General features: G+C 50.0%; 98 protein-coding genes, 1 tRNA gene, 1 other RNA gene and 3 pseudogenes (1 of these 103 running past the window's edge). 60 read left to right on the forward strand and 43 right to left on the reverse strand.

Annotated features, from left to right (window positions below; all coding sequences use genetic code 11):
* Positions 1-290: pseudogene (locus P304_RS13915) on the forward strand (dehypoxanthine futalosine cyclase); the annotation flags it as partial.
* On the forward strand, positions 291-863 hold the full coding sequence (thiE, locus tag P304_RS13920) for a thiamine phosphate synthase (RefSeq protein ID WP_051321388.1): 573 nt from the start codon (positions 291-293) through the stop codon (positions 861-863).
* 34 nt (positions 864-897) lie between these two features.
* Here the strand turns inward: thiE and P304_RS0103990 are convergent, their stop codons facing one another.
* The gene (locus P304_RS0103990) at positions 898-1,404 is read right to left on the reverse strand and encodes a ferritin (RefSeq protein WP_027389488.1); all 507 of its coding nucleotides are present in this window, start codon (positions 1,402-1,404) and stop codon (positions 898-900) included.
* A 171-nt stretch (positions 1,405-1,575) separates the two neighbouring features.
* Here P304_RS0103990 and P304_RS0103995 point away from each other — a divergent pair, with 171 nt between their 5' ends.
* Positions 1,576-2,124 (forward strand): hypothetical protein, encoded by a 549-nt coding sequence (locus tag P304_RS0103995; protein WP_027389489.1) that lies wholly within the window; start codon positions 1,576-1,578, stop codon positions 2,122-2,124.
* 73 nt (positions 2,125-2,197) lie between these two features.
* Complete coding sequence (locus tag P304_RS13925) at positions 2,198-2,968, forward strand: tetratricopeptide repeat protein (protein ID WP_051321389.1); 771 nt, start codon at positions 2,198-2,200, stop codon at positions 2,966-2,968.
* 92 nt (positions 2,969-3,060) lie between these two features.
* On the opposite strand, the gene ldhH is transcribed toward P304_RS13925, so the two are convergent.
* From ldhH to P304_RS0104025, 5 genes are all read right to left on the reverse strand, one after another.
* On the reverse strand, positions 3,061-5,208 hold the full coding sequence (ldhH, locus tag P304_RS0104005; protein ID WP_027389490.1) for an L-lactate dehydrogenase (quinone) large subunit LdhH: 2,148 nt from the start codon (positions 5,206-5,208) through the stop codon (positions 3,061-3,063).
* Between the two features lie 2 nt (positions 5,209-5,210).
* Complete coding sequence (locus P304_RS15975) at positions 5,211-5,696, reverse strand: LUD domain-containing protein (protein WP_051321390.1); 486 nt, start codon at positions 5,694-5,696, stop codon at positions 5,211-5,213.
* 219 nt (positions 5,697-5,915) lie between these two features.
* Complete coding sequence (locus P304_RS0104015; protein WP_027389491.1) at positions 5,916-7,127, reverse strand: FprA family A-type flavoprotein; 1,212 nt, start codon at positions 7,125-7,127, stop codon at positions 5,916-5,918.
* Between the two features lie 48 nt (positions 7,128-7,175).
* Entirely contained in the window at positions 7,176-8,747 is a 1,572-nt protein-coding gene (locus P304_RS0104020; RefSeq protein ID WP_084417523.1) for an ABC1 kinase family protein, read from the reverse strand.
* Positions 8,744-9,046 carry a phasin family protein gene (locus P304_RS0104025; protein ID WP_027389493.1) on the reverse strand — a complete coding sequence of 101 codons (303 nt, stop codon included), beginning with the start codon at positions 9,044-9,046 and terminating at the stop codon, positions 8,744-8,746. The genes P304_RS0104020 and P304_RS0104025 overlap by 4 nt, the downstream gene beginning before the upstream one ends.
* Here P304_RS0104025 and P304_RS17450 point away from each other — a divergent pair.
* The 3 genes and pseudogenes from P304_RS17450 (at position 9,045) to P304_RS0104035 (ending at position 11,977) form a co-directional block, all read left to right on the forward strand.
* Positions 9,045-9,167, forward strand: a complete 123-nt coding sequence (locus P304_RS17450; RefSeq protein WP_269077600.1) for a hypothetical protein — start codon at positions 9,045-9,047, stop codon at positions 9,165-9,167. The genes P304_RS0104025 and P304_RS17450 overlap by 2 nt on opposite strands.
* A 129-nt stretch (positions 9,168-9,296) precedes the next feature.
* Positions 9,297-10,798: pseudogene (locus P304_RS13935) on the forward strand (MBOAT family O-acyltransferase).
* A gap of 9 nt (positions 10,799-10,807) precedes the next feature.
* The gene (locus tag P304_RS0104035; protein WP_027389494.1) at positions 10,808-11,977 is read left to right on the forward strand and encodes a hypothetical protein; all 1,170 of its coding nucleotides are present in this window, start codon (positions 10,808-10,810) and stop codon (positions 11,975-11,977) included.
* Positions 11,978-12,060: 83 nt separating this feature from the next.
* Here the strand turns inward: P304_RS0104035 and P304_RS13940 are convergent, their stop codons facing one another.
* Positions 12,061-12,399: a hypothetical protein gene (locus P304_RS13940; RefSeq protein WP_051321391.1), complete on the reverse strand. Its 339-nt coding sequence runs from the start codon at positions 12,397-12,399 to the stop codon at positions 12,061-12,063.
* A gap of 172 nt (positions 12,400-12,571) precedes the next feature.
* Between P304_RS13940 and argH the strand changes: the two genes are divergently transcribed.
* The 6 genes from argH to P304_RS15980 are packed head-to-tail and all read left to right on the forward strand — an operon-like array spanning position 12,572 to position 19,630.
* Positions 12,572-13,963: an argininosuccinate lyase gene (gene argH / locus P304_RS0104045; RefSeq protein ID WP_034764122.1), complete on the forward strand. Its 1,392-nt coding sequence runs from the start codon at positions 12,572-12,574 to the stop codon at positions 13,961-13,963.
* Positions 13,947-14,588, forward strand: a complete 642-nt coding sequence (locus P304_RS0104050; protein ID WP_027389496.1) for a hypothetical protein — start codon at positions 13,947-13,949, stop codon at positions 14,586-14,588. The genes argH and P304_RS0104050 overlap by 17 nt, the downstream gene beginning before the upstream one ends.
* 5 nt (positions 14,589-14,593) lie before the next feature.
* Complete coding sequence (locus P304_RS0104055) at positions 14,594-15,019, forward strand: PaaI family thioesterase (RefSeq protein WP_027389497.1); 426 nt, start codon at positions 14,594-14,596, stop codon at positions 15,017-15,019.
* Positions 15,020-15,047: 28 nt separating this feature from the next.
* Positions 15,048-16,490, forward strand: a complete 1,443-nt coding sequence (locus P304_RS0104060) for a hypothetical protein (RefSeq protein WP_027389498.1) — start codon at positions 15,048-15,050, stop codon at positions 16,488-16,490.
* A 34-nt stretch (positions 16,491-16,524) separates the two neighbouring features.
* On the forward strand, positions 16,525-18,915 hold the full coding sequence (locus P304_RS0104065) for an endonuclease MutS2 (protein ID WP_027389499.1): 2,391 nt from the start codon (positions 16,525-16,527) through the stop codon (positions 18,913-18,915).
* Positions 18,916-18,940: 25 nt separating this feature from the next.
* Positions 18,941-19,630 carry a Crp/Fnr family transcriptional regulator gene (locus P304_RS15980; protein ID WP_051321392.1) on the forward strand — a complete coding sequence of 230 codons (690 nt, stop codon included), beginning with the start codon at positions 18,941-18,943 and terminating at the stop codon, positions 19,628-19,630.
* Positions 19,631-19,777: 147 nt separating this feature from the next.
* Here the strand turns inward: P304_RS15980 and P304_RS0104075 are convergent, their stop codons facing one another.
* The 5 genes from P304_RS0104075 to cysK form a co-directional block, all read right to left on the reverse strand.
* Entirely contained in the window at positions 19,778-20,404 is a 627-nt protein-coding gene (locus tag P304_RS0104075; protein WP_034764125.1) for a class I SAM-dependent methyltransferase, read from the reverse strand.
* A gap of 235 nt (positions 20,405-20,639) precedes the next feature.
* A complete protein-coding gene (locus tag P304_RS0104080) occupies positions 20,640-21,263 on the reverse strand; it encodes a hypothetical protein (protein ID WP_152514487.1) in 624 nt (207 codons plus the stop codon).
* A 303-nt stretch (positions 21,264-21,566) separates the two neighbouring features.
* A complete protein-coding gene (locus tag P304_RS0104085; protein ID WP_027389502.1) occupies positions 21,567-22,730 on the reverse strand; it encodes a sensor histidine kinase in 1,164 nt (387 codons plus the stop codon).
* Positions 22,731-22,853: 123 nt separating this feature from the next.
* Positions 22,854-23,315 carry an RrF2 family transcriptional regulator gene (locus tag P304_RS0104090; protein WP_027389503.1) on the reverse strand — a complete coding sequence of 154 codons (462 nt, stop codon included), beginning with the start codon at positions 23,313-23,315 and terminating at the stop codon, positions 22,854-22,856.
* Positions 23,316-23,373: 58 nt separating this feature from the next.
* On the reverse strand, positions 23,374-24,324 hold the full coding sequence (gene cysK / locus P304_RS0104095) for a cysteine synthase A (protein ID WP_027389504.1): 951 nt from the start codon (positions 24,322-24,324) through the stop codon (positions 23,374-23,376).
* Between the two features lie 465 nt (positions 24,325-24,789).
* Between cysK and P304_RS0104100 the strand changes: the two genes are divergently transcribed.
* The 11 genes from P304_RS0104100 (at position 24,790) to P304_RS17500 (ending at position 38,528) form a co-directional block, all read left to right on the forward strand.
* Positions 24,790-25,770 (forward strand): sulfate ABC transporter substrate-binding protein, encoded by a 981-nt coding sequence (locus tag P304_RS0104100; protein WP_051321444.1) that lies wholly within the window; start codon positions 24,790-24,792, stop codon positions 25,768-25,770.
* A 276-nt stretch (positions 25,771-26,046) separates the two neighbouring features.
* Positions 26,047-26,868 (forward strand): sulfate ABC transporter permease subunit CysT, encoded by an 822-nt coding sequence (cysT, locus tag P304_RS0104105; RefSeq protein WP_027389506.1) that lies wholly within the window; start codon positions 26,047-26,049, stop codon positions 26,866-26,868.
* 2 nt (positions 26,869-26,870) lie between these two features.
* Entirely contained in the window at positions 26,871-27,719 is an 849-nt protein-coding gene (gene cysW, locus P304_RS0104110) for a sulfate ABC transporter permease subunit CysW (protein ID WP_051321393.1), read from the forward strand.
* A gap of 45 nt (positions 27,720-27,764) precedes the next feature.
* Positions 27,765-28,847 (forward strand): sulfate/molybdate ABC transporter ATP-binding protein, encoded by a 1,083-nt coding sequence (locus P304_RS0104115; protein WP_027389508.1) that lies wholly within the window; start codon positions 27,765-27,767, stop codon positions 28,845-28,847.
* Complete coding sequence (locus P304_RS0104120) at positions 28,844-29,551, forward strand: phosphoadenylyl-sulfate reductase (RefSeq protein ID WP_027389509.1); 708 nt, start codon at positions 28,844-28,846, stop codon at positions 29,549-29,551. Before P304_RS0104115 ends, P304_RS0104120 begins: the two co-directional genes overlap by 4 nt.
* A 157-nt stretch (positions 29,552-29,708) precedes the next feature.
* Positions 29,709-30,617 carry a sulfate adenylyltransferase subunit CysD gene (gene cysD / locus P304_RS0104125; RefSeq protein WP_027389510.1) on the forward strand — a complete coding sequence of 303 codons (909 nt, stop codon included), beginning with the start codon at positions 29,709-29,711 and terminating at the stop codon, positions 30,615-30,617.
* Positions 30,614-32,035, forward strand: coding sequence for a sulfate adenylyltransferase subunit CysN (cysN, locus tag P304_RS0104130; RefSeq protein ID WP_027389511.1), 1,422 nt, complete (start codon positions 30,614-30,616; stop codon positions 32,033-32,035). Before cysD ends, cysN begins: the two co-directional genes overlap by 4 nt.
* 57 nt (positions 32,036-32,092) lie before the next feature.
* On the forward strand, positions 32,093-33,640 hold the full coding sequence (locus tag P304_RS0104135; RefSeq protein WP_027389512.1) for a nitrite/sulfite reductase: 1,548 nt from the start codon (positions 32,093-32,095) through the stop codon (positions 33,638-33,640).
* A 158-nt stretch (positions 33,641-33,798) separates the two neighbouring features.
* The gene (locus tag P304_RS0104145) at positions 33,799-34,347 is read left to right on the forward strand and encodes an NADH peroxidase (protein WP_027389513.1); all 549 of its coding nucleotides are present in this window, start codon (positions 33,799-33,801) and stop codon (positions 34,345-34,347) included.
* 80 nt (positions 34,348-34,427) lie between these two features.
* Positions 34,428-35,585 carry an ATP-grasp domain-containing protein gene (locus P304_RS0104150; RefSeq protein WP_034764132.1) on the forward strand — a complete coding sequence of 386 codons (1,158 nt, stop codon included), beginning with the start codon at positions 34,428-34,430 and terminating at the stop codon, positions 35,583-35,585.
* A gap of 267 nt (positions 35,586-35,852) precedes the next feature.
* Positions 35,853-38,528 carry a flagellin N-terminal helical domain-containing protein gene (locus P304_RS17500; protein ID WP_027389515.1) on the forward strand — a complete coding sequence of 892 codons (2,676 nt, stop codon included), beginning with the start codon at positions 35,853-35,855 and terminating at the stop codon, positions 38,526-38,528.
* Between the two features lie 161 nt (positions 38,529-38,689).
* Here the strand turns inward: P304_RS17500 and ispG are convergent, their stop codons facing one another.
* Entirely contained in the window at positions 38,690-39,757 is a 1,068-nt protein-coding gene (gene ispG / locus P304_RS0104160) for a flavodoxin-dependent (E)-4-hydroxy-3-methylbut-2-enyl-diphosphate synthase (RefSeq protein ID WP_027389516.1), read from the reverse strand.
* Positions 39,758-39,765: 8 nt separating this feature from the next.
* Positions 39,766-41,319: a bifunctional phosphoribosylaminoimidazolecarboxamide formyltransferase/IMP cyclohydrolase gene (gene purH / locus P304_RS0104165; protein ID WP_027389517.1), complete on the reverse strand. Its 1,554-nt coding sequence runs from the start codon at positions 41,317-41,319 to the stop codon at positions 39,766-39,768.
* 88 nt (positions 41,320-41,407) lie between these two features.
* Between purH and ffs the strand changes: the two genes are divergently transcribed.
* Positions 41,408-41,504, forward strand: an RNA gene (gene ffs / locus P304_RS16565) — signal recognition particle sRNA small type.
* Positions 41,505-41,508: 4 nt separating this feature from the next.
* Here the strand turns inward: ffs and P304_RS0104170 are convergent.
* From P304_RS0104170 to P304_RS0104255, 18 genes are all read right to left on the reverse strand, one after another.
* Positions 41,509-41,841 (reverse strand): hypothetical protein, encoded by a 333-nt coding sequence (locus P304_RS0104170; protein ID WP_027389518.1) that lies wholly within the window; start codon positions 41,839-41,841, stop codon positions 41,509-41,511.
* 4 nt (positions 41,842-41,845) lie between these two features.
* On the reverse strand, positions 41,846-42,817 hold the full coding sequence (locus P304_RS0104175) for a restriction endonuclease (RefSeq protein ID WP_027389519.1): 972 nt from the start codon (positions 42,815-42,817) through the stop codon (positions 41,846-41,848).
* 43 nt (positions 42,818-42,860) lie between these two features.
* Positions 42,861-43,202, reverse strand: a complete 342-nt coding sequence (locus P304_RS0104180; protein WP_152514488.1) for a hypothetical protein — start codon at positions 43,200-43,202, stop codon at positions 42,861-42,863.
* Between the two features lie 38 nt (positions 43,203-43,240).
* Positions 43,241-44,986, reverse strand: a complete 1,746-nt coding sequence (locus tag P304_RS0104185; protein ID WP_027389521.1) for a chemotaxis protein CheA — start codon at positions 44,984-44,986, stop codon at positions 43,241-43,243.
* 20 nt (positions 44,987-45,006) lie between these two features.
* Positions 45,007-45,615, reverse strand: coding sequence for a hypothetical protein (locus P304_RS0104190; RefSeq protein ID WP_027389522.1), 609 nt, complete (start codon positions 45,613-45,615; stop codon positions 45,007-45,009).
* A 17-nt stretch (positions 45,616-45,632) separates the two neighbouring features.
* Positions 45,633-46,019, reverse strand: a complete 387-nt coding sequence (locus tag P304_RS0104195) for a chemotaxis response regulator CheY (protein ID WP_034764135.1) — start codon at positions 46,017-46,019, stop codon at positions 45,633-45,635.
* 97 nt (positions 46,020-46,116) lie between these two features.
* Positions 46,117-47,604: a molecular chaperone DnaK gene (gene dnaK / locus P304_RS13955; protein ID WP_051321394.1), complete on the reverse strand. Its 1,488-nt coding sequence runs from the start codon at positions 47,602-47,604 to the stop codon at positions 46,117-46,119.
* Between the two features lie 6 nt (positions 47,605-47,610).
* The gene (gene fliN / locus P304_RS0104205; protein ID WP_027389524.1) at positions 47,611-48,654 is read right to left on the reverse strand and encodes a flagellar motor switch protein FliN; all 1,044 of its coding nucleotides are present in this window, start codon (positions 48,652-48,654) and stop codon (positions 47,611-47,613) included.
* Positions 48,651-49,643, reverse strand: coding sequence for a flagellar motor switch protein FliM (gene fliM, locus P304_RS13960; protein ID WP_034764137.1), 993 nt, complete (start codon positions 49,641-49,643; stop codon positions 48,651-48,653). Before fliM ends, fliN begins: the two co-directional genes overlap by 4 nt.
* Before the next feature lie 14 nt (positions 49,644-49,657).
* Entirely contained in the window at positions 49,658-50,779 is a 1,122-nt protein-coding gene (locus tag P304_RS0104215) for a protein-glutamate methylesterase/protein-glutamine glutaminase (RefSeq protein ID WP_027389525.1), read from the reverse strand.
* Positions 50,780-50,831: 52 nt separating this feature from the next.
* Positions 50,832-51,587, reverse strand: a complete 756-nt coding sequence (locus P304_RS0104220; RefSeq protein WP_027389526.1) for a FliA/WhiG family RNA polymerase sigma factor — start codon at positions 51,585-51,587, stop codon at positions 50,832-50,834.
* 116 nt (positions 51,588-51,703) lie between these two features.
* The gene (locus P304_RS0104225) at positions 51,704-52,063 is read right to left on the reverse strand and encodes a hypothetical protein (RefSeq protein WP_027389527.1); all 360 of its coding nucleotides are present in this window, start codon (positions 52,061-52,063) and stop codon (positions 51,704-51,706) included.
* On the reverse strand, positions 52,060-52,941 hold the full coding sequence (locus P304_RS0104230) for a MinD/ParA family protein (RefSeq protein WP_027389528.1): 882 nt from the start codon (positions 52,939-52,941) through the stop codon (positions 52,060-52,062). Before P304_RS0104230 ends, P304_RS0104225 begins: the two co-directional genes overlap by 4 nt.
* Positions 52,938-54,332, reverse strand: coding sequence for a flagellar biosynthesis GTPase FlhF (gene flhF, locus P304_RS0104235; protein WP_027389529.1), 1,395 nt, complete (start codon positions 54,330-54,332; stop codon positions 52,938-52,940). The genes P304_RS0104230 and flhF overlap by 4 nt, the downstream gene beginning before the upstream one ends.
* Before the next feature lie 3 nt (positions 54,333-54,335).
* Positions 54,336-56,453 carry a flagellar biosynthesis protein FlhA gene (gene flhA / locus P304_RS0104240; protein WP_034764139.1) on the reverse strand — a complete coding sequence of 706 codons (2,118 nt, stop codon included), beginning with the start codon at positions 56,451-56,453 and terminating at the stop codon, positions 54,336-54,338.
* An 84-nt stretch (positions 56,454-56,537) separates the two neighbouring features.
* Positions 56,538-57,602 carry a flagellar biosynthesis protein FlhB gene (gene flhB / locus P304_RS0104245; RefSeq protein WP_027389531.1) on the reverse strand — a complete coding sequence of 355 codons (1,065 nt, stop codon included), beginning with the start codon at positions 57,600-57,602 and terminating at the stop codon, positions 56,538-56,540.
* Between the two features lie 26 nt (positions 57,603-57,628).
* Positions 57,629-58,042 (reverse strand): hypothetical protein, encoded by a 414-nt coding sequence (locus P304_RS0104250; protein ID WP_027389532.1) that lies wholly within the window; start codon positions 58,040-58,042, stop codon positions 57,629-57,631.
* Positions 58,043-58,235: 193 nt separating this feature from the next.
* Positions 58,236-59,651, reverse strand: coding sequence for a tetrathionate reductase family octaheme c-type cytochrome (locus P304_RS0104255; protein WP_051321395.1), 1,416 nt, complete (start codon positions 59,649-59,651; stop codon positions 58,236-58,238).
* Positions 59,652-60,101: 450 nt separating this feature from the next.
* Here P304_RS0104255 and P304_RS0104260 point away from each other — a divergent pair, with 450 nt between their 5' ends.
* On the forward strand, positions 60,102-60,434 hold the full coding sequence (locus P304_RS0104260; protein ID WP_027389534.1) for a hypothetical protein: 333 nt from the start codon (positions 60,102-60,104) through the stop codon (positions 60,432-60,434).
* Positions 60,435-60,485: 51 nt separating this feature from the next.
* On the forward strand, positions 60,486-61,676 hold the full coding sequence (locus tag P304_RS0104265) for a rhodanese-like domain-containing protein (RefSeq protein ID WP_027389535.1): 1,191 nt from the start codon (positions 60,486-60,488) through the stop codon (positions 61,674-61,676).
* 67 nt (positions 61,677-61,743) lie between these two features.
* On the opposite strand, the gene P304_RS0104270 is transcribed toward P304_RS0104265, so the two are convergent.
* Entirely contained in the window at positions 61,744-62,625 is an 882-nt protein-coding gene (locus P304_RS0104270) for an ATP-binding protein (RefSeq protein WP_027389536.1), read from the reverse strand.
* A 312-nt stretch (positions 62,626-62,937) separates the two neighbouring features.
* Here P304_RS0104270 and P304_RS0104275 point away from each other — a divergent pair, with 312 nt between their 5' ends.
* From P304_RS0104275 to P304_RS0104355, 17 genes and pseudogenes are all read left to right on the forward strand, one after another.
* Positions 62,938-63,297 (forward strand): NADH-quinone oxidoreductase subunit A, encoded by a 360-nt coding sequence (locus tag P304_RS0104275; RefSeq protein WP_027389537.1) that lies wholly within the window; start codon positions 62,938-62,940, stop codon positions 63,295-63,297.
* Positions 63,288-63,830, forward strand: coding sequence for an NADH-quinone oxidoreductase subunit NuoB (locus tag P304_RS0104280; RefSeq protein WP_034764142.1), 543 nt, complete (start codon positions 63,288-63,290; stop codon positions 63,828-63,830). The genes P304_RS0104275 and P304_RS0104280 overlap by 10 nt, the downstream gene beginning before the upstream one ends.
* Before the next feature lie 11 nt (positions 63,831-63,841).
* Positions 63,842-65,586: pseudogene (gene nuoD / locus P304_RS13970) on the forward strand (NADH dehydrogenase (quinone) subunit D).
* Positions 65,583-66,089 (forward strand): NADH-quinone oxidoreductase subunit NuoE, encoded by a 507-nt coding sequence (nuoE, locus tag P304_RS0104290; protein WP_027389539.1) that lies wholly within the window; start codon positions 65,583-65,585, stop codon positions 66,087-66,089. Before nuoD ends, nuoE begins: the two are co-directional and overlap by 4 nt.
* A 12-nt stretch (positions 66,090-66,101) precedes the next feature.
* A complete protein-coding gene (gene nuoF, locus P304_RS0104295; protein ID WP_027389540.1) occupies positions 66,102-67,379 on the forward strand; it encodes an NADH-quinone oxidoreductase subunit NuoF in 1,278 nt (425 codons plus the stop codon).
* An 11-nt stretch (positions 67,380-67,390) separates the two neighbouring features.
* The gene (locus tag P304_RS13975) at positions 67,391-68,947 is read left to right on the forward strand and encodes an NADH-quinone oxidoreductase subunit G (protein WP_084417526.1); all 1,557 of its coding nucleotides are present in this window, start codon (positions 67,391-67,393) and stop codon (positions 68,945-68,947) included.
* Positions 68,944-70,221, forward strand: a complete 1,278-nt coding sequence (locus P304_RS0104305; protein WP_027389541.1) for a complex I subunit 1/NuoH family protein — start codon at positions 68,944-68,946, stop codon at positions 70,219-70,221. The genes P304_RS13975 and P304_RS0104305 overlap by 4 nt, the downstream gene beginning before the upstream one ends.
* Positions 70,222-70,247: 26 nt before the next feature.
* Positions 70,248-70,754, forward strand: a complete 507-nt coding sequence (locus P304_RS0104310) for a NuoI/complex I 23 kDa subunit family protein (RefSeq protein WP_027389542.1) — start codon at positions 70,248-70,250, stop codon at positions 70,752-70,754.
* Complete coding sequence (locus P304_RS0104315) at positions 70,754-71,263, forward strand: NADH-quinone oxidoreductase subunit J family protein (RefSeq protein WP_034764145.1); 510 nt, start codon at positions 70,754-70,756, stop codon at positions 71,261-71,263. Before P304_RS0104310 ends, P304_RS0104315 begins: the two co-directional genes overlap by 1 nt.
* Positions 71,264-71,265: 2 nt before the next feature.
* Positions 71,266-71,568, forward strand: a complete 303-nt coding sequence (nuoK, locus tag P304_RS0104320; RefSeq protein WP_051321397.1) for an NADH-quinone oxidoreductase subunit NuoK — start codon at positions 71,266-71,268, stop codon at positions 71,566-71,568.
* A 27-nt stretch (positions 71,569-71,595) separates the two neighbouring features.
* Positions 71,596-73,512: an NADH-quinone oxidoreductase subunit L gene (gene nuoL, locus P304_RS0104325; RefSeq protein ID WP_027389545.1), complete on the forward strand. Its 1,917-nt coding sequence runs from the start codon at positions 71,596-71,598 to the stop codon at positions 73,510-73,512.
* Positions 73,513-73,521: 9 nt separating this feature from the next.
* Positions 73,522-75,036, forward strand: coding sequence for a complex I subunit 4 family protein (locus P304_RS13980; protein WP_034764148.1), 1,515 nt, complete (start codon positions 73,522-73,524; stop codon positions 75,034-75,036).
* Complete coding sequence (locus P304_RS13985) at positions 75,036-76,526, forward strand: NADH-quinone oxidoreductase subunit N (protein WP_034764151.1); 1,491 nt, start codon at positions 75,036-75,038, stop codon at positions 76,524-76,526. The genes P304_RS13980 and P304_RS13985 overlap by 1 nt, the downstream gene beginning before the upstream one ends.
* A gap of 208 nt (positions 76,527-76,734) precedes the next feature.
* Positions 76,735-80,151: a response regulator gene (locus tag P304_RS13990; protein ID WP_160165009.1), complete on the forward strand. Its 3,417-nt coding sequence runs from the start codon at positions 76,735-76,737 to the stop codon at positions 80,149-80,151.
* 14 nt (positions 80,152-80,165) lie between these two features.
* Complete coding sequence (locus tag P304_RS15990) at positions 80,166-84,386, forward strand: PAS domain-containing protein (RefSeq protein ID WP_051321399.1); 4,221 nt, start codon at positions 80,166-80,168, stop codon at positions 84,384-84,386.
* Positions 84,383-86,980: an ATP-binding protein gene (locus P304_RS15995; RefSeq protein ID WP_051321400.1), complete on the forward strand. Its 2,598-nt coding sequence runs from the start codon at positions 84,383-84,385 to the stop codon at positions 86,978-86,980. Before P304_RS15990 ends, P304_RS15995 begins: the two co-directional genes overlap by 4 nt.
* Positions 86,973-88,073 (forward strand): response regulator, encoded by a 1,101-nt coding sequence (locus P304_RS0104355; protein WP_034764154.1) that lies wholly within the window; start codon positions 86,973-86,975, stop codon positions 88,071-88,073. The genes P304_RS15995 and P304_RS0104355 overlap by 8 nt, the downstream gene beginning before the upstream one ends.
* Before the next feature lie 2 nt (positions 88,074-88,075).
* Here P304_RS0104355 and P304_RS0104360 read toward each other — a convergent pair whose 3' ends face one another.
* Both P304_RS0104360 and P304_RS0104365 read right to left on the reverse strand, forming a co-directional pair.
* Positions 88,076-89,476: a flagellar assembly protein A gene (locus P304_RS0104360; RefSeq protein WP_027389547.1), complete on the reverse strand. Its 1,401-nt coding sequence runs from the start codon at positions 89,474-89,476 to the stop codon at positions 88,076-88,078.
* The gene (locus P304_RS0104365; RefSeq protein WP_027389548.1) at positions 89,473-90,336 is read right to left on the reverse strand and encodes a FapA family protein; all 864 of its coding nucleotides are present in this window, start codon (positions 90,334-90,336) and stop codon (positions 89,473-89,475) included. Before P304_RS0104365 ends, P304_RS0104360 begins: the two co-directional genes overlap by 4 nt.
* 466 nt (positions 90,337-90,802) lie before the next feature.
* Here P304_RS0104365 and scpC point away from each other — a divergent pair, with 466 nt between their 5' ends.
* The 7 genes from scpC to P304_RS0104400 all read left to right on the forward strand — a co-directional run bounded on the left by scpC (position 90,803) and on the right by P304_RS0104400 (position 98,831).
* Positions 90,803-92,359: a succinyl-CoA:acetate CoA-transferase ScpC gene (gene scpC, locus P304_RS0104370; protein ID WP_027389549.1), complete on the forward strand. Its 1,557-nt coding sequence runs from the start codon at positions 90,803-90,805 to the stop codon at positions 92,357-92,359.
* Between the two features lie 75 nt (positions 92,360-92,434).
* Positions 92,435-93,286 carry a hypothetical protein gene (locus P304_RS0104375; RefSeq protein WP_027389550.1) on the forward strand — a complete coding sequence of 284 codons (852 nt, stop codon included), beginning with the start codon at positions 92,435-92,437 and terminating at the stop codon, positions 93,284-93,286.
* Positions 93,283-93,909 (forward strand): thiamine phosphate synthase, encoded by a 627-nt coding sequence (locus P304_RS14005; protein ID WP_034764157.1) that lies wholly within the window; start codon positions 93,283-93,285, stop codon positions 93,907-93,909. Before P304_RS0104375 ends, P304_RS14005 begins: the two co-directional genes overlap by 4 nt.
* 76 nt (positions 93,910-93,985) lie before the next feature.
* Complete coding sequence (gene pgsA, locus P304_RS0104385) at positions 93,986-94,543, forward strand: CDP-diacylglycerol--glycerol-3-phosphate 3-phosphatidyltransferase (RefSeq protein ID WP_027389551.1); 558 nt, start codon at positions 93,986-93,988, stop codon at positions 94,541-94,543.
* Positions 94,540-96,417, forward strand: coding sequence for a YcaO-like family protein (locus P304_RS14010; protein WP_051321401.1), 1,878 nt, complete (start codon positions 94,540-94,542; stop codon positions 96,415-96,417). The genes pgsA and P304_RS14010 overlap by 4 nt, the downstream gene beginning before the upstream one ends.
* Positions 96,418-96,489: 72 nt before the next feature.
* Positions 96,490-97,521 carry a branched-chain amino acid aminotransferase gene (locus P304_RS0104395; RefSeq protein WP_236613302.1) on the forward strand — a complete coding sequence of 344 codons (1,032 nt, stop codon included), beginning with the start codon at positions 96,490-96,492 and terminating at the stop codon, positions 97,519-97,521.
* 32 nt (positions 97,522-97,553) lie between these two features.
* Positions 97,554-98,831 carry a GGDEF domain-containing response regulator gene (locus P304_RS0104400; RefSeq protein ID WP_160165010.1) on the forward strand — a complete coding sequence of 426 codons (1,278 nt, stop codon included), beginning with the start codon at positions 97,554-97,556 and terminating at the stop codon, positions 98,829-98,831.
* Between the two features lie 37 nt (positions 98,832-98,868).
* Here P304_RS0104400 and P304_RS0104405 read toward each other — a convergent pair whose 3' ends face one another.
* From P304_RS0104405 to P304_RS0104430, 6 genes are read right to left on the reverse strand one after another with little or no spacing between them, the layout of a single operon-like run.
* The gene (locus P304_RS0104405) at positions 98,869-99,708 is read right to left on the reverse strand and encodes a mechanosensitive ion channel family protein (protein ID WP_051321403.1); all 840 of its coding nucleotides are present in this window, start codon (positions 99,706-99,708) and stop codon (positions 98,869-98,871) included.
* 6 nt (positions 99,709-99,714) lie between these two features.
* On the reverse strand, positions 99,715-100,986 hold the full coding sequence (locus P304_RS0104410) for an RsmB/NOP family class I SAM-dependent RNA methyltransferase (protein WP_027389555.1): 1,272 nt from the start codon (positions 100,984-100,986) through the stop codon (positions 99,715-99,717).
* A gap of 55 nt (positions 100,987-101,041) precedes the next feature.
* Entirely contained in the window at positions 101,042-101,809 is a 768-nt protein-coding gene (locus tag P304_RS0104415) for a hypothetical protein (RefSeq protein WP_027389556.1), read from the reverse strand.
* Between the two features lies 1 nt (position 101,810).
* Complete coding sequence (locus tag P304_RS0104420; RefSeq protein ID WP_027389557.1) at positions 101,811-102,209, reverse strand: ExbD/TolR family protein; 399 nt, start codon at positions 102,207-102,209, stop codon at positions 101,811-101,813.
* Positions 102,206-102,805 carry a MotA/TolQ/ExbB proton channel family protein gene (locus P304_RS14015; RefSeq protein WP_034764263.1) on the reverse strand — a complete coding sequence of 200 codons (600 nt, stop codon included), beginning with the start codon at positions 102,803-102,805 and terminating at the stop codon, positions 102,206-102,208. Before P304_RS14015 ends, P304_RS0104420 begins: the two co-directional genes overlap by 4 nt.
* The gene (locus tag P304_RS0104430) at positions 102,802-105,546 is read right to left on the reverse strand and encodes a tetratricopeptide repeat protein (RefSeq protein WP_027389558.1); all 2,745 of its coding nucleotides are present in this window, start codon (positions 105,544-105,546) and stop codon (positions 102,802-102,804) included. Before P304_RS0104430 ends, P304_RS14015 begins: the two co-directional genes overlap by 4 nt.
* Positions 105,547-105,652: 106 nt before the next feature.
* Between P304_RS0104430 and map the strand changes: the two genes are divergently transcribed.
* Positions 105,653-106,435 (forward strand): type I methionyl aminopeptidase, encoded by a 783-nt coding sequence (map, locus tag P304_RS0104435; protein WP_027389559.1) that lies wholly within the window; start codon positions 105,653-105,655, stop codon positions 106,433-106,435.
* A 12-nt stretch (positions 106,436-106,447) separates the two neighbouring features.
* On the opposite strand, the gene P304_RS0104440 is transcribed toward map, so the two are convergent.
* Positions 106,448-106,708, reverse strand: a complete 261-nt coding sequence (locus P304_RS0104440) for a hypothetical protein (RefSeq protein WP_027389560.1) — start codon at positions 106,706-106,708, stop codon at positions 106,448-106,450.
* A 163-nt stretch (positions 106,709-106,871) separates the two neighbouring features.
* Between P304_RS0104440 and P304_RS14020 the strand changes: the two genes are divergently transcribed.
* The 8 genes from P304_RS14020 to P304_RS14030 all read left to right on the forward strand — a co-directional run bounded on the left by P304_RS14020 (position 106,872) and on the right by P304_RS14030 (position 114,467).
* A complete protein-coding gene (locus P304_RS14020) occupies positions 106,872-108,578 on the forward strand; it encodes a cation:proton antiporter domain-containing protein (protein WP_051321404.1) in 1,707 nt (568 codons plus the stop codon).
* A gap of 74 nt (positions 108,579-108,652) precedes the next feature.
* A tRNA-Gln gene (locus tag P304_RS0104450) sits at positions 108,653-108,727 on the forward strand.
* Positions 108,728-108,799: 72 nt separating this feature from the next.
* Positions 108,800-109,936, forward strand: coding sequence for a glutamate 5-kinase (gene proB / locus P304_RS0104455; protein ID WP_034764270.1), 1,137 nt, complete (start codon positions 108,800-108,802; stop codon positions 109,934-109,936).
* Positions 109,937-110,030: 94 nt separating this feature from the next.
* Positions 110,031-110,339, forward strand: coding sequence for a transposase (locus P304_RS0104460; RefSeq protein ID WP_027389562.1), 309 nt, complete (start codon positions 110,031-110,033; stop codon positions 110,337-110,339).
* A complete protein-coding gene (locus tag P304_RS0104465; protein ID WP_027389563.1) occupies positions 110,336-110,749 on the forward strand; it encodes an HIT domain-containing protein in 414 nt (137 codons plus the stop codon). The genes P304_RS0104460 and P304_RS0104465 overlap by 4 nt, the downstream gene beginning before the upstream one ends.
* Before the next feature lie 257 nt (positions 110,750-111,006).
* A complete protein-coding gene (locus P304_RS0104470; RefSeq protein WP_027389564.1) occupies positions 111,007-113,775 on the forward strand; it encodes a class I SAM-dependent DNA methyltransferase in 2,769 nt (922 codons plus the stop codon).
* Between the two features lie 6 nt (positions 113,776-113,781).
* On the forward strand, positions 113,782-114,162 hold the full coding sequence (locus tag P304_RS16000; protein ID WP_027389565.1) for a HEPN domain-containing protein: 381 nt from the start codon (positions 113,782-113,784) through the stop codon (positions 114,160-114,162).
* Positions 114,141-114,467, forward strand: coding sequence for a nucleotidyltransferase domain-containing protein (locus P304_RS14030; RefSeq protein ID WP_051321406.1), 327 nt, complete (start codon positions 114,141-114,143; stop codon positions 114,465-114,467). The genes P304_RS16000 and P304_RS14030 overlap by 22 nt, the downstream gene beginning before the upstream one ends.
* A gap of 71 nt (positions 114,468-114,538) precedes the next feature.
* Here P304_RS14030 and zupT read toward each other — a convergent pair whose 3' ends face one another.
* Positions 114,539-115,343, reverse strand: the 3' portion of a protein-coding gene (zupT, locus tag P304_RS0104485) for a zinc transporter ZupT (RefSeq protein WP_027389566.1). Its footprint extends 29 nt past the window's final position; only the last 805 of its 834 coding nucleotides appear in the window; its start codon lies off the right edge, out of view; its stop codon occupies positions 114,539-114,541.

Here is a 115,343-nt window from a genome sequence, read left to right on the forward strand (position 1 = left end):
AAAAAACCTCACACGAATATTTGCGCCTTTTAGCCGTCAGCCGTATCTATCTCGACAACTTCAAAAACATTCAGGCCAGTTGGGTCACGCAAGGGGCAAAAATCGCCCAGATTGCACTCCACTTCGGTGCGAACGATTTTGGCAGCCTAATGCTCGAAGAGAACGTCGTCAAAAGTGCGGGAGTCAGCTTCCGCATTACACTTGACGAAATGCAACGCGCCATTACGCAAGCGGGATTTATCCCGATGCAACGCGATGTGTATTATCGCCCGGTCGGGCAGGAGGTTTAGATGAAACCAGTTGATATTTGCGTCATCACATCGTGCGACGCCTTTGGTGACCACGTGACGACAGCAAGCGAAGCACTGGCGGGCGGCGCAACGCTGATTCAGCTCCGCGACAAAAAACTCGATACGGACGGCGTACTTGACGTCGCGCGCAAAATCATGGAGCTGAAAAACAAATTTCACTTTACTTTTATCGTCAACGACTCGGTAGAAGTGGCGCTGAAAAGCGATGCCGACGGGGTGCACCTTGGCCAAGAAGACGATCAAATATCCTTTGCCCGCGAAGTGCTGGGCGAAGGGAAGTTGATTGGCATCTCGACGCATTCACTGGAAGAAGCACGTAAAGCCGTAGCCGCAGGTGCCGACTACATTGGATTTGGTCCCATGTTCGAAACGATGTCGAAAGACAGCACCTATACGCCGCGCAACCGCGACGAATTTCGCCGCATCGTGCAAGAAATAACCGTGCCGATTTTTGTGATTGGCGGGGTAACGCGGGAGCGCTTCCGCGAGTTATTGATTGCGCCCCACGTTGGAGCCGCCGTCATTGGCGCCGTACNTCGAAGGGTTACTTGAAGAATGTCAGGCGTTGCGCGCGACGACGTAACGACTACGCCGTGGGCGCAACAAACGTCCGCGTGGCAAATTCGTTGTCCAGCATGAAGAGGCCACTTTTCTCTTTGCCGACCATTTTCAGGCGGTCGATCGCTTCGTTGACATTGGCTTCCTCTTCAATCTGTTCGGTCACAAACCACTGCAAGAAAATACGCGAGGCGTGATCTTTCTCTACGAAAGAAAGGTCACTTAACTCATTAAAGCGACGGGTCACTTCTTGTTCATGCTCAAGTGTTTTGGTGAACATTTCCAGTGGGCTGGCAAACGACTGCTCTGGCTCATTGATCGCTTGCAGATGTACCACGCCACCACGGTCAATAATGAATTGGTAAATCTTCATGGCGTGGAAAGTCTCTTCCTGATACTGCACCATGAACCAGTTTGAAAACCCTTTGAGGCCGATAGACGCACAGTGAGCCGACATCGAAAGGTAAAAATACGCCGAATACAGCTCAAAATTCACCTGGTCGTTTAAGGCTTTTTCCATCTTTTTGCTGATCATATATTCCTCCAGTGGGCATTGATGGCAGTGCCGATGCTCCTGCCGACAGCGAAGAATGTAACGGTCGCAGAAAGGGAAAGTCAAGGTGTTAAGGTATCGAGAATACCTTGAGTTTTTTGCTCGTCTATGGCATGTTGACTCGCTATACAAATCCTTATATGGAGGACAATAATGTCATTGAAAAAGTGGTTTTTTCTCTCAGTGGCGTGCATCAGCACAACGCTGATCATGAGTGGCTGTAGTAGTTCGCTCTTTTCTAATAGTGCAACAACTGAAGGCACCCCTGTTGGTGAAACTGGCATTCCAGCACCACAACAACTGACAACACAAGATGGTTATCTGCGCGATATCCCTGTGCCACGCGACTACAAAGGGGTTGACGCAGAAACGTTTCTGTTTGAAACCAAAAATGGAATGGTACTCGCGCGTCGCCTTTTTAAAGGCAATATTGCCGCAGAATCGGTTTCGCAAATCTACCGTCGCGAAATGCCACGTCATGGCTGGGTGATCGACTCGGTATCGATTACCGGCAATAAAGTTACGCATTTGTACAGCAAACCAAATTCCATGGCGCTGATCACTATTCAGGGAAATGCTTTTGGATCCGAAGTCAATATTCAGTATTCGGCCTATAAGCCGACTGGCGCATCGAGCGCGGCACCAGCCGCTCGCCCAGTAGCTGGATCCGGCTATGTTGACGATACCCTATTTCCGCGTTAAGCGGGACAGCCTTACGGTTTAGTGTTGTTGCAGGTTTCATTTATTTTTTCGAGAAAGCGGGAAAACTTACTGTATGTACACCATTCTTATTATGCTTACCTTGTGGATGGCCTTTGGAGCCGGTCTCTCATTTTTTATGCCGATCTGGGCATCAACCATTGTCGGAGTGCTTTTAACTGCTGCCATCATGTATTTTGCTGGAAAAAAACTTTTTGGTGTCATTTCCCGCTCGTTTCAGGAGTCGCAAAAAGCGCTGCAAAAAGGGAACTTCGCCCGCTCTATCCGCATTTTGGACGATGCCAGGCGCTATAAGCCATGGCAATTTCAATTAGAAAAGCAAATTGATAGTCAAATTGGTACGATCTATTACCTGCAAAAAGAATACGCGAAAGCGAAGGAATACCTTGCACGCGGTATGGACAAGCACTGGGTCGGCATTACCATGCTGGGTGTCATCTACTATCGTGATAAAGAATTTGGCGCCATGGAACACGTGATGGATCGCGCGGTGAAGAAAAACGCCAAGCAGCCCGTTGTCTGGGGCTTGTACGCATGGCTGATGGAACAAACGGGCAATCGCGATAAGGCGCTTCAACTTTTGCAGCAGGGATATAAGAAAAACCCTACGGCGGATGCGCTCGAGCAAAACATTGTCGCGATGCAGAATGGCAAAAAAATCAAAATGCGCCTCTTTGGCGAACAATGGTATCAGTACATGCTGGAAATGCCCGCAACGCAGTCGATGAGCCGCTTCCAGAAAGGTTTCCACGGCAGACCATCCGCCGCGCAAGTGCGAGCTGCCCAGCGGATGCAAGCGAAGAAAACAGAAAAGAAGTCAGAATAGCTCTCAGGAATATTCGTCTGCAAAGTCCACAACAAAAACCCCCTGTTCCTTACAAAGAACAGGGGGTTTTGCATAACGAAAGTCAGTAAAATTTATTGAACCGCGGTAACATACTCGTCAAGCAACTCACTCAAATGCATAACCTTACCATTCCATCCCTGACGGCGAAGGCCACCGTCAATCTGCATGACGCAGCCCGGACAGTCGGTAACGACAATGTCAGCTTTGCTGTCGGCAATATATTCGGTCTTTTTGCGCAAAATGCCTGCTGAAATTTCCGCCTGATCGATAGAATACGATCCACCAAAGCCACAACACACGTCGCTATCGGTAAGCGGAATAAAACTGTCACCCAAAAGCGCCTGCAAATAAGGCGCTGCCGATTGCTTCATACCGCGTCCCTGATGGCAAGGCGTGTGGTACGTCACTTTCAGATTCCCTTTCACGGTAAACTTGATACCCCGCGACTCCAGAAAACTTCCCAGCGTAATCACCCGTTGGCCGATAATGCTCGCTTTTTGAAAATGGTCGAGATTCGTTTCCGTGTAGTGGGGGAAATCTTCGCGCATAGCCATGCCGCAACTGGGGCACAGCACAAGGCAAGCACTGTAGTCGGCGGGGTTTTTCATGTGGCTCAAGTGCGTCGCAATAGTCATGCTCGCGCTGGCGCGGTCGCCACTGGCGATAGCGGGCAAACCGCAACAGGCCGAGGTATCGGGAACGTCAACCTCAATACCAACCTTGCGCAAAAGGCGTACCAGTGCCGTACCCATCTGTGGGTAGAAATACTCCACGGCGCAGCCGGGATAAAAGAATACCTTCTCCTTCGCAACGGTGGCGATCGGCTTCAGAGAACGATAGGCATCCAAGAAGGTTTTACTCGCCACCGAAGGGAGAGCGCGGAAATCCTTTTCCTTCGGCAAAAACGGAATGCCGCGTAAATGGTGACCATCTTTTGCCAACAGCGGTTTTTGTAAAATAGCGCCAACTTTCATGGCCGTACGCATCACTGCTGGCTTACCGACAACCTGCGAAAAAGCAATTTTCTTGACCGCAGGAACACCGTATTTGTCGCCAAGGTATCCCTTGAGATCGAAAATGATTTCCTGAAGATCGATTCCGGCCGGACATGCCGTGGTGCAGGCTTTACACCCAACGCACAGCCCGATAATCTCGCGCGCTTTGGCATCACCGTGAAATAAAGCGGTTTTGATGAGCCCAATCGCCCCGATGTAGATATGGCCAAAGACGTGTCCGCCGACCATTTCGTACGCCGGACAGACGTTAGCGCACGAGCCGCAGCGGATACATTTGAGCGCTTCGCCGAGTCGCGGATGCTCATGGAACGCAAGGCGCCCGTTATCGAGGAACACATAATGGACATCTTTCTTGCCCGTCGCGTTGGCCGAAGCAGGGTTACACCCTTTCATCCACGTCACATAGGTGGAAATATTTTGCCCCGTGGCACACTTGGGGAGCAAGTCGATGACTTGCATCGCTTCGCTAAAACTTGGCACGAGTTTTTCGTACCCAAGCAAGACAACATGCGCTGCAGGAACCGTCGCGCACAGGCGGGCGTTCCCTTCGTTGGTGACGGTGGCAATCGTCCCAGTGCTGGCAACGGCAACATTGGCTCCGGTAAAGCCAACACTGGCCTTAAAATACTCGCCGCGCAATGCTTTCCGCGCCACTTTGACCATTTTTTCGATGTCGTTATCATCAAGCGGCTCACCCGCCACTTTTTCCAGCAGGCGGGCGCATTGCACACGGGTTTTATGAATGGCAGGAAGCACCATATGCGACGGGTGCTCTGACGCGAGTTGCAATAACCATTCACCAAGATCACTTTCGACTGGCTCTATGCCATGCTTTACAAGAAAATCGTTGATTTTGATCTCTTCCGAAGTCATGGACTTCGCCTTGATCATCGATTTGGCATTATGCTTTTCGCAGACCTGACGAATGTACTCACAAGCGTCTTGGGCATCGCGTGCTTGATACACCGTAGCACCAGCGGCTTCGGCATTGCCGCGAAATTGCTCGAACAGTTCCATTAACTCGGCAGTCGTTCTTGTTTTGGCCGCGCTTAGTTGGTTGCGACGCTTTTCAAAATCCATCCCTTCAAGGGCATTGCGGCGCGAAACCTTATACGACGTGCCAAAGGTGCGCAGCGTTTTTGCGAGCGTCGCATCGGCGAGTTTTTCGCGGACTCTTTCGTTCAGTGGGCGTTCTTGTTGCATACTTACTCCTTTACCAGCAATACAGTCATGGCACCCGGCCCATGGACACCAATCGTTAACACGCGCTCGATATCTGCCGTACGGCTTGGGCCAGAGATAAAGGCAACAAACGCATTTGGATTCGCCGTGATGGCTTCCATGTAGTCGGCAAGATCATAGAGTGTTGCGACAAGCGCGGTGATAGGCAAAACGACAATCAATTCTTCGGCCAGGCAACTCGCTCGGCGCAACGGTTCCTCTTGGCTTTCAACTACCACCGTACCAGTCGCGCTAATGCCATGCCGCGCTTCTATGAGAGCGCTGGAAATGCCACTTTGAGGAATGGGAACATCGGTAGCGAATTTGCCAAAAGTTGGGAGATAAACGAAACTGTCGTTTGTGGTATGACCAGCGCAGTAGGCTTGACATTCGTCGGGAGTTACAACTAACGTCGTGTTTCCAACGGCATTCGAACGAACAATAAACGGATCAAGAAGCGGGTAATTCATGTGCGACCCCCCGTGCATCAATGGTATTACCAATTATAATAGGTGGGTGCGCCCGCAAAGTCAAGCCGATGAATCGCTTGAGCACCCCTCTGCCGGTCAGTTTGGTGCACAATAAAATTCCGTCGCACCGCTTCTACGCAAGCACGACGGAACACAATACAATATTTCATTTTTCGCTGACTGGGAAATGCGTTCAATCGTCTTTAGCGGTTCAGCGATCTATTCAATCACTTTCAGCCCGAATTGATATCCCCACTGGCGACCCTCATCAAGTTGCGCCGCCGATGGCGTCATTTGCACTTTGAAGGCCTCTTGCACCACCTTCATGTGCATGACATCGCAAATCCCTTCGGTCATCGTAATCCCTTCGCCGCTCCAGCCGTACGAGCCAAACACAGCGGCTTTGCGTCCAACGACGTTCAGCACAACCAGGTTGGCAATAACGGACAAAATAGGCTCAGGCGCTTTGGAGTTGATCGTCGAGGTGCCAAAAATAACCCCTGCCGAAAGCTCAATCGAGTCAATCATTGCCTCCATCGGCGCGGTCGCCGCATCATACGCCACCAACTCGACACCGGCATCTTCGAGCCCCGCGCATACCGCTTCCATCATTTTCACCGTATTGCCGTAGGAGGAAGCGTAAATGATTGTCACTTTCTGGCTGCTAATCCGCTTGAGGTAATTTGTCGCTTGGAGGGCGTACCAGTCATAGTAATACGAAGGATCGCGGTCAAGAATTGGGCCGTGCGACGTCGCAATAACTTTCTTCTGAAGTGGGTCGAGTAGCTTAAACGCTTTAATAATATGTTCTTTGTACGGGCGCATAATCATTGAATAGTAATACTTGAACGACGCCACCGATGAACCGAAATCTTCTGGATCAAGCTCCGAGTTAAAAATGGCGTCATTGGAACGGCTCGTAAAATGCGACCCCATAATATCGCACGAAAAGAGCACTTGATCTTCAACCAGATAGCTCACCATTGTGTCCGGCCAGTGCAGAAACGGGGTGACGTAGAAGCGCAGTGTTTTGCCGCCCAGATCTATTTCGTCGCCATTGTTGATGGGTTTCGAGTTGAACGGGCAATTCACGAGATTTTCAATGAATTTTGTGCACGGCTTGGAGTGGATTACCGTGATGTTCGGATGGCGGCGAATGAGCTCCAGCAGACAACCCGCATGGTCAGGCTCCGTGTGTTGCACCACAACGTAGTCAATTTTGTCGAGTGGCGTAAGCGTTTCCACATTGGCAAAATACTCTGCCGAAAAGTTGAGCTTCGAGGTGTCAATGAGTGCCGTAGCTTTTTCTCCCTGAATCAAATAACTGTTGTAGGTCGTGCCAAATTCCGTTGGAACGACAATATCGAAAATTTCTAGCTCTGGATCTTTCACGCCAACCCAAGTAACACCGGGGCAAATGGTAGTGCGCATACGTGTTCCTCCTTTGCATACATTCTCTATTGGTAAGGCAATCCGCCGTTAACCCAAAAAAAACATGGTGCCAATGAGCGCCCCAACAAGTAAAAGTAGTGACCAGATGCCACCAAATGGGAAGGTTCCCGCCGCCACCATCACCGCGCCACCAAGCAGAATGACCAAAAACAGCATCCGGCGTAAGTAGAGCTTGATTTCGCTCAGGAGCTGTTGTTTGTCTTCACGGCTCAGGCGGACGGTAAATTCGCCATCGTGCATATCATCAATGATCTGGCGCGCCTTGACCAGCGTAAACGGTATCTGTTTTATCTCCCGACCCAGCACAGGCAGGACACCCGCCTCTTCGCCCAACGCACGCGCAAGGTTTTGCTGGAGTACGGGAAGGATATCCTTGATTCCATTGAAATTTTCTTTGTAGGTCGTCCCCAGGCCTTCGATTATCGTACTGACGCGCATAATGTAGATTGTTTCCTGGGGAACTTTAAACGGCATGTGCTTCATTGATTGCAGCAGATCAAAACCGAGTTGCTGCATGCTTGAAGCGCTGAGCGATTCGTTATCGAAAATATCAAAAATCTGTTCGCTCAATTCTTCCAATTCAACCTGTGGCGCGTTGTCGGTCACAATTCCCAGTTTTTTGGCCGCCGCCACCAGCGTGGCATAGTTTCTTTCATACGCCGCCTTCACCAGCGCAATCGTCGCAATACGCGTTCCTGAGGGAATGCGCGTAACCATACCAAAATCAAGCAGCACCAATTCGCCCTCTTCGGTAATCAGAAGATTTCCCGGATGGGGGTCGGCATGAAAGTACCCTTTGACCAGAATTTGCTCCGTATAGAATAGGACGAGTTTTTCCATCAACGCGGCAAACGGCACGGCAAGTTGTGCGAGCGCCGCTTTATCGTCAAAGCGAACCCCCTCTTCAAACGTCATCACCAGCGCATCGCGTGAGCAAAGGGTGGCAAATGGCCGTGGAAAACGGATGCCGGCATCGGGATATGTGCGGATGAATTTTTCCAGATTATTCAACTCAATAAGCATATCCACTTCGCGCACAATCATGCGTGAAAAAGCAATCAGTACCGACTCCAGTGAGTTTTTGGTGTATTGCGAAAACAACGGACGAAAGAGAAACTGAAACGTTGTGAGAATACGGATATCTTCGCGCACAATTCGCTCAATTCCCTTGCGACGGATTTTTACCGCCACCTTTTCGTGTGTCCCCTGCAGATGGGCGACGTGCACTTGACCAATGGAAGCACTGGCAAAAGGGGTCTCTTGGAAATCCTCAAAAGGATTGCGTTCGCCAAAAGCGCGCTGAAATACTTCGCGAAAATCGGCAGGGGGCATTGGGTCAATATTATCGTGCAACTGACGTAAGCGCTCAAGATATGGCGCCTCAAAAAAGTCAGCGCGCGTCGCCAATACCTGTGCCAGCTTGATGAAGCTTGGCCCGAGCTTGGTAATCGCGCGCAACAACATCTCTGGTGAATAGGGGCGGATGCCAAGAAACTGCGTCCGCCGCTTGATCAGTAAAAAGATGGTAAGCAAGAAACGAAACACCCAGTAGATGCGCGCTGGGTGATAGGTGCGCAGATAGAAAAGGAGCAGCTTCACTCCTGCTTCGACCCCTCAGACGACCGACTTTTCAGCTCGTCACGCAGACGCTCCAGATCTTCTTTAGTGGCAATGCCCAGCTCGTCAATAGCGGATCGAACGGCATCGCGTACCACCGCATGCAGCGCGCTTTTTTCCGCCTTGCCGCGTTCGATAACCGTTTCGATCATCTTTTCGGCTTCTTCACGGTTGAATGCTTGACTGTTTGTCGCTTCACGCACGGCAGTTTCGATTTTTTCTTTCGTCAATAACGCGGCACCGAGGCCGAATAAAAAGAGATCCTCGAGTTTCTTTTCCATGGCATTGCTCCTCAACATTCAGACTACAAGGGGCAACAATAGCGAAAAATTCCTATTTGGCAAGCGGCAAAATCTCCTCAACATTTTCTACTATGGCACGTGCTATCCCGAAGCAGATTAACATCCATCTATTTTCCTGCGTGTGCAGAGTTAACAAAAAGAGAATGAAAAATAGAGCCTTGCGTCACATTCCAGTTACTGATATTGAATGGCAAAAGACATCAGCCACAAAAGACTTGGGGAGGGAATCTTGCTCTTTAACTCGTATGAATTCATTTTGGCTTTTTTACCTATCATGTTTTTCGGGTACTTCTTTTTCACACAAAAGCGCCTGATAACCGCCGCGCGCATGTGGCTAGTTAGCGGAAGCCTCTTTTTCTACGCATGGTGGGAACCGCTTTATCTTCCAATTATCCTTGCATCGATGTTTATCAATTTTGCAATTGGGTCAAGCCTCGCAGAAAAACCAGAGAGAGAGAGAGAGAGAGAGAGAGAGAGAGACGGAAGCGCCTCTCTCGTCGACTTATTCTTTCGGTTGGTATAGTTTTTAACCTATCTTTGCTTGGATATTTTAAATACACCGATTTCTTGCTCGAAAATTTTAACGGTATCTTCGATGCTGACATCCCCTTGCCTCACATCGTGTTGCCACTGGCAATTTCCTTTTTCACCTTTCAGCAAATTGCCTACCTTGTTGATAGCTATCAGGGGCAAACGAAAGAATACAATCTGCTTACCTATATGCTCTTCGTTACCTTCTTCCCGCAACTCATCGCTGGGCCAATTGTCCACCATAAAGAAATGATGCCACAGTTTGCCAGCCGCTGGAATCTGGTGAAAAATTACCGCAATATTGCCCTTGGCCTTTTCGTCTTTAGTATGGGGCTTTTTAAAAAAGTGGTGATTGCTGACACTTTCGCAGTATGGGCAACGGCGGGTTTTGACACCGCAACAACACTCAATTTTTTCAGTGCCTGGGCGACAAGCCTGTCGTACACGTTTCAGCTCTATTTTGACTTTTCCGGCTATACCGACATGGCTATTGGTGCCGCCTTGCTGTTCAACATTAAACTGCCGATGAATTTTAATTCGCCATATAAAGCGTGCGATATTCAAGACTTCTGGCGCCGTTGGCACATGACATTGTCCCGCTTTCTGCGCGACTACCTTTACATTCCACTCGGCGGCAATCGTGTTGGCAAATACCGCAACTACCTCAACCTTTTCGCTGTCTTTTTACTCGGCGGCATTTGGCATGGCGCCGGATGGACATTTGTGGCGTGGGGAGCATTGCACGGCATCGCCTTGATCATTCACCGCATTTGGCAAGAGGCCGGACTGCGCATGAACCAATACCTAGCTTGGTTTATCACGTTTAACTTCGTCAACATTGCGTGGGTGTTTTTCCGCGCGCGCGAATGGGAAGACGCCTTTAAGGTTCTACGTGGGATGGTAGGGCTGGATGGGGTGATGTTACCTGTAATGTTCCAGTTTAAATTTCAATTTTTAACACCATATGGCGTTACATTTGGAAAATGGCTTGGCGCGATAAATGGCGACACATTACTGACTCCTCTTCTCATACTCATAATGGTAATTGCAACGTTGGGATTGAAAAACTCAAATCAATATTTGCTCCAGGGCGCTAAGCTTCGTACATATTTTTTTGGAATAGCAGGCACTATGGCAATGTTGGCACTGTGGGTCATGAGTCAAGCAGGAAAGTCTGAATTTTTATATTTTAACTTTTAAGGATTTATCGTGAGTCTGAAAACATCTCAAAAAAAATTAGCTCTATTCTTTTTCCTGCCAGTTATTGTGTCCTCATTAATTGCTGGTATGGCTTACATTCTAGACCCTTTTTCCATTATTCACACAAATGGGGTTAAGTTAGGCATCTTAACCGATATGCGCAAACAAGCGAGTGGTGCTATTCGCTCTCAGCAGTTTAGCGGTTATATTTTAGGAACAAGTATGCTTGAAAACACTTCAGCTAGACATGCTGAAACTTTACTAGGTGGGACTTGGGCAAATATCTCTATGTCTGGCAGTTCGTTATTTGAACGCGAATTTGCGTTGGCGTACTTACTTCAAAGCGATCTCACACGCTCCGTTATTTACTCCATTGATGACAGCTATTTAAACAATAGAAAGGGACGGGATGACTACCCTGTCGATCAGTTTGCTTATCTCTATGATGATAATATTTGGAATGACTTAAGGATTTATGCGGATAAAATTGTTCTAGCATGTATTTTCAAGTCTCTATTAGGCGGAGAATGCATATCGCAGGATATGCGTTTTGACCGGCCAAGCGCTTGGCTCAATCATCCTTCTCATGCAGAGCGCTTTGGCGGCCTTATGAACTGGCTTGCTGCCAAAAATAATGAGCAAATTATTGCAGCATTTAAAACAATAGTTGCGTCAGGAAAGCTGACTAGTAATAGCAATCAAGAGATAGAATTAGCAGAAACAGAGATATTCATCAATGTCTCGCTTAAGTATGTCGATGATCATCTTTTATCATATGCGCTATTATACCCCTCTGTTGATTTCCATTTAATTTTCCCCCCTTATTCGCGCATTCGCTATGCGCTATGGCACCAAACTGAGCCAAAGAATAAAGCAATACATGAAGCTGTTGTAAGGCACGTTGTAAGCACTGCCGAAAAAATGCCGAATGTTTTCATATATGGTTATGAGGATCAAGATTTTCCGGATGACATAGCATTATATAAAGATCCGGGGCATTATCATCACAGCATTAATGAGAGAATGCTCGTTGATATTCAACAAGCAGGCTATAGGCTGACGCTTGAAAATATTGACAGGTATTTAGATAACGCTCGCAGAAAATCAGAATCGTTTGATTTGAAAGGCTTAGCCCTGCAGATAGAAAATTATTTAGCTCAATCGAAAGCCGATTATTGATAGGGGAAAGTGGGCCGCAACCCAAAAAATACCTGAAAAAATCCACTGAAGGCAAAGAGATCGCTGTCCCGCCCGTCACCCTTCTAATGGCAATCTTCAATAAAGAGCTTCCGCTTCACGGCGGGATTGGTCATGTTTTCGCCGCGCAACATCAGCTGGCGCATGGTTTCATACTCAACTCGCCCTTCGCCAGCTTCGCGGTACCCGCCAAAACCATATTCCATGGGGGTAACTTCGTTGCGGGCAAACCACGCGGTGCGGGCGTCAATCCACGTCCCCTCGGAATAGGTCCAAATACGGGCCGTATCGCGAAAGGGTTTATCTTCCAGCCACAGCGGTACGCCGCCAACATCGTGGAAAAACCACGTTCTGCCGTCTGGGGCAATCACCTGTGCTGTATACGGGAGGTCGGTGATGGTCATGCCGCAGTGGACATCTTTCGTGGCGTTTAAAGCGATTTCAAGGGGAAAGTGTTGGTTACCGCATTATTCTGACTTGTATTTCCATCTTCGCCCCTTCTTATCCCGTGAAATCGCTTTCAATTTATAGTACATTCCCCGCACCAGTTTTTTGATTCTTCAAGGAGTTATTGACATGCAAGCAAATGATAAGCTGTGGGGAGGGCGTTTTACCCTGCCAATGGATAAGTTTACCGAAGAGTTTACCGCCAGTATTGCTTTTGATCAGAAGCTCTACCGGTATGATATCGAAGGCTCCATCGCCCACTGTAAGATGCTTGCCAAGCAGGGGATTATTGCGGAAAGTGAGCGCGATACGATTCTCGCGGGCTTACAGGCAATCCTCGCAGATATTGAAGCTGGAAACTTCACCTTCAGCGTTGATTTAGAAGATGTTCACATGAATATTGAAAAACGGTTGATTGAGCGCGTCGGCGCGGTCGGCGGCAAGCTGCACACCGCGCGCAGCCGCAACGATCAGGTGGCACTCGATATCCGCCTCTATACGCGCGATGCGATTGCGCAGATTGTGGAGCTGATTCGTGATCTGCAACGGGCGCTTTTGGAACAGGCTGAAGCCCATCAGACAGCAATTATGCCTGGTTACACCCATTTGCAAACGGCGCAACCGGTACTGCTGGCACATCATCTGCTGGCCTATTTTGAAATGTTTGACCGCGACGCCGCACGGTTCAGCGAAACCGCAACGCGGGTGAATGTGCTGCCACTGGGCGTTGGTGCTCTGGCCGGAACGACGTTCCCGATAGACCGCGAATTCGTTGCGCAGGAACTCGGTTTTGCGGGTGTCAGTAAAAACTCACTCGATACGGTCAGCGACCGCGATGCTCTGCTGGAAGTGTGCGCCCACGCTTCTATCTTGATGATGCACCTTTCGCGTCTCTCAGAAGAATTTATCCTCTGGAGCACCTCGGAGTATCGGTTTATCCGTATTTCCGATGCGTACTGCACCGGGTCAAGCATTATGCCGCAGAAGCGCAATCCTGATGTTTCGGAGTTAGTACGGGGCAAAACTGGCCGTGTCTACGGCAACCTGATGTCGCTCTTGACCGTCATGAAAGGGCTGCCGCTCGCGTATAATAAAGATATGCAAGAAGATAAAGAGCCCCTGTTTGACACCGTGGAAACCGTCAAAGGGTCGCTCAAAATTTATGCCGACATGCTGCGCACCGCAACGTTTAACACACAGAGAATGCGCGCCGTAGCGGGTGACGGCTTTTCCACCGCGACGGACATTGCTGATTATCTGGTGCGCAAAAACCTGCCGTTCCGCGATGCACATGAGGTCGTCGGAAAGATCGTAGCGTTAGCCGAAGCAGAAAATAAAGCGCTTGATGAGCTGACATTAGGACAAATGCAAGCACTTTCTACACTGATCGAATCGGATATTTTCAACTGCATCACCGTTGAAAAAAGCGTTGCCAGCCGCAAAGCATTCGGTGGCACTTCCGGCGAAGCCGTCGCAGCGCAACTTGCGACCATTCGGAGCCGTCATGAATTTGCGCAGTAACCTTGCGGGTGCCATCACATTGCTGGCCTTCATCGCACTGGTAGGCTGTGGCAAAAAACTTGATCCGGTCGCCGCTCCAGCGGACGAAGGTTCTTTGTTGCGTGTAGCCGTCACCGAAGCGGGTGTGCTGGTATCGTGTAAAACTCCCATTTTTTACTCCGGCAAAGGGGGCATCCTGCGTGCCGAAGCCACCAATAGCGAATTTGGCACCAACAAACTTCTGCATGAGTTTACAACACCACAGGCCAGCTTCCTTGACGAACACGCCGTAGTAGGCACAACGTACCGCTACACCTGCATTACCATTGGCCGATTCAGTTCGAAATCCGGCGATCCGATAGAAGTTACCTTCCGTGCCCTTCCAGAAGCACCCATTTTCCAAGTAACACCTGAAGGGAGTGGCGCTTTACTGACGTGGCAAACGAAGGAAACAGGAAGCGTGGAAATTCTCCGTTCGACCGATGGCCGACAATATGCACCAGTTGCGACGGTGGAGGGCGACCGCTGGTGGGATCAAAGCGTAAACACAGGTCGGCGCTATTGGTACCGCGTTGCACTGCGTACCGATCAACATACCGTTTCGGCTCCTTCCGAAGCACTTTCCATCACACTTTCGGCAAGGTGATTGCGATGTACCAAACATATCTTGACGCACTCCGCAACGGACGCTACGACGTAAATCCTTTGCTCGCCCATTTGGGAATTGAGCCTATCGTACTAGAAATTGACCGCGTAGTCCTGCGACTCAAAACCTATGAAGCACTCCGTCAAGGCGGCGGCCTCGTAGCGGGCGGAGTGCTAGCTACATTAGCCGATGAAGCGATGGCACACTTATGCTTAACCGGATTAGCCCCTCAGGCGACAACCGTGACAGTGGAAATGCAGATTCGCTATTTCCTTCCGGTGCAGGTAGGAGACATCATCGAAGCAAGAGCCCATGTAGTACGCCGCGGACGCTCGCTCGTCAGCCTAGAGGCAGACCTTATTCGAGTCGGCAACGAACCGGAAAGCGTCGTAGCAAAAAGTGCTGCAACCTTTATGGTTCGTAACCGTTAGACGAAGATAAATTTCGGAGAAAAATCGCATGGCTACGCCCGATGCAACTGCCACTGCTTCTGAAAAAAAAATCGACACCAGCGTTCGCGTCGAAGAGCTGAACCTTTTTAATCTCTACCTTTCCGATCCCAACAACCGCCGCGAGCTCCGGTACTATCTTGTGCTGTGCTCATTTGTGGCATCGGTTGGTGCGATTATGACCTTGGCATTTGGCTATTCGCAAAAAATCACTCTCATTGTGAGTCGCCCGATTATTATGACAGTCGTTTTCATTGTGGCGTATTTTGCGCTGGCTTTCTTGTTTGCGGCCTTGGAAATGCGAAAGTCATTTGCCGAAAACTGGCTGAAAGAAGCCACACGCCATTTTTTTAAAATGGATTCGCTCAACCGTTGGGATCGCAAAAGTGCATTGATGGCAAGAATTGATGACACCTACACCAACGCAGTTGCCACTATTCGTTATATTTGCGCTCACGCTTGGGGAAAACCCTCGCAATATTCCGACAAGTTAGTGCTCATAATTGAAATCGACTTTTCTGGCGACCCCTTGCATGTGAGCGGACCTGCACCGCTGGCAATTTTCAATAATCACCCCAACGATGACCATCAACGGATCGTGGAAATTACCGACCTGACACACAGCAGTGGCGAACAAACCGTACTATTTGGCATTCGCCCTCAACATCCCGGCGGCGCTGAAATAGGCAATGCTATTGACCTCAAACTCTTGCTGCAAGAACTTCCGTCTACTATAGCCGGCTACGAAGAAGCCCTTTTCGGGCGCTACCAAAGCTCATCAATTGTCGCTCTACCGCCCGAAATATGGCCACACATTCCCAATAGCTACCACCCGTTTTTTAAACGGCTGAACCTTCGCGAAGCCTATCGCACCTATGTAGCGTTCAGCGAATTCATGCGCCATTACATGCAAGCAAAACTGCCCCTTGAAGCAGACGATAAACGGATGACAGCCACACTTGTCGCTTTTCTTGCCGATCACCCCGCCTGTATGCACTCCGAACACGCGATGGGGGTGATAGACACCACGCTGGACGCCTTTCCCGGAGATGAGTTACGCAAATGGCTGGAACGCTACGGATGGCGCGAAAAGCGCGACGTGCGCGACCGTTTTGTCCGCGAACTCGGCTCGCTCTACCATCTCTTCACCATGATGGATGAAAGCTTTGAGGGGAGCTGTCAAGTGGGTGATCGCCTGCCAATTGCCCTGCTACGTAATGTGTTGCAAGAAACCCCCGCGACGGTACATTTTCTTGACGTACACTCACCCAAGCTGATTGCCGACAACATTGCTCGCCTGCAAGTCGATCCGCGTCAAAAGAACTTTTACGTGGTACACGTTCCCGCGATTGGTCGCGGTACAAAAAGCGGCAGCACCTATGATACCGTTATGAATGCTTTCACAGAAATGGGCGTCGAAGCGCAAGATATTTGCCTCCTCACCGGGCGTTAGTTTTTTAGACATTGCACAAAAGGACCTTCCCCATATGGATGACCACTCATTACTCACCCTTGAGTACCAGAAAATAAAAAACCTTATTCAATCGTACGCGGCTTCGGATTTAGGGCGCGATCAGCTGGAAGCACTCCGCCCAGCCAGCACCCTTTTGGACATGAAAGGTCGCGTCAATCTTGGGCGCGAATTTTTCGCTCTGGCGCTGCAATACGGCAATTTTCCGATTGGCGATCTCTTCGATCCCATACCGCTTTTGGAATCAACCACGCAAAGCGGCCAGCTCCTGGAACCCATGGAACTACGCCAAATTGCGCGCTTTTTGCAAGTAGCACAAAAGGTAAAGGATTTCATGGCGCAAGTTGAAGGTGGCATCGCCCCGCGCGTGCAAGAGTTGTGCGCCGACTTGTTTCCCTGTGCCGACTTGCGCAGTCGTATTGAACTCTGTATCGACGACAACGGACATATTACCGACGACGCCTCACATCACCTGCGGAAAATTCGGCGTGAAGTGAAAATCGCCCGCACTCGCGTAAAAAAACATCTCGACCACTACCTCAACTCAGCGGAATATAAAGATGTGGTGTTAGAAAACATCATTACGTTGCGGCAAGATCGCTATGTCATTCCACTGCGCTCCAATTTTCGTGGCAAAATTAACGGTGTAGTGCAAGGGCATTCTGCCAGCGGTTCGACATTCTATGTTGAGCCAGCAGAAACAGTAGAATTTAACAACAAAGTTGCCACCATGCTGGGGCAAGAGCGCGAAGAGGAATACCGTATTATTGCGGAAATCAACGAGTTGCTCCGCTCGCGGATGCGAGCCTTGCGCGAAAACGTCACGGGACTCGCACGCATTGACCTCTATTCAGCGTGCGTGCGCTACGCCATTGCCCGTGGTGGCACATGGCTGCCAGTTACAGAACAGCGCGCCGCGGTGTGCCATGCTTTGCGCCACCCACTGCTGGGCGACCACGCCGTGCCGGTTGATATTCAAATCGGGCACGACTTTCACACCCTGTTGATTACCGGCCCCAACACAGGCGGGAAAACACTGGGGCTAAAAGCACTTGGCGTTGCCGTCCTCTGCCATAACTCCGGCCTACCCGTGCTTTGCTCGGAACAAAGCTCCATCGGCTATTTTGATAGCGTGTATGCTGACATTGGCGATGAACAGTCGATTGAACAAAACCTTTCGACCTTCAGTTCGCACATCGTAAACATAGCCCGTATGGCATCTGTGGCCGGCGAACGCTCGCTGATTCTGCTCGACGAACTTGGCAGCGGCACCGATCCCGAAGAAGGTGGCGCTTTAGCCGTTGGCGTCTTACGCTATTTTATTGAACGCAAAGCCCTAGTTGTCGCCACCACGCACCACAATGCCGTCAAACGCTTTGCCTATAACACGCCTGGAGTAGAAAACGCCTGCATGGAATTTGACTTTGCCACGCTTCAGCCGACCTATCGGATACTGTTTGGACAGCAAGGCGAATCGAGCGCACTGGCAATTGCTGAAAAATATGGATTACCGCGTACAATCGTGAATTACTCGCGCGAATTTCTGAACGGCGAAATGACCGAAGGGATTAAAACCATCCAAGCGCTGGAGCGCAAGCTAGAGCGACACGTCAAGAAAGATCAGGAGTTCCGCCTCAAACGCGAACAGCTTGAAGCGCGCTTGGCAACACTTGAAGAACGCGAACAACAGACAAAACGGCGCAGCGAGGCAATTCTGGAACAGGCGACCATGCAGGCCGAATCGCTGTTAAAAGAGGCGCGGCGCGAAGCAGAGGCCTACGTCCGTTCCATGAAACAGAGCGCCCAGCACAGCACTTCCCAGAGTGCAACACTTCCCAGCGACGTACGACAAAGCCGACAGAATTTTAAGACCGTCAGCGATAAAGTCAGTGCTGATGCCATGAAACTCCAGCTTGGGCGCTTGCAGAAACTCGAAAAATTGACCGTTGGTGCCGCCGTATATGTACAAAAACTTGACCGCGACGGAGTCATTTTAGCTATTGATGGCAAAATGGTGGAAGTCAATGTCGATGGAATGCGCATAAAAACGACACCAGAGGCACTCTACGCTCCGCAAACACCGCCAGCGCCAAAACAGAAAATAGCCAAGAAAAAGAGTGCCGAAGAAATTACCGCCAGCTACGGCGTAACGATTACTGGCCTGAAACAAGAATTGATGCTCGTCGGCGAACGCGTTGAAGAGGGGCTGGAAATGCTGGAAAAATATCTGGCACAAGCCATAATGACCGATTGGGAATATGTTCGTATTGTGCATGGGCTTGGTTCTGGCAAGTTGAAACGAGCCGTGCGCGAATACCTTACCCAATCACCATCAGTCAAAGAATGGCGCGACGGCGAAGCGTTTGAAGGGGGAATCGGCGCAACCGTCGTGACACTGAAGGGATAAAACCTCGAACCGTATGGAGTAAGCTATGATTCGTGAAATTCGCACCACCATTAACGACGAAACCAAACGAGCGCTGCTGAGCGGCGGCAGTAAAGTCCATACGTTTGCCGCCGCCGAAGAAGTCTTTCATGAAGGCGATATTGCTGACTGCGTGTATATTTTGATTGAAGGTGAAATGGAAGTCACCCATCGCGATGAAAACGGAGCGACACATCTGTTAAACGTGCTCACTCCGGGAACCATCTTTGGTGAAATGAGCGTATTTCTGAATTCCCATCGCACAGCTACTATCATTGCCCGCACGCGCTGCCGCGCCCTAGCGCTCGATCAAGAAAAACTGATTAACTCCGTTTCGACTATTCCGAGCCTCAGCCATAGCTTTTTGCGCGTACTGGCCAGCCGCATTCGCGATATCAACGAAAAGTATTGCGATGCGATTACCCGCACCTATCAACTGGCATTGGGATGCGCCTTGCTGGCAGCGGAACAAGAAGAGAGCGGCGAATATCAGCTTGATTTAGCCGCACTGGCAAAACAATGCGGCGGCGAAGTGAGCGTACTTTTGGAAGTGCTGCGCCAAATGCAAAAAGAAGGTATTGTCAGTCAATTACAGCACAACTTTCGCATGGTCAAACTACGCTACAATAAGCCGAAACTGTTAGAATTTATGGGGCGTACCGCCGTGATTCCGCCGACGATCAAGCCGCACGCGTAAAAGTGCAGAGATTTAGTGAGAGATCTCGATTTCCCCTCGCGGTGCTTGCCAAAAGTTCTACTCGCTTAACGCCCCATTGCTCCTGCGACAACTGCTTATTGGTAATAAAGTGGGTATCCTGTGGGAAGCTGCTGCCGGGCGACTGATTTACGGGAGAGCCTGTTTTATTGCTGCAAACAGGAAGAGGGGATAGGCGCGCTTTTCTCCGTTTGCACTCTTTTTGACTATTTCGTGATAGTGCTCAACGCTGTGAACACGAAAGCCGCTTTCAGCGGCAATCCCGGACAGCACTTCGGTATCAAATCCATTGTGACCGCTGAATGATGACATGTGTTTGTGGAATGAACCATCTTCCTTGACCAGATCGGCAATGATCAGGAAACCTTCCGGTTCGAGGGTCTGGTAGGCTTCAGCAAAGAATGCTTTCACATCGGCCATATGATGCAGAGCCATCAGCGTGGCGATCGCAGAATGTCGCGAAGCCACATCGGTCAGACTGTCCCCGTGGCAAGTTTCGACATTGGTTATGCCATGTTCGGTGATCTTCTCGCGAGCCACCCGCAGCATTTCCGGCGAGGAATCGACCAAGAGAACTCTGGTGAAGGTATCCTTCAGCTGCAGGCCGAGCAGACCAGTGCCACTGCCAAAATCCACCAAGCTGTTGCGACTGCCGAAGGGGAGTCCCCGGATTCTTTCCGCTGTTATCTTTGCCCGCTCAATTTTTGCGGGATCATGATCCCATTTGCTGGCGGCAGCGTCAAAGTGACTGCTCATAATACCCTCCCTGCAACGCCACTGGCGCATTGTGATGATGAGGCAGGGTAAGGTATCTGGCGACAAATGACCAGTTCAGTTTTCTGCGGCTCGTACCCAAACAGAAGGACGAGGTGGACTCCAAGGAACATTGACCGCGAATGAACAGATATAGACGAGAAGGGGGAAAGTTAGTCATTTCTTAAAGTGGGTGTCCTATTAGGTTTCCTGGCTCAGCCTCCGGTGGAATGATGGGTTATGCGTCTCGGACAATTGAGCAGTCCTTGATAAGAGGTGACAACGAAAATGAGTCAAGCACTCCCGATACGGTAACGACCTCACCTTTGTTGACAATCAGCAGCGCTTCCTTGAATTTATGATCGAAGACTGCGATGACATGCACGCTGTAATCGCGCTCCTTTTCCGACACAAGGCTGACCCATAGCAATCCATTCTTCTCTTCGCTCACACTTTGAAGGCGAGCGCGCCATACGACCTTCTGCCCGAGATAATTCCTTTCGAATTGATCTCGCTGTAGGTCGGTGAGAGCCTTATCTTTCCATGATTCGAAAAACGCATTCATATTGTTCAGGAGCGTTGTCCTTTCCAGCAAACGTGAGGCCGGGGCAATCTTCGGGGCCTCCTCGGCAGTAGCAGAGACCGCAGCAGTCGGAACGGTGTTTGGCAGTGAAGCCGCTTCGCTTTGGGGTGTGCGCTGCAATTCTTTTCGAATCTCTTCAACGTTCTTCTCTAGGACGGCAATCCGAAAGTCGCGAGGCTTAACGAAAAGGACATCGAAAACCTTCCACGTTACCCCGATGATTGGGACAAGAAGCAGAAAGAAGCTAACCAGCTGGTTTTGTAGGATCAAGTCAGCCATAGTGGAATCAAAGACGCATAACATTGTAATAAATAGAATTTTTTCCGCATATTACACTCCTGCACATGGAAAATTTTCCATGTTTTGTGACTTTAAGGCCACAAACACGGAAAATTGTATCCCGCATTCTTTCGTGTTGCAATGAGAAATATAAAAATAGTTTCATTTCCTATCTATTGCGATATTAGAGGTGAAACATGGAAAAAAGTCACGAATTCCGCCCCGATCCAAGCGTACAATTCATGGATCAGGTTCGTGCGGTGTTGCGCTATCATTATTGGATTTTGCGTCATAATCACTATTCTAGGGGGCAAACGCGTCCCAGAGATCTTGCGGCAAACGTGGAATGCGGACGGTGAACGTCGTGCCTTGCTGCGCTGTCGAGGCGACCGCGATAGTTCCCCCTTGGGCATTAACGATCTCGCGCACGATGTATAAACCCAGCCCGATGCTACCCGCGACCCGCCGCAATGCCGATTCGGTCGTGACATGGCGCACCAGCGGATCAAAGAGCGTTGGCAGTGCTTCCGGCGGGATCGGCGCGCCTTCATTATGGATGCTCAACACCACGGTTTCTCCTTCCGAAAAGGCCGACAGTTCGACCGGTGCCTCTGGCGACCCGTGCTGAAGCGCGTTGCCCAACAGGTTGGAAACGACCTGTTGGAGTCGAGCGGTATCCCAATTTCCGGTAAGGTCACCGCGCGAGTGAAAGTGCACGGTGCGCTGGGGGTGCGTCACACGGAATCCGTCAACTATTTCACGACAGAGCATTTGCAGATCAACCGGCTCGCAATTCAGCCGCATGGTGTTGCCCAGCCACGTCGATGTGAAGTCGATCATATCTGTGACTAACTTTGCCATCACTGTAGATTGCCTGCTGATTATCGCGAGCGCCTCGCTCGGCTTCAGGTGTTTATTCTCCTGCGAAACAAGCTCTGCGGCCATGTGGATGCAATGCAGCGGATTGCGCAGATCGTGACTGAGGATCGCTAGGAACATTTGGCGGGACTGATTGACGCGCTCGGTGTAACTACCAACGGCCTTGGCGAGCGATTGATCGATCGCCTCGTTAAAGCGGGTAATTTCGTCCATGTCGTCGAGGTCGAACTGCGAAACGCTCTTGCGCCAGAGGCGCAGGACACTGGCACGCAGGGCGCGGTATTCGGAGACAACCTCAATGATGTTGAATCCCGAGCCGACACGCTCTTCGGCGTGCCGTGCGGAGGCAATGTCGAGCTGGTCACTCGCCGCGCTGTCCGCGCCGCCGTCACCTTTGGACTTGTCCACCTGCTGGGCGAGGCTCTGATCGACTTGCATGTCCCGCGCGGTTGCCTGCAGGATCGATCCCGCATCGTCACGCAGGGCGAGCTTTGTCATCGTCGCTCCCGGCGCGAGGGTGCCCGCAAACGCTTCCCATTCCGCGATGATGGGTTCGACGTTCGCGAGAATAAATTTTGCTAGTCGCATTGATTGCCCCTTTGAGTTGTATCAGCTTCCGGTGGTATAATAGCGCAATAAACAGAATTTTTTCCGTATAGGGCCGTACGGAACACCCACTGTAAGAAGTGGCCTAACTCTTCCTTTTCATAGCTAAATATCAAAATCGAGCACTTGGTTCTTTTCCCGCACTACAGCATTCGAGCGATCAATTACCTCGCGCAACGTGGTGCTATCAAGAATATCGGCCATGGCGTCGCGCACATCTTTCATGACCAGTCGAATCCCGCATGAACCTTCATCGCCACATTCCGGACATTTTTCGTAGGCCGTCACGCTAACGCACGGCATCGGCGCGAGTGGCCCTTCCAGAATAGTGATGATGTCGCCAACGGTAATCTCTTCCGGCGTTTTTGCCAGATAATACCCGCCACCTTTTCCTTTACGACTGGCCAGAACGCTGGCGTTTTTGAGTGACAACAGAATCAGTTCCAAGAATTTCTTGGGGATATTTTCTTCTTCGGCCAGCTCAGAAATCAGCACCGGGCCGCTGCCGTAGCGGCGGCTCAGTGCAATCATAGCGAGCAAACCATATTTGGTTTTTTTGGAAAACATAGTTCAACCTATTCATTGTTATTGTTACATGGCGATAATTTCGCTCATAACCCGAATATTAAACGATTCCTTCGTAGAGCGCACTGGTTAAGTAGCGTTCACCAGAATCTGGCAAAATTACTACGATTGTTTTCCCCTGATATTCCGGGCGCTCAGCCAAACGAATCGCCACGGCGACAGCCGCACCGCAGGAAATCCCTGAAAGAATCCCCTCTTCTTTCGCCAGACGGCGGGCGGTTTCCAGCGCTTCGTCGTTCGTTACTTGCTCGACGAGGTCAACCACGGAAAGATCAAGCGTGTCGGGGATGAATCCCGCGCCAATGCCCTGAATTTTATGCGGCCCTGGGCGCAAATCTTGCCCGGCAAGTTTTTGCGAAATAACGGGACTGTCGGCAGGTTCAACCGCAACCGAGGTGATTTTTTTCCCTTTGGTATTCTTGATATAGCGCGAAATGCCGGTGATAGTGCCGCCGGTGCCGACGCCAGAAACGAGCACATCGATTTCGCCATTTGTCCCTTCCCAGATTTCTGGGCCGGTGGTTTTTTCGTGAATCGCGGGGTTAGCGGGGTTTTTGAACTGGTGCATCAGCACGTATTTTGGGTCAGAAGCGGCCATCTCTTCCGCTGCGGCAATCGCACCACCCATTCCCTTGGCGCCAGGGGTGAGAACAAGGTTCGCGCCGAATGCTTTCAGCACTTTACGCCGTTCAAGGCTCATGGTTTCCGGCATGGTCAGCGTAATGGGGATGCCACGAGCTGCCGCAACAAAGGCAAGGGCAATCCCGGTATTGCCGCTGGTAGGCTCGACAATTTCTTTGCCCGGCGTAAGGAGCCCTTTTTGCTCGGCATCCCAAATCATGGCAGCGCCGATGCGGCATTTAACCGAGTAGGCCGGATTGCGCCCTTCTATTTTGGCAAGAATCGTAACTCCGGCGGGAGCAAGGCGGTTGAGGCGGACGAGGGGGGTGTTGCCGATTGAAAGTGAATTGTCATCGTAGCGTTGGCTCATGAGTGCTCTCCTTATGTGAAAGTTAGTAAAACGCGAACTCCATTAAATCAATCAAAACTATCGAACTGGTAGCTTAATATCCCCATTCGGCTTGGCTGTCAACAAGAATTTATCATAACGCCTACCGCTCACTTCAAAGTTGCCATAAGACATTGCTGACCTCACCCGTCATCTCGAACGGAGTGAGAGATCTNGTGAGAGATCTCGCCTTTGAGATTTCTCGCTTCGCTCGAAACGACAAGAATTTATGGCCATTTTACAGCCGAAAGTGGCTTAGCACTCTCTCATCCGATTCCCCCTTCAATAGTAGGCGAAAAGCATACTTTCGCTGCCCAATAAAAAATAACACTACAAACACGATAATTTTAATTGACTAAATAGAGAATGTCGTCTAATGTCCGCGCCACATGAATCTACAAGGAGCGCAGCATGCACACGGTCTTCAGAAATGGGTTACTGATTTTTATGTTGACGTTCGTATTTCAGGCAATGCCGGGGTTTTCAAAAGGTATCACGCTCCTGAATAGCTCTTACGATCCGACGCGCGAGTTTTACCGCGAATACAATGCGGCGTTCGCAACATATTGGCAGGAAAAAGGCGGACAGAAGGTGACGGTGCGCCAGTCGCACGGTGGTTCCGGCTCGCAAGCGCGCGCGGTAATAGATGGCCTGGAAGCGGATGTTGTTACTTTGGCGCTGGCATACGATATTGATGCCATTCACGAACGGGCGGGGCTTATCCCGCAGAACTGGCAGGAGCGTTTGCCACTCAATAGTTCGCCATATACTTCCACCATCGTTTTGCTGGTGCGTAAAGGAAATCCCAAAAACATCAAGGATTGGGACGATTTGATCCGCCCTGACGTGCAGGTGATTACGCCAAATCCGAAAACTTCTGGCGGAGCGCGCTGGAATTATCTGGCAGCGTGGGGGTTTGAAAAGCAAAGAACCGGCAGCGACGATGCCGCGCGTGAATTTGTCAGCAAGATTTTCGCCAATGTTCCCGTGCTTGATTCGGCGGCACGCGGCGCCACCAACACGTTTGTGCAACGTCGTATCGGCGATGCGTTTATTGCTTGGGAAAATGAAGCTATTCTGGCGATTGAGCAGCTTGGCAAAGGTGAATATGAAATTGTTGTCCCATCAATCAGCATTCTGGCAGAGCCTCCCGTTACGCTTGTTGACAAAGTAGTCGACAAGCGCGGCACCCGCGAAGTGGCACAAGCGTATCTGGAATATCTTTATAGCGATGAAGCGCAAACGATTGCGGCAAAGCATTACTATCGTCCAACTAATCCGGCGATAGCCGCACAGTTCGCGGCGCAATTCCCCACCGTAAAATTCTTCACGATTGATGAAGTGTTTGGCGGTTGGCAAAACGCACAAAAAACGCATTTCGCCGATGGCGGCGAGTTTGATCGGATATTTGGTGGCATCAAACGGTAGTTGTTCACTTCGTTCGAGATGACAGGCGATAGCGCAGCTTTGTTTTCCCTCGGTAAGCTTTTGCCCCTTTGACGCGAAGACTGCTCGGCTAGACCCCGCAAGGGGCAGCCACAGGAAGTGGCCAAGTCCGGCAGTATGTACATGGATGGGCATTCTGCCGGATCTCCGAGGCAGGCGAGCAAGTCAAAGGGAAAGCAAAAGCGCGAGGGCACTTTTCTTTGGTTCTTTCTTTTGGTGCCAAAAGAAAGAACTACAACAACGTTAAATGGAGGTTTCATGCAACTCAGGCAACACAGCGTCCTGCCAGGATTTTCGCTGACTTTAGGCGTCACGCTGGTTTATCTCACGGCGCTGGTATTGGTGCCGCTTGGCGGGCTGATCCTCTTTACCACGCAATTGTCGTGGGGCGAATTTTGGTCAACTATCAGCGATCCCCGCGTCGTCGCGTCCTACCGCGTCACCTTTTCCACCAGTCTGGCCGCAGCGCTGATCAACGTGGTCTTTGGACTGCTCGTGGCGTGGGTGCTGGTACGGTATGATTTTTTTGGGAAAAAGATTATCGATGCGCTGGTCGATCTTCCTTTTGCCCTGCCAACAGCGGTGGCGGGGATTTCGCTGGCGGCGCTTTATTCACACAATGGCTGGCTGGGGCAATTCTTGGAGCCAATGGGTATTCAAGTCGCCTATACGCCACTTGGCATTGCGGTAGCGCTCACGTTTATCGGCCTGCCGTTTGTTGTCCGCACGGTGCAGCCGGTGCTGGAAGAGCAGTCACGCGAGCTGGAAGAGGCGGCGGCAAGCCTTGGCGCAACACGCTTGCAGATTTTCACGCGGGTGCTCTTTCCCGCTATTTTTCCGGCACTCCTCACTGGCTTTGCGCTGGCTTTTGCCCGTGCTTTAGGCGAGTACGGATCGGTTATCTTTATCGCGGGCAACATGCCATTTGTCAGCGAGATCACGCCGCTCATGATTATCACCAAACTCGAACAGTACGATTATGCCGGTGCTACGGCCATTGGATCGGTGATGCTGCTGGCGGCGTTTGCACTGCTGCTGGGGATTAACCTCTTGCAATATTGGGCAAGAAGGAGGGGGTAACCATGAGTCGACCATCAATAAACGCCGCCATTACGGAACCACTTTGGGTAAAAACACTTTTGATCACCTTGGCGTTGGGATTTATTGCGCTGTTTTTGCTGATGCCGCTGGCCGCAGTGTTTACGCAGGCCTTCGAAATGGGTTTATCGGTATATCTGGCGGCGATTACCGAGCCAGATGCTTTAGAAGCTATCAAGCTGACACTTCTGGTTGTGGTTATTGCGGTTCCGATCAACACCGTGTTCGGCGTAGCGGCGGCGTGGTGTATTGCCAAGTTTGAGTTTCGCGGCAAAAATCTACTTACAACCCTGATCGACCTACCGTTTGCCGTTTCGCCCGTGATCGCGGGGTTGATTTTCATCCTGCTTTTCGGCACGCAAGGGTGGTTTGGGCCTTTCCTACAGGAACACGATATCCGAATTGTCTTTGCGGTTCCGGGAATTGTACTGGCGACGATGTTTGTCACCTTTCCTTTTGTGGCACGGGAGTTGATCCCGCTGATGCAGGAACAGGGAAAAGATGAAGAGGAATCGGCGCTGACGCTGGGGGCAAATGGATGGCAAATGTTCTGGCGGGTCACACTGCCGAATATCAAATGGGGGCTGCTCTACGGCGTGATTTTGTGTAATGCACGGGCGATGGGGGAATTTGGAGCCGTAGCCGTCGTTTCGGGGCATATTCGCGGACTGACGACCACAATGCCGCTGCATATCGAAATCCTGTATGGCGAATACCTCTTTTCGGCGGCCTTTGCCGTAGCATCACTGCTGGCATTTCTGGCGCTGATTACGCTGGTACTGAAGAGTTTTATTGAGTGGCGCAGCGGGAAACGGCATGCAGCAAAACACTAACCGTTTGCTGAACAACTACACACTATCAATCAATGAGGATATCCGATGAGCATTTCCATTAACGCTATCAGTCGTAATTTTGGCACCTTTAAGGCGCTTGACAATATCAATCTCGAAATTCCCGGTGGTGAGCTAGTGGCGCTGCTGGGGCCATCCGGTTCAGGAAAAACGACACTGCTGCGGATTATCGCCGGACTGGAGCAAGCCGATACGGGTTCGATCAGTTTTCATGGCGAAGATACGACCGACGTGCATGTGCGCCATCGTGGTGTCGGGTTCGTGTTTCAACATTACGCCCTTTTTAAACACATGAGCGTGTTTGAAAACGTGGCTTTTGGCTTGCGCGTTCGTCCCAAACATTTACGCCCATCAGATGCCGAAATCAGCCGCCGCGTGCACGAACTGCTGGAGCTGGTGCAACTCGACTGGGTGCACGACCGCTATCCATCGCAGCTTTCCGGTGGGCAGCGGCAGCGGATTGCCCTGGCGCGGGCACTGGCGGTAGAGCCCAAAGTGCTGCTGCTTGATGAACCGTTTGGTGCGCTTGACGCCAAAGTACGGGCTGAGCTGCGCCGCTGGCTGCGCCGCTTGCATGACGAAATTCACGTGACCAGCGTGTTTGTAACGCACGATCAGGAAGAGGCGCTGGAAGTTGCCGATAAAATCGTCGTCATGCATAACGGCAAAATCGAACAGATAGGGTCGCCGCAGGACGTGTGGGATAAACCCGCAACGCCGTTTGTGTATAACTTTCTTGGCAACGTCAATCTGTTCCGTGGGCGCCTTGATGAAGGAAAAAACTTTGTCGATCACGCGACTCCGGTTGCCACGGACGATGTTGCACCGCTTCCACAGGATGATTCTGCTCCGGCGATTGCCTTTGTTCGTCCATACGATTTGGAAATCCATCGTACGCTACAAAGTGAAAACGACATTCCAGCACGCGTGCGCTTTATCCACAGTGCCGGGATTTTTGTCCGGGTAGATATGGAGCGGCGCGACGGCGATGAACCGCTGGAAGCACAGATTTCGCGTGAGACATGGCAGAAGCTTCAGCTGGTGCCCGGCGATGAGGTGTATGTGACACGCAAAAATATCCATTTCTTTGTGGGAGACTATCAGATATGAGGCTGACTCCAGCACTTGCCAACGACCTAAGCCAAGCGATTGCCGGTTTGGAAATACGCGATGCTATCCCCTTACTGGCAAAACGCTTTCATGGCGCAATAACGTTTGCCACCAGCCTTGGCGCCGAAGATCAGGTACTTACCCATATTGTGAGTACACTTTCGCAACCAATCGAAATATTCACGCTCGATACCGGACGGCTCCACCCCGAAACCTACACACTACTGGATCGCACGGTGCAGAAATACGGTGTGCCGATCACCGTCTACTTTCCCGATTACCGCGAGCTCGAAACCTGGATTACTACGCATGGCATCAATGGGTTTTACGACTCCATTGAAAATCGCAAAGCGTGCTGCCGCCTGCGCAAACTCGAACCACTCAACCGGGCATTGGCGGGGAAATCACTCTGGATCACCGGCCTACGCGCCGCGCAATCCGTCACGCGGCAGAGCATGGAACTGATCGAGTGGGACGAAGCGCACCAGATATTGAAATACAACCCGCTACTCCACTGGAGCGAGGAAGAAATATGGCACTATGCGAAACAGCACAACGTGCCGGTCAATCCCCTGCATACCCAAGGCTTTGCCAGTATCGGCTGTGCGCCGTGTACTCGCGCCGTGAAAAACGGCGAAAACATTCGCGCCGGACGCTGGTGGTGGGAAAGCCCAGAGCATAAAGAGTGCGGGTTGCATAAATAATGATCTACCGATTGTTCCGATTCCCGACAACGGGCGATCACACAGGATCGCCCCTACAAAAAACCTTACGGCATAAGTGCATTCGATAAACGCATTTTGTAGGGGCAGACCTATGTGTCTGCCCTCTTGGCTGGCCATCAAAAGAAAGGATACCTATATGACCCAAACCCGTCTCACTCACTTAAAAGCACTGGAAGCGGAATCGATCCACATCATGCGCGAAGTGGTTGCGGAGTTCGATAATCCCGCCATGCTTTATTCCATCGGCAAAGATTCGTCCGTCATGCTCCATCTGGCACTGAAGGCCTTTCATCCCGCCAAGCTCCCGTTTCCCCTGGTGCATGTTGATACCACGTGGAAGTTCCGCGAGATGATTGAGTTTCGTGACCAGCGAGTGAAGGAGCTTGGGCTTGATTTACTTGTACATATCAACCAAGAAGGGGTTCAAGCTGGTATTGGCCCGTTTACGCATGGCTCGCAAGTACACACCGACATCATGAAAACCGAAGGGCTGAAGCAGGCGCTGAATCACTATAAATTTGACGCCGTGTTCGGCGGTGCACGGCGCGACGAAGAAAAGTCGCGCGCGAAGGAACGAATTTATTCGTTCCGCGACCGTCATCACCGCTGGGATCCTAAAAACCAGCGTCCTGAACTGTGGAATATTTATAACGGTCGTGTCCATAAAGGGGAAAGCATCCGCGTGTTTCCGCTGTCAAATTGGACAGAACTGGATGTCTGGCAGTATATCTGGCTGGAAAATATCCCGATTGTTGATTTGTACTATGCCAAAGAACGCCCCGTGGTGGTGCGCGACGGGGTCAAAATTCTGGTCGACGATGACCGCTTGCCACTCCTTCCCGGCGAAGAGCCGCACCTCGAAAAAGTCCGCTTCCGCACCTTGGGTTGCTACCCGCTGACGGGAGCGGTGAATTCAGAAGCGACGACGCTGCCTCAGATTATTCAGGAGATGCTATTGTGCCGCACCAGCGAGCGTCAGGGGCGATTGATCGACAGTGACCAAAGTGGTTCGATGGAGAAAAAGAAGATTGAGGGGTATTTCTGATGAGCCAAACATCACTACTCGAACGCGATATCGAAGCCTATCTCAAAGAGCATGAAAATAAAGAGTTGCTCCGCTTTATCACCTGCGGCAGCGTGGACGATGGCAAAAGCACGCTGATTGGGCGTTTATTGCACGATACCAAAGCGATTTACGAAGATCAGTTGGCCACGCTGGCCAAAGATTCGCAAAAATCTGGCACAACGGGTGCTGCGCCGGATTTGGCACTCTTGGTCGATGGCTTACAAAGCGAGCGCGAGCAGGGGATCACGATTGATGTGGCCTATCGCTATTTTTCCACCGATGTGCGCAAGTTTATTATTGCCGATACTCCGGGGCATGAGCAGTACACTCGCAATATGGCAACCGGCGCTTCGACGGCTGATCTGGCGATTATTCTGATCGACGCGCGCCATGGCGTACAGGTGCAAACGCGTCGCCACAGCTTTATCGTAGGATTGCTGGGGATTCGGCATATTGTCGTGGCAATTAACAAAATCGATCTCGTGGCGTATTCCGAAGAGCGCTTTGTGCAGATCGAACAGGAGTATCGCGCTTTTGCGCGGCAGATCGGCTTAGGTGATGTCCACTGCATCCCCGTTTCGGCACTGAATGGCGATAATATTGTAACACCGAGCGAGCACACTCCGTGGTATTCCGGCGCGACTGTGTTGCAAACGCTGGAAAAAGTGGATATTGCCAGTGACCGCAATTTGGCTGATTTCCGCTTTCCGGTGCAGTACGTCAACCGCCCCAACCTTAATTTTCGCGGATTTGCCGGGACGATCGCTTCTGGCCGCATTCAAGTTGGCGACGCCGTAACGGTATTGCCATCGCGTAAAACCAGCCGAGTACAGTCGATTGTCACCTATGATGGCGAGCTAAGCGAAGCGACGGCGCAGATGGCGGTGACGTTGACGCTGGAAGATGAAATCGATATTTCGCGCGGCAATATGATTGTCCGCAGCGATACCATTCCCGAAACGACCGATCATCTGGAAGTCGATCTGGTGTGGATGCACGATGCCGTCATGGAGCCAGGAAAAAGCTATATCATCAAGCGGGCAACAACGGTAACAACAGGGATGTTCAGCCAACTGGCGTATCGTCAGGATGTGAATACGCTGGAAAAAGTTCCGGCACAGCGCCTCGCACTCAATGAAATTGGTCGCGCGGGATTGATTCTGACCCAGCCGATTGCCTGTGATCCGTATAGCCGTAACCGCCTGACGGGGAGCTTTATCGTGATCGACCGCCTGACGAATAATACCGTTGGTGCAGGGATGATTGTCGGAAAGCTGGCGGAACATGCGAAGCCGCAGTTCAGTCCGTTTGAAATTGAACTTAACGCGCTGATCAGAAGACACTTTCCGCATTGGCAGGCGCGCGATATACTGATGGGCGGGGATTATTCGATTTAAGTTTGTTCTTCTTTCTTTTGGCACCAAAAGAAAGAATACAAAACATGGAGTAAAGCAATGGAAAAAGAGACGAAAGCACAGCGAGTGGAGCGGCTAAAAAAAGAAAAAGACGGCCTGGATATTCTGGATGATCTGCTGGCTCTGAGCGATGCCGGCGGCGTTGCTGACGCCGATATGGTGGATCGTCTGAAATGGTACGGGTTTTACACGCATAATCAACACGCTTCGCCTGCAGGGAAGCAGTATTTCATGGTACGAGTGAAGATTCCCGGTGGTCGCTTGACTCTGCCGCAGATGGAAACACTGGCAGGGATTTCACGCGATTTCGCCCGTAACACCGCTGATATCACGGTGCGCCAAGCGATTCAATTCCACTGGATTGCTATGGAAAATGTGCGCGAAATCTTTGCCCGTCTTGCTGCAGTCGGGATGACAACGCAAAATGCGTCCGGCGATTGCCCGCGCAGTATTGTCGGCTGTCCGGTAGCGGGGGAAACACATGATGAGCTGACGGATGTCAGTGATATCAGATGTCAGGTCGATCAATTCTTTCAGGGCAACCATGATTTCAGCAATTTGCCACGCAAGTTCAAAATTGGCATCAGCGCCTGTGCGAAGCATTGCATGGGACATGAAATCCAGGATATGGCGTTCACTGGATTCCGTGCGGGTGATGGCTCTGTCCGTTTTGATGTTACCGTTGGTGGCGGCCTGGGAAGTAACTTGCGCATTGGCAGCCGCTTGGGGACGATCACAAAAGAGCAAATTTTTGCCGTCTGCGTCGCGTGTGCCGAGATTTTCCGCGATTATGGTAAGCGGGAAAACCGTGCCAGAGCGCGGGTTGGTCACCTGCTTGACGATCTTGGACTTACCGAATTTCGCCGTATGGTTGAGGAAAAAGTCGGCTTTGCACTGCAGCAGGATGATGAGCCAGAAATTACGCCATACGAGAAGCGATGCCACTTCGGCGTTGAGCCATCGCGGGTGGCAGGGAAAGCGCATGTTGGGTTTGCCATCCTGAGTGGACGACTCATGGGCGAACGGCTCTGGCACCTTGCAACGCTTGTACGGCAACACAGTGCAGATGGTATTGCGCTAACGACATCGCAGAACGGGATTGTCCTGAACGTACCTCAGGCAAACGTTGACGCGGTTGTCGCTGCGCTCGCTCAGGCGGATTTACCGACCAATCCATCACCGTTTCGTGCTCGTGCCCTCGCGTGTACGGGGCTTGAGTTCTGCAAATTTGCCATCAGCGAAACGAAAAGCCGTCTCGATGATGTGGTGCGAGCCTTGGAAACACGCTTCCCCGACTTTCGCGAACCAATCACGCTGTGTTTAAGTGGGTGCCCGCATTCCTGTTCCCACCCGCATGTGGCCGATATTGGCTGTATTGGCTGGAAGGTTAAGGAAGACGACACGCTTAAAGAAGGGTTCACACTCGCGCTCGGAGGACACTTACAAGGCGAAGAAAAAAGCGTGTTTGCCCGCAAATCGGAAAGCAAAACGACGTCAGAAAACCTTGCAGAAACGGTAGCCGCCTTGCTTGATGAGTACGCACAATCAGGGAAGAAGTCACTGCATCACTTTCTTGCTCTCCGATAGGAAGCCATAAAAGACAGCATGCTTTTTGATAACTTTTCCTACTTGACAGAATTGAAACCGTTTTGTATTATTGCCAACATCCAATGTGAAAAACAGAACACATGGAAAGCTGTGAAGCAATGCTTCCAGCAAGACACTATAATCAAAGGACATAAAGCATGAAAAAATTCATTTGTACAATTTGCGGTTACGTGCATCAGGGCGACAGCGCTCCAGACTTTTGCCCAACGTGTAAGGCGCCTGCCAGCAAGTTTCAAGAACAAGTAGCTGGCGAAATGAACTGGGCAGATGAGCACAGAATTGGCGTTGCGAAAGGTGTTGATCCGAAAATCATCGAAGACCTGCGCATGAACTTTACCGGCGAGTGCACGGAAGTTGGCATGTACCTTGCCATGAGTCGTCAGGCTGACCGCGAAGGGTATCCTGAAATCGCAGAAGCCTACAAGCGTATTGCTTGGGAAGAGGCAGAACACGCTGCGAAGTTCGCAGAGCTTCTTGGCGAGTGCGTTGTGGCTGACACCAAGACCAACCTGAAAATGCGCGTTGAAGCAGAATTCGGCGCTTGCAGCGGGAAAAAAGATCTGGCAACTCGCGCCAAGCAGCAAAACCTTGATGCTATCCACGATACAGTACACGAAATGTGTAAAGACGAAGCGCGCCACGGTTCAGCGTTTGCTGGCCTCTTAAAGCGTCACTTCGGCGAATAATTCATTTTCGTATTTCCCTGAAAGACCCTCGGTGTATACTGAGGGTCTTTTTTTATGGACACATTTTTTTGGAGGGTTCTGTGAATATTGTTTTGCTCTCACCCCACTTTCCACCGAATTTTCGCCATTTTTCCACGCGACTGCGCGAACAAGGGGTCAATGTACTTGGTATTGCCGATGCTCCTTGGGAAGAGCTGGCGCCCGAATTACAAACCGCGCTGACAGAGTACTATCGCACCGATATGTCGTCATACGAAAACATCCTGCGTGCGTGCGGCCACTTTACCCATCGCTACGGGAAAATAGACCGCGTGGAATCGCATAATGAGTATTGGTTGGAAACCGAGGCGCAACTGCGGCAGGACTTCAATATCGTCGGGATGAAACCAGATGAAATTGCCAATGTAACCCTTAAATCAAAGATGAAGGATGGATTCCGCACGGCTGGCGTTGCAACGGCACGCGGAACGGTGGTGAAAACTCTTGATGATGCACTTACGCTGGCAGGGGAGATTGGGTATCCCGCCATCCTGAAACCAGATCGCGGCGTAGGCGCGGCCAGCACGTATCGCGTTGATACTGATGAAGACCTGCGTCGCGTATTTCAGCAGAAACTCCCAACTGACTATTTCATGGAAGAGTTTATTCGCGGGGAAATCCATACCTATGATGGACTGTGCGATAGCGAAGGAAACGTTATCTTTGCCGCATCACACGTTTTCCATCAGGGTATCATGGAAACCGTCAACGAAAACCGTGACCTGTTTTACTATTCGCAACGGGAGATTCCTGCCGATCTTGAAATGGCGGGACGCAATGCGGTGCAGGCATTTAATATTCGCGAAAAGTTTTTTCATATTGAATTTTTCCGCACGTTTGATGAACAAAAACTGATGGGAATTGAAGTCAACATGCGTCCGCCAGGTGGACTCACGATGGACATGTTCAACTATGCTAATAATGCCGACCTGTTTGGCGAATGGGCGAATATTGTGGCCGGAAAATACTTTGGTGCCCACTGCACTCGCCCCTACTTCTGCGCGTACATTGGCCGGAAAGAAGGAAAACAGTATCGCCATTCGCACGAAGAAATCATGCAGCACTACGCTCCGCTGATTGTTCATGCCGAAACGATCAGTTCTGTTTTCAGTGCCGCTATTGGCAACTTCGGCTACATCGCTCGCGCGCAGGATTTAGAGGAATTGGAAAACCTAGCACACTATATTCATGAGCAGTAAATACTCTCGGGTGCGCAGTGGGAGCTGCTGCAGATAATCCTGAAGCATTGGCCACCGCGCATCCGCAAGTTCACTAACCATTTGCCATTTGTGACATAAAGCTGACAACAGCAATAGTTAAAGAAAAAATTCAAGTGAAGAAACGATTCACCCGATAAGAAAAACACGTTGACAGATCGCTTGCGAGCGGTTAAATATCCAACAATAATACCCCGCTGAATGGATTCGGCGGTAGTCGTGAGACGGCAAGCCAAGGAAGGTGATGTCATGATTATCTATCACAATCTCCCCGCCATGAACACCATGAACTCCCTCGCCAAGACGAATGGGTCGATGCAGAATACCATTCAAAGCTTGAGCAGTGGCTTGCGTATCAATAAAGCTTCTGACGATGCCGCTGGGCTGGCCATATCGGAGAAAATGCGTGGCCAAATTCGTGGACTCGATCGCGCCGTTAGCAACGCGCAAGACGGCATTTCCCTGATTCAAACTGCCGAAGGGGCGCTCAACGAAACCACCTCCATCCTGCAACGGATGCGCGAACTGTCGGTACAAGCTTCCAACGGAACCCTCACCTCCAACGACCGATCTGAAATCCAAAAAGAGGTCGTGCAACTGCGCGACGAAATCAACCGCATTGCTACCTCTACCCATTTCAACCAAAAACAACTCCTTGACGGCAGTGCTACTGGCCGCTGGTCGTCTGATGCCAAAGACCTGAATGTGCTCTTGCGTGGATCGCTGGCCGGCATCAATGCTCAAGGAGAACTGACTTCAGCCGAAGGGAACTACGTCGTTGACATCGAAACCCGTGCTGGCAAGGGGCAAATCCTGAAAACCAACATCTTCACCAAAGTATCGGATGAAGATTTGAAAGATTTGGGGATAGTGAGTAATGCCCTCACTATGCAAAATCCAGACTCAACGGCGAATGCTTTTGCTATCAACGGCCCTGAGTTGGCGCGGTCTTCTGATACGCTGGATAAAGTAGCGAATTTTTATGACGCCAACGGTCGCTTTCTCCTTGACACCACGCAGCAGATCACGATTACGCAGGGAGATGGTAAGACAGCGGTTTTTACCATCGAAAAAACCGATACGCTCGACTCGCTTTCCACAAAAATCAGCGACGCCATCACCGATGACCTTGGGCAAGGGGAATTGGTCTATGGTGACGTTCCCGGAGCACGCTTTCTTGGTGGGCACCCTGGGATCACGGGAGATGCCATTACCGACATTGTAAACGGCTTAAAATATGGTTGGCTCGAAGGATCGATGGCGCGCATTAAAGAGTTTTACGGCCTAGAAGGGCAAGGGCATGATCTAGAAATCCACGTCTACAATAAAGCACAATTCGGCACGATAGCGCTGATTGCCGCTAGCGGAAGCGGGGTAGCTCCTTTCCCAGCTGATACCTTTAAATTCTACATTGATGCCGCGGATTACCACCCACACACATGGCCAGATGGCAGTGTTGACCATTTAACGGCTGGACTTGGCGAAGGTATTGCGGCGCGCGTAACTGCGCACGAAATGGTACACGCCACTATGGGGGCACAAATGGACTGGCTTGGTGCCGGCTCATTGCCGACATGGTTCCGCGAAGCGACGGCTGAACTTATCCATGGTCGGGCTGAAGGCGTTGTATCTGCTATGGAAGCGGGAGCTCGGACTGGAACCCTCGCTGATGCTCAGGCAATTCTTGCCAGTGATTGGAAGAACTGGGCAGGTGCTGCTGTTAACGATGAGTACACCTCCGCCTATTTTACTGGCGTCATGCTGCATGAGGCAGCGATGGCGCAAGATCCCACTGGTGGCGGGATGAAAGCCATACTTAATGACTTGAAAAACGGCTCGACGCTTGATGCGGCTATCGCGAATAATACTGCTCATGCAAATACCGCTGCTTTCCTTACCGATGTTGACACTAATGGTGCCGCGAAACTGAAGGCTCTCTATGATAACATTAAAGCTGACACAACTGGTGATACTGCGGCAATAGGTGGTTTCTTACTTGATGGTGGGACAGTGTACACCGCGACGAATGTCATTGATGTCAGTGCCGCTACCGACTTCGACGGTCAACCGATTGACACCTATGGCTGGAATATTATCTGGCCCGCGAACATGTCTAGCTTTGCCGAAAATCCAAGCTTCGATCCATTTACCGTTAGTGACTCTTACACCACAGGAACAACTAAAGCCACTGCGCACTCTGTACTTGGCACGATGGTTGTTCATTCGGCGATTGCCGGAAAAAATGGTGAGTTGAGTTTCTCCGGTGACGAAGAAGTCCTGCGCGCCCTCGGGCTTTCAGAAGTACAGGCTGCCATCGACAATACCTATACCGTTTCAGTAAAAGATGCCCACACAGGGAATGCCGTCGTAGGACGCACAGCCTATAGCGGCGAAGAACTTAACGGCATCATCCATTCAAATCTTGATTTACGGCTCGGCCTGAATACCGCTACAAGTGTTGCATGGAATGCTACTGAGGCCAAATATACGTTCACTGGCGAAGAGACTTCTTTTAAAATTCACCTCGTCGACCGCGCGCTTGATTTACAAATCGGTGCCAATGATGGCCAAAAGATGAACGTCAGTATTGGTAACCTCTCCGCCAAAGCACTTGGAGTGGATAACATTCTGGTTTCTAATCAGAAAGCTGCCATGGGGACGATTACCAAAGTAGATAAAGCGCTTGCGTATGTCTCTTCGCAACGGGCAGCGCTTGGTTCGCTGCAGAATCGCCTTGACCACACGATCAACAGCTTGAGTGTCGCCAACGAAAACCTGACCGCTTCAGAAAGTCGCATTCGCGATACTGATGTAGCAAAAACGATGACCAAGCTCGTCCGCGATCAGCTGCTATCGCAAGCAGGAACCTCAATGCTGACGCAGGCGAATCAGTTGCCGCAAGGGGTAATGCAGTTGTTACGGTAAAGGATGAAAGGGCGATCACACAGGATCGCCCCTACACGGAACAGCAAAACCATAACATGTAGGGGCAGACCTGCGTGTCTGCCCTCTTCGCGTTTCGCCCCCGCACGGAAATGTAGGGGCAGACCTGTGTGTCTGCCCTCTTTGCGTTTCGCCTGTTTGCCTTACTCGTGTCCGTCGCGCTCGATCACCTCCAATAGGCGATCAAGCAACTCACTTTCAGGATATCTTCCAATCACTTCACCATGCCGCATCACGATTCCCACGCCGTTGCCGCCGGCAATGCCATAGTCGGCTTCGCGCGCTTCACCCGGCCCATTCACAACACAGCCCATCACGGCTACATTCAGCGGGGTTTTCAGGTGTGCCAGTCGCGCTTCGGCGGCGTGTGCCAGCCCAATCAGGTCGACTTGCGTCCGTCCGCAGGTGGGACACGAAATTAAATTCACGCCGACACGGCGTAGTCCAAGTGATTTCAGAATTTCTTTGGCAACGCGGATTTCATTGACCGGATCACTGGTGAGCGACACGCGAAAGGTATCGCCAATCCCTTCTGACAACAATCCACCAATCCCAATGGCGCTTTTAATGCCGCCGCCGAAATCTGTTCCTGCTTCGGTCACGCCAAGGTGGAGTGGATAGGGGATTTTAGTAGACATCAGGCGATAGGCCTGCATGGTGGTGACCACGTCGCTTGCTTTTAAAGAGATTTTAATTTCCGTGTAGCCAAGCTTTTCCAGCAATGCGATATGCCGCAGCCCACTTTCCACCATAGCTTCAGCAGAAGGATGGCCGTGTTTGGCCAGAATGTCTTTTTCCAGACTGCCGCCGTTGACGCCAATACGGATAGGCGTGTTGCGTTGCTTCGCTTCGGCCACCACGGCAGCAATTCGCTCTTCATGTCCGATATTGCCAGGGTTGATGCGCAACCCGTGGATACCAGCCCGAAGCGCTTTAATCGCAAAGGTATGATTAAAGTGGATGTCGGCAACGACGGGAAGCGGCGATGCACTGACAATGAGACCAAGGGCATCGGCGGCGGCCTCGTCTGGGACGGCGACGCGGACAATTTCACATCCGGCTTGCGCCAGCGCATGGATTTGAGCCAGCGTGGCAACGGTGTCGGCCGTGTTGGTATTCGTCATGCTCTGAATGGAAACAGGAGCATCGCCACCAATGGCGACGCTCCCGAGCTTGATCTGTTGTGAAGGGCGGCGTGTGATAGTGGACACGGGTTGGCTTAGTGGCGGAAGTGACGCATGCCGGTGAAGACCATGGCGATGCCGTGTTCGTTGCAGGCGTCGATCACTTCTTGGTCGCGCATGGAGCCGCCGGGTTGAATGATAGCTTTTACGCCTGCCGCCGCGGCAGCATCGATACCGTCACGGAACGGGAAGAAGGCGTCAGAAGCAAGCACCGTTCCGGCTAACGGCATTTGTGCTTTATCGACGGCAATACGTGACGAATCGACACGGCTCATCTGTCCAGCGCCGACGGCGCAGAGTTGCCCTTCGTTGGCAAAGACGATGGCGTTCGACTTCACGTGCTTACACACTTTCCACGCAAATTCGAGTGCCCGCAACTGTTCGTCGGTTGGGGCAATATTTGTCACGATCTTGCATTCGGCAATAGATGAAATCATGCCAAGGTCACGATCCTGCACGAGAAAACCGCCGGTGACTTTGCGGACGAATTTTGCTTTGTCAATCGAGGTATGGAGTGCACCGGTGCGCAACAGGCGGATATTCTTTTTCTGTGTCAGAATTTCCAGCGCGCAGTTGGTGAATTCAGGGGCAATGATAATTTCGACAAAGAGTTTGGCCATTTCGGCAGCGGCTTCCTTATCCACTTTGCTGTTCGTGGCAATAACGCCGCCAAAAGCACTCACAGGATCGGTGGTCAATGCTTTTTGATAAGCTTCGCATACAGTGCTGCCAGTTGCGGCTCCGCAAGGGTTCGTATGCTTAATGATAGCAACAGCGATTTCGCTTTTGAACTCTTTTACCAGTTCCAGCGCGGCATCGGCATCGATGATATTGTTGTAGCTCAGCTCTTTGCCGTGCAACTGTTCGGCATTGCCGATGCCGGCTTCGGCGGTGAAGTTATCGCGATAGAAAGCGGCATTTTGATGTGGGTTCTCCCCATAACGCAAATCCTGTAACTTCAGACCGGACAGGGCGTACGACTCAGGGAATTCCACCCCTTGCTGCCCATTGAGGTATTCGCTGATCATGGCATCGTAGCGGGCGGTATGCAGGAACACCTTGCGCGCGAGTTTCTGGCGGGTTTGCAGGGTCACGCCGCCGTTTTGCATTTCATCCATCACCACCTGATAATCGGCAGGATCGACGATAACGATGACGTCGTGGTGATTTTTCGCCGCGCTGCGCAGCATGGTCGGGCCACCAATATCGATGTTTTCAATGGCATCTTCGTAGGAGCATCCTTTTTTGACGGTTTGCTCAAACGGGTAAAGATTTACAACAACAAGGTCAATTGGTGGAATATTGTTGGCGGCCATCTGCTGCTGATGCTCGGGATTGTGGCGCATACCGAGGATACCACCGTGCACTTTAGGATGGAGGGTTTTGACGCGGCCATCAAGCATTTCGTGCGTACCGGTGTAGGCACCAACTTCCACAACGGGAACGTTTTCGGTCAGGAGCAGTTTAGCGGTGCCGCCGGTGGAAAGGATTTCAACGCCTTGCGTGGCGAGAAATTGCATAAAAGGGACAATGCCATTTTTGTCGGATACGCTCACAAGGGCGCGGACGGGGGAAACGGTGTGAGACATGGTGCTTGGACTCCTGTTCTGTAATGAGCGGTGCGGCTAAATTGCTTGCACTGCGGGAATGGTTATGTTAGAAACGCGGTCGACTTGTGGAAAGATCCGCTGCGGCGTAGATCTCCGAACCTCGTCAGGTCTGGAAAGAAGCAGCGATAAGGGGACCCCTGCGGGTGCCAGCGGGCCATCTTTCCCAAGTCACTTTTCGTTGCTATGCTTTTCGTCGACGTATTCCTGTAGCACTTTATCGATTAAATCGTAATCTTCCGTGAATTCATATCGGTTTGAATCATTGCTATTTTCCTTTTTCATGCAGTGCTGGACGGCTTCGATGGCTTGGTGCAGTTCGTTGCCAAGTTCATCGCACAAACGATTCGTGAGTGTCAGATAGTCCACTATCATACCAAGCTTCTGCGAAGGTTTCAGCTCTGGCGAGTGAATGGCACAGCCAAGATTAATCGCCTCCTCCTGAAGAAAACTTACCCCTTTAGCAAGCGACATCAGCTGACGGACGGTTTTATTCTGTGGCATCGCGCTAGGCTCGCATCACGAGAATTGACATAAGGAGAAGGATGCCGGAAACGTAAAACAAAAGGATCATATTGCGAAAGCGTTCCCGTTTTTTTGCTTCGACTTCCCGAGCATCAAGATGCTCGATCAATTCGCGGTTGATCGCTGCTATTTCCCCATCGAGTTTCGCGATATTTTCGCGGTACATCGCAAGGTCTTCCAGCGGTTCTTCATAGAGAATGCCAGAAACAAGCATCATGACATTTTCCAAGAAACGGTCAGCATTGTCTTTCGAGTTGGTGGTTATTTCATCCACTTTGCATTTCATTAAATCGAAGTAGAGCACTTCTAGCTTATTTACCAGCCCTTTTAAGCGCTCAACGTCGCTTTTTGAAAGGTCATCAGGGTCGAGTTTCACTACCGACGCCAAGGTAACTTCAAGCTCCGACTTCGTCCGTTGCCAGATATTGAGCCACTCTTTGACGCTGACAGGTACAAGGTCAATGGAGTACTCTGATTCTATTTTGAGAACGAGCGCCTTACCATACGGAATCTTTGGCCGCTTACGCCGTTTTTTATTCATTTCTTGATCGCGCGAAGTTTCTTCGTCATACATCTGGTTAACCAGTGCAACCAGCTCTTCGCAACCGATGAGAGATACTTCTGATTCCGCTACATAATTTTTAAGTTCATCACTGTAGGTGGCGTTGGTAATAAAAAGGACGCGCCCAGTTCCTTCCTTCGTCATCCAATGGCTGGTGCTTTTCAGGAAGTCGATGTCAATGATATCGTCAATACTCCCTTTTTTATGGCGGACAATATACTTGCCCAGATAGGGAGCTTTTTTACCAAGACCGGTATAGATCTTTTCGTCGGAGCCAAAGTCGATAGTATCGCTAATGGAAAAACCAAGGTAGCGAATAAGCCGACTGATAAGGTATTCAAACTCCTTATCAGTCATCATAATAAATGAATCAAAATCGACTTTTTTTGCCATATTTCCTATTTCCGGTTAAAAGTGGGTAAAAAACAGTGATTGATTAACGGTACCAAAGCCCTTTATCCGACCGAACCCCTTTGTCCTCGTTCGTCGCTTGCGCAGGACGAAGTTCGCGGTAGTTTCCTGGCCAAAGGCGATATTCTTTAAGAACTTCCTGAAATACGGCAAGCGAGTTGTTGTCCGCACGAATAGTTTCGACCCGATAAACGCTCGCAAGCGCCCCCTTACCGCCATAATAATGGTAATAATCTTTCGGCGGAAGATGGGAAATAGTATGAAACGGCAGTGCATTTATTGGATACACTTCAAGGAGAAAATACTTGACCTGACGATACGCATGCGCGTCACGCGGAGCGGCGAGCACTCCCGCAAGTAGTGTCATAAAAAGCATACTGCACAGTAGCTTCCTCGACCAGCGTGTCATAACCCGCTTTCGGTAGCCATTTCAAGTAATGACGTCACATCAACTATCAGGTTCACGCGCCCGTCACCCATAATGGTTGCGCCGGTTATTCCTGGCGTCCCCTTTAAGAAGTCTCCAAGCGACTTAATAACGATCTCCTCTTGCCCAAGCAGCTTGTCGACAATCAGGCCGATCCGCTTTTCGGCAAGCCCGAGGATAACGATATAGAAGTAGTCCTTCTCTTCACACGTAATGTCGAATATTTTACTTAATTCAAGTAAAGGAAGCACTTGGTCGCGCAAACGGAGCACGCGTTTCTGCTCAATTGTTTTTATTTCTGTACGTGGAACCTTTACGGTTTCGATTACCGAAACGAGCGGAATGGCATAACTTTCGTCCGCTACTCCAACGAGGAGCACTTGAATAATAGCGAGTGTCAGGGGAATTTTAATGGTAATGGTCGAGCCCGAACCAATTTCAGTATCAATAGAGATAAGCCCATTGAGTTTTTCAATGTTGGTACGGACAACATCCATACCAACGCCACGCCCACTGACATCTGTTACTTTGGCCGCCGTTGAGAATCCGGCAGCAAATATCAGGTTGAGCGCTTCGGTGCGGCTCATTTTTGCCGCGTCAGCTTCGGTGATCAGCTCTTTCTCCACCGCTTTTTCTTTCAGCATTTCAGCATCAATACCTTTACCATCATCTTTAATTTCGATGACGATATGGTTTCCTTCATGGAATGCTGCAAGATGAACGGTTCCCAGTGCCGGTTTGCCACTAGCCTTACGCACTTCCGGGATTTCAATGCCGTGATCGCACGAATTACGAATCAAGTGAACGAGGGGGTCGCCGATTTCTTCAATGACGGATTTATCGAGTTCTGTATCCTGACCAGTGATAACCAGTTCAATTTCTTTTTTCAGTTCGCGCGAAAGATCACGCACCATGCGGGGAAAGCGGTTGAATACTTTACCAACAGGGAGCATGCGCGTCTTCATAACCGCCATTTGCAGTTCAGTCGTAATCAAACTCAGTTGCGCGCTGGTTTCGCTCAGAGCTTCAATATGCTCGCCGCCAATGGTGGTTTCCATCTGCTGCGTTAACTGCGCGATGCGGTTCCGACCGAGCACTAATTCCCCAACAAGGTTCATCAGCGAATCAAGTCGCTCAACGTCAACGCGGATAGTTTGATCGCCGCCACCTTTTTTCTTATCGTCGTTATCATTCGCTGCTGGTGCTTTTGCGGCAGGAGCGGGTTTTGCGGCAACTTTTTTCGGTTCCTTGGCTGCGGCAGGCGTGTCAGTTTTGACGCTCGCGGTTGGTGTGTGGTGAGCTGCAGGTGCCGCGCTCTCCCCGTCGCCATCTACATTCCCTGCAATAATAGAGCTTAGGCGGCCAACAACACCAGATATGTCGCGTTGCGAATCGCCTTTGCCATCGCGGATATCTTCGGTAATAACCTTGATCAAATCAAAGGCCTGCAAAAGAATATCCATAATATGGGCAGTCATTTGCAGATCGCCTTTGCGCAATTTATTGAGAACATCCTCAGCATGGTGGGTCAGTTCAGTCATGGTGGTAAAGCCAAGGAAGCCACTGGTTCCCTTCACGGTATGAGCGCAGCGGAAAATGGAGTTGAGCAGATCAAGATCGCCAGGCGAGTTTTCCAATTCGACTAAATCGATATCAAGCTTTTCAAGAAGCTCGTCAGTTTCGACTAAAAAGTCATCAAGAATTTCAACTTCTTCCTGGCTCATATCCCCTCCACCATAATCATTTAGAGTCCGAATTCGGCCAGCAACTTGTCAACCAGCCCCTGATCCGGATCGATAATTTTACTATCACTCTCATCGTCATCAAAACCAAAAGGATCGGCGGGAGTATCCAGCGCGAGCGCGTCAATCAGCTGTTGCACCTGCTGTTGCATATCGCGAACCATCTTGTTTAACTTGTCTACAATCTGGTGCGTGATATCCTGAAACTCCAGCGAACCCATCATGTCAAAAATCTCATTTTGGTTCGAGCTGTTCAGCTCTTCAATTTTTCGAAATGAGATGACATAGTCACTGTTCTGACTGGCAATCCGCTCAAGAAGCTCACGAATGCTGTTCAGTCGATCAAGGAGTTGTTCACTTGAACCCATTAAACGGCCAACAGACTCTTCTGTGGTCGTCATGATGGTGTGTAGAGACTCTTCTATTTTCGGTATCGTTTCAAGACACGTAACAATCACGGGAGAGAGTACCTGGAAATTCGCCTGCAACTTTGCAAGACGCACGGCAACGACTTCCGGTATGTGTTCATCTTCCGCACCACCGTCGGCATAGTCCCCGTCAAGGATGGCGCGCAAACGTCTGACAATAGATTGCTTAACACTTGTCTCCATGCTCTCCCTGACTTTGCTTAAATCTCAATACCGATAACTTTTCCCAGCTTCTCTTTGAGCGTCTCCGGCGTAAAAGGTTTGACGATATAATTATTTACACCAGAACGGAGTGCTTCGAGGATGTCCTCTTTGGCCGCTTCTGTTGTGATCATCAAAATAGGTAAATGTTTGTACTCTTCACTGGCACGGATCGCCTTGACAAACTGGAGCCCATCCATCTCAGGCATGTTCCAGTCGGTGATCACCAGGTCGACCTTATTTTCTCCGAGTGCCGCTAACCCACTGACACCATTGTCTGCTTCAATGACGTTTTTGAAGCCAAGCCGAAGCAGTGTGTTCTTAATAATGCGGCGCATCGTCGATGAGTCATCGACCGTTATGATGCGCATATCTTTTTTATCCATTTTGACTCCTCCCACAAGCAGGGTATATCAAAAAATCTTTACAACAATGTGACGAAGCATAATGAAAAAACCGATAGAATGCAATCAATCAAGCGTATCAGCCGAGTTTGCGTTCAATAAAAAGCCCTTGTGTTTCGAGCTGAGAATCGGTTGGGCGATTCATCTCTTTAATTGTGATCGCTTGTGAATGATTTGTGTCCAGGTCCACTGCGGCGACCGAGACAATGCCATTCGCATCAATACTAAAAGTCACTTCAATGCGTGGTTCGCCTCTGGGCGCTTGCCGCACACCAGAAAGCTGAAACTTCCCGAGCGAAATATTGGCTGATGCGCGATCGCTTTCCCCTTGCAGAATATGCACCTCTACAACACGCTGGTTATCTGAAATGGTGGTAAATGTTTTAAAGTCGGAACAAGGGATAGAGGTGTTTCTCTTTATAATCGGGATAAACCGATTTCCTTCCGTCTCAATACCGAGCGTCATCGGCGTAATGTCCACGAGGATGAGATCTTTGATCTCTCCCGCTAAAATCCCCGCTTGGATAGCTGCGCCAGTGGCAACACACTCCACGGGATTGACACTTTTTGAAACGGGTTTCCCCATAAATTGCTCTATCGCCTGCTGCACAGCAGGGATTCTCGTCGAGCCACCCACAAGAAGTACGCGATCAATCTGCTCTGGCATAAGCCCTGCATCCTCTAACGCCTGCTTGGCCGGAGCAATCAGTTTCTCGAGCAGAGGAGCCACAAGCTTCTCAAAAACCTCTCGATTGATGGTAATATCAAGGTGCTTTGGCCCGGTATTATCTGCTGTAATAAAGGGAATACTAATGCTGATTTCCGATGCCTCGGAAAGCATGATCTTGGCTTTTTCCGCATCTTCGCGAAGTTTTTGTAACGCCATCCGGTCTTTTGTCAGGTCGATGTTATTTTTGCGCTGAAAATCTTTGGCAATATATTCGATCAACACCGAATCAAAGTCATCGCCACCCAAGTGATTATTCCCAGATGTTGCTTTCACTTCAACCACGCCATCGCACACTTCTAAGATCGAAATATCGTACGTGCCGCCACCCAAATCAAAGACAGCAATAAGTTCGCTCCCTTCCGAGCGAATGCCATACGACAATGCTGCCGCCGTTGGCTCATTGATAATGCGCAACACATTGAGCCCCGACAGCTTTCCCGCATCCTTGACCGCTTGACGCTGCGCGTCGCTGAAATAGGCGGGTACGGTAATCACGGCATGCTCTACTGTTTCACCAAGATACTTTTCCGCGTCTTGTTTCAAACGGCGCATAATCATGGCGGCTATCATCTGTGAAGAGTACGAAACACCGTCCAGTCGAGCACGAAAATCGGCGCCCATATGGCGTTTAATAGAAAGAAAGGTCCGTTCACTATTAATGACCGCTTGGTTCTTTGCCGTGCGACCAATCAGCACATCTCCATTTTTCTGGAATGCCACGGCGCTGGGAGTCAAAGTATCCCCAGAGCTGTTTGGTATCACAACGGGTTTCCCATTATCTATCGTCGAAATAACCGAATTGGTTGTTCCAAAGTCTATGCCGATGATTCGAGCCATAGTTTATCAGCCTCGCAACGTGTTCAGTCGCTCTTTTTTACTTAATATCTCATTGATCCGCAACCCGAAGTTCGCATCAATAACCACCACCTCGCCACGAGCAATGACTTTATTATTGACAACAAGCTCCACCGGATCGCTGGCCTTTTTATCCAGCTCGACGATTGACCCAGAGCCGAGCTTCAAAAGATCCTTCATGTAAATTTGCGTAGAACCAATGCGGATGATAACCGAAAGGTCAACATCCAAAAGCATTTCGATATTCCGAAGCTGATCTTTATCCAAATGGGTAGTCGCAGCATGTCCGCCATCTCCACCACTCGCCGCTGGAGACACGGAATCGCCACCGCCAGTCAGCGAAGAAAAGTCGTCGCCACCAAAATCGAACATATCATCCGTCATACCAAAATCATCACCACCATTCCCCACTCCTCGACCAAAAAGCGACTCGAAGCTCGCCGCTACCGTTGCGGGAATGAAAATCCAGAAATTGGAATCAACTTTATCAGGTATCGTGGCACTAAATTGCAGGCAGGCAAACGTGTCATCGCCTAAGGCTGACTGTAAGCCGCTCACATCCATTGGCGAAGCCGTGGTCGCACCAAAGCGAATTTTTTTCCCACTCAGCTTGCTGCTGAGCGGAACAGAACAACTGGCAATAGAGTTATTGACCAGATCATTAAAAGCATCGACATCTTCTGGTTCGAGCGTCTCTTTCGATTCGCCCGCACCCATCATCATCATGTCGACAAGTACCGAAGCGGACGAGACCGGTGCCGCAAAAAAGATAACACCATCTATCCCCTCATCAAGCGGGATAGTCACAAGGACTACTGCTTCGCCAGTATCGATACTATCGCCCGGCTTGGTTGTGTTATCAACAAGGTCGCAGCTAAAACTATCGTTGACGCTTGTTCCCACTGAAGCGCTAAAGTTATCACGGATAACTCCTACAAGCTCATCGAGCGGATAGTTTGTATCGCTATCGCTATCTCCAACCATATTCAGCATAGCGTTGATTTCTTCTTGGCTTAATCCTTCTGGTGTCATGGGATATCTTCTTTCATCACCTTACGTTTAATACGGAAGGCCTTATTGTTATCGATAATACCGATTTCGCCGTAGAATTTATTCGAATCGCCAACCTTAAAGAGCATCAGGTCGCGTACCTTTGTCGGGAGCATGATAACATCGCCAGGCTCAACCGAAAGGACATCGCGCAGACTCATGCGGGTTTCGCCAATATCAGCATGCACGGTCAGGCGAGTTTTGGAAACAATGTCCTTAATCTGCGATTCATTCCCCGTCGACGCCATCTTTTTCGCGCCGATCAGCCAATCTTGCGAATCGATTTTTGGCATAATCGGCTCCAGCACAATAGCTGGAATACAAATATTCATCATCCCGCTGACTTCGCCAACTTTGATTTCAAAAACAAGCAGGATAACGACTTCGTTTTGGCTGACAATCTGGATAACGTGCGGGCTCGTTTCGCGCAACTCAATTTTGAGACGGAGGTTAATGATCGGCGACCATACCTCTTCAAGCTCTCGGAGTGCGATGGACAAAACACCATCAATAACATTCTGCTCAATATCGGTGATTTCGCGAACTTCTTCGATTGGCTCGCCTTGTCCGCCTAAGAGCTTGTCAATGATTGGAAAAACTAATGATGGGTTCACTTCGAGTACCGAGTTTCCATCAAGCGGAAGCATGCTGACAATGTTAAAACTCGTTGGATTGGGCAAGCTCATTAAGAATTCGCCATACGTCATCTGGTCGACGCTAATCAGGTTGATATCGGTAATTGAACGGAGGTATCCGGAAAGACTGGAAGAAAAATTCCGCGCAAATTTATCGTGCAAGTTTTTAATTGACCGCATCTGATCTTTGCTGACGCGGTCAGGACGCTTAAAGTCATACAGGCTGATTTTTTTTCTGGTGTTGCCAATACTCTCTACCGCCGCCTCGGGTTCTTCCTCGTCGGTAACGGATGAAAGCAGAGCATCGATTTCTTCTTGCGAAAGAATATCAGCCATGACCTAAACCTCTTTTATACGTATGCCATCACCCGATCAGCCAACTGACCGAGTTCCGCCACTTCGCTGGCGGCGTTCGCTTCCACTACTGCACGTGGCATGCCATAGACGACACAACTCTCGGCACTTTGCGCCAACACCGTGCCCCCCTGATCGTGAAGCACCTTCATCGCCTTTGCGCCATCGCTTCCCATGCCCGTCATAATGACACCAAGCACCGATTTGCCGTATTCGCGAATCGCACTTGCCACCATAACATCAACGCTGGGGCGATGGAGTGAGTCAACAGGCTCGTCAGAAAGGACAATCCCTCCATTGCGCACCGTCATATGCTTGCCGCCTGGAGCCAAGAAGGCAACCCCTGGGGCAAGGCGTTCACCATGAATAGCTTCGCGAACTTCAATCTGACACAGCGAGTTGAGTCGCTTGGCCAGTGGCCCAGTGAATGCTGGCGGCATGTGCTGCACAATTAACATTGGCACCGATAGTGACGCAGGAATTTTTGTAAGCAGTGCCTGTAGCGCTGGTGGACCACCCGTTGACGTACCAACTGCGATCACGCGCACCGCCGCAGCACCACGCGCTGCAGGCGCTACTGGAGCGTATTGACGAACCGGCTGCGGCTCAGGCACGGCGTCGTGTCCAGCCACACCGGAACGTCCGCGCTGCATCATTTCTCGTTTTTTGGCAATCTGTGAGCTTTGCAGTGCAGGGCGATAATTGGCAACAAAGCTTTTTCGCCCAGATACCGCCTTAATTTTACGGATCAATTCCTGCTCAATTTTGACAATGTCGGTATTCACGAAACTGGTTTGTTTGGCAATAAAATCCACCGCTCCAAGATCCAGCGCCCTGAGGGTCATTTCTGCCCCTTCAGTCGTGTGCGAACTGACCATAATGACCGGAAGCGGGTATTGCTCCATGATAATTTCGAGCGCACTCAACCCATCCATGGCGGGCATTTCGATGTCAAGCGTCATGACATCGGGTTGAAGCTCTTTTACTTTTTCAATCGCATCGCGCCCATCGCGTGCTGTCCCGACAACCTTCAGGTTTGGGTCGCGCTCTATCATGCTCGATATCATCTTGCGCATGAAAGCCGAATCATCGACTACGAGTATTCGTACCTGTTCCAATGGCGCTCCTTTATTCTGCTTGCAGGGTTCGTTGGTCGATAACGTGTCAAATTTATACCAGTTGTTCCAGTGATTTTTTCAGGCGAAACAACGCTTTTGAGTGGATTTGCGAGACTCGCGATTCAGTAATATCCAGCACAAGGCCGATTTCCTTCATCGTAAGATCTTCATAGTAATAGAGCGCAATAACCTGCTGCTCTTTTTCTGACAAGCTACCGATCCGTTTTTGGATAAAATCACGGATTTGCTTATCTTCAACCTGAGTCGCGGGGGATTCATGTTCATCATCAGCCAGCATATCACCAAAGGTACCCGACTCAGTGCCGTCCTTATCGTAGACATCCTCGTCAAGACTCAGCATCGTGTACCCCGATGCCTGCGCAATAAAGAGCGGCAGCTCTTCTTCAGTAATACCTAGCTCGCTAGCAAGCTTGCTATCTTCGATGTCGCGTCCCTCAACAGTACCCAGTTTGGCATAAGCACGCTCAAGCGCTTTATTTTTCTGGCGCAAACCGCGCGGTAGCCAGTCAAGCTTACGAAGTTCATCAAGAATTTTCCCGCGAATACGCGATTCAGCGTACGTTTTAAACATGACTCCTCGTGTCGTGTCGTATTTGTCTATGGCGTCGATAAGGCCAAGCGCACCAATACTGATCAGGTCGTCAAGTTCGATTGATGGCGGCAAACCCAAATGAATTTTCGTTGCAATATAACGAATCAGCGGGGCATATTCGGTTATGATCGAGTTCCGCACCTTCGGATCTTTTTTTAGATTTTCACTCGGGCAAAGTTCTTCGAAACTTCTCATGCAATCCCCCGTTGATGCAAAGTGTTCCTGATTTATTGTACAGCGAAACCGTCATTAAGAGCGAACCGTGCGAGCCGATAGCTACTATATACCTGCACTTGCCAGGTTCAAGCAACCTATCCCTCTTTTATTTCTTTTTCTTTTTCAGATTCGTAATCTATATCAAGCGCCTCTTCTTCCAAAACTTGATCTTCAGTTTGCGGAGGGCGAAAGTCAACCCGTGCGGCAATCGGCGTCTTGAGTGCTTCTTTTTTATATATTGACCCCTGAAGGGTGCGATAGTCCAGGTAAAGTTCACGGTAGATAAAGCCAATTAAATAGCCAAGTGCAAGGAGAATGCCGAATGACACGCCAGCTACTTGGAGATAGAATAACGGACTTTCCGAAAACATCATACTGATGCCAGCAATCAGAAAAGATCCTATCATAGCCAGAGCGATGGCAATACGCCACGGGTCGATATTTTTCCGATTCATCGGCGTCCGCCGATAAGCTTTTTCATGAAAGAAGAAAAGTTTGAGGGTGATGTTTCGATGACATCGGACGATGCTTCTCCCAACAGCGACTTGACAACCTGGGCATAGCACTTACTCGCTGGCGAAGCCGGAAACGCCTCTGAGACAAGTTTTTGCTTTCGCACGCATTTGAGGAGCGTTTCATCCTGAATGATATATCCCAAGAAAGGGACTTCACATTTTAAAAACCGTTTCAGCATCATAGACATCTTCATGTGAACCTGCTGCGCATCAGCAGGATTTTGCGCCATGTTCACCAATAACTTTAAGTGAGTTTTTTCATATTTGACCATCATCAGCTTGAGCATGGCGTAGGCATCGGTAAAAGCCGTAGGTTCGGGCGTCGTGATAACCAGAATTTCGTCAGCAGCAACCAGAAAATTCGTCACAACGCCAGATATTCCCGCCCCCGTGTCGATCAACATGATATCAAAATCCTCCAACTCTTCCGCTTGTTGCAAAAGAGAGGTGAATTGCGATTCTTCTAAGCGGGTAAGTTCTTCAAGACCACTGCCAGCCGGAATAATCTGCATGCCGCCTGGGCCAGCGACTAACGTATCGCGCAATTGGCATCGCCCCGCCAACACATCCCCGATGTTATATGAAGGGGTAATACCAAGCAATATATCCATGTTGGCCAGCCCTAAATCGGCATCAAATACCAGCACTTTTTGACCAGCCTTGCAAAGCCACCACGCAAGATTGGCAACCGTATTCGTTTTCCCCACGCCACCCTTGCCGCTGGTAACCGCAATCACTCGCCCACGGCGAAGTGATTCTTTTTTGCGTGCCTGTGCCATACGCCGCAATGAAGCCGCTTGATCGGTAGGTTGACTCATGACTCACCTCCGGCACCAAATAAAATATCGTAGAACGTTGTCGCCTCTGCCGGCATGAGGTCATTGGGAACATCCTGCCCATTCGTGAAATATGAGACGGGGAGCCCTTTTTTCGCCAATGCGCTGAATATCGAACCGCACGAAGCGGTTTCGTCCAGCTTCGTCACAATCACGCGGTTAATTTCAATCGCCTGAAAACGGTCGATGATATCGGTCAGGTTCGCCAAGTTGGTCGTGGCACTCAATACCAGATGCACCTCAACCTTGACGCGATCTTCGCGCAGAAACCGAACTAAATCCTCTATCTGCCGCGTATCATTATGCGAACGGCCTGCCGTATCGACCAGCACAAGATCGCGATCGAAATTTTTCCGCAACGCCAGCATCAAAGAGTCGTTTTGATTGACAACTTCCACGGGGGCATTAATGATATTTGCATAGGTTTTTAGCTGCTCTATGGCCGCAATACGGTAGGTATCAAGCGTAACTAATCCTACCGTAACCCCTTTGTTAAGAAGGTAGTCGGCGGCCAGTTTGGCGATGGTCGTTGTTTTGCCCACGCCAGTTGGCCCCACCAGCGCAACTACTTTTTGATTGACGCCATCGACCTCTATCGGCCCTGCCATAGGCACCAGTTTTTTGACTAACTGCCGCACATGTCGCCAGACCGTCTCTTGATCGCTATTGGCACCGAGTTTAGCCCGCAATGCGTCGACCATTTTGCGCGAAATATAGCGATCAAGTCCAATCGCAGTGAATTTATCGTAAAGTTCGGCGTACAACTGTTCCGAATACGACGGAGAAACTGAATATTTTTCCGATGCAATCTGCCGCAAAGTTTTCCGAAGCTGAGTGATCTGCTCCTGCTGTTGGCGCAATTCGCGTGACGCAAGGCTTTCGTCGCGCAAAAGCTCTTTGATTTCCTTGATCTCCTGCATCATGCGGCTTAGTTCGCCTGCCGATGCCTCCTGGGCAGTCGTAATCGCCGATGGTCGCGAAGATACAGCAGCACCCCTTGCAGAAGCACCCGCGGTGGGCGTTGTGTTTTGAGCCGCTTCCTTAAAGGCGTCTAGCAAACGCTGCACATCAAGGTCTTCGTGACCTTCGGTGGAAGAGGCTACCATTTTCCCTTTGGGAGAATACGTGGACGGCGGCGCAGACGCCGCGCTGGAAGATTTTTTTTCCCGACTCGTAAAAGGTTCAGGCTTGTTGGTCGCCGTGCTGGCATCGATGGCCGCCGTAACCTCTATGAGTGGGCGCGAAAAAATCCCGAAACTCCCTGGCTTGGTAATTTTTTTCGTCGAAAGAATCACCGCATCAGGACCAAGATCTTTTTTGATCCGTTCCATGGCTTCTTGCATATCAAAAACTTCATAGCGTTTTACTTGCATCTATCACCCTTTCCGATCTTCCAGACCAATAGTCCCCAGCGATTCGATATTGACGTTTTCCGCTATTTCGCTGTGAGCGATAACGGAAACCTTGGGCGCATAGCGCACAATCAGCCGTCGCAACGCGGAACGAACTGCCGGCGAAACCATCAGCACAGGCGGAACCTGCTGCTCGATAAGCTTATCTGCCGTTTGGATCAGGTTGACGAGGAACATTTGCGCTTTATGAGGGTCTATTACAATAACACGACCCTGCTCACTTTTCTGTATTGCCTCAGCCATCATCTGTTCCAGACGAGGGTCGATCGTCAAGACGCGCATGACATTATTTTCATCGGTATAGAGCTTAGATACCTGACGCGACAACCGACCGCGAACATAGTCGGTCAAGATATCAGGATCCTTCGTGGCCGTCGCATAATCGCCAAGCGCTTCAAGAATAGTAAGCAGGTTCCGTATAGAGATCCGTTCGTCTAAAAGATTTTGTAAAACCCGTTGTACTACACCCAAAGGGAGGAGTCCCGGAACGAGATCAGTCACCACGCTGGGATGCGTCTTCTTGATGTTATCTAACAGGTGTTGCGTTTCCTGTTTCCCCAGTATTTCGCTGGCGTGTTGCTTAATGATCTCCCCGATGTGAGTAGCAATCACCGTTCCAGCATCGACCACCGTATAGCCAAACATCTGCGCTTCATCATAATGCTCAGCATCGACCCACACTGCTGGAAGGCCGAACGCCGGTTCAATAGTAGGAGTCCCTGGAATCGTAATTTCGCCACCACCAGGATTCATGGCTAAGGATTGGCCTGGATAGACATCCCCTTGGCCTATTTCAATGCCGTCAAGCTTAAAAACATAATCATTTGGCCGTAGCTGAAGATTGTCGCGAATACGGATTGGTGGAACGATAAACCCAAGGTCGATGGCCGTTTGCTTGCGCAGTGATTTGATCCGATCAAGCAAGTCACCACCTTGTGCGGAATCGATGAGCGGAATAACGCCATAACCGACTTCGAGCTCTAGTGCATCCATTTGCAGCAGCTCTTCGACCTCTTCTTCGGCAGTTTTCTTCGCTTCTTCTTCCGCTACAGGAGCATCTTTTTGTTTTTGCGACTTCCCGACGGCACTCAGGTTACCATCTTCATCTCGGGCACCAACTTTCCCGATACTGACCATATACGCCAGAAAGCCAATCAGTGCGGCCAGAATCAAGAAAGGCAATGTCGGCATCCCCGGCACAACCCCGAATAAGAAAATAATAACTGCCGCAACCCACAGTGCTTTGGGGTTGATAACGATCTGCTGCACAATATCTTCGCCAAGGTTCGACTCACTCGCGGCGCGCGTCACCACCATACCGACGGCGGTGGAGACAATCAGTGCCGGAATCTGTCCGACCAGTCCATCGCCAACCGTAAGGATTGTGTAGACCTCAGCCGCGTCGCTAAAGGACATACCGCCTTGCGCCATACCGATAATCAAACCACCCACAATATTGACGACAGTAATAATAATCCCTGCCACGGCGTCGCCCTTGACAAACTTTGACGCACCGTCCATAGCTCCATAAAAATCAGCTTCACGGCGTATCCGATCGCGGCGGGATTTTGCTTCCATTTCGTCGATCATTCCAGCATTCAGATCCGCGTCGATTGCCATCTGTTTTCCCGGCATCGCATCCAAGGTGAAACGAGCAGCGACTTCCGCCACGCGCCCCGAACCGTTTGTGATAACCTTAAAGTTAATAATAACGAGAATAAGAAAGACAATAATACCAACAACGTAATTCCCGCCTACGACAAATTCGCCAAAAGCCTGAATAACCTCACCCGCCGCCCCTTCGCCATTGGCACCATTCAGCAGAATTGTTCGCGTGGTTGCAACGTTCAAGGCGAGTCGAAAGAGAGTGATGATCAACAGCACTGACGGGAAGATTGAAAACTCTAAAGGCTCAGTGATATAAAGAGATATAAGAATAATTAGCACGGAAGCAGCGATACTGACTGTCAGCAGGATATCAAGCAAAAATGTGGGTACAGGCAACACCATGATGGCAATAATCGACATAATCCCGAACGCGGCAAAAACATCAGGGCTTGCCGTGAATTTAAGCAGTTTCATCGCGCTCGTGCGTGGGGATCCAGTTGCCAAAACTCACCATCCAGAGTAAGGAATTATCTCTTCTTAGCAACGGATAACTATACGTTACATCTTCCCTTTTTGTCTATAAATCTCGCCGAGTATTTCCGCAACCGCCTGATAGAGTTCGTGCGAAATCTCATCACCCACCTCAAGTGAGTCGTAAAGCTGGCGAGCCAACATCGGATCCTGAAAGATGGGAACGTTATTTTCGATCGCAATATCACGGATTCTTTTGGCAATCAACTCCTGCCCTTTAGCGACAATATACGGCGCGCTCTTTTCCGTGGTATCGTATTTGAGCGCGATAGCCAGAAAAATCGGGTTAGTAATAACGACGTCGGATTTCGGCACATCCTGCATCATCCGCTTCATCACCATTTCACGCTGCATGGCACGAATCTTCTGTTTTACCTCAGGATTCCCCTCTTGCTGCTTATGCTCTTCTTTTACCTCCTGCTTCGTCATCTTTAACTGCTCGTTATGTTGATATTTTTGATATACAAAATCGATCATACTCACAATGAACATGATAATAATAATGATGATCCATACTTTAAAGACAATCCACGCCATAACTTCCAGTGTTTGCATAGGAGTAGCGTTCAATAAGCCGGGAATAACATCAATTTCGGCTTTGGCCACGTAATACGCAACAGGCCCAAGAACGAACACCTTCAGGAGTGTTTTGATCAACTCCACAAGATTTTTCATGGAGAATTTCTGCATGATCCCTTTGATGGGATTGAGCTTATCAAATTTTGGAGCAAAGGCCTTCGAACTCCATAAAAGCCCTATTTGCGCCAAGTTGACTCCAAGCGCGACAAGAGTGATCACTAAAAACAACGGCCATAAAATACGCGCCATCTCTTTGAGTGCTTGCACAAGGAAAGGGACAATCTCATTGATCGTTGGAAAGGGAGTTTCAGAAAAGTTCAAACGAGCGGTCATCATATCGGTAAAGCCCGCCAGCATGTAACCACCAAACATATAGAGCGCAACGATCCCCGCCAGCAATACCGCCGTATCACTCAGATCCTTGCTTTTGGCAACATTCCCCTCTTCGCGAGCTTTCTGCAGCTTTTTCGGGGTAGGCTCTTCGGTTTTTTCTCCATCCGACTCTGGCGGCATATTGCACCCTTCTCAATTAGCGGCACTTACCTGATATCACGCATCTCATCAATACGCTTGCGGTGCCATGGCGAATAATAACGCACATCCCCCGGAGCGTGGGCAATAAATGAGGAGACCATGAGTAAACCCGCAAGGAACCAGAACGGTGTAGGATACCACGGGTGCCAAGCGAGAAGCAGCAGAACTTTGAAGAATATAATGTGACAGCGGAGTTGTAAAAAATAAATACCATGCGTCCACCCGTCAAGGACAACTAGGGCAAAACCACTAAAAATCAAGAGATGATGCAGCCACAGCCACATATCGTGCGGGATTCCATAAATATATGCCCCAACCACCACAGCAACCGACCAGATATGCAGTGTGCGCAAGGATATCTTCACCCAACGCTTGCCGTTGAAGAAGCGATTTCGTGCAGGAAAAAGCCATGATGTCATAAAAAACCTTTCGCAACGAGCTAAAATAGTGCCGACGCAGGGATTCTACATCAAACAATTCTACTGCGAAAGCTCAGCGTGCACTGGCCGGATTCAAGCGCAGAATCTGGCAGGCAAGCTATAAGCTCATAGCAAAAGCGGCCGGAGCATTTCGCTCCGGCCGCTTCACAACGCATTCCACAAGAAACAGAGATTACTTATTGCGTGCTGTTCCACCGGTCATCGGATCGGCAGCATAGCCAAGCGCTTTCCAGTCGAGTCTCCCTTGCGGGCTATGGCAGTCAGCACATTGCAGTGCTTTCTCTTTTGGTGCCACCATATGGTTAACGCCAACATACTCTACAGTCGAGGCAAAGTCGTACTTACCGCTGTACTCCATGCCAGCCCCTTTTGCGCCTTCAATCAGAGCTTTCTGCCAGTCAAGGTGCGACCAGTAGCCTTGGAAGGTGTGCGGAGTGAGCAAGTAGTTATATTTTGTATCATATGGCTGCTTACCAACATGAGCCTTGAATGGGTAGATTTTGGCTTTTTTGTCAGCGATGCTGCCATCGGGAGCGTTCATTTCAAGCGTCTTTGTCGGATCGAATGTGTCGCCCTTCATGTAGCGCTTTGTTTTTCCGCTGTACCACATGTAGGTAGGGACAACATCCTTCTCCCATTTCATGGTTCCCTTTGTCGGATAATAGGTTTCACGGTCAAATTCCCAGTCTGGGTCTTTCGTCTTGTCACCCGCCGTCGACCAGTCCCACATGGTTTTCGTCGCCTGACCACGTGAATGCGTTGGGATATGGCACGCTTGACATGACACCGCGTCGAGATGCTTGGCCATGATTGGATTATTCTGATGCGCCTCTTTGTGACAATCAGTGCAGCCAACCCGTCCATCGTACGTTGCCATCATCGTAGAAGCACCCTTGATTTTGTGGTTCTTCTCAGAAGTGTGGCAGGTAATACAAGTAGTCCCTTTTTCACCACCAAGGTGAACATCAAGGTTACGATCGGCTTTGAAAAGCGATGAATCAAGATCGCCGTGTTTTACGGCATCACCACCGCCACCATAGAAGTGACAGGTGCCGCAGTTTACCATTGAAGGCTTCCCGATGCTGGTTGCAGATTTAACCAGGTCAAGGCGTCCGCTCTCAATAGCTGCCGGATCAGGAACTCCCGCACCACCACGTTTTTTGGCGGCAAAGTAGTTAGCGTCTGTGGTATGGCAAACGAGACAGTCAATGTTAGCAGGGTTTTTATGATCAAAAGAGTTATCTTTCCACCCGTAGCCTGCATGGCAGCCAGCACAGCTCGCTTGATTTTGCGGATTAGTGCCACCTTCAACCGAGATACAGAAGTTGTTGATCATGTTCTTCTTACCGTACTCTTTGGTGGAGTTTTCCATCCCTTTTACGAGATTCGGCTTTCCTGACCATTTCCAGTGTGCCGTTTCCATAAAATCTTTCCCTTGCTTCTGATGGCACTCTAAGCATTTCTGGGTAACTTCAGGACCGCTTTTAAATGGTCCCTTAATAAACATAGCGTGATCCACACTAGCGAAAGCGCCAAGTGAGACCAGCATCGTGAAAATACCTGCCAGCAACAACCGTGTAAGTGTCATGGCATCCTCCTTGTTAGACTTCGCCCACGTAACTGTGGGCGGCGAATGGCGAATGTAATTTTTTTCGCATTCAGAACAATGGGATTATAACCATTTAGGAAGACATGTCAACACTATTTGAAATAGGCTATTTCCCACTCAGCCACGGCAATAGCAATTGCCTTTGTTATTACAAAATTGAGACTTACAGGCCATCACAAGCAAGAAATCGGCTTAAGCTAACTTTTTTCGCACAAAGCAATACGGGGATTATTATGAAATTTTATCCTATATATATCTGCTAGCTGAAGACCCCTTGCCAGAAAAATATCTTGATCTTTCTCGCACAAGGCCGTATCTATTGTGGGGTCTATTTACCAGATTGTTAAATGGCGGAATTTGCAGGTAGCAATAAAATCGGCCTACGGAAAACATACTGTAGGCCGGAAAAGTATACAAAAGGAGTGTGTCATGAAGAGATTTTTAGGAATTACCGTTATTGCGCTAACGTCCGCGACAGCAGCGTGGTCATTTGACATCAGCGAGTACGAAACGGGCAATGCTGCTCGTGGGCAGTGGGCATGGTTCACCGGTCAAAGCCGCGATTGTGCTGACCCAATCCCAGTTCCTGGAAAATTTTCCAGAGCGGAGTGGAAAGAGATGTTCACAACGGCCAAAGATAAGCTTCCATGTGGCGGAGCAGGGCTGAAAGAGAACACCATCAAGCACGTATTTAAGTTCCTCTACGAGCATGCCTCTGACTCAGAGACACCAATGAAGGAAAAGCCCGCTTCTTGCGGCTAAGCAGCAATAGAATTTCGTGCAACTTCATATTTTTTTAAGGAGTGGTGACTTATGTCTTTTTCAAAATGGTCTTTAACGCTTCTGGTTTCAGTCTTTGCTTCGTTTCTGCTGATTCTTTCCGGTTGCAGTGGGGCAACCGTTGCAACGACAGCACCGGCTGCGTCTGCAGCAGGTCACACGACTCCAGTTCCACAGGATCCGGCACTGCGCATTACCACAGAAGAAGTAATGAAGCTGTTCGCGATGGAATATGGCGACGCCCCGTTAATTGAAGAAACACTGAAGAAAAACAAAAGCTTTGTCATGGTGGACGCTCGCCCACTTCCACGTTTCCAAGAAGGGACAATCCCTGGCTCTATCCACATGCCTCCCGCCGCAGTGGCAGCTAACTTGGACAAATTACCAAAGGACAAGTTGATTATTTTCTGGTGTGGTGGGCTTGCCTGTCCACTTAGCCCGGAAGCAGCTGAAATCGCAAAGAAAAATGGCGTTACAAACATCAAGGTTTACTACGAAGGTGATCAGGGCTGGAAAGCTGCTGGTAATTACATGATTTCCGACACCCCTTATGTAAAACGTATGGTTGATGCTCGCGATAAGGAAAATGTTCTCGTCGTGGACTCGCGCCCAGCACTTGTCTACAATAAAGAGTTCATCCCTGGCTCAGTTTCAATCCCATGGGCGCAGTTTGAACAGAAAAAGGGCCTACTACCGAACGATAAGAACACGAACCTTATCTTCCTGTGCGGCGGCCATCATTGCGATTTAAGCCATTTTTCCGCCTCTGCCGCGCTTAAAATGGGCTATAAAAATGTAAAAGTATATTCAGCAGGATTCCCCGATTGGAAAAAATCAAAATTCCCAACATGGGGGAATGAGTCGAGTGGCATTGTTGCCGCACCAACCAGCGGCCCAAGTGCGGTTATCTCCCCAGAAGACTTCACCAAAGCAGTTGCCTCTGGAAAATATACCGTTATTGATGTTCGCGGCGCCAGAGAGATTGCCAATGGTATGATTCCAGGCGCGATCAATATTCCAGATGGCGACTTCATGGGCGACTTCCAAAGCGCCATCAAGAAGATCCCAGCCGACAAGCCTGTGCTTATCCATTGCGCAACGGGCGCACGCGCTGCAGGAGTGTTCTTTGTTATGGAAGATGAAAAGTACAAGCATCCAAAAGGCGTTCAGTACCTTGATAAGAATATTGCCATCGCTAAAGACGGTTCATTCACGATTAAATAACGCGCAGAAGCCCCCCTCTGCCTACAAAAAAAGCCCGCGCGAGCGGGCTTTTTTATTGCATTGCAGGTTATTTCAGCAGATATTTCCCAACCCAGTTTTTCGAAAACTGGAAGGCCGTGCGGCCACACCGTTTCGTTTTCTCGTGACTCCAGCCAATAGCGGCTGACTCGACCTCTTTCGACCACGGGATAGTCGTGTTCAAACGTTTGCCCCACTGCTCAAAGCACAGTTGAACTGCCTCAAGATAGCGATCTTGCGAAAATACGTGAAATGGCACCCACAAACCGAAGCGATCAGAGAGTGAGCTTTTCTCTTCCATAATTTCACTCTGCTGCAACTCGCCTCTCACATATTTCCCCCCAAGATGATCGCCATCGTATTCGGGAAGCAAATAACGACGGTTAGACGTGACGTAAATCAACACGTTTTCTGGCGCAGAGTACACCGAACCATCAAGAGCGCTTTTCAGCATCTTGTACGAAAGCTCACCCACCTCGAACGAGAGATCATCACATAACATAATAAAGCGGTATGGCTGACCTTCAACGGCGGCAAAAATTTCAGCAATATAAATGAGGTCTTCTTTTTCCACCTGAATAACGCGCAACCCTTCAGCGGCATATTCGTTGAGCAGCGCTTTTACGATTGATGATTTGCCGGTACCACGTGAACCCCACAGCAGGGCATTATTCGCCGGCAACCCTTGCAAAAATTGCCGGGTATTATTCACCATAATGGCTTTTTGCTCTTCAACGCCCAACAATTGGTCAAGGCGAGTCGTGTCGGTCACTCTCACTGGCTCAAGATAGCCGGAAAATGAGTGACGACGCCAATTCGCCGCATAACAAGTTTTCCATTCAATAGGCTTAATTGCCTTAGGGAGCAACATTTCGACAGAGCTTAATACTCGCTCTAATTGAGCAACAACTTCTGGTTTTAGGTTTAACATACCACTCTCTTTGATTCGTTTTTATGATGCGTAGCGGGCAATTCTATAAGGCAGATTTACCCTGACTGTCAAACGCTAACGGGTAAATAAACCGGCAAAACAACATTATGGCAATTTCTCTCTACTTAACTGAGGTTACTTCATGGCTGCTATGTGACTCAGTGCAAATTTTGCACTGCTCCATTGTTAAACAAAGAACATGACTCTTTTCTTTGCCCAAAAAATCTGATACTCTGTTCTACTGGATTGTATACCGTATACTTTGCTTTTTTCCGGCATGAAAATGCCGAACATTTATTTGAGGGAAGGCCTATGTCTGCAGAACTTGTGATGGCTTCCGTGTTGTTTATCGGTATTGCGCTCATTCTTCCGGCAGTGTTTATCCTGATGAAATTCATCGGGCCGCACTCCGACGGCGCAATCAAGAATGACATCTACGAAAGCGGTATCTCGACGATGGTGGGAACTTCGACACAGCGTTTTAGCGTAAAGTATTACCTGGTCGCCATTCTCTTCATCATCTTCGACATCGAAGCGATCTTCATGTTCCCCTGGGCGGTGAATGTGCAGGAGTTGGGGATGCATGGCTTTGTTGCCATGATGATCTTCATTGTCTCGCTGCTCGGTGGTCTGATCTACGTCATTCAGAAAGGAGCGCTGAAGTGGGAGTAGGGCAAGTAGGGCTGGAAGCCTCGTTTGGCAACAGCATCATCACGACACGTATGGATGCCGTCGTTAACTGGGCAAGAACGTATTCGTTGTGGCCAATGATTTACGGAACCGCGTGTTGCGCAATTGAGTTTATGAGTGCTGCGGCATCGCAACACGACATTTCCCGTTTTGGAGCAGAAGTTGTGCGCTTCTCGCCTCGTCAGGCCGATCTTTTACTGGTTGCTGGCACCATCACGATGAAACAGGCTCCGATCCTGAAGCGAATCTACGAGCAAATGCCCGACCCCAAATGGTGTGTCAGCATTGGTGCTTGTGCGTGTTCGGGCGGATTTTACGACAATTACTGCACCTTACAGGGAATCGACCAAGTCGTCCCAGTTGATGCGTACATTTCAGGATGTCCACCGCGTCCGGAAGCTATCCTTGACGCGCTGATTCTTATTCAGAAAAAACTTGCTGGCGAAACCGTACTTGTCAACCGCAAGCCTGACTTTAAGGGCTTGTATGACGATGTATTGTCAGTGAAGGCATAGGGGGAATTTTCATGAGTCAATCTCTCTCAAGTGCCGTTCAAGCGAAATGTCCCGGAATCATCAAAGAGGTTATCCAATTTCGCGGCCAAGAAACGTTTGTGGTAGAAGCGGCACACGTGGCAACGCTGATCGGCAAACTGCGTGATGAATTCGGATTTGCCATGTTGCTCGACATTGCTGGTATCGATTATTTGACCTACCCCAAGCCGCAGCCCACCCGTTTTGCGTTAGCCTATGTACTGCGCAATTGGGACACCAATACGGTCGTGTGCGTGAAGGTATACGTGAACGACCCACAAGCGGGAGTTCCCACTGTCTCGACACTGTTCAACTGTGCCAACTGGGCGGAGCGCGAAGCGTTTGACCAATTTGGCTTTATCTTTATTGGCCATCCAAACCTCAAACGAATCCTGAATCACAAGGATTTTGTCGGGCATCCACTGCGCAAAGATTATCCGATAACACGCCGTCATATTTTGGCCGAGTCAGATAGCTTGATGGATGAAATGGTTCAGCGTCTCAAGGAAAAGGGGGTGTAATGATGAGTCAAACGACAATCATACCCGAAGCTGATATGCACAAATACCTCAACACCGACCTCATGTTTTTGAACCTCGGGCCGTCTCACCCTGCAACGCACGGCGCCATCCGCACCTTTGTTGCCCTTGATGGTGAAACGATCATTGCTGCTGTCAATGAAATCGGCTATCTGCACCGTGGCTTTGAAAAGAGTGTCGAAGTTGGAACATGGAATCAGGTTATTCCGTACACCGACCGATTGAACTACTGTTCCGCCATGATGAACAACGTTGGTCTGGCCAAAGCGGTCGAAAAAATGCTTGATGTGCAGATCACCGAACGCTGCATATTCATGCGGGTTATCATTTCTGAACTTTCACGCATTATCGATCACCTTGTTTGTATTGCTGCCAACCTCGTTGATATGGGCGCGTTAACGAACTACTGGTATCTCTACAACCAGCGCGAGTATGTGTACGATTTCCTCTCGAAACTTACGGGCGCGCGTTTGACGAACTCCTTCACACGAATTGGTGGCATGTATCACGATTTCCATGAAGGTTGGGAAGTTGAACTCGAAGAAATGCTCAAAAAGTGTGAAACCGGTACGCTCGAATCGCTCACACTCGTCAAGAAAAACCGTATTTTCCAGGATCGCACACAAGACATTAGTTGTGTAAGCGCTGCCGAAGCACTTTCGCACGGATTTACCGGCCCATGCCTTCGCGCGAGTGGCGTAGGGTATGACTTGCGTAAAGACGCTCCGTACTACCACTATGACCAATTTGATTTCGAAATTCCTGTCGGATCAAAGGGTGATATCTACGATCGCTTTATGGTTCGCTATGAAGAGATCTTCCAGTCGATGAAAATTGTCCGCCAGGCCATGAAAATGATCCCCGGCGGTTCCGTCAACGTTGATAATCCTTCGGTATTCCTGCCGAACAAATCGGATGTCTACAGCAACATTGAAGCATTGATGAACCACTTCAAGTTGATTTTTGACGGCGTAAAGGTACCGGCGGCGGAATTATACGATTCAACCGAAGCGGCCAACGGCGAACTTGGTTTTTATATGATTTCAGATGGCAGTGGCCATCCATACCGCATCAAAGTACGTCCGCCATGTTTTTACATGATGAGTGCGTACGCCGACATGGTAGAAGGGACGATGGTGGCTGATTCAGTAATCAACCTTGGCAGTATCAACATTATCGCAGGTGAGTTGGACCGATGAGTGCAGAAGTAAAGCCCACACGGGCGAACAAACCATTCGTTTTCAATGCAGAAAACGAAGCTAAGTTTCAAAAGCTCCTCACGCGCTACCCGGACACCGCGGCGCTCAATCTTCCAGGCCTGTGGCTGATACAGCAACAGGACGGTTGGATCAGCTACGAGGCCATGGAGTATCTTGCGGAGCGGATCAATATTCCCGTCACGCAGGTGTATGAAGTCGCAACGTTCTACACCATGTACAATTTGCAGCCAGTGGGAAAATACCATTTTCAGGTTTGCCGTACCCTTTCGTGCGAACTGCGCGGTGGCGAGGAAATTCTGGCGCACCTGACCAAGAAACTCGGCATTAAGCCGGGTGAGACCAGCAAAGATGGTCGCTACACGCTCACAAAAGTTGAGTGTCTTGGATCGTGCGGCTCTGGGCCGATGTTCCAGTTAAATGACGATTATCACGAGTGGTTGACTGTTGAAAAAGTCGACGAAATACTCGCGAAACTACCGTAGGAAGGGGGAAATATGGCTGTACAAGAAGTAAAAGTCCTCAGCGCCAAATATGGCATCAAGGATTCACGTACACTGGCCGTTGCCCGCGCTCACGGTGGGTATTCGCAAATTGAAAAAGCCTTCAGCATGGAACCGGCACAGATCGTTGAAATGGTCAAGGCCAGTGGCCTGCGTGGCCGTGGTGGTGCTGGCTTCCCAACCGGTATGAAGTGGTCGTTCCTGCCCAAAGGGCTAGACAAACCAACGTACCTCTGCATCAACTCTGATGAATCAGAACCGGCTACATTTAAAGATCGCCAGATCATCGAAAACGATCCGCACATGCTGATCGAAGGGATTATCATTACGTGTTGGGCCATCAACTCACATGATGCCTACATTTATATCCGTGGTGAATTCGTCCGTCAGGCTGAAATGCTGAACACAGCGATTGACGAAGCCTACGCGGCTGGTCTGCTCGGCGAAAAGGCTTGCGGTAAGGACTTCCGCGTTGATATTACGGTTCACCGTGGCGCAGGCGCGTATGTTTGTGGTGAAGAAACTGCTTTGATTGAATCGATAGAAGGGAAAAAGGGGCAGCCCCGTTCCAAGCCTCCCTTTCCGGCGGTTGTCGGTCTCTTCCAATGCCCGACGATTATCAACAACGTGCAAACGATTGCTTCTGTGCCGTACATCATTGAACACGGCGCCGAAGGGTATCGCAAGTTTGGCACGGAAAAGAGTGCCGGAACATTCTTGTTCGGTATCAGCGGTCACGTGAATAAGCCAGGTGTGTACGAAACCGAGCTTGGCGTTTCCATGAAAGGCTTCATCGAAGACCTTGCGGGAGGCGTGTGGAAAAATCGCAAACTCAAAGCGGTTATCCCGGGTGGCTCTTCGACGCCGATTATGACTCCCAAAGAGGTTGAAACCTGCATGCTTGACTATGAGTCAATCGTAGAGCATGGCTCAATGCTCGGCTCGGGCGGAATAGTCGTCCTGGACGAAACGGTGTGCATGGTGAAGTCGCTGAAAAACCTGCTTTACTTCTACCATCACGAATCGTGTGGCCAGTGCACCCCGTGCCGTGAAGGAACCGGGTGGATTTACAAGATTGTCTCCAATATCGAAGCAGGCAAAGGGAAAATGTCTGACCTCGATTTGCTCCTGGAGCTGGCAGACAACATGGAAGGAAAGACGGTATGCGTCCTTTCCGGCGCGGCGGCCATGCCGACTCGCAGCTACATCCAGAAGTTTCGCCACGAATTTGAAGAACACATCAAACTGGGCAAATGCCCGTTTGCCGGGTGAGGGGAGAAACGATGTCAAAATTGATAACCATGAACGTCGATGGTCAGGAGTTGCAAGTTGAAGAGGGGAAAAACCTCATCGACGCGCTTTCCGCTGTCGGTATCCATATTCCCCACTTCTGCTACCATCCCGCGCTCGGGTTTGATGGCAACTGCCGCATGTGTCTGGTAGAAGTCGAGGGAGCCCGCGGGCCACAAATCGCCTGCAATACTCCAGTAAAAGAAGGGATGAAAGTTTCTCTCAGCTCAGAATCATCCATGAATCTGCGCCGTAAGGTACTGGAATTCGAACTGATTAACCACCCGCTTGATTGCCCAATCTGCGATCAGGCTGGTGAGTGCAAGCTGCAAGACTACTACATGGAAGCTGGCCTTTCTAAAAGCCGGATGGAAGTAGAAAAAGTTGCCAAAGAAAAGAATCTCGACTTTGGCTGTGGCGTTGTGCACGACCAAGAGCGTTGCGTACTGTGCGCCCGCTGTGTCCGTTTTCTGCGTAAATATACAAAAACGGCGGAACTTGGTATTGTCAACCGTTGCGACAAAGCAAAAGTTACCACCTTCCCAGAGAAGCCCATCAATAACCGCTACGCACTGAACGTAGTCGATATTTGCCCGGTTGGAGCCATGACGAGCCGTGATTTCCGTTTCAAGCAGCGGGTCTGGTTCATGTCTTCCGAAAAGAGCGTGTGTCACGGCTGTGCCAAGGGGTGCAGTATTTACGTTGACCACAATCAAGAAAAGTACAAAGCAGAGCGGGTGTACCGTTTCCGCCCACGTGAAAATGCGCAAGTCAATGGGCACTTTATGTGTGACGCTGGCCGCTTGAGCTATCGCAAGGAAAACGAAAACCGTCTCACGACGGCCAAAGCCAGCGAGCGTTTTGAGGCGGTCGATATCGCCACCTCGCAAGCGGTGGCACTGCTAAGCGCTGCGAAAGGCAAAGCTGTCTTTATCGTTTCGCCAAGCTGGACAACCGAACAAATGGCGGTCGCCAAATCGTTGGCCACTCATTACGATGGATACCTTTCTGGCTACGCCGATGGATATATCGTGAAAGGTGATGGCGATGACCTTTTGCTTAAAGAGGACAAAGCCGCCAACCGCGCTTCGCTGGAGCTGCTCGGTATTAGCACCGATCGCCAAAAGCTGATCAGCAACCTGAAAACGGCAGAAGTGGTCGTTGTTCTCAACAACGATCTATCGCTCACGGCTTCAGACAAACGCGAATTTGAAGCGCTCTTTGCTGGCAAGCAGGTTATTTTTGTTGGCTCACACCGTATTGCCCTCGCGGATTCCGCGCAAACGGTGATTCCATGCGCTTCGTACACCGAGTACGCTGGTGTGGTCGTCAACGTCGACAGTATCCTGCAAGAAGTTACTTGTGCCATCGAAAAAGAGTGCTTTGCGCGCCGTCCCGAACAGGTGATGGCGGCACTCAGTGGTAACGCCATCAAAGCGGAACTCGGTGCCGTTCGCCAACAATTGAGTGCCAGCGTACCAGCTTTGGCGCAGGTTGATTGGAACGCAATCCCTGAAAATGGGTTGAATCTGAAAGGGGGTGCTCAATGACGTGGGTTGACGTACTTATGGTGCTTCTGCGCATCGTCTTTGCCGTGGTCGTTCCACTGCTCTTCGTACCGATCTTTGTCTGGCTTGAGCGTCGCGGTGCGTCGTACATTCAGGATCGGAGTGGCCCCAACCGCTGTCATATCGGGGGAATCACCCTCTTTGGTCTGATTCAGCCGATTGCAGATGCGGTGAAGTTGATCTTCAAAGAAGATCTGACGCCGCGCCACATTAAGAACAAATTTTACTTCTATATTGCTCCGGCCATTCTTTTCTCCGCCTCACTGCTGACATTTGCGGTCATTCCGTTTGCAGACAGCGTGGAAATTGGCGACAAGAGCTACCTCATGCAGGCGATCCCAACCGACATCGGTATCCTGTGGTTCCTTGGCATTGCTGGGATTGCCGTGTACGGAATTATTCTGGCGGGTTGGGCATCGCACAACAAGTACAGTATCCTTGGCGGCTTACGCGCCTCGGCGCAGGTGATCAGCTATGAAGTTCCGATGGGTCTGGCGCTGATCGGCATTTTGATATGCTATGGCACCGTAGACCTGAATCAGATGGTACGGACGCAGAGTGAACTGCTCTTTGGCTTCTTGCCAAACTGGGGGATTTTCCTGCAGCCGTTTGGTTTCTTACTCTTTATGATTGCGGCTATTGCAGAATCAAACCGTACTCCGTTTGACTGTGCCGAAGGGGAATCGGAAATCGTTGGCGGCTACCACACCGAGTACAGCTCAATGAAATTCGCTCTTTTCTTCATGGGCGAGTACGTGGCGATGTTCGTATCGAGTGCGCTCATCGCCACGCTCTACTTTGGCGGCTACAACATTCCGTATGTCACAACCGAAATGTTGCGCGAAAACTCCATGCTGGTCGCAGCCATCCTGATGGTTATTGTTCCGGTTGCCTTCTTGGCATTCATCTTTTGGATGCACCGCACCAACCGCAGTCACTACACAACGGCGGATGATAAGCGGACGCGTGAGACCAAAATTCTTACGTGGGCGTTTCTGGTGGTTATGTTTGGTATTCAGGGCTTACTGGGGATTTCGATCTTGGCAGGTGATGCGGCTTCGCAAATGCTAACTGTGGTAATTCAGATTGTTGTGTTCCTGATGAAGACCTTCTTCTTCGGTTTCCTCTATGTCTGGATTCGTTGGACATTGCCACGTTTCCGCTATGACCAGCTGCAGAACCTCGGATGGAAATACCTGCTGCCACTGGCACTGCTCAATATTTTCATTACCGGCGCCGTCGTCGTATGCCTGTAGTGCCAGGAAAAGGAGGCCAATAAGTCATGTCTAAAAAAGTGTATACCGTGGAGAGAACTGGCGGAACGCTGAGAGAAAAGATTTATCTCCCTGAAGTTTTCAGTGGGATGAAGCTGACCCTCAAGCACTTTCTGCGCAATATCTCCGATACGTCAAATTTGGCGGTGCGTGAGTACCCCGAGCAGCAGCCGGATATCCCTGAGCGCTGGAGAGGGCGTCATCGCCTGACCACGCGCGAAGATGGAACCATCAAATGTGTTGCCTGCTTTATGTGTGCCACCAACTGCCCCGCAAAATGTATTCTGATTGAAGCGACCGAACGGACAGATGGCGTGACCGAAAAGATGCCAGCCCGTTTTGATATCGATTTGCTGGAGTGTATCTACTGCGGCTTCTGCGTGGAAGCGTGCCCAGTTGATGCGATCCGGATGGACACGGGGATTTTTTCGGTGGTTACCGAAAGCCGCGAGGCAATGGTCATGACCAAAGAGGCGCTCATGGCGACCCCCGGAATGACGAAGGAGGAGAACTGATGGAACTGCTGTCACTGGTATTGTTCCTGGGTTTTGCAGGATTAGCGGTCGCAGGCGCGGCTGGGCTGATTCTGTTTCGCCACCCACTGAATAGCGCACTGAGCTTTATTGTTACCTTAATTGCCCTCGCTGGGCTGTACGCCATGCTCTCGGCTTCCCTGCTCTTCGCGGTACAAATTATTGTTTACGCCGGTGCGATCATGTCGCTCATTGTCTTCATTATCATGTTCCTGAACGTGCGTGATGCTGACTTGCCAGCGGAACCAACGCGCTGGTACTTCCTGATTGGTGGCGCGGTTGTGCTGACTCCGGTTGGCGCGTTCCTGTTGAAAGTCGTCCGTCAGCTTCCCGGTGCCGATATGAGTGTGCCGTTACCTGAAGGTTTCGGTGGCATTCATGCGGTTGGTCAACTGCTGTTCATCAAATGGGTCTTCCCATTTGAAATCGTATCCGTGCTACTCGTAGTCGCCTTGCTTGGGGCGGTTATGCTGGCGAAGAGGAAGGTGTAATTATGGTAAGTATTCAGGCGTTTCTCGCCCTTGCCGTCATCCTCTTCCTGATGGGGGTTCTTGGGGTTATTTCACGACGCAATGTGTTTACGGTTTTTATGTCCATTGAATTGATGCTGAATGCAGGCAATCTGGCGTTCATCTCTCTCAGCCGTTTCTGGCACGGGATGGATGGTCACGTGATGGCGATCATCATTATGGCGGTTGCCGCAGCAGAAGCGGCGTTGGCACTCGCTGTGGTCATCTTAATGTACCGCAATAAAGGCTCACTCGACATCGACTTCTTCCGCGTTTTACGCGGGTGATGTAGCAACGACAGGAAGGTAGAACACATGCAGAATCAATCAGCACTGCTTGGCCTGATTCCACTGTTCCCCCTGATCGGGGCAACGGTCATTGGGCTGCTTTACATGGTCACCTGCAAGAAAACCAAACTGCCAAATGGCCTTTACGGCTTATTGGCAGTCGCAGGGCCCGCCGCAAGTTTTGTTGTGGCGCTTATGGTTTTTATGGAGCTTCTGGCGCTGCCAGAGGATGCTCGCGTCATCACGTATACGGCGTTTGAATGGATGAGCGTTGGCTCGCTGACGCTGGATATCGGATTTCTTGCCGACACCCTTTCGGGGATGATGATTCTTTTTGTCACCTTTATCGGAACCCTGATTCACGTCTACTCGACGGGTTACATGGCGCAGGATAAAGAATTCGGGAAATTCTTTGCGTACCTGAACCTCTTCATGGGGAGCATGTTAATCCTTGTACTTGCTGATAACCCAGTTCTGCTCTTTGTTGGCTGGGAAGGGGTTGGACTCTGTTCATATCTCCTGATTAGCTTCTACTACAGCGAAGCAGAAAACGTGGTTGCTGGGAACAAGGCATTTATCGTCAACCGTGTGGGTGACTTTGGTTTCCTGCTTGGGATGATTTTACTCTTCTGGGCGATCGGCGAAAATGGCTTCTCGTTCTTGGCACTCTCTGAAAATGCCAGTAGCTTGACACCGACTCTCACGCTTGCCGTCTGTTTGCTCCTCTTTGTGGGTGCAACCGGGAAATCGGCGCAGATTCCCTTGTATGTTTGGCTACCAGATGCGATGGCTGGCCCGACGCCAGTATCGGCACTGATCCACGCGGCGACGATGGTTACCGCGGGTGTCTACATGGTCGCACGCTTCTCTTTCCTCTACAGCGCGGCACCGATTGCCGGTGAAGTGATTGCGTGGATTGGGATTTGTACCGCTTTGGTAGCGGCAACGATTGCTACGCAGCAAAGTGATATCAAGAAAATTCTCGCGTACTCAACGGTTTCTCAGCTTGGCTACATGTTTGTGGCGGTGGGCTTAGGTGCGTATTCGGCGGGGATTTTCCACGTCACAACCCATGCGTTCTTTAAGGCACTCTTGTTCCTTGGCGCTGGTGCGGTCATTTATGCCCTGCACCATGAACAAAACGTCTGGAAAATGGGCGGCCTGAGATCAAAGCTACCAATTACCTACATCACCATGCTGATCGGTACGATTGCTATTGCCGGTATCCCACCGTTTTCCGGCTTTTTCAGTAAGGATGAAATCCTGCTGGCGGCCTTCCTACAAGGTCAATATGTGATTTGGATTATGGGGATGGGGACGGCTGGTCTGACTGCCTACTATATGTTCCGCATGTTCTTCTTAACTTTCCACGGGAATCCACGCGACCACCATGCCTACAATCATGCGCATGAAGCACCGTTCAATATGACGGGTGTGCTCATTGTGCTGGCTATCGGCGCGGCGATTGCTGGTTTCTTTGGCGTACCGGTTGTCCTTGGCGGCAATGCTTGGTTCCAAAACTGGATTGGCGAATCGGCACCAACGGTGGAAATGGCACACATTTCCCACGCGGCGGAATATGCCCTGATGGCCGCCAGTGTTGGCGTGGCATTGGTCGGGATCTTTGTCGCATGGAAGCTCTTTGGCAAAGGGGCAACCGAACCAGTGGTCGATACTACTGTGGTGCGCATCCTCAAACAAAAGTACTACGTCGACGAGCTGTACGACTTTGTGTTTGTCAAGTCACTCCATGTTCTCAGTACGTTTGTCGCGAAGGTGCTTGATAACCTGATCATTGATGGTGCCGTTCGCAACACGCGCCGGCTCTATCGTGGGATTGGCAATGTGTTTGCCATCACCCAGTGTGGCCGGGCTCGCGCCTATGCTGCCTACATGGTAGTGGGGATTGCCGTTTTGTGCATCACCATGGCGAAACTGGTGTAAGGGGGAATGATGTTTGACTCCATGTTATCTATTCTAATTTTTCTGCCAATTGTGGCTGGTGCACTGGTACTGATTGCACCGCTTTCACCCAGTGTCGCCCGCAGCATCGGCTTTGCCGTTTCGCTCATCGTGCTTGCCCTTGGGATCATGACGTATCAAGGATTTCAGTCAACAGGCGGATACGAGTTTGTTGAGAGCTACTACTGGATCAAGAGCTATGGCATCAGCTATACGCTTGGCATTGATGGCATCAGTTTGATGATCCTCATGCTGGTCGCTTTGCTTTTCCCAGTAGCATTCTTGCTCCTGTGGAACGATAAAAGCAAAGGGTACTGGGGCAACATGCTTCTCGTGCAAGGGGCGATGGTCGGAACGCTGAGTTCACTTGACCTGATTCTCTTCTATGTGTTCTGGGAAGTAATGCTGATTCCGATTTTCTTTATGATTGGTCTGTATGGCGGCGCGAATCGCTACGCGGCTGCGGTGAAGATTACGGTCTACACCATGGTAGGATCGCTCTTTATGTTCGTAGCGATTCTGTACCTTGCGTACAGTTTCCAGACCGTTAGCGGCGTATGGAGCTTTGCGCTGGAAGACCTCACGAGCGTGAGCCTGACTGGCAAGGAAGCGTTCTGGGTATTTGCTGCCTTCATGCTGGCATTTGCGATTAAAATTCCACTGTTTCCGCTCCATACGTGGTTACCTGATGCGTATACCGAAGCGCCAACCGGAGCAACATTCATCCTCTCTGCCATCATGGCGAAGCTCGGAATCTATGCGGTTATCCGTTTCGTGATGCCTGTTTATCCGCAAGAGTACTTGATGTATGCGACTCCGCTGATCGTGCTTGGCTTAATCGGCATGGTGTACTGTGGAATCGCGGCGATCAAACAACAAGATGTGAAACGGATGCTGGCCTATTCTTCGGCATCACACCTTGGGATTATTGCGGTCGGTATCTTTGCACTGAATACCGAAGCGATGGTCGGAAGCGTCTATCAGATCGTTGCTCATGCGATGGCAACGGGTGTACTCTTCTTGCTCGTCGGTTTGCTGGAAGAACGTCTCGGAACACGCAATATCGATTCGCTGGGCGGTATCGCAAAAGTCGCTCCGGTGTACGCAACTTTCTTCGCGGTTGCGATGCTGGCAAGTTGCGGTCTGCCGGGTACCAACGGCTTTATCGGTGAATTCCTGATCATTCTTGGTACGTTCAAATACCACTGGTTGCTTGGCACTATCGCCGCTACATCCGTCTTAGTCGGCGTGGCGTATATGCTCTGGATGTATCAGCGCGTTATCTTCCAGAAAACCAACGATCTCACCGTAAAATTTGCCGATCTGAACGGTCGCGAAATCATCGGTATTGCACCAGTATTACTCCTGATTATTTATATGGGTATTCATCCGCAGCCCTTCTTGAAAAAGATTGAGCCAAGTGTGGAACGTTACATCAGCCAGATATCGCAACCCCAATCGGTGTTTGTGGCTGAGCACAGTGTCGTGAAAGGGGGGCAACGCTAATGTGGGTCGATAACTTTATCCTGCTTGTGCCCGCGATTATTGTTTTTGTTGGTGCGTCTGCTTTAATGCTGGTAAGCGCAACAAAAAACTTTGGCCTTATGACATCCGCTATTGTGGCCAACGTTTTCTTAGGTGTGGCCGCGTTAGTGCAGTTTTTCCAAATGGGAAGCCTCTACAGTGTTGGCGCTGAGGGTGGTCTGTTTCATGGAATGTTTATTGCCGACACCTTCTCCGGCTTTGTCTGCCTGATTGTGATTGTGTGCGGTATGGTGACAAATTCTATGTCGACATCCTATTTCGCTACGAACAACTTTCACCGTCTCGAGTACAACGCACTGGTACTCTTCGCTGTTTTTGGCATGATGCTTATGTCAATGGCAGGTGAGCTGGTCACGATCTTCGTTGTACTTGAGATTATGTCGCTTTCTGTCTACGTGCTCATCGGGATGAATCGTACGAATAGCAACGCGACGGAAGCCGTCTTTAAGTACCTCATGCTCGGTGCGTTTGCAGGAGCGTTCTTTGTGATGGGCGCAGCCTTCATCTACGGCGCAACCGGAACCACTGTTATTTCTGAGATCAGCACGTATGTAAGCGCTCATGCGGGTGAGTCAATGCCATTCTTAGTGGCAGGAATTACGCTCATTTTGATCGCGCTCTTCTTTAAAGTCGCTGCCTTCCCAATGCATGCGTGGACACCAGATGTGTATGATGGCGCGGCAATGCCGGTGACGGGTTTCATGGCAACCGGGGTCAAAGCAGCTAGCTTTGCGGTTATGCTCCGCCTCTTTATGGTCGACTTCCTCGATGTTCAGGAAATCTGGGTCGGGCCGGTTTCGGTGGTCGCGATCTTGACCCTCTTCGCGGGGAACTTCCTCGCGATGGCGCAAGACAACGTCAAGCGGATGCTGGCGGCTTCTGGTATCGTTCACAGCGGATATCTGCTGATCGGTATCGCATCACTCAGCATGACGGGCAACGCTGCCGCCTCTGTGCTGTTCTACCTTGCAGCCTATGCCATTGGCTCGCTCGGCGTGTTTGCGGCTCTGAGCTATCTGACTGGTCAAGGCGAAAAGCGGATCACTTTTGATGACTTCAATGGACTTGCAAAAAAGCATCCATTTGTCGCCGCAGTGATTGCGCTCTTTATGCTCTCTTTTGTCGGCTTCCCGCCGACCATTGGCTTTATTGCAAAGTTCTACCTCTTCACCAGCGCGGTTGAAGCAGGGAACATCTGGTTGGCGGTATTCGGCATTATCAGCAGTGTAGTATCCATATACTACTACCTGCGCCTGATCGTGGCCATGTACTTCAAGCCAGCAACTGAAGAGTTTGATGTTTGCGCGTGCACCTCCTGCGCAAAGTATGCTTCAGGTATTATGGCGTTTGCTACCATCTGGGGTGGCATCGGCACAATGACGCTGGTGATTTTCCCAAGCGCTACCACGCTCATGGCATCGGCAATACTGGGGATTCAGTCACTGTTCTAGTCGCATAATCGATTCTCTACTTTGTGCCCCCCTTGTTGAACGGCAAGGGGGGCGTTTAGAGAAAAAATCAAATCTCATTGCATCAAAAAAGTAAATAGAGTAAGGTTCGCCACAGAAGTCATATGCCATTCAGGCAAGTGCGGTGGGGAATGCGATGTTACACTCACAGCAAATAAAGCGGATTGCACATATAATATCTTTTCTGCTCATGTTTACGACCGCAAACGTGAGCGTAGCCGTAGAAGTTTTGTCGCCGCAAAAAAATATTCTCATCATCTACTCATTTAATGATACCAACCATTGGGACCATGCTATACGACTTGGACTGATGGAAGTTTTGCATGACACCATTCCACTGATCAATCTCTTTGACGAAAATCTGGACGCCGCACGTTTTCCTACGGAGGCGCATCGAGAAAAATTCCGGCGCTACATCAGTGAAAAATACGCAGATATCAGGCTTGATGCTATAGTTTCTATGTCTGAACCAGCATCATTATTTTTAATGACACTCGATAAAGATTTCCTTTCGGTCCCTTTGTTGATGATCGATCCCAGTGTAATGTTCCGGGAAGACTTTCAATGCGAAGAGCATACCCACATTTTCTCATATGGCTCCAATGTGTACGGCGCAGTACGTGATGTACTAGAGCGATTTCAGCCTCGCACGCTGTATATCGTTGGCGAAACACTCTCTCAAAGTGGAGCGGAGAGAGTTGCTCAACTCCAACGCGCAGAACTTTCAAAAGTCAAGAATGGGAACCTCCATTTTCTTCTGAATCTTGAAGTGGATGAGCTAGTTGAAGCTATTCACAGAATTTCCGCAGAAGATGCAATTTTTTACCTTCCGCTCACACATACACCATCGGGACGAGACCTTGATCCCTATCGGGTAGCACAGAGAATTGCTGGGATAGCTCAAGCGCCGACCTTTAGTCACTGGGATTCACTTCTGGGAAGTGGCATTATAGGCGGATACATGTTAAGCAGCAAACACGTTGGGCGCATCGCAGCTCAGGGTATAATGGAGCTTGCCACTGGCCAGTCCGACACGATTCTTGCCAACCCAGACGGGATCTTTGTCCGCGCATACGACGCGCGTGTACTTGAACGGTTTGGGCTTACGGCAGAGCATCTCCCTGCTGATGCAGAAATTCGGTTCTACACTATTCCTCAATGGAAAGAGCACCTTGGTCTACTCGTGAGCGGAGCGGTCTTATTTGTGGGGTTAACGGTAATGTTAGTTATCACCGGCCGCTCCCTTACAAAAGTTTCCGCATCGCGCAATGCCCTTCATGATACGCAACAAAAACTTGAACAAAGCCATGCCGTGCTCGAACGACGTGTTGCCGAGCGCACAGAACGTTTACAATTGGCTCGACGTGAAGCTGTGGCCGCAAATAAAGCAAAAAGCGAGTTCCTTGCCAATATGAGCCACGAGTTGCGCACCCCGATGAACGCGATTATCGGACTTTCACAGCTTGCACTCCAGACGGGATTAAATGAAAAACAGAAAAACTACATCCAGAAAGTACATCTTGCCGCTACGTCGTTATTGGGAATACTGAATGACATTCTCGATTTTTCGAAGATAGAAGCAGGCAAGCTGGAAATCGAAAATGTCCCCTTTCGCCTTGAAGAAGTGTTCGATTCACTCACCAATATTATTACGTTAAAGGCACAAGAAAAAGGGATCGAGCTTCTCTTTGACCTACCATCTACTTTGCCAGTGTCGTTAATTGGCGATCCAATGCGATTGCGCCAAATACTTGTAAATTTATCGATGAACGCCATCAAGTTCACCGATCATGGAGAGGTAGTGATAGGCGTAGCTGTCGAGGAAGAAGAAGCAGCGTATGTGCGACTACGCTTCATCGTGCGCGATACGGGAGTTGGAATCAGCAAAGAACAGCAAGCCAAACTCTTCCAATCCTTTATTCAGGGAGATAATTCGACAACGCGTCGTTTCGGCGGGACGGGGCTTGGATTAGTGATCTCCTTGAAACTCACGAAAATGATGCAGGGTGACATTTGGCTTGAAAGCGATGAAGGGAGGGGGAGTACGTTCTCTTTTACCGCTGTCTTCGAAAAACAAAAACTAGGTTCGGTCGAAACGCCATCTTTAGCGCAGGAGATCGGTTCACTCTCTATATTGGTAGTAGAAGATAATGCAACATCGATGGATATTCTGACGAACCTTCTCACAGGCTTTGGATTCCGAGTAGATCAAGCCCCGAACGGGGCAACTGCTCTTATTCTGGTTCAAGAGCGAGCCGATACATCGAAGTACGATCTCATATTGCTTGATGCGGATCTGCACGATATTGGAGGGAACGAGGTTGTACGTGCTTTGGCAAGCAACATTGCATTGCATGAAAAAACGAAATATATCCTAATGATGCCAAGTGGGTGCGCGGAAACCATGCTAGCGTTTGATAACGTCGCAATATCCGCGTGCTTGCATAAGCCATTTACTCCTTCAAGCTTGCTGGAAGCAATAATGATTGCCATGGGAAAAGCGGAACTCATTACCCGGTATGTGGAAAGTGAATACGAAAGCATGCAGAGCGCGGTTGAAAAGCTTATTGGTGCGCGAATACTCCTCGTGGAAGACAACGAGTTAAATCGTGCGCTGGCGATTGACGTTCTTGGTAATAATGGCATCGCTGTTGTCGTCGCTAACCACGGGCGGGAAGCACTTGATATTTTGGCGGAAGATGCCGATTTTGACGGCATTCTAATGGATTGCCAGATGCCTATAATGGATGGGTATGCTGCGACGCAGGCAATACGACAGCAACTCCGATTTGCCGAACTTCCGATTATTGCAATGACGGCAAACGTTATGGCTGGCGATCAGGAAAAGACACTTGCAGCGGGAATGAATGATCATATCGGCAAACCGCTGAACCTCCGCGATATGTTTACTAAAATGGCGCGTTGGATTGTTCCAGCTCCGCATCGACAAGTAATAACACCAATACACCATACCACGGTGCCAGCAAATGACAGCGCCGCTCTCGACAACTTACCTGGCGTTGATGTACGTCAAGGGTTGCGCACAACACAGAACAATATGGCGCTCTACCAGAAACTTCTCCAAGTGTTTAAGAGAAACCAGTCTGATTTCATTGATCAGTTCCGCAATGCGATCGATCAAGAAGAAGCCACTCGCTTGGCACACACTCTGCGTGGCGCGGCAGGAAATATAGGCGCATTGCCGTTATATACTGCTGCAGGGGAACTGGAAAAAGCTGCTGCACGTGGAAATAGCACACAGATTGCTACTGCACTTGATTCTGTAATGGAGCACCTTGACCCACTTCTCTGTGCTATTCAGAGTCAAGAAACCGCAACAATAAACGGGGATTTAACTACACATTCAATAACAAGAAGCACAGCGCAGCTCATCGAACATTTACAAATACTGGCAGGCAAACTTGCGAATGATGATATTGAAGCGATGAACCTTTTTGAGCAGCTTGGCAACGCTTCGGTGGTATTTGCCGATATTCAGGAAGAAATTAACGCATTGGCCGAGTCGATTCAGGCGTGCGATTTCGAAACTGCATACGCTCAGACGATGACGATCATTGAATATTTCACCAGCTCTGACCAGCACTAAATAGGCGGACTTTTATGTATTATTTTATCTTACAACCAGACGCAACAATTTTGGACTATCACACTGCCGAAACCGAAAATTTATATGTTCCGCCTGAGCAATTTCTTGGAAAAAAAATGGACGAATGCCTTCCAAGCTCTGTCAGCACAAGTTTCCGCAACGCCATGGCGCATCTTCGAACAGGCGAACCTATGGTTGAAGTCACCTACTCGCTGGAGATTCATGGAAAAATACGCCAATTTGCCTGCCAAATTTCAACTCTGAGACATTCAGGGAACGCCCTTGCCGCGGTAAGAGATATTACCGATAAGCAGCGAGTCCAGCAGATACGTGACCGCTATGAGCATTTATTTGAGAACTTCATGGAACACGCACCCTTCCCTGTCGTGATCTGGGACTTTGAACAACATGAACTTTTATATGCCAATGTCCCCGCTTACGATTGGCATACGAAGTATGCAAAAAAAGGGACTTCATCCACATTAACCTATGCCATCCGAGGCATACTCACTCCGGCAATTCTCGCCACTTTGCGCAGTGGAAAAAGCGTACAGAACCTTGAAATACACACCACCAGTACTGGAGGAGGATTACCTGAGTGGGTTTCGCTCTCTGCCTCGACGGTCTTATATGATGACGCCACCGTCGCGATGCTGCTCCTGCAGGACATTACTTCTTTACGTAATAATGCCATGCAACTGCAAGAGCGAATCAAAGAGATTAAATGCCTCTATCAGGTATTTCAGATCACAGACAATCAATCTGCTCCACTAGAAGAGGTGTTTCTGGCCGTAACAGACGTACTTGCCGCAGGTTTTCAGAATCCGGAAAAAATTTCTTCGAAAATCGAGTGGAAGGCACAGACATACTCCTGTCCAAATTACGAAGAAAGCCCCTTTCGCCTGACCGTTGAGGCATACACCCAGCAAAGCGAACAGATTCGTCTGACGGTGGTCTACCTCGGTGAACACGATGTATACGCTCCTCAGCCATTCTTGGATGAGGAGCGACAATTAGTGCAAACTGTCGTGCAGCGCTTGGCAGAAATCGTCGAACAGCGCCAAGCCGATAACAACCTAGCAGAGCATACGGCACTGGTGAGTGTCATGTTTGCTCAGACAACCGAATCGATACTCATACTCGACCCTGACAGTGGACGTATCACGCATTTTAACGAATCGGCACATACGAATCTGGGATACTCCCGCGAAGAATTTGCAACGCTTACCATAGCGGACATCGAAGCAAAATACTCTGCAACAAATATTGCTCAACACAATGCGCAAGTAAAATCCGGAAAAACGCTGGAAATAGAGGGGCAGCATCGCCATAAATCCGGTGCCGTATCCGATGTAGCCATTACTGTGCGGCCAATAGAAATGCGCGGGAAAACTTTTATCTCGTGCGTCTGGCATGACATCACCGTGATAAAACAACGAGAGAACGAACTGAAAGACCGTGGCAATCGTTTTCGGGCGTATAATGAAGTGCTCAGCACACTCCATTCCGCTATCTCGGTAACGCAAGGCTACTTTGACCGTTTTGTGAAAATAGTGACAGAAACCGTCGCTTTGGAACTTCACATCGACCGAGTATCAGTATGGGTATTCCGGAATAATTTTTTACAGAGCGAATGCATTGATCTTTTTCAGCGCCAAAATAATGCCCACTCGCCAGGGCCAATACTTGATATTGAGTACTTCGAAGAAGAGTTTGCGATCATACGCCGTGCACGTTATTTTTACACAACTGACCCATTAAACGATCCTCGTGCGGCAGGCTTTCGCGAAAACTACACTATCCCGAATGGAATTCGTTCCATTCTTGACTGCACCATCCGCATCGGCGAAGAGTGCCACGGAGTGGTGAGTTTTGAGATGACCACAACAGACCGTGCGTGGCATTCGGACGAAATATCTTTTGGTTGTCAGGTTGCCGATCAGGTCGGTATCGCCTTATTAAACGTAGAGCGACTGCAACATATCAAAGAGTTGACCCACTATCAATGTGACCTCGAAGCACTGGTGCAAAAGCGCACGGCAGAGTTGGAAATGGCAAATGAAGAGCAGGTGGCTATCTTCAACTCTGTTTCCGTCGGGATTATTATTGCGAAAAATAACATGATCCGCCGATGCAATTTGCGCGTTGAAGAGCTTCTGGGCTATACGCTGACTGAGTTGTGCCGTCAGAGCCTCCGCACCTTTTTTGAAAACGAACAGGCCTTTCTGGAAATCGACAATTCCTTTTCCCGTATGGGTTTCGGTGAAACTATCCGCGTGAGTACTTTACTGAGACGCCGGAGCGGAGAGCTTGTATGGGTACGTTTGAGCGGAACACACCTCAAATCAGACTTAGGACAACCGGAGCTGTTGCTTGTCATTGAAGACATTAGCGATGAGCAAAAATCGGCAGCATTGTTACAAAAAGCTAAAGAATCCGCTGAAAATGCAAGTCGTGCAAAAAGCGCATTTCTCGCAAACATGAGTCACGAAATTCGCACACCAATGAACGCTATTATCGGCATGTCATATCTGACATTGAAAACTGAATTGACACCACTACAGCGCGACTATGTAGCGAAAATTCACACCTCAGGAAACCACCTCTTGGATATCATTAACGATATCCTTGACCTTTCCCGTATTGAAGCAGGCAAATTAGTTGTTGAGCACACGCTGTGTCGCCTGATGGAAATTATAGAAAAACTCAGAGATATCATTCAAGACGCTACACAACGCAAAGGTCTGCAATTGACATTTGACATCGCAGATGATGTTCCATTGCATATCTGGAGCGACCCACTACGGATCGGTCAGATATTACTGAATTACATAAATAACGCCGTAAAATTCACGGAATCCGGCGAAATCATCGTGCGAGTTCACACAGAGTTGCCTCTTACAGACCAAGCAATTCTCCGCTTTGAGGTAACAGACACTGGCATCGGGCTAACTGAAGAACAACTTGGCACCTTGTTTCAGGAGTTTCAGCAAGCCGACTCTTCAATCACCCGTCGCTATGGAGGCACCGGCCTAGGACTTTCTATTTGCAAGCAACTGGCCGGACTTATGGGCGGTTCCGTTGGCGCAAGCAGCCAAGTTGGCATAGGAAGTACCTTTTGGTTCACTATTCGGGTTGGAGTAACGGAAGGATGCTGTCCTATTGAAACGTTGCCACATAACGAGCAACGAGCTTCAACAACCCTACGAGGGATACATGTATTGCTCGTTGAAGATAACTCTATCAACCAAGATGTTGCCTTTGGATTGCTCAGTGAAGCCGGTATTCTGGTTGATATTGCCGAAAATGGGCAAATCGCACTCGATATGCTTGCGCAAAGAGAGTACGACCTCGTGCTAATGGATATGCAAATGCCGGTAATGGATGGCGTCACTGCTACCACTGCTATCCGAAAAAACACGCAGTGGGATACCTTACCGGTTATAGCGATGACCGCGAACGCAATGCGCCAGGATCGCGATGCCTGCTTTGCCGCTGGGATGAACGATTTTATTGAGAAGCCAATAAACCCTGAAGTACTCATACAGGTGCTGCTGCGATGGGCCCCCTTACAGAAGGGAGTCGCGAATGAGCCGACGACCACTCCAATGGTACTGTCTCCATCGCCGAGGCCTTGTCGCCCCGACTTTTTGGATGCCTGCTCTCATAATGGAATTGATGTTGATGGTGCTCTCGCTCGATTATTAGGGAACAATGCAAGCTTGATAGCAATTTTCCGCCGCTTTGCCGCGGCTCATGCCAATACCTGCCAGGAACTACTTCCGCTGATTCGCTACCAGCGTTGGAGTGACGCGGAGCTGCTTGTTCATACACTAAAAGGTTCAGCCGGCAATATTGGTGCGAAAGCCCTGCAAGCCTCTGCCGCGCAAGTAGAAAAAAACATCAAAATGCGGGAGTCGGAAGACACTCTCTTGGAACAGATTCACAATATGGATGAAGTATTGCAACAGGTAGTTTCGACCCTGCAACATGCCATCGCCTGCTCGGATGCACAAACCGCCAGCGAACGTAGTGACAATGCAGCAGGCATAGATGAAGTGTGCCAAATGCTTTGCTCCCTGCTGCGTGAGGATCAACCGGAAGCCTTAGAGTATTTTGAATCACACCATCTACTTCTGGAATCGCACTTTGGCAATAAATTTGCTACTATCGCAAGATATATTCGTGCAATAAATTTTGAAGATGCGTTGGATATGCTTGAGGAGCACTTATGAACACACACGATTCGCCCGATACCTTTTCAGGCCTTGCTGCGACTCACGATGCTGCCGGTGATCGGGAGTCAGAATCGAATGTTGATATCTTCCCGTGGAATGATCAAATGAATACCGGTATCGACATCATCGATACGCAGCACCGCGCTTTGGTTGACATACTCAATCACATGACCAGCCATTTAATTTACCACACCGAAGTAATGGAGCTTGATCGCATCTTCGATGAACTCCGAGAATACATTACATTCCACTTTAAGACCGAAGAAGACATATGGGAAGAATGTATCGAAAACGATGAGTGGACTGTTGAGCATACGAAGGAACACCAGAGCTTTGTCCATGAGATAGATGCATTGGCACGGCATAAAGAACACAAACCATTTGACGTCATTATTGAAGATATTGTCATGTTCCTGACCAGATGGCTTGCCCTGCATATTATTGAGCTCGATAAGAGGATGGCGCTCACGTATTTTGCCATACGCGCTGGGCACTCGCGAGAAAAAGCCAAAACAATAGCCAATGAGCAAATGGCAGGCGCCACTCGGTCAATGATTACCGCTATTATGACAATGTACGATGCTTTGGCTATACGCACCGTTCATCTTGGTCGCGAAGCACACAAGCGCCGCGAAGCCGAGAATGAGTTACAACGCACCATCGACGAACTCGTGCTCGCAAAAGCAGCTGCTGAGGCATCAAGCATGTCCAAAAGTGCTTTTCTAGCAAACATGAGCCATGAAATCCGTACGCCAATGAACGTCATTATGGGCATGTCATACTTGATAATGAAAACGTCACTTACCCCGCTGCAGCACGACTATCTCACAAAAATTCAGTCGTCAAGCCAGCATCTGCTTTCTATAGTAAATAACATTCTCGACTACTCAAAAGTGGAATCAGGAAAACTACCGATTGAAAAATCATTCTTCCCCCTCAGTCAGCTTCTCAAGAACTGCTCTTTCTTTTTGCACGAACACGCCGAAGCAAAAAATCTAGCGTGTTCATTTGAGATCGCTCCCGACGTCCCCGAGATGATAGAAGGCGACCCACTTCGCATTGAGCAGATATTGTTAAACCTCATATCAAACGCCGTGAAATTCACCGAAGAAGGAGACATTCGGGTAACAGTCGTTCGAGTCAATCACTCCGAAGAAACTGCCTTGCTACGATTTGCCGTTCACGATACTGGAATTGGCATCAGTGCAGAGCAGCAGAAGTTGATTTTCCAGAGTTTCCAACAGGTAGATGCCACATCAACACGCAAATATGGCGGAAGTGGACTGGGGCTTGCTATTTGCAAAAAACTGGTCGGGTTAATGGGTGGAGATGCCGGTGTTTCCAGTGATCTGGGGAAAGGAAGCACCTTCTGGATCACTGTTCCCGTTGGCATCAACCATAGTGACAATTACTCTCCGCATCCCAAAACACTTGCTGAAGAGTGGCGGCGGATTGGTGGCGCGATGCTCCATGATACCGACACGGATACTGCGCAACCAGCCTTTCCGTTTGAGCGTCTGGCATCGATTACCGGAGCACATCTACTGTTGGTAGAAGACAATCCTGTCAATCAAGAGGTTGCCCTTGGCCTGCTGGCAGAAGCAAAAGTTCATGTCGATGTGGCAGAAAATGGGCAGATTGCCATCGAAATGCTGCGCCAGAAGCACTACGACCTCGTGTTCATGGACATGCAAATGCCGGTAATGGACGGCATTACGGCCACGTATGAAATTCGCCAGAATCCGCTTTGGACCGATTTGCCGATTATTGCGATGACCGCAAATTCGTTTCAACAGGATCGCGAGGCATGCATTGTTGCAGGAATGAATGACTTCCTCGGTAAACCCGTTGCACCCCATCTCCTCTGGGATGTGTTGCTAAAGTGGATAACACCGCGGACAAGCACTCCATATGCCGAGCCACCAACATATATAAAACCTCAAGTAGATGCCGTTTCCGAGAAAGATCTGGAGTCTTTGCATGGGATAGATGTTCGTGCAGCTCTTGCGCGGGTGCTCAACAACCGAGGACAGCTCGCGTCGATTCTCCGCTTATTCTTTACAACGCACCAGCAAACCGCAGCACAAATTCGCCAATTATTGAGTGATGGGCAATGGAACCAAGCGGAACTTTTGGCACACACGATCAAAGGAGCCGCTGGAAATATCGGAGCGACAGCCTTGCAGCAAGGCGCGTTACAGCTAGAGCAAGCTATCCGCAACCAAGAACCTTTCTTGACCGTAATATCGCTGTTACAACCTTTAGAAAACATGTTAAGCCGTCTCCTTCAGGAGTTGGCACATGTACTTGATATCGATCGTCCCACGCGACTATCGGCCTCTCCTCCAAGCAAAGAGCGTATTGCTCAGCTGTTGAACGAACTCGCACAGTTGTTGGAAAACGATCAGATTGAAGCGCTTGACCTGCTAGCGGAGCAGGGGGAAATACTAAGGGACATTTTCGGGGAAGAATTCCCGCTTTTTGCACAGCGGATAAAACATTTCGACTTTGAAGCCGCCGGGGATATGCTAGGCAACCATCGGCATCGTATTGACCAGAAAGCAAGACAGATAGGTGACAACCATGAGTGAAGCCATAGGCATAACTTCGCATCAGCATACCGTTTTGATCGTTGATGATTCTCCTGAAAACCTGATCATCGTCTCCGGCTTGCTGAAGCGTGAGTATAAAGTCAAAGTTGCAAATAGTGGTGCACGAGCATTGAAAATAGCATTTTCAGATACTCCACCCGACTTGATTCTACTTGATGTGATGATGCCGGAAATGGATGGCTATGAGGTGTGTCGACAATTGAAGCAGCACAAGCATGCGAAGCATATTCCCGTTATTTTCATCACTGCCAAAGGGGACGATGCTGACGAAGAATGTGGGCTTTCACTAGGCGCAGTTGACTATGTGACAAAGCCAGTGAATCCGCCGATAGTGTTGGCGCGAGTAAAGTCCCATCTCTTGTTAAAGTCAGCGACCGATGCACTGCGCGACCGTAATGAGTGCCTTGAGATGGAAGTACAGCGCCGCACAGAGGAAGTGGTCGCCATTCAGGATGTCACTATTTTTGCGTTTGCGTCTCTGGCAGAAACCCGGGATAACGATACTGGATATCATTTACGTCGCACTCAACTGTATGTAAAGACGTTGGCACAGAAATTACAGCAGAACCCCCGTTTTTGTGCCTTTCTGACCGATGAGAATATTGAACTACTTTTCAAGTCGGCACCATTGCACGACATCGGCAAAGTCGGCATACCCGACTCCATCCTCATGAAGCCCGGGCGATTGACAGCAGAGGAATTTGAAATAATGAAAACCCATGCCACCATAGGTCGTGATGCCATTGTTAATGCAGAAAATCATTTAGGTGCAAGTGTTGACTTCTTGTGTGTTGCCAAAGATATAGCCTACGGGCATCACGAAAAATGGGATGGCAGCGGGTACCCACTCGGGCTTACAGGTGACGAAATCCCGATTGCCGCACGTTTGATGGCGGTAGCAGATGTGTATGACGCGCTGGTGAATAAGCGGGTGTATCACGATGCGATGGAGCCGGAATTAGTGGCGCAGATGATTTACGAAGGTCGCGGAAAACATTTCGATCCAGATGTAGTTGATGCGTTCATGGATCTCAAAGAAACTTTTTTTGAGATAACACGGCAGTACCAATAACGTCATGACATGACGTTATTGGCGTGACGTTCGAAAATAAGTCGTTTTTCAGCAAGATGATACGTAATCACGACCCCATCCATAGCAAAGCGAATAGGAAAATTGTTCCCGTACATTGAGACAGTTGTCCCTTCGACCACCGCTCCCAGTTCAATTTTTCCATTTTTTTGGTCGAGAAAGTCAGTGTTTACTCTGCGCATGTAAGCAATACGCTCGGTAAGCTGTGATTCCAGTGCGACAGCGGCAGCATACTCCGGATTTTCCTGCAGTGAATTTGCCATTTGTTCCGTAGTCGCTTTCGGGTGATTTTTAAAATACACCGATTCATGGTTCTTGCGCCGCTGTCGCACAAGAGATTTCTCGAAAAACAGATGAGAGGTTTCCAGCTGATAACTATTGATAACACGGTGAGTGAAAATATGCGGCCCTATCGAGAGGCGAGTCGGGTTCGCTGGGCTTTCCAGAATTTCATCAATTTTGATCAGAGAAGAGGCGCGTATATTGCATGACTTTACATAGCGTATCTTGACCGATTTACAAACTATATCGCAGTTAAACGCTTTATCGAGAACGCTGAGCGCTCCGGTGATGATCCGAGTGTACTCAATCGCATTCGCCGTAAAGCTACGGGAAGCATTGATAGTGCCGTTGCACATACCGTCCACAACAACATTTTTACCTTGAATAGAGGCTCCACGATGGACATCACCGCGAATATGAACGTTTCCAGTTGTTACCACACTAAAACCTGACTCAATATTGCCTGAAATGTTGACATCACCAACAGAACGAATATTCCCCGTGGCCACGCCCACGTTGCCATCGACATTGAGTAGCGTTTTTACGGCAAGAATTTTATTCTCGTAACTATAAATCCCTTTAACTTTAGAGATAAAGTGTGTTCCTGAATCGCAATGAACACTTGAATCATCAAATTCCAGTTTTTCAATGTATCTTCCGGGAGTAGCAAGAAGTTCGCGACCAAAAACGTCGAGTCCATGTTCTCCTGCGGTAGGAAGATGGACAAGCGCCAGCAACGTACCCGCGTCAACCGTTTGAACGTAGCCCCGCTCTTTGTAGTCGATAGCACCATCTTCTTTTTCAGTTCCAGATCGCAAAGCATCGTGAAAGAAAAACTCCACACGTGAATCTTCGCCATGACGTGGCGGAATACCCATTGCAACAATTTCCTTAAACGGCTCGGCCCACGAACGGCTGAGTGCGGCTGATCGTAAGTGTTCAATGGTTTCTGTCTTAATAAAGCGAGGATGGACACCGTTATCGGCCAGAAAATTTTCTACTGTTTCATACAGCGCATCAGCCGAAATAGAGTGGAGTATCGAACGGGAAACTTCAATAATAGCAAAAAGGTTATCGTCCGAATAAATAACTTGCATGCTCATAAATTGCACCGCGAGAACGTTATTTTTCCATCGGTCATACGCACTTTGATCGGCCCAGCACTTGGCTTAAGTTCTATTGCCACGTCATCAATACGGCAAGCCACATCTTCATAAATACTCTTGGTTATCAGAATAGATGGATCCACAGCTATATTATGTAATTCGTTCATCTGATCCCGTAAACGCTCGTCTTGCTTCCTTAGCGCCGTATAGACTTCGAGTAGTTTTTTCAATTTCACTTTCTCGCTCGTATCAAGCGGGATACCCGCTTTTTGTTTGCGCGAAAAGATTGCCATAGATGCAGAAATTCGCGCTACATTCTCACGAACAGTTTCGCTGTCACGCGCAAGTGTGTGCAATGCTTCCCGATTCAACATTGTAACGTAACTGGTACAACCAAGAGCAGTCGGAAGTGGAGTCATAGTGCTGCCAGCACTCGCAACAATCAGGCGGTTTCCGGCCATTGCCGTTCCGCCAATAATAGAACCATTGATTTTCAGTGTGCCGGTACACATAACACTGGCGAAAGCCAGCACATCACCCTCTATTTCTAAATCGCCCTCACAGAAAAGAGAGGATTCTGCTTGGACAAACGACTCAACGTAAACGTTTCCGCTCAGATAGAGAATACCATGATCTTTTTCGACAACTTCGATTTCGTAACCACGAAGTGAGCGACGGATTGGACACGCTATGCCATTGTCTACCGCTATTTTCTGGTTATACCCCGTAGAAAGAAGCTGCGCAATCACCCGCTCATTGATTGGCGCGGTGCGAGGGAGGAAAAGGGTGGTGCCCTTGTAGATATCACGCGCCAAACGCATCTTCGGTTCTAACTGATCCGCCCACAGCAGTTTCATCAACAAAACTCAACTACATGCTTGCATTGTAACTTATTGCTATATATGGATATATTGAGGTTCACGCAGACCTTCCGCATAAGGGTGGCTCGTTTTGAGCAGATACATGGTCAACGATATGGCCAGAAAACGGCATGGAGGTAAAAATACTCTGATTACTTTGTAACTGCAAGGCATATTCCGTTTTCGCTCTACCAAAGATGAAACATTTTTTATCCGTGTAATTTACACAAACCAGAGGTACGCCTAAATTTATAAAAGAATTCAAAAACGAAAATCGGGCAAAACGTTCGCGCGCCTTGTGAAAAAATTATTCTAAAAAGTTGTTCTATTTCTTCCCCTTTTATTGTTGACATCACATTCGTTGTCGAAATAGTATACAGTATATGCAAACGAAGTAATATTCTCGTGGAATGGCTTTTAATGGTTGTTTCCGAGAAGCTTTAAAGATTATCAAGGAGGCACAATGTCAAGTTTGAAAGAAAGAGTCAGAGATAAGTCTCTGCACCACCTTTTCACCACGCCAGAAGCATGCGTTAAGTATTTCGAAGAGGCTGGCACGCGGAGTATGGATCTTGGATGGTCTGGATTTACCCCAGTTGGCTATCCTAAAGTGGTTCCTATTGCTATTGCGGAACATGTTGAAAGAAATAACCTGCAAGGCAAGTGGAAATTCAACCTTTTCATCGGCGCTTCAGTTGGTGCAGAAACAGAAGATCGTTGGGCTGGGCTTGACATTATCGACCGTCGCTGGCCATACCAAACCGGAAGCAATCTGAAAAATGCCATCAACTCTGGTAAAATTCGGATGGGTGACAAACACCTTTCTATGTTTGCTCAAGACCTAAAATATGGCTTCTATACGAAAGATCGCGGTGGTCGTTTAGATGTTGCCCTGATTGAAGCTTCGGCGATTACCGAAGACGGCCATATCGTTCTGGCCGGTTCAATTGGTGCCGCTCCTGAAATCATCGACATTGCGGATAAAATCATCGTTGAAATCAACACTGGTCTGCCATCATTTGAAGGCATGCACGACATCGTAACCACCGACCTCCCCCCATACCGCAAAATTATCCCGATTACTGACGTTCGTCAGCGCATTGGTACACCATATGTTATCACCGACAAGAGCAAAATCGTCGCTATCGTTGAATCAAAAATGCTCGACAACGGACGCGCCCTGAAAGGGACTGACGAACAGTCTCAGGCGATTGCCGACCACATTATGGATTTCTTCACTTCTGAAGTGAAGGCTGGCCGTCTACCGAAAAACCTCCTTCCACTACAATCAGGGGTGGGCAACATTGCAAACGCTGTAGTTGGTGGACTTACAAGTTCTCCATTCGAAGACCTCGTTGTGTACACCGAAGTTCTGCAGGACAGCTTCTTGCCGTTCATGGATTCTGGCAAGTGTAAATTCCTGAACGCAACGTCACTTTCCCTCTCGAACGAAGGATTCCAAGTTTGGTGGGAAAACTACGAGCGTTATAAGTCAATGGTTATACTTCGCCCACAACAGATTTCAAACAACCCCGAAGTTATCCGCCGCCTCGGCGTTATCGGCATGAACACGCCGGTTGAATTCGACATCTACGCTCACGTGAACTCAACCTGTGCCGGCGGAACCAAAATGCTCAACGGCATCGGCGGCTCTGGTGACTTTATCCGCAACACCTACCTCTCTATCATGCACTGCCCATCCGTTCGCCCATCGAAAACGGATGAGTTCGGTATTTCTGGTGTTGTGTGCAAAGCGCCTCACGTTGACCACACTGAGCACGATCTTGACGTCCTCGTAACCGACCAAGGCTTAGCTGACCTTCGTGGCCTTGCTCCAAAAGATCGCGCACGCGAAATCATCAAAAAATGTGCTCACCCTGCCTATAAAGATGCCCTCACGGATTACCTTGAGCGCTCTGAAAAAGCGACTGGCTACGACCACGAGCCACACATTTTGGCTGACGCGTACAAAATGCACATCAACCTTGCTGAAAAAGGGACCATGCGTCACTGGCTGTAATGTTCACTTTGTGCTATTGTGGGCTCTCTTCGCACGTGCGAAGAGAGCCTTTTTAGTTATGCACAAAGGAAGACTATGCGACTCCCCTATAAAGCTCTCCTCAAACACCTTCTCGACCATCACGCGACGACACCAGACGCACTGGCAATCTTGTCGGAATGTGCGCCAACAGAAGCCCTTCGTGCAACCGCAGGAGTGCTTCGCCACCGCTTCTGGGGACGGCTGCAGGGCGTATTCCGACTCTATGGCGATATCGCAACAGCCACACAATGCTGGCAATATGAACAAACACTGGGGTACCGCACCGCCCTCGCCCCCGAACATAACACACCCCAAAGCTGGGCGATCATCCAACCGCATCCATTCACAGCAGCACCACAAACCGTACCGACCATCGATGGCAGTGGCAATTTTCTGGCGCAACTCCACTTGCTGATCGCGTCGCATGCGACTCCATCCATGGTGGTATTCCAAGCAACCCCGACCTGCACAACTGACGAACTGGTACGCTTTGCCGCAATGATTCGCTTGACGTGGCCATCAACTTCCCTTGCCATACGGGGGAACGAAACGAAACTGCTCGACCTCACCAATGTGACACTGATGGAACACGAACACCCCGCAGAATCATCGTCCCCTTCACTCTTTGAAGACGAGTTATACCGCACTATCCGCAGTCGCCATATTCCATACCATCGCTTCTTGCCACCAATCGCTGACACATCACAACTCGGCGCCCTTGAAGGGGAAGCGGCACTGTGCCTGCGAGAGCTCTGCTCCCTGATCCCAGATGAAGACACCCGTGTCGATTTGATTCGTTTTTCAAACCACAATTTATTTACCAATGTGCCCCGCTTTCCATATGGATACCAACAACATCTGCAACGGATAGATGATGGCCACGCGCCACAATTGCTCCGCGTATGAAGGTTATTGTTGTCACCGACTGCAGCCGATTTAGCGACTTACCGCGTGCACTTCGCCATTACAGCCAAGTGCTTGCCCATCATGCCGTCACCAGCCTTGTGCTGCGTGAGCAGGGGATGCCGTTCGCCGAGTACCGTGAATGTTGCCGCACTTTGGCCGAAGCGGGACCGGGCAAAGTTATTGCTCATGCAGGATCCATTCACAGCATGAGCGACATGCGCACACTCGTAGGCGACGGAACCGTTGCGGGTGTCCATTGGAGCCGTGCCACACTCGTCAGTGGCCGACTTTTACCAACTCATCACACGTTTGACGCCATCCCCTTTTCCTACTCTGCCCATTCCGAAGCTGAAGCGGACGATTTTCTGAACGCATGGCTGAATGCCCCCTTCGTCTTTTTGTCACCGATTTTCCCCACCCCAAAACCTTTTGCAATACAGCCATTAGGCTTAGAATACCTCCACCAGTGGCATGGCGCAGGGAAGCGAATCGCGTTACTCGGGGGAATCACACGCAAACACCTCCCTGCACTTATACCGTTTCAGCCGTGGGGCGTTGGCGCCATTGGCGCCTTCGTCAATCACGATTGGGAAGAATTTCTCGAAGCGGCGCAGGCAATATAATCGTACCTACTGCCCCAGAAAATATGCTACGTTTTGTCGTAATTTCACACATTCTTCTGTTGTCAGGATACGTGCTATGAATACACCGAATAAACTTACCCTTCTCCGCATTGCCCTCATTCCAGTGCTTGTTCTTTCCATGTATCACCGTGATTTTTGGATTGACATGGTCTCGGTTGTTATCTTTTCTCTTGCGGCTATAACCGATTACTATGACGGCTATCTTGCACGTAAATATAATCTTATCACTGACTTTGGCAAAATCATGGATCCCGTTGCCGACAAACTTCTGATTACCACCGCATTAGTATGCCTTGTGGAACGCGGTGATCTGGCGGCCTACCTGGTGGTGCTCGCCCTTGGACGAGAATTCGCCGCTACCGCGTTGCGCGCTGTCGCGTCATCATACGGCTATGTCATGCCCGCCGATAATTATGGGAAATGGAAAATGGGGTTACAAATCGCCGCCGTCATTGGTTTAACACTGCGATGGGATTGGGTTGTCTTCCACTTCCATACGGTGGGGCTGTTGTTGCTCTGGCTTTCTGTTGTGCTAGCCTACTATAGCTTATGGCGTTACGTTGCCGACTATCAGCGTTACCGGAAACAACATAAAGAAAAGGAAACCGCATGACAGACACACCATTCACCACCCTCGGCAAGGATTCTCCGGTACAGGAAACCATCCACCGCTTCCAAGCAGCACTGGCACACGCTGGGTTTGAAGTTGAAGTTGCGTCTGAGCTGAATCCCGTCCCACACGTATACTCACTCCACCTCCGCCTGAAACACTACCCGCGCATCTACACGAACGGCAAAGGATCAACACGCGATGCGGCGCTTGCCAGCGCACTTGGGGAGTTCCATGAACGGTTGGCGACACAATATTTTTTCAGCGACTATTATGCACCGAGTGAAGCATCACCCTTCCTGCACCATCCATCTGAGAAATACTTTGATTTCTCTGGCAAAAAAATGCCGAAAGGGCTTTTGACAAAAGAGCTGTATAATGCGTACACAAACGAACGGGTCTTGCCCGTGGAAATGCTAAGCGACCCGAACTCCGGCGATTTGAGCCGTGGTATTTGTGCACTTCCCTTCGTACGTCAGCGCGATAAAAAAGAGATCTACTTTCCCACAGCCGTGCTCGCTAACCTCTACGCCAGTAATGGCATGGCAGCAGGCAACACCAAGTGGGAATGTCGCACACAAGCCCTTTCGGAAATTATTGAGCGCTTTGTAAGGCGTGCCGTGTTCTTGGAGGAATTCGCACTGCCCGATATCCCACAAAGCGTACTGAAAAAATACCCCGCTGTGACCGAAGCAATAGCGGCACTTGAAGCGCATGGTTACTCAGTACTTGCCAAAGATGCCTCGCTTGGTGGTCGCTACCCCGCCATCTGCATCATCCTATTGAACCCCAAAAATGGCACCTGCTTCGCATCGTTTGGCGCACATCCAAGTTTTGCTGTCGCCTTAGAGCGCACAATGACCGAACTCTTACAGGGTCGCTCACTTGACATGCTGGACGGATTCCACCCACCGACCTTCGATTATGAGTTGGCCTGTGATCCGCAAAACCTTGAGGCACATTTTGTCAATGCCGACGGCTACCTACCGTGGAGCATGCTGGCGACAACCTTTGATTTTGACTTTGTCGAATGGGATTTTTCCCAAGCCAACAACGAGCTTAACACACAAAAACTGCTCTCCATTTTTGATGAGATGGATATGGATGTCTATATTGCCGATTACTCCTTCTTGGGTGTCGACACCTGCCGCATTCTCATCCCTTTCGCCTCCGAAATCTATCCAATGCCTGATTTAATGACGCGTTCAACCGTCCATGGCGCCATGCTACGCACCACGCTCCTCTCACTTCATGAGCAAGGTGTGGAAGATTTATTCCCAATCATAGAACATATGCTTGATGCCAGCTTACATAGTGACATCGATTCGGCCAGCGGCCTGCTTGGCCTTATTCCTGACGAAGGATCGATTTGGGAAACGTTAACCGTCGGCGAAGTTCTCTTTTTCTATAGCCTCTACGTAAATGGGTATCGTACCGAAACGAACGAGGAAACGGCGAAAGACATGACATCTATTGAAAAATACGACAAGCCGTTCTTCGATGAAGAGGATGACGATTTTGAATTTGAAGGGGAATACCCTGCCGCACTGGATGCCCTGCGCAATCGGGTTCTCTACGGCGGCAGGCCGTCACCGCAATGGGCAACCCGCTACCGTTGCTTCGAAGCACTCCTTGCGGATGAAACTCCACAGAATCCGGCAAACCTTTCCGTGCTGAATACGCTGTACGGAAAAGAGGTAGTGAATTGGTGTCGCCGTTTACTGCCCGGCGGAAAACTACCAGAAGAACTGACATGGCTATCCAACAAGACCAAATTTCGTAAACATTTCACCGCTCATCATACGATGCTGCAACTGCGCAACCAACTCCATGCAATCATTGCCCCCACAACAAAAATTCGCAAACTCCGCAAGTGAAAAATCGGTTGTCGATACCCGATAAACTCACTATGATGGCTTACTTGTTTTTTACAACGCTGAGGTGAAGGAATGAGCACAGCAAACATGATAAAAGCAAACCTCGACTGGGCAAATCTTGGTTTTCAATACCGCGATACCGGCTGGCGCTACCGCGCAAAACTGACTGACGGCGTGTGGCACGAAGAGGCAAACCCTACCAAAGACATGGTCATTTCCGAAGGATCGCAAGCCATCAACTACGGCCAACAGTGCTTTGAAGGGATGAAAGCCTATACGACAATCAATGGAGACGTCGTTGTTTTCCGCCCTGACATGAATTTTGCCCGCTTAAACCAGTCGGCAGCACGCCTTTTAATGGATCCTATCCCCGAAGAGATCTTCATGGGCGGCCTGCAAAAGCTCATCGACCACAACCTTGCCTACGTTCCACCCTATGGGCATGGCGCATCACTCTATATTCGTCCGCTTTACATTGGCATCGGCGATAATCTCGGGCTCAAGCCTGCTTCGGAATACATTTTCACTATCTATTGTTCTCCCGTCGGCCCTTACTACAAAAATGGCTTTAAACCAATTTCACTTATGGTTTCAAGTTATGACCGCGCCGCTCCTCATGGAACCGGCAACGTAAAGGTTGGCGGCAACTACGCTGCGGGACTGATTGCCAGCCGCGAAGCCAAAAATGCCGGTTTTGACGATGCCATCTTCTTGGACGCGGCGACGCGGCGCTATATCGACGAAGCGGGAACATCAAATTTCTTCGGCATTACGGCAGATGGCACGCTCGTGACACCAGCCTCCAGTTCGATTTTAGAAAGTATCACCCGCATATCACTTACCGAAGTGGCGCTCTTTCTGGGTATGAACGTCGAAAGTCGTCCGGTTGCCCTTGAGGAATTGGGCACTTTTGTCGAAGCAGGATGTTGTGGAACCGCTGCGGTGGTAACGCCCATCGGGAAAATCACTTCAGGCGACCGTTCGTGGACGTTTGGTGATGGAATAAACGCAGGCGCACAAGTAAAGAAGCTCTACGATACGCTCATCGATATCCAAAACGGTAAAGAGCCCGCATTTGCTCGCTGGCTCACAAAAATGGGATAGGAGATTTTTTGAGTTTTACCCCACTAAAGCACGTGTCAGTCCTCTATGTTGAGGACGAAATCGACATCCGCGAACCTCTCGCTCGCTTCATTGCGAAGCGGGTGGGCGCACTGCACACCGCAGGCAATGGTGAAGAAGGCTGGGAGATGTTCCAACGTTTTTCGCCTGATATTGTTGTTACCGATATCCAAATGCCCTTTATGAATGGCCTTGATATGGCTCGTTTGATCCGTAACGCTGCTCCCGAGGTACCTATCCTGATTACAACAGCCTTCAGTGATTCCGATATGCTGTTGAAATCCATAGAAGTCGGCGTTGACCGGTACATCAAAAAGCCGCTACGCGCCAGTCAACTCATGGAACAGATAGAAAACATTGCCGCAAACATCGAGCGCAAGCGAGAACTGGAACGGAAAAATCGCCTGATAGAAGCGATCCTCGATAACAGTCCCGGCTCTATCCTGACGTTTGAAAAGGGCAAAATCAGCTACATGAACCGCGCATTACTGAATTACCTCGGCTTTACCTCTCTGGAAGAATTTCTGAAAGAGCACTCTACGCTTGATCCTTTTCTGGTAGAAAAAGAGGGTTCATTTTATAAAGGCGTCGCCATGCCTGATTGGGTGCGCCTCATCATGACCCTCCCTGACGAAGAATTCATCATATCCCTTGTGGGTCGCCACCAACTGAAACTTGATGCTCAGTCCTATATCGTGCGTGTCAGCGCCGTCCACGACTCTCCCAATATCTGTGGCTATGACGACACGATTATCGTATCGCTTTCCAACGTCACCACTCTGGAAATGGAACGTCGCAAATTTGAAGAACAAGCGATGAAAGATCCGTTGACAGGAATCTATAACCGGAAGTTCTTTTTTCAGGAGCTTGATCAGGAAATTGCCCGCTCCGGTCGCTTCCATGATCCATTTTCGGTGGTTATGTTTGATATCGACTACTTTAAGCGAGTGAACGACACCTACGGTCACCAAGTGGGCGACTCAGTTTTGAAAGAAGTGGTAGTGTTAACCCAAGGGGTCATTCGCAATTGCGATATTTTTGGCCGCTATGGTGGCGAAGAATTCGTTCTGCTCCTCCCGAACACGAAACGGGAAGGGGCGACTCATCTTGCTGAAAAATTACGTCGTGCTATCGAACAACATGAATTCGATTATATCGACAAATTGACCGTCAGCTTGGGTGTAACCTCATTTAGCGAAGACCAAAGAGACGCCAATGCGCTGATTAACAGTGCCGACACCGCGCTCTATCGAGCGAAGAATAATGGGCGAAATCGGGTCGAATACGTATAAGAGTGGGGCGAAAAGATTTTTCACCCCGCCGACGTTTTTACCCTTTAGCCTGCAACAATTTCTCCAACGACTCTGATGGGTGCAAATGCACATCGCGTTGTGGGAACGGAATTTCAATCCCCTGCTTATCCAGTTCGATTTTTACCTCTTCGAGGTAATTGAAGTAGAGCGGCCAGAAGTTTGCGGCGTCTGTCCACGCCCGCACCACAAAATTCACACTGCTGCTGTCTAAAGCATGTACTGCGATAAATGGTTCTGGATCTGCTTTGACCCGCTCATCCCGGTTGATCACCTCTTTCAACACCTCTTTGACACGCGTAACATCAGCGCGGTACGACACTCCGATAATCCACTCTACGCGGCGCTGCGGGTGCTGGGAAAAGTTGATAATGGAACCACCGATAACTTCGGCATTCGGCACCAAAATAGCTCTCCCGTCAGGGGTTTTCAGCTCAACATGAAACAAGGTCGTATTTAAAACGGTGCCGGCTTTGCCGCCGAAGTCGACAAAATCACCTATGCGAAAGAGCTTCAAAACAGCAATGAGAATTCCCGAAGCAAGGTGCGACAGTGAATCTTTCAGCGAAAGACCTATCGCCAAACCGGCAGCACCGAGCACCGCCAGTACCGAGTTGGTATTCACACCCAAATTACCCAGCGCCGCAATGACCACTACCACATGGCCGACAACCGAAACAAAATTACTCAGAAAACGAACAAACATTGGATCAAGACGTGTCCGCTCCAATAATACTCCGACAAAACTGGCAATACGTTTGACGACCCACCAGCCAATAATAAGTATTGCTAATCCGCCAAGTATTTTCATGCCGTACGCAACACTCATCGTTGCAATAAATTCTTGAATGCCATCCATAGTGATTTACGCTCCTTTTGTGATGTAGCTCCAGTAGAAACCGGGCAATCCAGCGACTGCGGGGTTGACAAAGAAGCCATAGGCTGTTTTTTCGATACTTCGAGCGACCGCATCGCGCAGCTCCTCCGCAATATTCTGAAAACGAAGCTCTTCCGGCAAAGCCAGACGTGCCGTTGGCTCTTGGGCGAGTAGGCGCTCTATTTGACGATCATTTTCCGACTGAAACAGCGAGCACGTGCTGTAACACAGCAACCCGCCCGGAGCAAGCATCCGGAAAGCGTCGTCAAGGAGTGTCGGTTGCAATGCAGCATACCGCTCAATAAGCTCACGGTTTTTTGTGTATTTCCCTTCGGGGTGCTTGCCAATAACACCAGTACCACTACAGGGAACGTCAAGTAAAACACGGCTGAAAGAACACGGTTCAAACGGGAGCAACTTCCCATCCGCAATGCAGAGCAGCGGCGCCGTGCGATTCAGACGTTCCGCCTCGCTCCGCATGGGACGCAGGCGTGGTAAGTCAACATCGCTCGCTACCAATAAAGCGGGTTGCTGCTGTGCCAACCACAAGCTTTTCGTTCCGGGCGCAGCGGCAATATCAAGCACGCGATCGAGCGCTGTCACCCCGAAATGGTTCAACGCGACAAATCCTCCGGGCGAAATAACTGCTCCCCCTTCGGCTAAAAACGCCGTCAGGCCATCGACCGGAATCAAAGTATTGTTGAGATACCCCGTAATCCGCTGCGGTTGATTCATCTGGTGCAAGAGCGCTTCAAAATCATCAGGCCTTTCCTGCGCAAGATCAGCAACAAACCATTCGGGGTAGCTTTCATTAAGCATTGTGCGCAGAATAGTATCTTTCCCTTTGTACGCAAAGTGCGCCTCCGTTTTGCGGTACTGCGTCAGGTTGCGCAGGACACCATTGATGAATGTTTTTTCATCAGGACGGCGGCACAACGCGTGTGCATCGCCCACCACGGCGTAATCGGGCGTCTGCATATAGTAGACACGGTAGGCACTTACCAGCAAAATAGCGCGCAAGTAGGGATCAACCTGCTCCAGCGGACGGTGACATGAGGCGGCTACAATGCGATGGACCAGTTCGAGTTTACGGAAAATGCCGCTACCAAGCTCCTTCACCCATGCGCGATCCGGTGGCGCAACTTTTTCTTGAAGCCATTTGAGCGAAATGGGTTCGCCATCAAAGAAACGGACGAATTCTTCAATAAAAAGTCGTAGCGAAGGTTTAGGCGTTGCAGTTGGCGTCGTTGGTGTAGTCATAAACATCCTTCAAAAGTACTGTGTGTAGCGTGCTCGTTTGCTGCAGCCGGCTAGCCTACTCTCGCTTCACGCCAAATTCAACTACCAGCACGCCACTTTGCTCCCCGTCAACCGCGATCACATCAAACCGTATAGCACGGGCAAAAGCGGTGGCTTTGAGATCGAGCATCGGGTCGCCAGTAGAGCGATGAATGAGCGCCCGACTCACCACACCATTAGGCGCGGCAACAATCTGCACTTCGGCGATAGCGCGATACGGAGCCGTAATTGCCGCGCTGTCTGGAAGAGAGACAATGCGGCGACGTGCCAATTCACCCCGAATCTGTACCGCATGAGAGGCTTCCGCCGATGGGCGCTGTACCGTTGGCTCGTTGCTCGTGGCCGTCCGTTCCGCCTGGTACAGGGCTTCGATGTGCTTGTCCAGATAGGAAAGCTGTGCCGAAGGGGTAAAATCCTGACGGCGACGACGGTTGGTTTGATCGGGCGTAGTAAGTGGATCATGAAACTCAAGCTTGCTCATGATGCTTTGCAAAGGGATCTCTTCGTCAAAGGGTTGCGTGCCATCAATGGCGGGGAGATCAACCTGACGCGCCGCCAGCATGGGGAGGCGGTCACCACTCAGACTTATCCGCTGTGGCGGCTCAAGTGGCGTGGGAGGTGGTGCATCCTGTGGTGGCGCTTCATGCGGCAACAGCACCTTTTTATATTCAACTTCGATGGGGTCGTTTTGAATATATGGCGGAAAACGGAACAGCGGCACCATACTTAACAGAAGTGCGTGCAAGGCAATGGAAAAGAGGAGCAATACGGAAAAGCGCCTCATTTTACTGTCCAGGCGCTTCTACCACGGTGGCGATGGATATTTTTTCGATACCGCCCGTGCGGGCGACATCCATCAGCGCAACCACTTTGCCATGCGTCACCCGCTCATCCGCCATAATGACCAGCGAGGGAAACGTTTGGCGGCGGATTTCTGCATTGAGGGTTTCCAGCGTAACCGCCTGCCCGTCACGATGATACGTTCCATCCGCCGTGACGGTTATCTCCAGTGCCCGGGGAGCCGTCTGCGCACTCTGTGTCCCTTTGGGGAGGTTGACGCTAATGCCGCCGGTCGTGTCAAACGTTGTGGTAATCATAAAGAAAATAAGCAGCAAAAAAACAATATCGATCATCGGTGTCAGATTGATCGTAAGCTGCCGCTTTTTTTCCGTGGCGAATTTCATAACATCCCCGCAATGTCAGAAGCATTCTTCTCCATATGGGTGACGAGGTGTTGCACCTTGGCGTCAAAATAGTTGTAGGCGGCCAGCGCTGGAATCGCCACAATCAGTCCGAACGCGGTGGTAATCAGCGCTTCAGAAATACCGCCAGCCATCGCTTGCGATTGCCCCAAACCTTGCTGGTTAATCGTGAAAAATACCTTGATCATTCCGCTTACCGTCCCTAGCAGACCAAGTAGTGGCGAAATATTGGCAATCGTACCGAGCGACGTCAAATAGCGCTCCAAGCGAGCCGCCTCAAGTTTCCCTTCGTCAAGAATCCGATTGCGGGCATTACTCGGCGTTGCTTCAAGTCCGGCAAGAATAATACGGCTCATCGGGGAATTCTGGGTTTGGCATATGCGTATCGCGTCGACGATTTTCCCGGAAGCCAGATCCTTTTTTATTCGATCAACCATGCGCGGTTGAATCACATGATTGGTGCGGAGCGTGAGAAATTTTTCCAGAATGATCGCCAGTGCAAACACACTACACAAAAAAATCGGGGTCATAATGGGATAACCACCCATTTCAAAATAACCGAGTACCGTTTCTATCATGGCTGTTCTCCTTGTTTGGGTTTTACCCTCTCGGCCTTATCGGTTTGTCCGGTGCGAAGGTAAAGCTCGTATAATCGCAGATTCGATTGTTGCGCATAGGGGGTATTTTCGTACAGGTACGTGACCTTCAGATGCTCTAAAATCGCTTTTTCAATATCTTCTTCTTCGTATGACCAAGCAAACGCATACGCCGCTAAAGGGCGATGCTGAAGATACGTAAATAATAATTCCTGCGCAATAGTGCGCGCGAAGGCACGTTGCTCCTGCTCAATCAGGATCGGCAACGCATCGGCAAGCATTGCCGTTTCACGGGTATGTGCGGCATGCGCTACCAACAACGCTACATCAGGTTTTTTCATGTGTATACTTGCTTCAGCAGCCAGTTTGCGCGCATCTACCCCATACGTGGGGTGTTCTAAAACCGTGCGCAATTCAGCGTAAGCATTTGCATATTCACCCTGTTCATAAAAAATACGACCGGTAAAGAAGCGTAACGCCGGATAACGCGCTTGGTATTCGGCAAACAACAGTAGTGCCGGAACCATTTCGCCCCGCTCCATGTACAATCGCCCAAGGCGGATAATCGATCCTTCGTCGCCAAGACGGACGTAATAACGGTGCGCGCGCGGCATATCTCCGGCTCGTCCCGACGATTCCGCGAGAAAGGCAATCGCATTGGTGCGGATTTCATCGACCAGCGTCGCTTCATGCGTCAGTAAATATTTTTCCGCTTCTTCAACTTTTTCGAGCTGGATCAACGTATTAAGCAAACCAAGATGGAATTTTCCGTCGCTGACGCGCGAAAAAGCTTGTAGTGCAAACTCATATTTTCCTTGATTGTACGCCGCATCGCCTAACAAAACAAAGGCACGCTGACGGTATTCCGTGTGCCGCTCGAATAACGACATAGCGTCGTTAAGGATTTTTGCCACATCGGCATAGCGGCGCAAGTTAAATGCGGAAAGGGCTTGATAGTAACGGCACGCCGCTCCGGGAGCACTATCGGAAAAATGTTGCGCACATATTTGATAGTGCTCCAACGCTTGCCCGAACTCACCAAGCTTAAAATGCGCTAACGCTCGCTGCGGACTATCCGCCACCCCTCCTGTGCTGGAAAAACGTAAGGCTTCTTCAAACTTACCCCATCCATTGTAGAGCTTAACAAGCGAACGGCGCACCGTTTCATCGGTGGGATTTGCGGAAAGCAAGGCGAGGTAAATCGTCTCCGCTGCAGCATACTTCCCATTGTAGCCGTGAATATGCGCCAAGTTAAGTTGCGCGTTGCTGGCATACGGGCTTTCTTTGGGAACTTCGGCATAAAACTTTGCAGCCAGATCAAGGTTACCAATGCCGTTATACGTAATCGCTTTCTGGTACAGCCACAGATGGTAGAGGGGATGCTGACGACGGATGAGGCGATCCCCAGCCTGAATATGGCGCTGCGCGCTCAGATATCCCTGTCGTTGATTCAGCAGAATCAGGTTAAAGAGGTGATATTGGGGGCGCTGATCTTTGTCCAGTTGCGCTTCGTCAATCGCACTCAACGATTTCCACCCCGCATCGGTCTGCCCTGCGTTAATGAAATATTCGGTGAGCAGCAAGCGCGCTTCGGCACGCTTTTCGGCAGGAGCAACGCGCAGCAGCGATTCGGCAAAGTAGCGGCGCAGCGTGTCGTCACTTGCAAGCTGGTACCCTTGATAGGCCACGTATGCCTGAATCTGCGTCAGCGATATCCGTTCAAACCAGCGTTTGGCGACATCAAGCGCACCGGTATGTGCCGCCGCCCACGTCGCATAGCGGGCAGTCGTATTGTCAATAGTGTCTCCACCGAGTTCGGCAAGCTTGGCAAATTCGAGTATCTGTCCGTACTCGCGAAGCTCAAAAGCCGTTTCCATTGCCAAGGGGAGAGCGTTGCGTTCGCCACGCCGTGCCATAGCGGCATAGATGGCCAGCGCCCCAGCAGTATCGCCAAGTTTTTGTGTTGCTTGGGCTTCGACATACAAGGCTGATTCGGCAAAATTCGTCTGCCGGAATGATGGCGTCAATTGGAGCACCCGCTCGTAATGCCCTTTATCAAGTAAGGCATTGAGCCACAATAACCGTGGCGTGGCATCGATTGCGTCCCATTCACGTCCGGCAACAAACTGTTCAATGGCACCAATATAGTCACGATTTCCAAGATTATACCACGCAATTGCAAGTGCTAATGACGCCTCGCGTGCAACAGGAGACGCGGTGTATTGGCGCGCCTGCCCAAGCAGCTCCAACGCGCGGGGTTCGTACCCAAGAGCGCGCATAGAGAGCGCTTCAAGGTAGAGTGCCAGTGGAATCAAAGGTGATTTTTGTGGAATTTCACGCAAGGTTGAAATAGCTTTATTGTACTCTTTTTGCGTGTAGTACAGACGCGCCGCCTTGGCTTTCCCTTCGTCGCTGAGTGCTGACGCTACCGACGCACCAAGGTTGGAGGAAAACAGGCATCCGCCGGGTTTTTCCACCGCAACTTGATAGCCAAACTGCTCGCGCGATAGGGCGACATCTTCACGGTAGTCCTCTACTTGCAAGCGCACAGATGAGGTGACAACCTGTTCTGCTGTAAAGCCCGCATAGGTGCTTTCGGCAGCGGTAATTTTGACGGGAATATGGATCGTATCGAGTGACAGCGCGGGAAGAGTCTCGCCCCACGCAGGAGTGGAGCAGAACAGTGCGGCTGCCACGGTCAGTGAAGTTGCGAGTCGTTTCATCGTGTTTCCTATGGAAAGAAAGTGAAAATCGTGTTTCATGCGGGGCGATAGTATGCTAATTTGCGTGCCGTTTCAACATCTTAGCATCTTTTCTATGAGAGTACCTATGTCATCCCGTAATATGATTAAAATCTACTCGCCGGACGCTATTGCCAACATCTCGCGTGCCGCATTATTAGCGGCGGAAGTACTTGAACTTGCTGCCCAGCGAGTGGCTCCCGGAGTCGATACTGCTTCCATTGACGAGTTCTGCGCCAGTTACATTGCCAGCCGTGGCGCTCTTGCGGCCCCACTGAACTACCGTGGCTTCCCCAAAAGCATTTGCACCTCACCCAACGATGTCATCTGCCATGGCATTCCGTCACCCGACGTGGTGCTGCAAGACGGTGATATCGTCAATATTGATATTACCGTTTTTCTCGATGGCTACTATGGCGATACTTCGCGCACGGTGCTGGTCGGTGAAGTTCCAAGCGGCGTCAAGCTTTTTGTGGAGCGGGCGGAAAAGGCGATGTGGAAAGGGATAGAAGCGGCAGTCGTTGGCCACCGTTTTAACGCCATTGGCGATTCGATTGAGCGCTACGTCAAGAAATTCAACTACTCGGTGGTACGTGATTACTGCGGCCATGGCATTGGCGCCGCATTCCATGAAGATCCCGCCGTGCTGCATTACAGCTCACGCAGTGCGTTGCCAATGCTGCAAAACGGTATGGTATTTACGGTTGAACCAATGATCAATATGGGGAAAAACTGGCGTTCGGAGGTCGACCAAATCGATGGGTGGACGGCTCGCACGGTTGACGGTTCCTTGTCGGCACAATTCGAACATACCGTGGCAATAGTCAACGGAAAAGCCCAAGTACTGAGCATTCCACCACACTCAATTTGATCGACGGGAAAGCTATGCTTCCCCGTCTTTATGCAGATAGTAGCGCAGAGCACCATCCCAATCGTAATTCATCACTGTATGCAAGCAAGGGTTTTTCTTGTTTAAATCGTGGCGATACGCCAATTCTGCGGCAAGTTCCTCACTATTAAATCCTTGACTGTGTACCTTATGGCTGGCCACGTACTCGCTTTCTTCGCGGATCTTGTTGTCGATATCCCGCAAAAAAGCACGATAAAAGTCGTGAGCCCGCCGGAGCATAACGTCCCTGTTCATGATAGCACCTCCTTGTGCACTGCTGTGGCGGTTGGTATGATCTCTTTTCGGTTGATTTTTTGAACAGCTTGAGCGAAAACTCAGCACCCCGACAATACGGGATTTCTCTGAGAGCTACGAAGGGAGCCACGTATGATCGACGCTTGCGCAGCGAGGATTGATTATGATTGAACATGAAATGCTCAGCTTTCTGCTTGCCGTTGCGGTACTGCTGGGAGCCGCTCGCATTTTCGGAGAAATTTCACGCAAGTTCGGGCAGCCATCGGTGCTGGGGGAGATTCTGGCCGGCATTGCACTCGGCCCTTCGCTGCTGGGCATGTTGCTTCCTGAAGTCAACCATTGGCTCTTTCCCACTACGGGTTCGGCGGCCATTGCCCTTGATGGCTTAACCTTCCTCTCGATCACCCTTTTCTTGCTGGTTGCCGGAATGGAGGTGGACCTTTCCACCGCTTGGCGACAGGGAAAAGCCGCGATGGTAACGGCTTTGTTCGGCATGCTGGTTCCTTTTGCGGTCGGATACTCGCTCGTCCGCATCGCACCTGAATTTATGGGCTTTACGTCACACACCTCCATCCATCTCTACGCACTCTTCTTTGCCACTGCCCTTTCCATCTCCGCCCTGCCAGTTATTGCCAAAACACTGATGGATCTCAATCTCTACCGCTCCGACTTCGGTATGGTCGTAATTGGAGCGGCGGTGCTCAACGACTTGGTTGGCTGGACAGTCTTTGCAATTATTCTGGGCTTGATGGGATCGGCAGTCGACGGTAACCTCGCGAATATTTTCAATACCGTCGCGCTGGTTATTTTGTTTACCGTTTTTGTGTTGACCATCGGGCGCTGGGCCATCAATCGCTCCTTGCCTTGGATTAAAGCCTACACGACCTATCCGGGCGGCATATTAGGCTTTGCCGTTACACTGGGACTTTTAAGCGCCGCCTTTACGGAATGGGCTGGCGTACACGCTATTTTCGGTGCCTTTATCCTGGGGATCGCACTGGGCGATTCACGCCACCTGCGGGAGCGGACACGGGCGACACTCGATCAATTCATCTCGTTTATTTTTGCGCCGCTTTTCTTTGCCAGCATTGGACTGCGTGTGAATTTTGTCGAACACTTCGACATTCTGCTAGTGATCACCGTACTCATCGTCGGCACACTGACCAAAGTCGGTGGATGCCTACTGGGAAATCGCCTGATCGGCATGAGTTGGCGCGATAGCTGGGCGGTAGGTTTTGCCATGAACTCACGCGGCGCCATGGAGATTATCCTGAGCATGCTGGCCTTGCAGATGGGACTGATTGGCGATTCGATGTTTGTTGCATTGGTAATTTTGGCGTTGATGACGTCAGCAACCAGCGCCACAACATTGCAGGCGATTCTGCGCCGCAATAAAAAGGTACACTTTCAGGATTTTGCCTCATCCAAAACCTTTCTGAACGAGGTAAACGGCACGACCATGCAAGAAGTGATTCGCGAAATGGTGGAACATATGTCGCTTTCACTGCGCGATATTGATGCGCGGGATGTGCTGCGCAAACTCTTGCGTCGTGAAAAACTGATGTCAACCGCACTGGATCGTGGCGTGGCGGTGCCGCATGCGAGAATTCTGCATTTGCGCGAACCGATCGTTTGCATTGGTGTTTCGCGGCGCGGCGTGGAGTGCGATTCGCTTGATGGCAACATGACGCATTTGTTTATCATGATTTTAACGCCGCAGGATGATAACGGCGTTCAGCTTGATATCTTGGCCGATGTTGGTGGCTTGTTCCGCGATCAGGAGATTTCCGAAGAAATTTTTTCGGTACGCAACTACACGGAATTTCTGGCTGAAATTACACAAATGCGCGAAAAAGCCAAGCTCATGTGATTTTTTCGCGGCGGGCGAAATGTGCGCTTGACAATCGCTGTCAACCAGCGTATATACCAACGCCGTTGTCAAATTGGGGTGTCGCCAAGCGGTAAGGCAGCGGGTTTTGGGTCCGCCATTCCTAGGTTCGAATCCTAGCACCCCAGCCATTGAAAACCAAAAGCAACTTCCTCATGGAAGTTGCTTTTTTCGTGTTTTGGGAAGATTTCTGGAGGGAAGAGATGGAACACCTGGCTCAGACCGTTCGCGACGCACAGCGCATCGTCATCAAAGTCGGCAGTAATATTCTGCTGGCAGAAAATCGTCTCAACCTCCCGTTTCTGTATACGCTCGCCGAAGATATACATGAGCTGCGTAAAAGCGGCAAATCCGTCTTGCTCGTCACCTCCGGCTCCGTCGCCACTGGGATGGCGAAATTTGGCACCACTGAACGCCCCAAAGACCTGCCAACCAAACAAGCCTACGCCGCTGTTGGGCAGATGAGTTTGATGTGGGAATACGAACGGGCCTTCCGCGTCTACGGCATTCCTATCGCCCAAGTACTTTTAACCCGTGACGACCTTGAAAGCCGCAAACGGTATCTGAACTCGCAAAATACACTGCTGGCACTGTTTGATCTCGACGTACTGCCGATCGTCAACGAAAATGATACCGTTGTCACAGACGAAATCCGCTTTGGCGATAATGATACCCTTTCGGCCATGGTGGCGGGAGTCGTCAAAGCCGACGTCAATATCATCCTGAGCGACATTGATGGCTTTTATACCGCCAACCCACAACTTGACCCGAACGCTGAATTTTTGCCCCTGATTACCAAAATCGACAGCAAAGTCGAGGCGATGGCGGGGCTCAGCACTTCCAGCGTTGGCACGGGCGGCATGGTGACGAAAATCAGCGCTGCACGCAAATGCATCAATGCTGGTATTGACATGATCATTACCTCTGGTCGCACGAATCACCCCATCAGCCGACTCCTGCAAGGGGCACGCGGAACGCTCTTTCGCGCCTCTATCGATAAAGTTTCGGCACGCAAACGGTGGATTTTACAAACGCTGAAAAGCCATGGCTCCTTGATTATCGATTCCGGTGCCGAAGCCGCGCTGATGCGCAAAGAGGCGAGTTTATTGCCCATTGGAGTGAAGGCCATTAGTGGTGAATTTGAACGTGGCGAATGTGTTCAGGTGCACTCCCAGAACGGAACATTGCTTGCCAAAGGGTTAGTATCGTATTCATCAGAAGAAGCGCGTCAAATCTATGGCCGGAAATCGTCGGAAATCGAGACGATCCTCGGCTACGTCTTCCATAAAGAAATGATTCATAAAGATAACCTCGTGATTATGGGAGCGGGTGAAGAGTAGGTGATTTTTTCGCTCAAGATTTTCCGGATCACGTCCGATTAGGAAGTATGCGGCGCAAGGATGCGCTCCAAGCTTTGGCACACGGAGGTGTATCATGTCACCATATCTGTATATGCACGAAGACATTTGGCAAAAAATTGCCCCATTCCTTCCACAAGTAATCGAAAAGAAAAAGTCCGGCAGACCGCGCATGGATGATCGCCAAGCGATGGATGCTATCTATTACGTCCTCTACAGCGGTTGCCGCTGGAAAGACCTTCCCGCTCGCTTTGGTGCTGCCAGCACTGTCCACGACCGCTTTCTCTCCTGGAAACGCCAAGGAGTACTAGAATCCCTGCTAGAGTGCGATCTGCTCCATTACGACGGCTATTCTTACATTAAAGCTGACCGCAAAGCATCGTGAGCCAACCTCTCTTTCAACTTCACCCACGCCTGCGCGAGGATACCCACGGGGTCGCCTCGCTTGAGCTATGCGAAGTACTCCTCATGAATGAATCGCGCTATCCGTGGTGCATACTCGTGCCACGGCGCGATGCCGTGCGGGAAATCTACGAGCTAAGCGTGGCCGATCAGCAACAACTGTGGCAGGAAACGACGACCGTGCTCGCCGCTATGGCCGCTGAATTTAACGCCGACAAAATGAACATGGGTGCGCTGGGAAATATCGTCGAGCAGCTCCATATTCACTGCATCGCGCGCCTCCGCAGCGATGCGGCTTGGCCAGCACCCGTGTGGGGGAAATTCACACCAGAACCATACACACCAGAAGCAGCGGCAGAGCGCGTGGCACGTTTGCGGCAGATATTGCGGTAGGCTTGCCTCAACCATTCATCACTTGGAATACTATCATTTTGAGAATCACTCATTGCATGAGAATAACCCCTTCGTTTGCTTCATTTTTTTGTTGCTGTCACTACAACCGTCAACTATCTTGCAGCTATGTTGGCTGATACGGAACCCTTCCGTACCCTTTGGTAATTACCAATGATGAGGTCTAGCTGGCTTGGGAACCAGTAGCCAACACAAGCATCCTTCACACTTCATAATTTCTCGCCGATACAGAGGTGCCTATGCCGATAGCAAGCTGGAGTGATATTCGCAACCGCGCCCTTGCATTTTCAAAAGACTGGAGCGATGCATCAAAGGAAAAGCAGCAGGCGAGCCCTTTCCTGATAGACTTTTTGGAAGTCTTCGGTAGAAACCGAAAACGCACATTTAAATTTGAACACAACGTCAAAAAATATGGCGGCAAGCAAGGGTACGTTGACCTTTTCCTGCCTGGAGAACTGCTGATTGAAATGAAATCACGCGGCGAAAGCCTCAAGCGTGCCTTTGATCAGGCCGTCGATTATTTTGAAGGGATCGCAGACGCAGACCTCCCCGCCTACGTGCTGGTATGCGATTTTGCTACGTTCTCGCTCACCAACATCCAAACCGCTGAAACCATAACGTTTCCCATTGCTGATCTGCACAAACACATTAAGCTGTTTGCCTTTTTGGCGGGATACAAAACACAAACCATCAAGCCCCAAGACCCTATCAACATTAAAGCTGCCGAGAAAATGGGAAAGCTGCACGATCAGCTCAAAGCCATTGGCTACGAAGGGCACCAACTCGAAGTATACCTCGTGCGCCTGCTTTTTTGTCTGTTTGCAGAAGATACCAGCATATTTGAAAAGCGGATTTTTCAGGACTACATCGAAAACCGCACGAATCCTGACGGCACTGATCTCGCCTATCATCTGGTGGCAATTTTCCAAACCCTCAATACACCAGAAATAAAACGCCTGAAAAATATTGAAGATGACCTTGCTGCCTTTCCGTATGTCAACGGAAAACTCTTTGAAGAAACCCTTCCCATAGCTTCATTTGACCGTGCTATGCGCCAAGCACTGCTTGATGCTTGTGCGCTTGATTGGAGCGCTATTTCTCCCGCAATTTTCGGTAGCCTTTTTCAAAGCATTATGGATAGTGCCGCCCGCCGCAATCTTGGAGCACATTACACCAGCGAAGAAAATATTCTCAAACTCATCAAGCCGCTTTTTCTTGATGCCTTGTGGGCGGAGTTTGAGCAAATCGGCAACAATAAGAAAAAACTGGCTACCTTTCACGATAAACTTGGAGAGTTAAAATTCCTTGATCCAGCGTGTGGGTGCGGCAACTTTCTCGTCATCGCCTACCGCGAGTTGCGGCAACTTGAATTTGCCGTACTCCAAAAACTTCACGCTGGCGTCTCGCTTGTGGAAATAGAAACTCTGTTACGCGTCAATGTTGATCAATTTTGTGGAATCGAAATCGAGGAATTTCCCGCCCAGATCGCACAGGTCGCTCTTTGGTTGACCGACCACCAAATGAATCAGCAAGTGAGTGAGGCGTTCGGGCAATATTTTGCCAGAATACCACTGACGAAATCAGCGAACATCATCCACGGCAATGCACTCAGAATCCACTGGGAAACAACCTTCCCCGACGTCAACTACATCCTTGGCAATCCACCTTTTGTCGGGGCAAAATATATGGATGACCTGCAACGTGCCGATGCCCGTGCGGTATTTTCTGGTATTGATAATGCAGGGCTTCTCGACCTTGTGACCGCGTGGCACGTAAAAGCCACCCGCTACATGCAACTTTTTCCACGCACGCACAGCGCTTTTGTTTCGACCAACAGCATTACGCAAGGGGAACAGGTTGGTGCACTCTGGGGCTGGATGCTGGCACAAGGGATCAAAATTCATTTTGCCCACCGCACTTTTTCGTGGACAAACGAAGCACGTGGCAAAGCGGCAGTGCACTGCGTGATTATCGGCTTTGGCCTTGGCGATGTGCCAGAGAAAACTATTTTTGTGTACGAAAATATCAAAGGCGAAGCACACGCCGTGAAAGCGGCAAACATCAACCCCTATCTGGTCGATGCGCCGGATACTATTGTAATATCACGCATGTCACCCCTATCCGCAGCGCCAGCCATTGCGAATGGTAGTATTCCTGCAGATGGCGGCAATCTTATTTTGGAGCCCGGAGAGCGCGACCAATTACTGACAATTGAGCCACAAGTTGCTTTATGGCTACGTCCCTATCTTGGTGGAGAAGGCTTTCTTAACGGCAATATGCGCTATTGCCTATGGTTAGTCGATTGCCCACCGCAAATTTTGCGTACCATGCCATCAGTGCTTGCTCGCGTTGAAGGCGTGCGCAATATGCGTAGAGCGAGCGCCAAAGTTGCCACTCAAGTTAAAGCAAATACTCCAACCCTATTCACCGAAAATCGTCAACCTACATCAGGGCGCTACTTGGCGCTACCACGCACCTCCTCGGAAAACCGACGATATATCCCGATTGGCTATCTTGATCATCACATTGTCGCGGCGAACGACTTGCAGTTCATCCCAAATGCCTCACCATATCACTTTGGAATTGTCAGCAGTGCGTTACACATGGCTTGGATGCGCATAACATCAGGGCGGCTGGAGAGTCGTTATCGTTATTCTGTCAAATGCACCTACAATACCTTCCCGTGGCCATCGCCAGACGACAAGCAGCGCGCCGCCATCGAAACCGCCGCGCAAGGGGTGATTGATGCACGCGCAGCGCATCCCGATGCAACGCTTGCCGACCTCTACGACCCGCTCACCATGCCGCCCGACCTTGTAAAAGCTCACCAGAAGCTTGACCGCGCGGTTGATGCCGCCTATGGTGTGAAATCGTTCGCGAATGAAGCAGAACGGGTCGCATTTCTATTCCGGCGCTATCAGGAGTTAGTCGCTCCTCTTGCCGAGGAGATGGAGAAAAAAACGAAGAAGTCACGGAAAAGAGTTCAGAAACCGCTCGAAAAGGAGTAACAGGATATGGTCGATTTAAAGAAACATATCACTCATTGGCATACTGGTGCTTTCGAGGATCTTGAGGTCGCTTGTAGCTTAATGGAGCAAGGAAAAATCCGTCATAGTCTGTTTTTTGCCCATTTAGCGCTTGAAAAAATGCTCAAAGCCCACTATTGCCGCACTCAATCTGAAATTGCACCGATGATTCACAATCTTCTTCGCTTGGCGGACAAGGCTGGAATTTTGTTGAAAGATAAGGATCGTGATCTGCTTGCTGAATGCAATGCTTTCAATATTGAAGGGAGATATCCTGAGTTGTTTCTACCCCTGCCGTCGCGCTCTGAAGCGGACAGATATATTGCCGATATCAAGGAGCTGATAGAATGCTTAAACCAGATGTTTTAACTTCGGTTCAGCGCTATATATCGCTTTTGCGTCAAGAAGGTATTGCCGTTGAGTTTGTTGTCGTCTTTGGCTCACAGTCAAAAGGCAATGCTCACGAGTGGAGCGACATTGATGTACTGGTCGTTTCTCCCCAGTTTGACCTTATGCGTGATCGCTCGCTGTTGAATCTCCTGTGGCGCCTGACCGCCCGTGTCGACAACCGCATTGAACCGATTCCGTGTGGTTCACGCCAGTGGCGAGAAGATGACTCCAATGCGATTATTGAGGTTGCTCGCCGTGAGGGCGAAATTCTGGGAGCTGCCTAAAGGCATCAGCAAGGCACCAATAGCGCGTATAGTTTAAGTCGCTCGGCTTGCCCTTCCCATTCTCATGCCGGTCACATAAAATCAAACAACACCAATGAAAATGCCATAATCCCCATGCCAGCAATCAGCCCTCCGATCACGGAGTGACCGCTTCCGTATTCCCGCGCGGCGGGGAGCAATTCATCAAATGAAATGTAGATCATTATCCCACCGACAATGCCGAACACTATCCCAAGAGTTATATCATTCAGATATGGCGCGAGGAGCAGGTAGCCAACCAGTGCACCGAGCGGTTCAGCAATGCCAGAACTGAAGGCGTACAGGAATCCTTTCAGGCGACTACCAGTGGCGTGATAAATCGGCAAGCTCACCGCAACGCCTTCGGGAATGTTGTGGATAGCCACGGCGGCAACAATCGGAATCGCTAACGTGGGGTCGACGAGAGCGACGGTGAACGTCGCAAAGCCTTCAGGAAAATTATGTATCGCCAGTGCTAACGCGGTAAAAACCCCAGTGCGCTTCAGCGCACGTGCCTTCACAACATGGTCGTGATCGACGTCGATGTGGGCAAATTCGCGCACTTCATTAAGCTCATGCGGGTTAATGTCGCTTGGGATAAAGCGGTCGATTAGTGCGGAAAATCCAATGCCGAGAAAAAGGCAGAGCACCCCAAAAAGGTGCGCCCAATGATCACCGTATCCAATAAAGCTATCGACTGATTTGGGGAGAATTTCTACGAATGAAACGTAGATCATAACGCCTGCCGAAAGTCCAAGGCCGACGGAAAGGGCGACGGTGTTTTTCTGGCGAATGAAAAGCGCCAATAAGCCGCCAATACCAGTTGAGAGTCCAGCAAAAAGCGTCAGGCTAAAAGCA

The sequence above is a fragment of the Chrysiogenes arsenatis DSM 11915 genome, assembly GCF_000469585.1.
GTDB lineage: Bacteria > Chrysiogenota > Chrysiogenetes > Chrysiogenales > Chrysiogenaceae > Chrysiogenes > Chrysiogenes arsenatis.

Coding starts and splice junctions, on each gene's coding strand:
- P304_RS0103990 (WP_027389488.1), bottom strand. CDS start 1,404: ATGATCAGCAAAAAGATGGAAAAAGCCTTAAACGACCAGGTGAATTTT.
- P304_RS0103995 (WP_027389489.1), top strand. CDS start 1,576: ATGTCATTGAAAAAGTGGTTTTTTCTCTCAGTGGCGTGCATCAGCACA.
- P304_RS13925 (WP_051321389.1), top strand. CDS start 2,198: ATGTACACCATTCTTATTATGCTTACCTTGTGGATGGCCTTTGGAGCC.
- ldhH (WP_027389490.1), bottom strand. CDS start 5,208: ATGCAACAAGAACGCCCACTGAACGAAAGAGTCCGCGAAAAACTCGCC.
- P304_RS15975 (WP_051321390.1), bottom strand. CDS start 5,696: ATGAATTACCCGCTTCTTGATCCGTTTATTGTTCGTTCGAATGCCGTT.
- P304_RS0104015 (WP_027389491.1), bottom strand. CDS start 7,127: ATGCGCACTACCATTTGCCCCGGTGTTACTTGGGTTGGCGTGAAAGAT.
- P304_RS17450 (WP_269077600.1), top strand. CDS start 9,045: ATGGCATTGCTCCTCAACATTCAGACTACAAGGGGCAACAATAGCGAA.
- P304_RS0104025 (WP_027389493.1), bottom strand. CDS start 9,046: ATGGAAAAGAAACTCGAGGATCTCTTTTTATTCGGCCTCGGTGCCGCG.
- P304_RS13940 (WP_051321391.1), bottom strand. CDS start 12,399: ATGACCATCACCGACCTCCCGTATACAGCACAGGTGATTGCCCCAGAC.
- argH (WP_034764122.1), top strand. CDS start 12,572: ATGCAAGCAAATGATAAGCTGTGGGGAGGGCGTTTTACCCTGCCAATG.
- P304_RS0104050 (WP_027389496.1), top strand. CDS start 13,947: ATGAATTTGCGCAGTAACCTTGCGGGTGCCATCACATTGCTGGCCTTC.
- P304_RS0104055 (WP_027389497.1), top strand. CDS start 14,594: ATGTACCAAACATATCTTGACGCACTCCGCAACGGACGCTACGACGTA.
- P304_RS0104060 (WP_027389498.1), top strand. CDS start 15,048: ATGGCTACGCCCGATGCAACTGCCACTGCTTCTGAAAAAAAAATCGAC.
- P304_RS0104065 (WP_027389499.1), top strand. CDS start 16,525: ATGGATGACCACTCATTACTCACCCTTGAGTACCAGAAAATAAAAAAC.
- P304_RS15980 (WP_051321392.1), top strand. CDS start 18,941: ATGATTCGTGAAATTCGCACCACCATTAACGACGAAACCAAACGAGCG.
- P304_RS0104075 (WP_034764125.1), bottom strand. CDS start 20,404: ATGAGCAGTCACTTTGACGCTGCCGCCAGCAAATGGGATCATGATCCC.
- P304_RS0104080 (WP_152514487.1), bottom strand. CDS start 21,263: ATGGCTGACTTGATCCTACAAAACCAGCTGGTTAGCTTCTTTCTGCTT.
- P304_RS0104085 (WP_027389502.1), bottom strand. CDS start 22,730: ATGCGACTAGCAAAATTTATTCTCGCGAACGTCGAACCCATCATCGCG.
- P304_RS0104090 (WP_027389503.1), bottom strand. CDS start 23,315: ATGTTTTCCAAAAAAACCAAATATGGTTTGCTCGCTATGATTGCACTG.
- cysK (WP_027389504.1), bottom strand. CDS start 24,324: ATGAGCCAACGCTACGATGACAATTCACTTTCAATCGGCAACACCCCC.
- P304_RS0104100 (WP_051321444.1), top strand. CDS start 24,790: ATGTTGACGTTCGTATTTCAGGCAATGCCGGGGTTTTCAAAAGGTATC.
- cysT (WP_027389506.1), top strand. CDS start 26,047: ATGCAACTCAGGCAACACAGCGTCCTGCCAGGATTTTCGCTGACTTTA.
- cysW (WP_051321393.1), top strand. CDS start 26,871: ATGAGTCGACCATCAATAAACGCCGCCATTACGGAACCACTTTGGGTA.
- P304_RS0104115 (WP_027389508.1), top strand. CDS start 27,765: ATGAGCATTTCCATTAACGCTATCAGTCGTAATTTTGGCACCTTTAAG.
- P304_RS0104120 (WP_027389509.1), top strand. CDS start 28,844: ATGAGGCTGACTCCAGCACTTGCCAACGACCTAAGCCAAGCGATTGCC.
- cysD (WP_027389510.1), top strand. CDS start 29,709: ATGACCCAAACCCGTCTCACTCACTTAAAAGCACTGGAAGCGGAATCG.
- P304_RS0104135 (WP_027389512.1), top strand. CDS start 32,093: ATGGAAAAAGAGACGAAAGCACAGCGAGTGGAGCGGCTAAAAAAAGAA.
- P304_RS0104145 (WP_027389513.1), top strand. CDS start 33,799: ATGAAAAAATTCATTTGTACAATTTGCGGTTACGTGCATCAGGGCGAC.
- P304_RS17500 (WP_027389515.1), top strand. CDS start 35,853: ATGATTATCTATCACAATCTCCCCGCCATGAACACCATGAACTCCCTC.
- purH (WP_027389517.1), bottom strand. CDS start 41,319: ATGTCTCACACCGTTTCCCCCGTCCGCGCCCTTGTGAGCGTATCCGAC.
- P304_RS0104170 (WP_027389518.1), bottom strand. CDS start 41,841: ATGCCACAGAATAAAACCGTCCGTCAGCTGATGTCGCTTGCTAAAGGG.
- P304_RS0104175 (WP_027389519.1), bottom strand. CDS start 42,817: ATGGCAAAAAAAGTCGATTTTGATTCATTTATTATGATGACTGATAAG.
- P304_RS0104180 (WP_152514488.1), bottom strand. CDS start 43,202: ATGACACTACTTGCGGGAGTGCTCGCCGCTCCGCGTGACGCGCATGCG.
- P304_RS0104185 (WP_027389521.1), bottom strand. CDS start 44,986: ATGAGCCAGGAAGAAGTTGAAATTCTTGATGACTTTTTAGTCGAAACT.
- P304_RS0104190 (WP_027389522.1), bottom strand. CDS start 45,615: ATGGAGACAAGTGTTAAGCAATCTATTGTCAGACGTTTGCGCGCCATC.
- P304_RS0104195 (WP_034764135.1), bottom strand. CDS start 46,019: ATGGATAAAAAAGATATGCGCATCATAACGGTCGATGACTCATCGACG.
- dnaK (WP_051321394.1), bottom strand. CDS start 47,604: ATGGCTCGAATCATCGGCATAGACTTTGGAACAACCAATTCGGTTATT.
- fliN (WP_027389524.1), bottom strand. CDS start 48,654: ATGACACCAGAAGGATTAAGCCAAGAAGAAATCAACGCTATGCTGAAT.
- fliM (WP_034764137.1), bottom strand. CDS start 49,643: ATGGCTGATATTCTTTCGCAAGAAGAAATCGATGCTCTGCTTTCATCC.
- P304_RS0104220 (WP_027389526.1), bottom strand. CDS start 51,587: ATGAGAAGTTTCGAAGAACTTTGCCCGAGTGAAAATCTAAAAAAAGAT.
- P304_RS0104225 (WP_027389527.1), bottom strand. CDS start 52,063: ATGAATCGGAAAAATATCGACCCGTGGCGTATTGCCATCGCTCTGGCT.
- P304_RS0104230 (WP_027389528.1), bottom strand. CDS start 52,941: ATGAGTCAACCTACCGATCAAGCGGCTTCATTGCGGCGTATGGCACAG.
- flhF (WP_027389529.1), bottom strand. CDS start 54,332: ATGCAAGTAAAACGCTATGAAGTTTTTGATATGCAAGAAGCCATGGAA.
- flhA (WP_034764139.1), bottom strand. CDS start 56,453: ATGAAACTGCTTAAATTCACGGCAAGCCCTGATGTTTTTGCCGCGTTC.
- flhB (WP_027389531.1), bottom strand. CDS start 57,602: ATGCCGCCAGAGTCGGATGGAGAAAAAACCGAAGAGCCTACCCCGAAA.
- P304_RS0104250 (WP_027389532.1), bottom strand. CDS start 58,042: ATGACATCATGGCTTTTTCCTGCACGAAATCGCTTCTTCAACGGCAAG.
- P304_RS0104255 (WP_051321395.1), bottom strand. CDS start 59,651: ATGACACTTACACGGTTGTTGCTGGCAGGTATTTTCACGATGCTGGTC.
- P304_RS0104260 (WP_027389534.1), top strand. CDS start 60,102: ATGAAGAGATTTTTAGGAATTACCGTTATTGCGCTAACGTCCGCGACA.
- P304_RS0104265 (WP_027389535.1), top strand. CDS start 60,486: ATGTCTTTTTCAAAATGGTCTTTAACGCTTCTGGTTTCAGTCTTTGCT.
- P304_RS0104270 (WP_027389536.1), bottom strand. CDS start 62,625: ATGTTAAACCTAAAACCAGAAGTTGTTGCTCAATTAGAGCGAGTATTA.
- P304_RS0104275 (WP_027389537.1), top strand. CDS start 62,938: ATGTCTGCAGAACTTGTGATGGCTTCCGTGTTGTTTATCGGTATTGCG.
- nuoE (WP_027389539.1), top strand. CDS start 65,583: ATGAGTGCAGAAGTAAAGCCCACACGGGCGAACAAACCATTCGTTTTC.
- nuoF (WP_027389540.1), top strand. CDS start 66,102: ATGGCTGTACAAGAAGTAAAAGTCCTCAGCGCCAAATATGGCATCAAG.
- P304_RS13975 (WP_084417526.1), top strand. CDS start 67,391: ATGTCAAAATTGATAACCATGAACGTCGATGGTCAGGAGTTGCAAGTT.
- P304_RS0104305 (WP_027389541.1), top strand. CDS start 68,944: ATGACGTGGGTTGACGTACTTATGGTGCTTCTGCGCATCGTCTTTGCC.
- P304_RS0104310 (WP_027389542.1), top strand. CDS start 70,248: ATGTCTAAAAAAGTGTATACCGTGGAGAGAACTGGCGGAACGCTGAGA.
- P304_RS0104315 (WP_034764145.1), top strand. CDS start 70,754: ATGGAACTGCTGTCACTGGTATTGTTCCTGGGTTTTGCAGGATTAGCG.
- nuoK (WP_051321397.1), top strand. CDS start 71,266: ATGGTAAGTATTCAGGCGTTTCTCGCCCTTGCCGTCATCCTCTTCCTG.
- nuoL (WP_027389545.1), top strand. CDS start 71,596: ATGCAGAATCAATCAGCACTGCTTGGCCTGATTCCACTGTTCCCCCTG.
- P304_RS13980 (WP_034764148.1), top strand. CDS start 73,522: ATGTTTGACTCCATGTTATCTATTCTAATTTTTCTGCCAATTGTGGCT.
- P304_RS13985 (WP_034764151.1), top strand. CDS start 75,036: ATGTGGGTCGATAACTTTATCCTGCTTGTGCCCGCGATTATTGTTTTT.
- P304_RS13990 (WP_160165009.1), top strand. CDS start 76,735: ATGTTTACGACCGCAAACGTGAGCGTAGCCGTAGAAGTTTTGTCGCCG.
- P304_RS15990 (WP_051321399.1), top strand. CDS start 80,166: ATGTATTATTTTATCTTACAACCAGACGCAACAATTTTGGACTATCAC.
- P304_RS15995 (WP_051321400.1), top strand. CDS start 84,383: ATGAACACACACGATTCGCCCGATACCTTTTCAGGCCTTGCTGCGACT.
- P304_RS0104355 (WP_034764154.1), top strand. CDS start 86,973: ATGAGTGAAGCCATAGGCATAACTTCGCATCAGCATACCGTTTTGATC.
- P304_RS0104360 (WP_027389547.1), bottom strand. CDS start 89,476: ATGAGCATGCAAGTTATTTATTCGGACGATAACCTTTTTGCTATTATT.
- P304_RS0104365 (WP_027389548.1), bottom strand. CDS start 90,336: ATGAAACTGCTGTGGGCGGATCAGTTAGAACCGAAGATGCGTTTGGCG.
- scpC (WP_027389549.1), top strand. CDS start 90,803: ATGTCAAGTTTGAAAGAAAGAGTCAGAGATAAGTCTCTGCACCACCTT.
- P304_RS0104375 (WP_027389550.1), top strand. CDS start 92,435: ATGCGACTCCCCTATAAAGCTCTCCTCAAACACCTTCTCGACCATCAC.
- P304_RS14005 (WP_034764157.1), top strand. CDS start 93,283: ATGAAGGTTATTGTTGTCACCGACTGCAGCCGATTTAGCGACTTACCG.
- pgsA (WP_027389551.1), top strand. CDS start 93,986: ATGAATACACCGAATAAACTTACCCTTCTCCGCATTGCCCTCATTCCA.
- P304_RS14010 (WP_051321401.1), top strand. CDS start 94,540: ATGACAGACACACCATTCACCACCCTCGGCAAGGATTCTCCGGTACAG.
- P304_RS0104395 (WP_236613302.1), top strand. CDS start 96,490: ATGAGCACAGCAAACATGATAAAAGCAAACCTCGACTGGGCAAATCTT.
- P304_RS0104405 (WP_051321403.1), bottom strand. CDS start 99,708: ATGGATGGCATTCAAGAATTTATTGCAACGATGAGTGTTGCGTACGGC.
- P304_RS0104410 (WP_027389555.1), bottom strand. CDS start 100,986: ATGACTACACCAACGACGCCAACTGCAACGCCTAAACCTTCGCTACGA.
- P304_RS0104415 (WP_027389556.1), bottom strand. CDS start 101,809: ATGAGGCGCTTTTCCGTATTGCTCCTCTTTTCCATTGCCTTGCACGCA.
- P304_RS0104420 (WP_027389557.1), bottom strand. CDS start 102,209: ATGAAATTCGCCACGGAAAAAAAGCGGCAGCTTACGATCAATCTGACA.
- P304_RS14015 (WP_034764263.1), bottom strand. CDS start 102,805: ATGATAGAAACGGTACTCGGTTATTTTGAAATGGGTGGTTATCCCATT.
- P304_RS0104430 (WP_027389558.1), bottom strand. CDS start 105,546: ATGAAACGACTCGCAACTTCACTGACCGTGGCAGCCGCACTGTTCTGC.
- map (WP_027389559.1), top strand. CDS start 105,653: ATGTCATCCCGTAATATGATTAAAATCTACTCGCCGGACGCTATTGCC.
- P304_RS0104440 (WP_027389560.1), bottom strand. CDS start 106,708: ATGAACAGGGACGTTATGCTCCGGCGGGCTCACGACTTTTATCGTGCT.
- P304_RS14020 (WP_051321404.1), top strand. CDS start 106,872: ATGATTGAACATGAAATGCTCAGCTTTCTGCTTGCCGTTGCGGTACTG.
- proB (WP_034764270.1), top strand. CDS start 108,800: ATGGAACACCTGGCTCAGACCGTTCGCGACGCACAGCGCATCGTCATC.
- P304_RS0104460 (WP_027389562.1), top strand. CDS start 110,031: ATGTCACCATATCTGTATATGCACGAAGACATTTGGCAAAAAATTGCC.
- P304_RS0104470 (WP_027389564.1), top strand. CDS start 111,007: ATGCCGATAGCAAGCTGGAGTGATATTCGCAACCGCGCCCTTGCATTT.
- P304_RS16000 (WP_027389565.1), top strand. CDS start 113,782: ATGGTCGATTTAAAGAAACATATCACTCATTGGCATACTGGTGCTTTC.
- P304_RS14030 (WP_051321406.1), top strand. CDS start 114,141: ATGCTTAAACCAGATGTTTTAACTTCGGTTCAGCGCTATATATCGCTT.